Below are 115,343 nucleotides of genomic sequence, written 5' to 3'. Positions count from 1 at the left end.
AGAAAGACCATCCTTATTTTTAAGCACAGTTAAAAAGCTTTCACGGAGAGTCCTGTCTGGTACAATGGCATAAGAGCAGCCCATTCCCGGACTATTAAAGGTTTTAGAAGCAGAAGATAGTAAAACCACAGGGACTTTTAGCTTATCCGCAAACGTCACGATTGGATGATGGAAAACGCCTTTTCGGCGAATATCCATATGAATCTCATCGCTGATAATTCCCACCTGATACTGATTACACAGCTCAATCAACGTAGTTAACTCCTCTTGATTAAATGCTCGTCCAGTAGGATTATGAGGGTTGCACAGTAAAAATATTTCTGGTCTTTCTTTCTCAAATACCTCAGCCAGCTCCTCAAAATTAATTTGGAAGCCTGTTTCTTTTTTTAAACTTACAGAAATTAAGGCTTGTTTATTTTCTGCTACTGTTTTAAAAAATGCATCATAGCAAGGTGTAAGCGTGACAACCTTTCCACCTGGTTCTGAAAGCAGCTGTAAAAATACCGATAAGCTGTAAATCACACTTGGGCTGTAGACAATCCAGTCTTCTGCAACTATTGTTTGAAAATGCCGGCTAAACCAACTAGCAATCGCTCCCTTAAAATCAGAATGATTCCAGCGGGTATAACCAAATACACCACGTTTCACAGCATCTGTCAGAACCTCCTGTGTCCCTTTAGGAATCTTAAAGTCCATATCTGAAATAGAAAACGGCAGTAGACCTTTTTCACCAAAACGATCTTGAACATAATCCCATTGCGTTGAATACGTACCGATTCTTGAAACAATTTGATCAAAATCAGTCAATTGCTTTTCCTCCTGCTTTATCTGTGTTTTCAATATATCGGCAAATCAGCTCTATTGCCTGTCGACAATCGCCGAGATTGACTATTGAATACCATGAGTGGCAATAGCGAACTGGTACGCTTAACACAATTGTCGGCTTGCCTTCGTACAGCTGAATCGAGCCGGCGTCCGTTCCGCCGCCGGTAAACTGATCAAATTGATACGGGATTCCTGCTTTTTCAGCGGTTTCCTGTAAAGCATCTGCCAGTTCCATATTGGCCAGCGCTGTTTTATCATAGAGACAAATACCTGGTCCCTGCCCCAAAATACGTGTCTTTCTAGCTGCAGCATTGGGGGTGTCTTTACCATTGGCAACATCGATAATAATATTAATATCTCCTTGAACCTTAGCAGCCGCAACTTTCGACCCTCTTGTTCCAGCCTCTTCCTGAGCTGTGGCAACACCAATAATTTCCACATAGTCCAGCACTTGATCAGCGAAATAATCCAGTACACCAGCCATTACACTACAGCCCACACGATTGTCCAAAGCCTTTCCAATTACGTACTCACCGTTCACACTTTCTCTTGCTGCCGTATCAGGAGTAATCATATCACCAATCTGGATACCAAGCTCCTGCACTTCTTCTTTACTAGAAACACCCAAATCGATGTACATTTTGTCGATTGGTACAACCTTGTCATTCATGACTGAGCCTTCCGGCAAGGTGCCTACAATCCCTAAATAAGTCTGTCCGTTCTTTCGAGCAGTGATTCGGACAGTCTGACCTAAGATTACATGCCCCCACCAGCCGCCAACTGGCTGAAAATAAACAAAGCCGTCTAAATCAATGTCCCGGATGAAGAAGCCAACCTCATCAAGATGGCTGTACACAGCAATTCTTTTTTTCCTTGTGCTCAGGTTGCCAAAATAGTGATTTTTAAAATCATCTTTTAGCACTGGTTGGGAAATCGTCTGTGCTAAGTAATCGCCAACCTTATCTTCACGTCCTGCAATCCCGTCTAAATTTGATAAACGAAGTAAACGTTCTTTTAGTTTCATTCAATCGTCATCCATTCTTTATTTGTTTTAGTCAACAGCTCTACTTCTCCATCTGCAGTGACAAAAATATCGTCTTCAATCCGAATGCCAAAACTACTAGGAATATATACACCTGGTTCTACCGTAAAGCTCATTCGCGGCTGAATAGTAAGCTGATTTAATTGATTTACGGCAGGATATTCATGGCAAGATAAGCCGATTCCATGCCCTAGTCCATGAGAAAAATACTCAGCCAATCCGCCAGTGGATAATGCACTGCGGGCAGCAGCATCAATTTCTGCCAGAGTTCTGCCTGTTTTAACTGCTTCAATCGCCTGTCTTTGCGCCTGAAGCACCTGATCATACGTCCTTTTTATGCCGTCATCCACTTTACCAAGTGCAAAGGTTCGTGTCATATCCGAATAGTAGCCCCCAGATATACAACCAAAGTCAATCATAATTAGTTCGTTTTCCTGAATAATCTTTTTAGATGCGTGGGCATGGGGCAGAGCCGTTCTTATTCCGGACGCAACAATCGTTTCGAAGGCCGGACCTTCACTGCCGATACGCTTGCTGTAGTAGTCAATTTCATTAGCGGCATCTAGTTCTGACATGCCTGGTTTTATGATAGAGATGATATAACTAAAGGTTTGATCAGCCAGCCCCGCAGCTTTTCTTAATGCCGTAATTTCTGTATCGCTTTTAAACATCCGCAGTTCTTCAATTAGATTCTGCGTCTCTATTAAATGTCCACCTTGATCATCTGCTAATTTCCTAAGGGCACTAAACATCTGATAAGAGATTGAGCCTCCCTCAAAGCCTAAGGTACCTGCTCCAACAATTTTTGCTAAATGCTGCCACTGGTTATTTTGTTCAGTTGTCGTAATAATACGGATATCTTTTGTCTGTTGCTGGGCCTGCTCTGTGTAGCGTCCGTCAATCAGTAGATAATCTTGAGTCAACCCAACTGCCAGCAAACCATTAGAACCGGTGAAACCACTCAAATACCGCCGGTTAATTTTGTCGCTGATAAGCAGTACATCTATATTTTGAGCTTCCATAGTAGCCTTGACAGCTGTTAATCGATGTTTCATTTTCAACCTCCTTGAAAATAATCAAAGACCGAGTATGTTCTCCCGGTCTTCTTTCGTTTATTAAAAGTCTAAATCGGCCAGAAGTGCTTCATCTTCTTCACTGATTACACGATGTTCCTCTGTTTTTTGTTTTTCCTGCTCCAGCTCCTGACGCTCAAGAACTTTGAAGAATGGCAGGTAGAGCGCAAAAGATAGTCCAATCTGAACTAACTGAATGATAATGGCACGCCAGTCAAATCCAGTCAAAAAGCCCTCCATAAAAACTGGTACATAAGGCGGATCAAAAATCGGATAATTCAACAAACCTAATTTCATACAAATCATTGGAATCATTCCTACAAAAGCACCGCCAAAAATAAATGGAATCATCAGTACAGGATTCAAAATAATTGGAACACCAAACAGCACAGGCTCATTAATCCCAAAAAGCGAAGGTAATAATGCCACAGCCCCAACCTTTTTGTAGCGTTGGGAACGGCTGACTAACATGGCAATAACCAGACCGATTGTTACACCTGAGCCAGTAAAATTAGCAAATGCAGATAAGGTGCCGCCGGTGATCACATGCGTCAAAGGCTGGCCTGCTTCGTGGGCAGCAATATTTTCGGATAGATACTGAACAGCAATTGGCGATAAAATCGGCGATAGAACAGCCGAATGAATTCCGAAAAACCAGAATACCAGCCGCAAAACTAAAATCAGATAAATCACCCACAGCGAATCAAGTCCGCCAATTGCCGGTGCCAGCATTTCCATAATCACTTGAGGCAGTAATGTACCGCCAGTCAGTGAGTCTGTAATCGCACGGATTGTAATAAACAAAACGCCGATTGCGGCAGTTGGTGTAATCAGCTCAAAAGAACTGGAAACAAAATCTGGTACACCCTCCGGCATCTTGATAACAAGCTTATGCTTTGTAAAAAACTGGTAAATCTTCACACAAATAATAGCAATAAAAATCCCGGCAAAAAGCCCTTTGGAATCGAGATGGGTAGCGACGATGTTTCCATTCTCATCCACATCCATGGCAACAAGCAGAAATCCAATTCCTGCGAGAATCATTGAGCCAATCGTATAGAGCTTCCACTGCTCACTTAGAAAATAAGCAATCGCTAAAACCGCATATAGTCCCACTAATCCTAAAGAAACTTTAGATAATAGACCAAAGATATACCCATACTGATCAAACCAATTTTGTACAGCTGTTACTTTGATAAACTCCGGAATTGATGGAAATATTGCTGCAATCGAACCAAGCAGCAGAGCTGGCGTCAAAACGACCATTCCTTTTTTTATAGCTGTTAAATACGCATTATTATCCACTTTATTTGCGACAGGAACCAATGTTTTGCGGATAAATCCCTCAATCTTATCAAAGGTCGAGACTTTCGTTTGTTCCATTTTTTTCCCCTCCAACTAATACAAATCTTATAAAGAAACTAGTTTTCAACTTGATTTTCTTCTTATAATAATCTTTTTTTCATACACAAAAGTTTTTACAGGATTTATATTGTTTTTATTATTTTTACTGATTTTTACGATAGGCTAAAATTGCCTGCTTCATTACGGTTGCACCATCCATTGAGCCATAGATATCAGAAGTCAGTAAAACAGACGGCTTATTGATTTTTTCTGCCTCACCCTTGATGTAGTCATATTTGTGACTTAGCTGAGGGCCTACCAAAATAACATCATACTCATTGATATAGCGGTCCAGCTTATCTACTCCAATCGCTTCCATCGGGTAGTCCTCTACCTCCAGCTTTGCTGATTCCTTGACTACTTTCTTCATTGCTTCCATCATCATTGTGGTTGAAAAACCACCTGCACAAACCAATAGTGTCTTCATTCTTTTCTTCCTTTCTTATTTCCAAGCAGTTTACTGCTTTAATTTTTACTCTGCTCCGTTCGTTTGATCTCTTAACATTTCAATCATTTCTTCAATCAAATCTCTTGCCAGTAGACTGTTCATTAAATGATCCTGTGCATGAACCATTAACAGTGTGGTTTCTGTCTTTTCTCCATTAATTTCTTTTGTAATTAGAGCCGTTTGTTCTTCATGAGCAGTAATGCTTTTTTCTTTTGCCTCTTTCATTTTTTCATCGGCTTCCTTAAACTTGCCCTTTCTTGCCAAGCGCAATGCCTCAAATGCTGCCCCTCGGCTATCTCCAGAAGCTGAAATAATTTGAAAAATACTTTTTTCCTGTTCCGTCATAATCCATTATCCTCTCTTAAGCATTTCTCTTAAATAGTGAGAAAAGTCCTCGTAATTTCTAATACTGTCCAGTCTTTTTTCAAATGCCTGGTCATCAATCATTCGAATCATCAATCTGCTGATTTCTTTGTGTATAAACAAATGACCATTGCCGATATTAATGAGAAATATTAGTCGAATCTGCTTATTCTTAAACGCTGCTGCCGGTCGTACAATAATTACGTCAATGCATTCATGAATCGCTTTCGCTTCCATCGGATGAGGTCCTGCAATCCCATTATGATAAATCGTATCCACCAAATGTTCACGGCGTAATACCAGCGTTCTATATCCACTGTCTGCTTCTCCATTTTCTTCCAATCTATCCGCTCTTTCCTCCAGTAATCTCAAATAATCCCTTTCATTGGAAATGGTAAAATTCTTTTCTGTGAATAACCCCAGCAAATGTTGATCAAAATCTGTATCGATGGTTTGATCCTCCTGAATCAAAAGCAAGTCATTTTGAATTTTTTTTATTTCCTTCTCAGTTAGCAATGCCTGCGTATAAATAACCGGTATTCGATCAACCTTAAGTTCAATCGGTACTGTGGAGATAATTAAGTCATAGGTTTCATCGATTGCTTCAGCTTCAATAATCGAAAAAGTTTGTACTTCAGCGTTTACAAAAATTTGCTCCAGTTTGGTTTTTAATAAATAAGAAGCGCCGCCGCCAGTTGCGCAAATTACAGCTAATCTTTTATAACGCTTTATTTCTTCCTGAGATTTTTTTTCCAAACTAGCAGCGAAATAAATAGCCAGATAGCCCATCTCATCTTTTGTAATGGTTACCTCTACATTGTTGCTGATGAGCTGGATAAAGTCGTAAGCAATCGTAAATACATTCGCATAGCGGGTATAAACATCTTCAATGATTGGATTTTCCAGCTGATGCCCAACATATAACCGCTGAAGCAGCGGCGCCACATGAAGAGCCAGCGCTTCTTTTAGCTCTTTATCCTGATAGAAATGTGTCCGATATTTTTGGTCTATTTCCGCTAGCGCCTGATCAATATAGCCATGAAGTTCATCATATTGAGAAAACTCATTAACTGCCAGCATCTTTCCATATAGCTGACGGCTTAAATAGATTTTTTCATTTTCAGGCAACCGGATATCTTCATGGGTTTCTAAATATTCAGCAATTCTTTCTGTCAGCTTTGCGTAACTGCTCTTATTCTTAAAGATTCCCTGCGATTCTTTTAACAAATTATTCTGCTGAATACGAAAACTAAGAAGTATGATATGAAGAATCAAATTATCCAATACCAGATCATTCATTTTTATCCCCAACTGCTTAACACTGTCGGTCACACACTTTCTAAGCTTTTGCTCATCAAATAGTTCCAGAAATGCTGCATATTCAGGAGTCGTTTGTGGTTTGGAAATATCGTTTCGCAGCAGCCGGATAATTAGCTCCCGCCGCTTCTCTTCCGAGCCGACAATCTTATAACCGTAATAAGGTTTGGCATAAAGCGTCAATTCTTGTTCTTCAAGCTGCTCCCTGACAAAAATTAAGTCATTTTTTACAGTAGAGCCGCTAACCGCCAGTGTTTCCGATATTTGACCAATAGTTAAGTACTCCTCAGCAAACAATAATAAAAGCGTGATGGTAACTTTACGGACTTCCGGATCTGCTAAGTTTAGCTGCGGGCTGTCAGACAGTTCAGTGAGGTACTGATCAAAACGCTGTTTATCTGAAATTTCTAAAGCATACCCTTGACCTCTTACCATAGAAACCTTGAACCCATAGCTGGCCGCAGTTGAATTAATCTTTTTGATATCCGTGGAAATCGTTCGAGGCGATACATCAATCATTTTGGCAAGCTTTTCGACAGACTGACGTCTTGTATCAGCTAATAAATACCGGATGATTTTTTCTTCCCTCATACGCTCTCCTCCTCTGCTCTTAAGATAACGCGAAAGCGCTTTAAATAAAATAGTATCTTTTTCTGATTGAAATGGAAATTTTTGTCTTATCCTTAGCTGTAAGGCTGATATATCTTGGTTTCAAAAGACTCGCTGAAATCAATCAGAGAATTTAATTATACCCAACTCAGGCCGCAGTTCTACCGTCCAATCACAAAAAATCTGCTTTTCTTCTTAAAACAAAAACTATGCCGCAATCAGTAAACGGCTAAAAATAATCGCTTACCTGATTCCGACATAGTTTCTTATATGCTTATAAAACTTCCTTTAAAACAGAGAAATCGATGTTTCCTCCGGAAACAACCACTGCTGTTTTCTTCCCTTTCAATAGATGATCAATCTTCCCGCTTAAAACAGCGGCTGTACTTAATGCACCTGCTCCTTCGGCGATTACCTTTTCTTTTAATGCTAAAAAGAAAACCGCTTCTGCTATTTCCTGCTCCTCAACCAAAACAGTTTCATCAATGCGGTTCTTGACTATTTCATACGTAAGCTCACCTGCTAAGGCAACATCGCAGCCGTCAGCCAGCGTTCGAGACGTGCGGTTAGGAATTCGCTTGTGGGCCCAAATGGATCGAATCATACCATGCACCTGATAGCTCTGTACACCAATGATTTGAATTTCCGGATGTAGCTCTTTGACTGCCAGAACTATTCCTGCAATGAGTCCACCCCCGCCGATTGGAACAATAATAGTATCTACGTCAGGCAAATCTGCTAAGATTTCAAGTCCGATTGTACCCTGACCATAAATAATCTCTTGGTCATCGAAAGGTGAAATAAACAATTCTCCCGACTGCTCAGCCTCCATGATTGTCATCTGCTTCGTTTCATCAAAGGTTTCTCCAGCCAATACTACTTCCGCGCCATATGCTTTTGTTGCTTCAATCTTTGTCCGCGGTGCTGTCATCGGCATATAGATACGGGCATTTATTCCCAACAGAGAAGCAGCCAGTGCTACTCCCTGCGCATGATTTCCAGCTGAGCAGGCAATAACACCTTTGCTCTTTTCAAGCTCTGAAAGCTGCTGCAGCTTATTGTAAGCGCCTCGAAATTTAAATGCGCCTGTCCGTTGAAGATTCTCCAGCTTTAAAAATATTTCTCCGTCAATCATTTGATTCATCGTATTGCTGGGCATTAGCGGTGTATGGATAATGTGCGGTTTTAGTCGTTCATAAACAGCAGCCATATAAGGCGCAGCTTCTACAGTGGACTTCATCGGTTTCCCTTCTTTCAGCAGCAGTTACTCCGTAAATACGGACTCAGCTATATTGTAACGCTTACATCCTTGTTATACCAACCCTTGCACTTTCAAGTGAAAAACTTTTTTGTCTGTTGTTAGTCTATTCTCATTTTGTTTATTTTTAACACCGCATTATGCTTAAGTATGAGAACTGTTTCTACTTTGGATTTCCATCACTAGCAGTTGTTTCATCTTGGTTCTTTTATCGGTTGCTAGTTGGAATATTACCCTGTATTTGAAACACAATAGCTAATTTTTCGAAAAAGCAAATTTTATCTCAACGTGTATTCAGATTAAAAAAGCAGAATAACACAAAGAGAGTGTTCTATCCTGCTTTTCATTTATAAATCAACTGATTTTAGATTGGTTTGTACTATCCGTCCTGCCGTGTTGCAGCAATATCGATTTCGCGAATATTGACTTCCTGAGGCATATCATAGATAAACTTAACCGCCTCAGCCACATGCACAGGGTTCATAGTAAAACCGCCCATTGTATCTTTCCAGGCTTCATAATCAGAAAGAGCCTGCTGGTCAGTCACATGTGTCAGTAGTTCTGTCTCGGCAGCTCCTGGTGCAACTAAAGAGACGCGGACATTATAGCTGGAAACCTCTTCCCGAACTGTTTCACTTAAGCCATGCACCCCAAACTTTGATGCTACATACGCCGCATGATTCACAAAGGTTTTACGGCCGGCTAAAGAAGACATGTTAATAATCGTTCCGTGTTTTCGGTCTTTCATATTTGTTAATACCGCCTGCATGCCATTTAGTACACCTAGCACGTTGGTATCTATCATGGTTTTCCATTCATTTGGCTCTTGATTTTGAACATTTCCCAACAGCATAACACCTGCATTATTGATTAAAAGATCCGTGGGTCCATAAACAGCTTCTGCTTCTTTTATGCTGTTTTTGAAGGCTTCTCCATCAGTTACATCTACACTATCTACTACAACCTTCTCAAAGTTTAGCGGCAGCTTCATTATTTTTTCTTTCCGTCTGCCTAACAGCAGCATAGGATAATCTTCCTGATTAAACAGCTTTGCAATTTCTGCTCCAAATCCAGAGCTTGCTCCAGTGATGACAACTAATGGTTTATTCATAGTCAATTCCTGCTTTCTTTGTTAAAGTATACTTAGTATACAAGTTGGAGCTTACTCCAAGTCAAGAGAACTGATTCAGCTTTTTTTATTACTGCTAAATAATCAAATCTGAAGGAGGAAATAGAATGTATTCTATCGGAGAAATTTCAAAAATATATGGTATCTCAACGGATACTTTACGCTATTACGATAAGGAGGGGCTGCTGCCTTTTGTAAAAAAATCCCCATCAGGCCGGCGGATATTTACCCAAGATGATTTAGGCTATATTGAAGTGATTGAGTGTTTGAAAAAATCGGCTATTCCCGTTAAAGAAATTGCAAAATTTATGAATTGGTGTGTACAAGGTGCAGAAACCCTGCCGGAACGCTACGAATTTATTGTTGAGCAGGAAGAGCTGTTGGAAACAAAAATCAAACTATTGGAAGCAAATCTGGCATTTCTCCGTTGGAAGAAATGGTACTATAAAAAAGCCAAGGATGCCGGAACTGAAGAAATCTTTTTTGAGCCGGGAACGCGGCAGGTTTCCAACAAGTGGCACAAAGAGTATTTGAAAAGTCTGGGCGCACAGGTTGAAAAAGAAACTGTGTAAGAAATCATCTGAATCTAATATGACCGACAACATAAAGCGACCAACCAGATTTCTCCAGTTGGCCGTTGGTCTAACTATTCATTCTCATCTCATTCTATATTTTTGAGAAAATCCGCTTTAATTCCGAAGAGTCAGCTTTTAACATATTGTTTATTCAGCTTTAGAGGCGGGTGATGTGCTAATGTCACCGCTTCTTTATTTATCGTTAGCAGCTATACTTCCGACTCCTAAGCTTTTTTTATCGGTGTGTAGTAATCCATCTGATCATAACCCAGAATTTCTTTCGCAGCTGGGGCGGTAAAGCTGTTCCCTAATTGAAATCTTGACAGATCCCGTTGAAATCCATGTTCAGCCAAGAACTTATCTACTTCCATGGTCATTGCTTCCATATCTGTTTGCTGGTCAATCCCCGTTGAGACAGCATACAGGCCCCCTGTAAAGTCGATGATTTCAAACTCAGCCGGAACGCTCAGCCCATCTTCATAAATGTATAGCCAATGGAATCCTTCTTTTTCCTTAGTTGTATTGTCCCAAAATAGAAAATCTTTCGGAAAAATATCCCGAGGTATTGTCGAAAACCATTGCTCAAAATGCTCAAATTTTTCCTCACCAAACATGCCGATTCCCGACGAGACCATCTTTCGGTCACTGATTTCAATAATTCTGATAGCTTCCATAATTATCCCCCTATTTCATTTTTTAGCAACTACTGTCAGTACTACTTGACCGCTATCATATCAAAAATCATATACGAATAAAAGGGGAACAAAGAAACTTTTTCTAACATAATTTTCGACTCTTTAATCTCTTTAAATACCCAAGCTTTTGCTCTTTTACTTTTCTTCCTTAACTATTCTAGGTCTATCAGCTTCTCAATCGTTGCCAGAACCGTATCTGTATTATTATTGCCTATTATCGTTTTCGCAGCTTCTCTGATGACAGGGCTGCCATTTTCCATAGCAAAGCTATGGTGAGCATGGACTATCATTTCATAGTCATTACCGCTGTCGCCGAACGCTGCTACCTCCTCATCTGCAATCCCCCACTCCTTTTGCAGCAGTTTAATACCATTCGCTTTGTGAATCCCCGGAATAATTAAATCAATATCTCCATGTCCGCTGGAAACCGGAACCAGCCGCCCTGCTAATACCTTTTCCAGTGCTGCCAATGTTTCTGTGACTGCTTCCGTCTCAAAGCTCAGTGCAATTTTGAAAAGAGTATCTTCAATCTCGTTAAAATCAGCTACTTTTTGAATTTCTGGATAATAAATTTTAGAAAGCGCCAACGTTTCCGGTGAGATATCTTCTGATACATATGCACTGTTTTTACCGCAAAGAATTAAATTTTTAGGCTCCAGCTTTTCAATCACTTGAAGAACCTGCTGAACAAGCCCGGGTTCCATCTGTCCGTGATAAAAAGAGCTTCTCCCTAAAATAATATTTGCTCCATTCTCAGAAACAAAACTAATTCTTTCATCGTACTCCGGAAAAAAGGATCTTAATTGAAAATACTGATTGCCGCTGGCAACTACAAAGCGAATGCCTTTTTCCTCCATCTTTTGGAAAGCTTTAGCAAACCGTTTTCGGTCATATTCCTTCTGATCATTTAAAAATGTACCATCCATATCTACTGCAATCAATTTCACTGCCATTGTTGTTCCTCCTATTTTATGATAATTCAAGTGTACACGCTGGAACGCGTTCCACGTCAAGCAAAAAAAGACAGCCGCTTTTTTAATTTTTCAGTATACTGAGCTAGAGGAGATGATTAGCTGTGACCAATATTAGAGATATTGCCCGAATGGCAAAGGTATCCGTTTCCACGGTATCCCGCGTGCTCAATCAACACCCCCATGTCTCTTCAGAAACGAGACAACGAATCAATCAAATCATTGCAGAGACAAATTATATTGCGAATAAAAATGCTGTTAATCTTAGCAAAGGAACCAGTAATACAATTGGCGTTCTGATTCCTTACAACAACAATTCCTGTTATGATGAGCTGATTAGCAGCATCCTTTTAGAAACAAAGAAATATGGCTATCAGGTGTTGCTGCTGCCGACCTTTTTTGAAAAGGATGCAGAAAGCCATTACTATTCTCTTCTACAAAAAAAATTATTGACGGGCTGATTGTTACTTATCAATCCCGTAATGATAAAGCCATCGACCAGCTCGCCTCTGCTGGTCCGGTTGTTTTAACTGAAAAAAGCAACTCAGCTGTTGTCTCTGCAATATTTCCAGATCGTCAGTATGCCTATGAAGAAGTGTTCAGGCATCTTGCTTCTGAAGGACGAAAAAGTGTCAGATTTATTGTCAACCGTTCCATTCAGGAAAGCGTCAGTTCGTTAAAAAAAGCCGAAACTTTCAAAAAATACTTTGGTTCTTTCTCTGAAGGGGTGAACTACTTTCCTCATATTCGAACATACGAAGATGGCTTTGAATTAAGCAAAACACTCTTTTCAGCTGTCGAAAAACCAGACGCCATTTTTTCCAATGGAGACGAGGTTGCTGCTGGTATCATCGCAGGTGCGAAGCAAATCGGTTATGAGCATGGGAGCGATTTTGTCGTAGTGGGTGAAAGTAATTTACCTTATAGCCGGCTCTCTGGATTTTCGAGTATTGATTTTCGTCAATCCGAAATTGGCAGAGCGGCCGTTCAACAGCTCCTTTTCGGAAAGAAGCCTGTCCATTGTGCAAAGAAACCTTTAGTTGTCATTTGAGACTAGTCGATGACAGCTAAAGGTTTCTTATTTTCAATAGAGAGATGCCTCTGGACTTTCTAAAGCTTACAAAGGTGTATCCATTACTATTTCTCATATAGTAATTTCAGCTTCGTTAAAATGTTGCAGCAGTTCTTCAATATCTCCTCTAAAAACCGTCCCATTCATCCCCATATTCATAGCAGCTTCTATATTTAAAGGCATGTCGTCGATAAAGAAGCAATGAGCCGGTACCAATTGAAAATGGCTGCAGAAGGTTTTATAGATTTCAGCCTCCGGTTTAATCATATGCCATTCCGCTGATAAGAATATACCGTCAAAATAATCCAGACCAGGTATCTTATCCTTGAACTGATAAAATGCCAGAGAAGTGTTAGAAAGAATGTATAGCTGATAGCCTTTTTCCTTCAACTTCAAAAGTACCTGCTCCATTTCAGCAATCGGCTTAATTTCCTTGTACCAGTCTTCAATCATTTCCACAGCAGTAGTCTGCAATATCGCAGGCAGTTTTAGACAGGCCGCCTCTTTTAATGCTGCTTTCGTAATAGTACCCCGATCATATTTTATCCATTCAGGAGAATGAAAAATGGCATTCAGCAGCAGATTCTGATGGCTTGTATTATCTGTAAATTTACGGATGAATTCCTTTGGCTTGTAGCGAACCAGAACATTTCCTACATCAAAAACAATATTTTTAATCATAACTCTTCCTCACTTTCACTACATTTTATGATTACTACTCATTTTCTATCATAAGTCAGCAGATTCAAAAAAGCCAACTTTCTACCAAAAAATTAAGGAAAGCTAAAAGGAGTGCGGACATAACTCCTCCCTAACCTTTTCTTTCACTAATATCATCCTAATAAGCAGCAGCGGGACAGGGGTGGTTCCCACAATACCTAACCCATCTGTCTCGGTCTTCAAGCAGCTATACATCAACTATTCACTTTGCAGCTGCGGTTTTCTTTTTCGCCGCCTCCACCACTTCAAAATACTCCGCTTTTGAGCTTTTTTTAACATTTGCGGCAAATCTTGTTTAGTAGCGGGCGTATCCTTATTTATTTCATTTAGCTTCAATACTGCATAAATCCGCTGAGCATCTAAACGATCTAAAACAAAGCCAGCATGGTTCACTATGGATAAAACGTTAAAAATCCAAGCCAGTATCGTACCATCATCTCTATATTTAGAGACGTTTGGATCTCTCTTCAGCAGCTCTAGCAACTGTTTATAACCGCTATCTAAATAATCCATATATTCATCTAGCGTTTGAAATAGCTCCGTCTCAAATAGTTCTACTCTACTGTGATTAAATAGCGTGGCTTCCAGCCATCTACGGCTTTTTTCCGCCCGCTCGCTGCTTTTTAAGAAAAACAGGTGATAGTCTTCTTCATTTGAAGCCAGATACCGCTCCAACAAGTTCAATACCATCATCATTTGCTTGATGCTCAAGGGTTCTATATTAGCAAACTCCAGCTTCTTTCCATAGATACTTTTAAACGCATCAATCAGATTTTTCGACATTTGTCGATGCTCAATCTGAATCAAACAATAGACTTGCTCCAAAAAATATGGAGTCCAGGCAATATCTGCAAAGGCATCCTCATAGATGATTGCTGCAATTTTTTGACTCTCATTCTCTCGAATCATATTTTGTAGCTTTTCCAAGTAGTAGTCAACAACCTTTAGATATTCTAGTTTTTCCATTGAAATTCCTTCTTCTATCACTTTCCCCTGCTCCTTATTTACTCATGGTTCTTTTTTACCACTGCATATATTCTGAGGAGGTATAACTACCAAGATTGTCCTCTGGTCTTTTCAGCATGCTACCGCCCTGTGACTCAATAACCTCGACTACTTTATGATTTTTGACCAACATCTGCTGTCCTCTGTGACTATTACCGATAATTATTTCGTAATACCCATCTACCATAGCAGAAAAATCAATCGCCTTAATCAAGACCTTGTAATATTCTTCAACATTTTGCTCTCTTTCATCTAAGTCGCTGCCCTCTTTATAAGGATGCTGAATTGGAATTACCGCTGAGACAGTCTGTGAGGTCATTAACTGTTCAATAGTTAACGCTGCATAACCATCAAATACAGCTTTTTCCTTATCAGAAGACGCTCCATTTTCTTTTGCCCATGCCTCAACCTCTGATGAAATTGACTCCGTCTTCATGGAAAAATATGGGGAATCATATGCCGTACGAATTTCATTTTCTTCCAGCGGCGTATCAATACCTAGCGTATCTGCCAAATCACACAATACAATAGCTTTTTCTACTGCTTCACTAAATGTGCTTAAAAATCTTTGTCCAGCCTCCGAGTGCGCCGGAACTTGTAAAATTGTTGGAACTGAATTTTTATAAGTAGTCAGCGTACTGTCGGTCAATTCCCATTCTGATTGGGCGTTTTCGCGGTTTAATACGCCTTTGCCATAGACATCCACGGCTTCTTGTGTCAACACATAATCCAGCTGTATATAATCCTCAGAACCATAGGATTTAATGACTTTAACCGTACCTGCTGTACCTGCTTCCGCCAGCTTTGCTTCAATGACCTCTTGATAGACTTCATGCTTGTTATTGCTTGTCTGAATGACCATCAGCAGCCGGACGCCCGCAGTCAGACTTACAGCTAAAACTGGAAGCAACAGCCCATAGACAACTGACTTTATTTCAATTTTTTTTGCTTCAGCTTCATTATTTTCACTAGCAGGATAATTTGAAATGCTCCAGCCAAGTGCAGCTACAAAAATACTAGCCACACATACTCCCAAGGTGCCCGGCGCAAAAAATGCGGTAAATGGGAATAATGATGAATAGCCCATTGTCAGCCAGACAGCTACCAGCAGGAGTAAAGCTGCTAAATACCCACTAATCAGAAACTGCAGTCTGACAGATTTTCTGCTGAATTTTATCAGAAATACAACAGCAACAATCCCATTCAGAACAAATGCTAAAAGATAGGCTAGATAAACATATCCCATAATTACAAAAGAATAAATTAGACCATAAGGAAGTCCTTCATCCATCCCTGAAACATCAAAACTCAGCAGTCCATAAATAAATGTTGCCAGAAAAATAAGCAGCGGCAGCAGCACGATGCTTTTTATCACCTTTTTAAACTTCATACAACCTTTTCCTCCTTAATTATTTCTCCTTTTATTCCAGATTTAACTATACCGTAAACTGACTGTAAAAAGAATAGCTGATTTTAACGGCTTAAATCTATGAGATGCACTGTTTCAGCCATTCATACTTTGCAACTTGCTCGAAGGCTTCTCCTGTCTTTAAATGCTAACGGTTTTCCATCAGAAATCAGCGGTTTTTTCACTTCACAAACTACAATACATAGTAAAATTTTTACAGCCTTCCGACAATAGTCTATAATAAAAATAACATTGAGTTAAAGTAGGAGTGATAAAATGGACAAAGAAAAAAATCGCTGGATACGATTTTTAGGTGGGAAAAGTCTAATTTTTACTTTGGCAGCACTTTGTTTGCTGGCAATAACAATCTTTTTATTTCACACAGTTTCCTTTATTTTTAAACCGCTTTGGGTTATTTTTATTTCAGTATTGGCACCGGGTATTTTTGCTGTTATCATTTATTACTTATTAAATCCCCTTGTGCGGCTGCTCGAGAAAAAAATTCCCCGAGTATGGGCAATTGCCGGTTTATATATTTTGATTCTGCTGCTGCTGTTTTTAGGCGGACTACAGGTTTTTCCGATTATTCAGAAGCAGACAGAGGACTTAATCGAACAATTCCCTTCCATTTTGAATGATTTCCAAAAAACAACCGAATCATTAATTGCTAAGACACCGTTTGCTGATGAATTTAGTCAGGCTACAGAGTCCTTGGAGAATCTCTGGAGCAAGATAAGTAACGTTGCCGGGGATTATATCGAAAAAGGAGCACAAGGGCTGGGAAGCGTCTTTTCTGCCGTCTCTGCAACTTTTCTAACTATGTTTACCGGACCAATTATCGCGTTCTTCCTATTGAAGGATAAAGAGAAATTTTATGCTTCGATTAAACGGATGATTCCTCCTGCCTTTCGTGCTGACTTTGATGAATACAGTCAGATTGTTAATATTCAAATTGGCGACTATTTAAAAGGACAGATTATTGCGTCGATCGTTTTAGGAGTTATGTACTGGCCGTCCTTTCTTTTAATTGGCCTGCAGTTTTCCAGTGTTTTGGCTTTAGCCGCTGGTATCCTCTGTATTATTCCATATATTGGTCCTTTTATTGCCTTTGTTCCTGGACTAATCATTGCCTTTCAGGACTCTACCTTTATGGTTGTCAAGTTTGTTATCGTCTGGTTTGTCATTCAGCTGATTCACGGTGATTTAGTTATTCCTAGAGTGATGGGGGACAAATTAAAAATCCATCCTATTACAATTTTACTTGTTTTGTTAGTTATGGGTGAGCTGCTTGGACTGGTAGGGGTTATTTTCGGAATCCCTCTGTATTGTTTGATAAAAGTCACTGTTACCTATCTTTTCCGTAAGTTCAAACAACGCTATAACCGGTTTTATGGGGAAAAAGGGAAGTATGAACATACAGAATTTACTAAAGATGACTATTTGAAGTAAAAAAGACCAGCGAATACAGGATTAATCGTTCGACATCAAGTTGTGTTGATGAGACAAAAAATGAATAAGAGTGCAGAACTTGGAATAAAAAAACAGAGAATCTCTGGTTTTTGTTCCAAGTTCTTTTTTGAAAAGGACAACAAAGCGAATGATTTAGAGTTTTAGTCGATTTCATTTCATCCATTGGCTATCCCTTTTTCTAAAGACTCAAAAAAATTGTTGGCGGTTTTTTATTTTAGAAATACCTATTCAGTCAAATTTCAATCGCCAATTTAAAACAAAACTGGGAATCAGCCCTAATCAATATCGGAAATCCTTTTATTAGCATTTCCTTGAATGATTGATTAGTATTTTGATTCTAGTAATATTACCAGTTCCGTAACTAATTATAGCCCGTTTATTTCCTTGATTCTCAGCTAATACTATTGAAAAACAATACTATCCTACTTTATTAAATAATTGAAAAAAAAAACAGACCTTCCATTTTCATGAAAGGTCTGTTTAAACTTGTAAAATTATTCTCAGCCGGAATGACCAACGATTACTCCACCGTAATAGCCGAAGCCAACTCTTGTCATGCCTGGGTTCATTTCCCAATCACGGTGACCTGAACCAGAAGCACTTACCATATTTTCTTCATTATACCAAGCATTAATAACTATAGCTCCAGGAGCAAATCCCATTGCAATCACTTCATCTCCACGAGACCAATGATCAGAAGGAATTCCACCAGTTGCACTAATTAATGATGCACGAGCTGAAGCAGTTCCTGCCAAACCAGCATCCCAGCTAACGGGATTCAAGCCATTTGCTACACGTTTAGCGTTAAGAGCCATGAACGTTGCATCACCTGACTCAACAATCCCTCCGCCAGTGTTACCACTATTGTTTGATTCATTACCTGTATTAGTAGAACCACCTGTATTTGGTACTTCAATACTTGGCGCTGTTTCTGAAGAATCTGTACTACTTTGTGCTGTTTCTGAGCTTGCGGTGCTACTTGCTGCAGAGCTTTCAGCAGTTGCTGCGGCTGTTTTTTCAGCTTTTGCTTTTTCAGCTGCTTCTTTTTGAGCTGCTGCAATACGAGCTTGTTCAGCTTCTGCCGCTGATTTTTGTTGTTGTAAATCAGCTTTTGTTCCTTCAGCTGTTGCTTGTTCCAACTCTAAAGAGGTTCTTAAAACGTTCAGACTTGATTGTTTTGTAGCAAAGTCCGCTCTTTTTGTATCCAGCTCTGCTTTGCTTACTTCAAGCTCTTGCAGTTTCTGTTCATTTTCAGCTTCTTTATCTACTACAGCTTGCTTATCTGCTTTTTGCTGGTTGATTAAGTCATTATTTGCACTAACGATTGTTGTAAAAGCGTGAACACGGCCAATCGCATCAGAGATTGATTCTGCATTCAATACGGCATCAATAAATGTTGTACTTTGACCATTCACTTGTACATCACGTGCTTGATTTTTGATTGCTGCTTCACGTTTTTCAATACGCTGATTTAATGTTTCAATATCCTTTTTCAACTGATCTGATTTGCTTTGCAGTGTTGTCTGCTCTTCTAATAACTCTGAGCTTTTGTTAATAATATCTGCAATATCAGCTTCCAAAGAAGAAACTTGAGATGCTAAATCTGATTGCTGAGCCTTTAAATCTGAAATCTCTTTATCTTTTTGTTCAATCTTCTGATCAATATTCTCTGCTGACGCTGTACTTGGAGCAACTGCTACAGTAAGTGTTAATGAACATACTAATAATGATGCAAATATACGTTTCTTCACTCTTAATTCCTCCGACTGATTTATTCCACAATTTCCTCTATATTAAAATCTTAATTTTTCCTTATGACGAATTGATTCTAACACATTCATATTTCATTTCAAACATAGAAATATTACAAGAATATTTCAGATTAGCTACATTAGGCAACCAATAGTTCCGTTTCTTATAATATGTTTTTTATTTTTTACAAAATAATAGTAAATCAATTAGCGCTACCCTACTACCTTAAATGAACTTATAGAAAAAAACAAAAAAAGAATTTTCTGCTTTTGTTTTTTTAAGGCTTTTTCAGCAACTTTTTTTTATTTCTTCTTGTTTAAAAAAGATTAAAAGCTCTTTCTTTTTACGAACATATGTTTTATAGTAGATAAAAAAGTTTTAAAGGAGCTGCTCATGAAAACATCCCTAACGCTGCAGATGGAAGAGGTGCTTTATTATTATTGCCGGGAAAATGGCGATATTGTTGTCGAAGAGGTTACTATGCCGGAGGATCAGGGTATTGTCGATACATTGAGCTGCCGTTTGCTGGCTGACAACAAGTTTGAATGGCGTTGTTATGAGCTAAAGGTTAGTAAAGCCGACTTTCGTTCCAATGCTAAGCTTTCCTTTGCAGGAAACTATAATTATTTTGTTCTTCCTGAGGCACTGGCTGAAAAAGTAAAAGAAGAGATTCCCGCTCATATCGGCCTAATGGTCTACCATCAATATCTTTCACCAGATTCTCAGACATTGCCCGGCTACTTTACAATTGAAAAAAAGCCTCAGCGTCAAGAACTGATGGTTAATGAACAAGCATTGATTTTTCGCCTGATTGGTGCCCAAGCCAGAGAAGTAGGAAAAGCAAAACAAACCGCTCGGGGATTACGTGTTTTTTCCACAGACCAGCTTTATAAAGAGCTAAAAAAAAGGCAGCCTGAATATGATTTATTTGGCGGCGGTATCAATTTTTACGACCGATTCATCGAAGATGTCAATGAACAGGCGGTCGAGGCATTGAAGGAAGAGCTGGAAGCAACTAGAGCGGCTTACTTTGAGTTGGAAAAGCGTTTATTGGAGGAGAGCTGATGTACTATCCCTATTTTAGAGGAAAGCAGTTTGATTTACTGGCTTTGACCGCTCTTTTGGAAAATGATTTATTATCCCGAAAAATTCTGCCGATTATCGAACCAGTGAAGAATTCCAACGCACTGAAAAAATTTATTGCTCTAGCTCAACAAAAGAATTATCTATTCTACCTTATTCAAAATCCGCTGAGCGGTGATTTCCTCACAGAGGAAGGGCTGCGGCAGCTTCAAGCTGCTTCGAGCGAAAAAGCATTAATTATTGAACAGCCGATAGAAACCATTGAAGTAGTCCCTCCTCTGCTAATTGTTCATGAAGCCCAGCCTGTTATGATTAGCGACTGGCAAGAGGGGCGATATAAAGTTGTTGTTCCTGAAGAATTCCGTCTTCTGAATAAAGTTCAAGGAGAAAAGATCCTATCTCAGGATGGCTTTACTCGACTTCCAAAAACGTTTTTTTATCAGGAATGCCCAGATGAGCTATTTTCAACAACTCATCTTACATTTCATAAAAAAGGATTTTTGGGATTCAGCGATTTCTCTATCGACAGCCGAATTTACTACGAGCATAGCTATCCCTCAAAAATTTTAAGCCTCCATCTTGTCTATTTTGAGCAGAATATCCTGCGTATCCACCATTTTCTTTCCAGCGAAGAGGCTCCTTCTCAAAAAGAAAAATTCTTCGAGCTAATGGAGGAAGTGACCCGCTGGCTGACGATCTTATGCGGTTCTCAGGTAACTGCGGGCTTGCAGCTATTACTGAAGACCGCTGCAAAAAATAAATTTCCCGGGATGGGAGTCATGCGTAAGGCTGCTGTCATGCACCATATGGAGCTAATGTCACGCTACTTGGATTAAAAAAACGTGTCTATCCTAGTTAGGAACCAACAGACACCCTTGAAGAGTCGTTCAAGGGTGTCTGCTTGGCTGCTCTTTAAAAGCCTAACCATTCTAAAAATGTATGTTCTTCCTTTTCATCATTATCAAAGTCAATCAATGCATCACGCTCATCGTGTTCTTTGAAGTTATTTACTATATAACTTTTAATCTCTTCTTTGTTTAGTTCTTTTTCTGCTGCTTGAGACACTAACCCTAAACATGTGATTGCTCCAAGTATTCCTACCATTACTTTTGTTCTCATCATTTTCTTTTTCCCCTTATCTTTTGTTTTGTTTTTTTGATTACTCCTATTTAAAAAATGGAATTTTTTTCTTTGCTTGTTCTTTCAGTAGCGCAAATAGTTCCGTCATTACAGATTCTGCCTGCCACATATCAACCGAAGAATCCTCTGCAATAAAGCTGATAATCGCTTTCATGTTTTTACTTGATGTTCGTGTAATATTGCTTCCGCAATACCGTTCGTAGCTTTTAATTACAGCTTCACTGGTTTGCGGATCAACTTGGCTTCTTTCAGCGACTGTGTTAATTGTTTGTGTATGATTCATCATTTTTCCTCCTATTCACAAGACCGACTGCCTGTCGTTTTTTGAGATATTTTTCACCTCAACATATGCTGAGGTGATGCAAAAGAATAATTTGCTGTTCTCCATAGACCGTCTGTCGGTTTATTTATATTTTCATAATACACCTCTCTTTTATTTTTGTCAACAAAAAATTTATTTTTTTTACTGCCTGCTTTTATTTATATTTTAGAAGCAGCCGTTACTAATTTAATCTCATCCCTTACCTAAAAAAAACAGACAGGTTCACTATCAGAATGATTGGAATTTATTTTCAATCCCAGACATTTAATCACCTAAACGCAAAGAAAAAACTCATAAAAAATGAGTTTTTTCATAACAGCTTATTTAACTAGCCGCCGATAATTTGCGCAAATCCATTACTTAGGTCGGCATTTTGTGTTGGTGTGAAATAAATTAGGTTTTCGTTATTCCCTTGATTTTGCATAGTCACCAGAGCAACCGGCTGACCATTATAGATGGCAAACAGGTATAAATGTCTTTCCATAGCACTTGTAGTATGAACATCTGAGTAAATAGCCACAACATTGTAAACATTGCTTGCAGAACCGTCAGTAGACCACTGTACACTGGCTGGAGCGCCGTTTACAGCAATATTCCCAGCCGCAAACGTACTAGGGAATTTAACTCCATAGTAGTCCAGTTCAGAAGATGGGGAATATTCTATATACGCCTGTCCCATTGTTTGACCCCAGCTTATCATGAATGCGCCTAGAGCACTGCTCTTTTGTGCATTCCATAATGAATTAGCTGCAGGAGCTGCTTCTTTCGAAGGATCTGTTTCTTCTTTTTTCTCTGCTTCTTTGCTTTCTTCAGTAGAGTTCTTTTCTTTTTCTGCCTGCTTACTTTCCTCGGTAGCTTTCCGTTTCTTCGTTTCTTCCCGTTCAGCTTTTACTTCTTTACTGATTTTATCCGTTAGATTAGTTCCATATTGCTTCAAAGCGGTTGAACCACCTCGTGTTTCTTTTAGTTTTGTCAGCTTTTTGAGTGCCTGAGCGTACTCTTTGTCTTCTGTTAAGGCAAGCGCCTCTTGATACAGCTCGGCCTGTGATATGAGCTGATTGGCCTCTCTATCATCAGTCTTATATTCTAATGCCAATTGAAAAGAAGCTACTGCTTTGCTGATTTCTTTATCAACAATTGCTTGTTTTCCATCATCTATTGCTGCTTCGTATTTCTCACTCTGTTCCTTACTTATACTACTGGATGTGGTTGTTTCATCTGTAGTATTTTTTTTACCTCCATTTGAGCAGGCTGTCAGCCCCATTAGCAAACACAAGCTTAACCCCATTATCACTTTTTTCATTTTATTTCCTCCTAAAAACTCCTCGTTCTATTCTTCTATTATTGATTAAAACTGCTGCTAAAACAATGAAAACTTTGACAGTCACTTTAAAACCATACAAATACCTCTTGAGCGGTATTATACGCTATCCCTTATGTTCTATCCGCAAAATCGTTTTTTATACCTCAATAATTTATTACCATAAGATAATTTTCACAACTTCAGTCAATCATTAAATCAATAAAGACTTGTCCATTCTCTGTGCGCTCTTTATTATAAACATGACGTCCGGCCAAAGCTTTTAGCTTTTGAATATTTGCCAGGTCGTCCCCTGTTGACAGCTCTAGCTTCATCACTGAAGTATTATTGTTGTCCTCAATTACTTCGGAAACAAATGCACCATATTTATCCAGAATATCCTCTAAGGGGTATTGATGGTCTTCTGCTTCTCCTAATTCTTCTTCCAGCTCAAACGACATTGACAATACAAAACTACCCTTGTCTACTAAATCATCTTCTCCTAAAAAGCGATAAACTCCTGGTTCCATCCACTCATACACCAATGGATAATTATATTTCTTTCTACTTATTAGTTGAATATTCTTCATACGCCATTACTCCCTTTTTAGTTGCTCCTTTTCTACTATAATAAGCTAAAATCAATCGAAATAATAGCAGGTTTTATGAAAAATACAACAGGAGGAATGAGGATGGGACAGAAGTGCTAAACTTTGAAAAATTCGGCTGATTTCCGAAAACTTCAACTCTTAGTGCTTTTAGCGCTTAGAAGTTGATGCTATCGGAACGAATTGCAGTATGTTGCTTCTGTCCCACTGTTTATTCGGATGTTAGAGAAGTCCGAGTTTGGACATTTAGTTATATCTCAAACTCTTTGTCCTCCTACTACATGGAGAACTCTTAGAAAGCTTCCGAAACTGATTTACTACCTACTCAATCTATTCAAAAACTATTTACTTTTTTAAACATATTTTAATAAAATTTGTAAGAAAGAATCCTTCTTTTGTCAGTATATTTTTGTCATAATAAAAACAGCCCTTTATCTCCAGTTAGCACTATCCTATTGCTCAATTCATGCTTTTAACCGGCAGCATAACCTCAAAAATCTGCTGCTCCTTGCTAGCTGTTGCTACCTCATCCTGCCACATCAATTCCCAAATATCTCCATTGATAACTAGATTCTGTTCATTTAAGTATTTTTTGAAGCGTTCAGAAAAATTTACCAGATGATGGATATCATCTCTGACAAAACCCGAAACATAGTAGCCAGCCGGCTTTTCAATAACCAGATTATTTGGATATACTTTCCGCCTTTCTTCGGGAATTCTGATTAAAGCCCGATAAGGAGAGGAGTGAATATCCCGTTGCTCAAAGGCACTTCCTTCAGTCAAAAAACCTATGGGGTATCCGCTAAAAATATCTCTGGACTGAATCAGGGAATAAAAATGAGAATAGACCTGAAACGCCGATGGTTCATCTGTGTGGTCAATCATATCAGAGACAACATAATATTCCTTCTCCCGATAATCATAAGTCAGCACCTCAAAATCCACTGATCGAATTTTTTCATAGCGGTGAATATACTCATCCAGTACTCCTTCAATCTGCTTAAGATTCGTGATTCGTTCTCTCACCTTTTCCCGTTGAACGCCTAGTTCTTTTAACGTATATTCAGGATTTCTCTGCTTCAGAAAAGCAGCTATGTCTTCTAATGACATATTGAGTGCCTTCAAAATGAGAATAACATCCAGTTCTGCGTACTGATCAAAGCTATAATAACGGTAGCCATTATCACCTGTTTTTTTCGGTTTAAATAAATCTATCTGATCATAGTAAATCAATGTTCGTCGGCTTACTCCAGCATATTCAGCCATTTCGCTAACTGATAAATATTTTTTCAAAAAATCATCTCCAAAGGGTTGACTGTAACGTTACGTTACAGTTTATTCTAACATGGTATGTCGATTTTAGGAGGAAAAATAATGAAACAATTCAAGCTGTTTTCTAAGAACTATTCCAGCATGATTTTCGGAGTGGTTATTTTAATGACGCTGCAGTCTTTTGGAACACTTCTGGTTCCCCATTTTGTAGCAAGTATTATCGATGACGGAATACTGGTACAAAATAAACAAGCCATCCTTCAATATGGCGGATGGATGCTTTTAGCGGCATTGCTGACAGGGATTCTTTCCATCCTAACCAGTTATTATTCTGCTCATCTGGCCGGTAAATTTGGTCATTTTTTACGAGAAAAGCTTTTCAGAAAAACTCAAGAGCTATCGATTACAGATGTTGAGGAATTTGGTACGCCGACATTATTAGCAAGAAGCACCAGTGACATCAATAATATTCAGCAGATACTGATGATGACACTTCAAATGATTTTGCCGGCACCTTTAATTGTTCTAGCTTCTATTATCTTAACTGGAGCTGTTTCACCTCGAATGATTTGGATTCCTCTCCTTGCTATTTTATTGTTTTCGATTGTTGCCGGCGTTGTCATAAAAAAAGCAATTCCGCTGGCCGCAATTATGCAGAGGAATGTGGATAAAATGATGCGTATTCTTCGTGAAATGTATACTGGTGTGAAAGTAATTAGAGCATTTGATACACCAGAGCACGAGAAAAAGCGGACAGATCAAGCTTTCACTACCTATTCTCAGGTCATGATTAAGGTCAATCGCCTTTTTGCCGTTCTTAATCCAATGGTTAACCTGACCATGGGCTTATCAATGACAGCTATTCTATTTTTCGGCGGTTTTTTAAGTGGTGAGGGACAGATTCCGGTCGGAAGCATTACCGCGATTATAGAATACACAACCTTAAGTTTATGGTTTCTGACGATGGCCGCAATGGTTATTGTGATGATTCCAAAAGCCCTGACTTCCCTGCATAGGATTGAAGAGATTCTGTATAAAGAAAATGAAATCGAAGATGGTTCAGAAACATTTAAACCAGCAAAAACCACACTGGTAGCAAGTTTTAGGCAAGCAGATTTTGCCTATACGGGGGCAGAAGAACCTGTCTTAAAGGATATTAGCTTTGATATTCATCGGGAGCAGGTTACAGCTATTGTTGGCGGAACTGGATCAGGAAAAAGCACTATTGCCAAAGCGCTGTTACGATTTAAGGATGTTACGAAAGGCACCGTTGAATTTTTGGATACAGATATCCGCAGCGTAACACAACAGGAGCTGAGAGAGAGAATCAGTTATGTTCCGCAAAAGGCACTGCTTTTCAGTGGTACAATCATGGATAACTTTTTATTTGGAAACCCACAGGCTACGCCAGAGCAAATCAAACAGACTGCTGAAGTTGCACAGGCGAAAGCCTTTATTGAAGGATTACCTAATCAATACCAGTCATTTGTTGCTCAAAAAGGGAGCAATTTCTCTGGGGGACAGAAACAACGTTTAAGTATTGCCAGAGCCTTAATTAAACCAGCAGATTTATATTTTTTTGACGATAGCTTTTCCGCATTGGACTATCAAACAGATGCCAAACTGCGGTCTGCGTTAAAAACTTTTCTAAAAGATGCAGCTGTAGTTATTGTGGCCCAGCGAATTGCTACAATCAAAGACGCTGATCAGATTATCGTTCTGGATGAAGGCCGGATTGTCGGACGCGGAAGTCATGACGAGCTTCTCAGCAGCTGTAAAACTTATCAGGAATTCGCTGTATCACAAGGAATAGGAGGGAATGGACATGACGCAAAAACAAGCTAAAGAAACTATCGATTCACCAAAAGAACTAAAACAAACCAGTCGGCGTTTACTCCAGCTGTTAATTATCCAAAAGAAAAAATTTATCTTAATCATTTTTTCAGCCTTCTGCTTTTCAGCCTTAATGGCAGTCACCCCTCTGATTGTCGGCTGGGGCTTAGATAATTTGATTCTTTTAATCAAGTCCAACCGCTTTACACTAGAAAATATGTTAACTAATATCAAGTTGCCCATTATCCTGTTATTTGTCAGCTGGGGAATGATTAGTCTCTTCTCTCTGCTTCAGGAGTATACAATGGCTAGTGTGAGCGAAACCTTGACTCTTACACTACGTAAACAAGTTACTGCCAAACTAAATAGGCTGCCGATCGGTTTCTATGATCAGCATAAGACCGGTGATATTCTCAGCCGAACCATTCTAGATCTGGACAAAGTCTCTGAGGTGCTGCAGGTCGGTTTGATGCAGTTAATCACAGCTGTCATCAGCATTTTATTTGGTGTTGTCACTATGTTGATACTCAGTCCATTACTGACTATTGGCATTTTGATTATTCTCGTGCTCAGCAGCTATATAACAAAAAAACTAGCCATGCACAATCAAGTCTATTTTGCAGCCAATCAACAGGCTCTTGGAGATGTCGGAGCTAAAGCGGAGGAATATTACTCTGGTAATTTAGTTATCAAAGCGTATAACCGTCAAGAAGAAGTAGAGCAGGAAATGACTGCGCTGAATGATCAGCAGTTTGAAGCGTTTAAGCGAGCCCAGTTTGTTAGTTTTGCAATCAATCCGCTCATCCGTTTCATTAATCAGATTGGCTTTGTTATTAGTGCAGTTGTTGGCGGCTTTTTAGTCATCAGCGGTCAGCTTTCCATTGGCTTGATTCAAGCCTACCTGCAATATATTAATCAAGTCTCTGAACCGATTACTCAAGCTTCGTATATCATCAATACTTTACAAAGTGCCCTAGCTGCTATGGAAAGGATTTTTGAAATACTCGACGCTGCAGAAGAAGTAGAAACGACTCAGCCGCTGCCTGTTCCTGCAACACTAAAAGGAGAAGTAGCTTTCCATAAGGTTGCCTTCGGCTATACATCGGAAAATCAGCTAATGACGGATGTCAATTTTACTGTAAAACCAAAACAGACTGTAGCTATTGTGGGCCCGACTGGAGCTGGAAAAACAACGATGATTAATCTATTAATGCGTTTTTATCCATTAAGCGGCGGACAAATCACTGTGGACGAAATGGATACCTCTCAATTCGCAGCCGCTGATATTCGTAGAAAATTTGGGATGGTTCTTCAGGACACTTGGCTATTCCAAGGATCAATCGCTGAAAACATTGCTTACGGCAAGCAAGAGGCGACTATGCCGGAAATTATTACAGCAGCTAAGGCTGCTCAATGTGATCATTTCATCCGAACGCTGCCTGATGGCTACAAAACAATTATCTCTTCGGAAGGAAGCGAGATTTCCCAAGGGCAGCAGCAGCTTTTGACTATTGCACGAGCCATTCTGGCTAATCCTGATATCCTTATTCTGGATGAGGCAACGTCCAGTGTTGACACACGAACAGAAAAATTGATACAGCAAGCAATGGATCATCTAACCGAAAACCGTACCAGCTTTGTCATTGCTCATCGTTTATCTACCATCAAAAATGCAGATTTAATCCTCGTAATGAAGGATGGTGCTATTATTGAACAAGGCAATCATCAGCTGCTGCTGGCGCAGAAAAGCTTTTATGCAGATTTATACAACAGTCAATTTGCTCCAACCTAATAATCATCAGGCTGTTAAGAAAAGCCCAAGAGTACAAGCATAGCTAAATTCGTTAGAAATCATTTTTCTCACACGATTTAAGCAGTCGAGCTACTATCTGAGTAAAAATAAGAGCTTTATAAAACGGTTTATATATCTTTATAAGGAAAAAAACTTTATCTTTTGAAAACATCCGAAACTCTTGCAGTTTTGGATGTTTTTTTTGAAAAAAGACTTTTTCAAAAACTTTTTAAAGATATCTCTTTTTTTTGTTTAACATTTATATCAAAAAAATGGCAAATAGTTTGTTATACTTACGGAAAAATAAATAAATAAAAATATAACAAAAATATATTTTTGTTATATTTTTTAGTTTTTTTAAAAATAATAAACTTTTTTGAATGTTTCAGAAATATATTATGAACTATGAAAATGATAAACTTCTACTAGGGAAAGTTTATCATCCTCTCTAAAGATTGGGTTTTAACTATTTTTTATAAAGGAGGGAAATCTATGTATTTATTAGAATAGTCAGATAACTACGTTCATCAAAAGAAAGGAAGAACCACTATGAAAAAGCTGGGTTTTGCAAAGCTGGGATTGATAGCCAGTCTGCTATTTTCAGCAGGTTATCTTTTCTGGCTGGCATCATTAATTTTGTCTCCCTCTATCAAATCAACCGCAGCTTCCGAAACACAAACTGGAAAAACAACAGATGCTCCCCTAACACTTCGATACGAACGGGCTGAGGTAGGAAAAGAAGTCAGCTTCTATGAACTGCTCAGATTAGCTCCAGAAACGATTAAGCTTGAAGATGAACGTGACCAGCTGTTGAAGGCGGATAAACCACAAAAACGCTATGTCTTTTATAAACAAATGGCAAAAAACGGCAATTACGAGAAGCATATGGCTGTCATCACCTTCATTGATAGAACACCCCCCGACTTAACTTTTAAAAATCTTACGATTCCACATGGCACTCCATTTGATCCTTTGTCAGAGCTTTCAGTAACAGACAATGTTGATGGCGACCTTAAGGAAAAGGTGGTCGTAAAAGGTAAAGTAAACACTTCAAGTGCAGGCTCGTATACACTAACCTATAGCGTAACTGACAGCAGCAGCAATCACATCGCTAAGGACCGAACCATCATTGTGGCTGATGAGATTATCATAGCCGAATCCCCTCCCCCAGAAGAGCCCGCCATCCCACTCGACGAACCTATCCCTGAAACACCGCCAGCAGAAATCAGTCAAGCTCCCATTGCAGAAGAAGAAATCCCAACCATATCTACCCCGCCGGCAGAACCTACTCAACCGCCAGCGCCAGTTTACAGTGCCAATACACTGAATTTTCTTGGCGTTCCAATTCCTTATCAAAATGGCGGAACAGGCAGCGGTCAGGCAATTATCGACGGCAACCCTTATGGCACTGCTTCAACTTGGGGCGGAGCAGCCGTTCAATCAGGGGTAGATGGTCAAAATACTCACTTTATTGGACACAATCCAGGAATATTTGCTTCTGTTTTAAGCTTAAGCACAGGCAGTGTTATCACAGTAACAGATAGTGCCGGGACTTCGACAGACTATGTTGTCCAGTCAATTCTGACCGTAGATGATTATGGAAACGACTTAGCTTCTGGCGCAAACCATTGGGACTTAACAGTTGGAACCGGCGGCGGTGAGCGAATCACTCTTCAAACCTGTATCACACCGGACATAAATTTAATGGTATTAGCATATGCATAAACTATAGAGAAGGAAAAGGTATTCAGTAATGAACGTCCAGCAAACACTTAAAAATGACACTTCGCAAATTAAATAAAAGGCTGTAGCATCGATATACCGATATGCTGCAGCCTTTTAATAATCAACACAAGCAAAAATTTTCAGCCGTTATTCATCACGAATTCTTCATGTGTTTCTCACTTTATAAAATAATTTATCCATTTATCTTTTCTTTTACATAAGCAAAGCTGCTCATCGCTGCTCCCTCTCGTCATTTTTCAAATACACAGGAATATAAGCTCTTTGTGTACTGTCAAGCACCAGCTTTTGCAGATACTGGAAGAGCATCAACAGCCAGACAAATGCAATCAGAAAAGCCACAAATTCAAAAGCTGTTAATGAAAAATAATGAACAACCTGAAAAAGAACAACTGTAGCAACCAGAAATCCCATAATAACATAAGAAGTTATTTGAAATTCTTTGGTAACCTTGGGCAGCAGCCAGTACATCCCTATAATTAAGATAATAATCAGGTACACCAGATTAGCAGCCACCTGATTATGAATGACTGCTGAAATCGAATGCTCTTTGTATGGAAAAGCCCCTACTCCACCTAAATTAAGGGCTGTAAGAATCAATAGCCAGCGTAAAATCGACAACCGCAAACCACCGTATCTTTGCTTTAGATTAACAAAAAGATAGTCGATTAATGCAATCATCAGAACAGCAGACAGAATCAGCGTCAGATTAAACTGCCATCTGCTAGTCGCCTCCATCGTTCCAAGAAAACTAAAATTATGCTGCCACCACTGCTTTTCCCGATTTGTCAGCATAGCGCCTAAAACGCCGCCGACAATCACTACGGTTAAAATATTAGTCAAAAGCATCGGCGACAACTCCATCACTATATATATCATCAGGTAATTCACCATAGCCATAATTAAAAAGAAGAACAGTGTAGAGGTAAATAAATCAAAAGCAATCCCAGGAAACATATAGCCTAGAAGTTTAAACAGAAAGAGTGAGCCTAAAAATAGAATAATCGAAAAAGAAATCACAATTGCAGGAAAATTTCGCCAATATAAGTTTTTAGCCTGTGAAACAATTCGGCCTTTTTTTATTCCTATAAATGAAAAAACCAGAGTGGCGATTCCAGTAAGCACTCCTACTGTACTTACCAGCTCCCCGATAGAAAGACGGCCTACCAAGGGAACATATTTGTATTCTTTAAAATAGAAAAACAGGAAAAAAACAAGAGTAGCCAATAATGTTGGCAGTATAAATCCTCGTAAGGATATCGTTTGTCCGGCAGCAGTCTTCTCCTTTTTTCGAATTATCACTTTGCCGTTAGCCACATCTAAATCAATTTCTGTTTTTTTATTAAACTCCAGCTGCTCAATAATTTCCTGAGGAACCTGAAATTCCGCTTCTTTATCCATATACCCCTGTCCCCTTTACTTTAGCTTTCAACATCTGCCGCTAGACACATTATACCACCTGCTCAGCGAGCAGCTCCAAACAATCCCTGCCTTTTTGACAACAGATGTTGAACATCTATAGGATACAGCTTCTGTGAAAAATCAGCAAATAATCTCTCCACTATTCTTCGTTATTTTATTTAGCTGAACCGGCTTCAGGCTCACGACTTCCTTTCCAGTACAGTTTCCGCTTATTTGCTAACTGTTTTCTTTGAGATTTTTTATAAGAGTACGTATAATTTTCAGCATAGAGGAGGTTTTTTTATGTGTACGAGTATTACTTTATCTAACCAGCTGACAACATACCTGGCCAGAACAATGGATTTTGGTTTTGAACTAGACGGCCATCCAGTTGTTATCCCGAGAAACTATCTCTTTACAACAGATCTAGGTGAACATCTGACATTTCCATTAGGCTTTGTCGGTACAGGGAGAAAGCTGGATTCCTATCTATTTGCTGATGGTGTTAATGAGCAGGGGCTGGCAATTGCCGAATTATATTTTCCCGGCGAGGCTTCCTATGTGGAAACGGCTGGACCTGGCAAGCTCTCTTTGGCTCCCCATGAGTTCATCATGTGGGCCCTCGGCAATATCAGCAGTATCACTGAACTTAGAACAAGAATCGCTGAGGTTGCGATTATCAATGCCAAAAACCAACTGCTAAACGTTATTTTACCCCTACACTTTATCGTAACAGATGCTTCCGGTGAATCAATTATTATCGAAACTCATGATCAAGCATTGACGATTAAAAACAATCCAGTGGGGGTCATGACTAATAGTCCCCGTTTTGAGTGGCAGCTGCAGAATTTAAACAATTATCTGTTTTTACAGCCTGAAAATTATCTGCCAAAAACATTTGGCAATTTTTCAGCAGCTCCTTTTGGTCAAGGCTCTGGAACTTATGGCCTGCCTGGCGGCTATACTTCTCCTGAACGCTTTGTTCGCGCAGCTTATTTGAAAAACAATATTTCCCATACCGAAACAACAGATGGTGCACTCTCTGCTATTTTCCACGTTTTAGATAATGTCACCATTCCTAAAGGCGTGAATATTAAAGATGACGGAGCTATGGATTATACGCAATATCGTGCTGCATTCGATACTAAAAATAAGCTGTATTATTTTAACCCGTATCATACTCCTGAGACTTTTTCCATTCAGTTGACTGAGCCCCTCTTAAACAGTGAAAGCCCTATCGCATACACTATACCGGAAGATTTCAAAACTACCCCGCTAAAATAGAAAAAGCGTGAGTAGGACATACCAGCTTTGAACTGCGACGAGTAATCGCAGGAGCACTCACACAGCACTTAACTGCGACGAGTAACCGTAGGAGCAAGACCTTCGGAAATAGGAAAAGTTGTTTTTGTCTCACCGTTTATTCGGATTTAGGTATACTAAAAATCTGGAAATTTATTTATGTCTCGGCCTCCATTTTTATTTCAAGTATTTTTCCAGACCTTCGGCAGCTTAAACAGCTGCTCTTTTTCCAGTTGTTTTCCCATATGAAGAAGCAGGTCTTCCCGGCCCTTTGATGCAATAAATTGAATGCCGAGGGGCAGCCCATTTTCAGTTACGTAAGTAGGCAGGCTAATTGCTGGCTGACCGGTCATATTTGCTATTTGAGTATACGGTGACAGCGCAAGACTCTTTTCAAACATCTCATAGATCAATTCTTTCAACTCAGCCTCAGTTAGTTCTTCTGCGTGACGCAATGTTTCACGTTGGGCATCACTTTGAAGCTCCTGATCAATTTCAGGCGCAGAATAGGCAGTAGTTGGCGTCAGCAGCAAATCATACTGAGTAAATAACTCCTCCATCTTAACTGCTGCATGATCCCATAGATTAAGAGCATGAATGTATTTTTTTACAGGTATCTGTTCCCCATATTGATAAAGTCCCCAGGTTATCAGCTCCACATCATCTGCTGTGAGCTTTCTTTTAAGCTTCTGCTGCATGCCGTCAAACATTGCAGAGGTTTCCGCCCCGTTCATCAGGTAGTAGCTTTCGATTAGACTGACGCCATCAACAGGATAGACTACTTCAGTCAAATCGTGCCCCAACTGATTTAACTCATTAAACATTTGTTTTAACGCCTGCTGCGCATCCTTAGATACTTCCGTTCCCACAGGAGATTCAGCTATATAAGCAATTTTCAGCGGTCTATCGATTGTATGAGACTGCCATTCTGCAAGCGGCGGCTGATAGGGCGCTGCTTTTTGAATTCCTCTCATACCGTAGAAAAGCTTTTCTGTATCCCGCATAGAAACAGTCAGTGCAAAGTCAATGGCTGCTCCTTGCCAGCCCCGCCAACCGTTTGGCCCTGTCGGCATCGCACCTCTGGTGGGCTTAAGACCAATCAAACCAGTAAAGGCTGCTGGAATTCGAATCGAGCCGCCTCCATCGCTTGCTCCGGCAATTGGAAAAAGCCCGCTGGCAACGACTGCCGCTGCTCCACCGCTGGACCCTCCAGGAGAATAGTCCAGATTCCACGGATTTCTGGCTGGACCATAGAGTACTGGATCTGTAATGTTTTTAAAGCCGAATTCTGGAGAATTGGTTTGCCCGGCAGCAATAAAGCCAAGCTGTTCTAGCTTTTTCACATAATTTGATGTACGCTTTGAACGAGCATCCGAAAATAAATGTGAGCCGAAAGTCGCTTTCCAGCCGGCTTTCTCTTGTCCTAGCATTTTTAAGGGGAAGGGCATGCCGGAAAAAGGCAATTGTTCATCTATAGAGAAGTCTTTGACCTCTTTACTAATTGCTTCAAAATCCCATTCAACCAATCCGTTAACTGCTGGGTTCAGTTTTTGAACCTGTTGATCCAGCTCTTTATAGTACTCCGATAAACTGATTTCTTTTTGTTTAAACTTCTCAACCCAATATACCGCATCTTTCATTTTTCTATTTCTCCTTTCGAAAGGTTTATTTTCACAGCTTTTTAAACTAGATATTTTTTTAGTGCTTTAGGAATAGCAAAGGCATGTGTCTGCTCTTTGAAAAGCAGCTTGAAGCGTTCAGCTTTCTCATAACCTGTCTCCATTGCCAATAATTCATAATAGCCTTCCAGCATCGCCAGAAATTCCTCATTAACTTGAGAACGATGGGCGCTGATAGCCTTAAGCTTCAGTGCATAATAGTCTGTAATATCCAAAATTGTGTTATCGTTCTCTGTAAAATATTTTCCTAATATTCGCGGTGAAAAAGCAGTGTCATACATTTTTTTCTGACCAAAAGGATAGGTCTTTTGCCCTGCTCTGAAAAAGGCTGTATCTACAGCAGCGCCTACTCGTAAATGAGCTGGATGTATTTCATCCTCCAGCTTGCCGTCAACTGAAAAAACAGCATCTGGACGGTATTTCCTGATAACTTCGACTAAATCCTGTACAATCTCATCTATCGTTCCCAGCTGTTCATTAGAATAGCCTAAACTACCTAAATAGGTTTGATTCAGTATTTTTGCCGCTTCCTGTGCTTCTTTGGCTCTAATGCCGCTGATAATCTCTGGGGCAGTATCACCACCTCCGCCATCTCCTTTTGTAACGGTTAGTGAATAAACTGGTATCTCTTTTTTTCTTAAATAGGCAATCAGTCCCCCTGCACCAATCTCATTATCATCAGGATGAGGCTGGATAAACAAGGCACTTTTAATATCATCAATTTCTGGATATTTCATTTTCTTCACTCCTCAATAAGTCAATCGCTTCCTCTACCCATTCCAACGCAGCACGGTATTGACCTTCGCCAAACTTCGCCGACAGCATCCAGTATTTTTCCCTCTTGGCCGTTTCTTCCGTCTTATTGCTGGATTGGATGGATTGATAAATCGCTCCATATGACGAAAGATCCTGCAGACATTTTTCACGAAATGCCACTAACATAGCCAGAGCTTCTTCATTTGTTGTTTCTCCCGCTAAAAGTACACGCATCAAAAATCCATTTCGCACATCGAAAGCCTTTTCAATATCTGGTTTGGGAACTGAGAGCCAGCGATTCAATTCTTCTCTTCCAGCATCAGTTATTGAATATAGCCGTTTATTTGGCTTTTCTTCTTGAACCACCCGTTGACTCTCCAGCCAGCCCTTTGCTTCCATTGCTGTAAGCTCTCGGTAAATCTGACTCGTCTGAGCCTTCCACACAAAAGAAAGCGACCGTTTAAATGAACGATCCAACTCATAGCCTGTCATCGCTCCAGCATTTAATAAACCCAATAGTCCATGTTTTAACGACATAGTATATCACCCTCACGCTTTATATTCCACAAATGGAATATACAACAAATCAAATAAGATTACAAACAGAAATTGCTATGTTGCAAACCTTCAATGTAAAAATAAGTTAAAAAATTAAAATAACTCCTGCCCCAATTTATTGGAATGCAGGAGTTTAAGTTATTTTAAGAGAACATCACTTATTCGACAACCTCATAAATATCAGACAAGGCTTGTCTTTTCTTTACTGGAATATCTTGTGCACGATAGCCAAATCCAGCCATATATGATACGCCAAATGTATCAAGATTAACTATATTCTGACTGGATAGATACTGTTCCACAGCTTCTTTATTGAATCCTTCGATTGGGCAGCTGTCAATATCAAGAAATGCAGCGGTTGTCATCATATTTGCCATAGTAATATAGGTCTGCTTTGATGCCCAGTCAAACAACGACCGCTCATCTGTCAGTTGAAAGTCATTTTTTTGAAACTGATTGAAAAAGACTGTTTGAGGGGCAGTTTCAGAATACGGTACGCCAAACACATCTTCTACCATATGCTTCACATGTGTACTATTGCCGGTTAGATTCTTTCTGGCTAACACAATTAGAAAATGGCTGGCTCCCTTTAAGCTGTTTTGAGCTCCCCAGGCAATCTCATTTAACCCATCTTTGACTGCTTCATTTTCAATCAATAGGAATTTCCATGGCTCATAACCAAATGAACTTGGCGATAGACGTCCCGCTTCTAAAATAACCGCCCAATCCTCCGCTGAAATCTTTTTTTCGGAATCAAAAGCTTTTGTTGCAAAGCGGCGCTTATGTACAGACAAAATTTGATTACGCAATTCTTCCTTGTTGGCATTCATATAAATTCTCCTCTTCTGTTGGTATAGATATTACGGCTGCCAGAAATAGCAGCTTCGCCGATTTTTCTGTTCATCACTTGAACCTCTATATCATACGCAACATTATTTTCAATGTAAATTAGGGAATTTTTTTATACCTCCAATTAAAAAAATTACTCAAATAATTTTCAGTGTAAACGTGCTGAGCGGACCGGTTTCCCAAAGCTCTTTATTTTTTAAATATTGCTGTCCGTAATCTACTATCCAGCCATGAAAGTTCTGAGCTGCCTCACTTGTATATGTTTCCGACCACGGAATCATATTCTGCAGCTTCTGATAATTTAAGTGCTCTTCAATCCCAAGACACTGAAAAAGACGCTGCGCATATTTATCCGCAATAAATGCTGATTTTTTAAAGACATAAACCAATAAAACATCTGCTGTTTCGTACCCAATTCCTTTTATTTCCAACAGCAGCTTCCGCAGCTTCGAAGAATCAATAGCCGCAACAGCTTCTAAATCAAAATTATATGCTTTCAACCATTTTAGCAGCCGTTTAATGGTCTGCGATTTATTTTTATAAAAACCACTTGGGCGAATAAGTTTCTCCAACTCCTGATCCTCCAGCAGCAAAATCTTTTCAGGTAAAAAGCCCACTTCTGACTGGATGTTCTGGAGTGAATAATCAACATTGCGCCAGTTAGTATTTTGGACAAGAATTGCGCCAATCATAATTTCCCATAAATTGTCCGTATTCCACCATTTTTTATCATCCATAACTTCCTTTAAAGCTTCATATAGTTCATCAATATTCGCAATCATGTTTCTTCCCTCCAATCAAAAACGCCGATTTTCACGTTATTCGGTTTTAAGGGACTGAGGCAAACTTATGGCACAATCCCTGCATTGTGTTATACCTATGGAATTATTGTAATCCTCGCTCAGGCTCTCTCCCAGTTACTAGCCCATAGTAGAAAGTCCGCTCAAACTTATCGAAAGGAAGCACCTCTTTTTACAATGCTTTACTCCATACTTTCTGCATCAGTTGGATCGCCATATTTCTCCGTAGCCGTCCTTATAATATCTGTCAGAAAGACCGTTTGTTCCTCTGTAGATAACCCAAAATCATTCTCTTGAACAATAAGCCTCATAGCCATCCCCAACTGCATTGAGTCAGAAGAATACTGTTGGGTATCATTATCAATCTTTTCTTTTAACGCAAGGGCTTGTTCCTTTGTTTCTACCGACCTGAGTTCTTTCACCCACTCTTTTTGAGTGTTTCGTAATGATTCTAGTGTTTCAAAATAAATATCAGCTCCATCACCCTGCAGATGCTGCTTTAGCTCATCTATGGCTGTCTGTTCTTCTAAAACCGCATTATCATAATCACTATTGTAAACAGCTTTAGTAAATTCCTTAACCATACTAAAAGTATCTTCGTTCATTTCAGGCGTAATGTTGTACGTAATATTTCCAATATAATTGTCATCATAGGTGTTTCCTGCTATAGCATTAACCCATAAATTTTTGAGTTCATCTTGAGTTATTTTCGGTGCATTTTCTTGAAGGGCTTCAGTTTTCACTTCTTCACTAGAAGACTGCTTTGTTTCCTCTGTGAGGCTTGGTTCAGTATTGCTTGACTTCTTATCCGCATCCGAGGAGCCACAAGCTGACAGCACCATCAAACCTAATAATGTTAGCATTCCAATTTGTATCTTTTTCATCCTATACTCCTCATTCTTTTCTAGTAAAACTATTCACTTCTATCCTTAAGAAACCTTTTAGTGTTTACTTTAAAAATCCTCCAGGCAACTTGGCAATAACTGGAACGACTATCTTTGATTGATCCACTACTTATTTTTTAAAGTTTATTCGTTAGCAGGAATAATATTTCCTTACACAACTCTTCATTTAAAGCTTTACACTATTGGATAAAAGTTATTCCTTCATTCGCTTTTCATCATACTCAACTCATCCTTTAATCCCACATCATCACTTTGATGAAGAATTCTATTTCCATTAGATACTCCTTTCTTATTTCCAGTCAATCTATCTATTTAGAGAAAATTTTTGCCTTGTATCAAATGATTACTTTTGAAAACAATTGAACAGTGCTATTTAAACTCAAAAAATAATATCTATTTCAATTAAAAATAGCAACACATTCTGCTAGTCTTTTTCTTTTAGAACAAAATCACTTCCATACAATCAACCTTTTCTTGAATTATCTCTAAGCTGTTCAAACACCCAACTCTCTATAGATAGGACCTTAACTCTATCATATCACGCATTAATCCTCATTTACATTATTTATTAAAAGCCGGCCTATGCTCCAGAACAGATATCCGCTTTTCTTCAACACGTATTTTTCTTGTAGCTCTTATTTAACTTTTCAAAAAAATTTATTCCTGTTGCCGTCTTCTAATAGGGTATTTTTATAGATTCTCTGAGAAAGTACGCTAAGTATTTTTTTGTTACACAATCATCAAACGTTTGATAAAATCCTCATTTCGAGAATCCAACATTCTACACTTAAAATTGATTCCATAACCATCTGTCATTTTTCTTTTAATTTTAAACGGCATTATTTTCATTTCGATAAATAGCAGAGATTATTACTAAATTATTTTGAACAGTTACTCCTCTATTTCCAAACAGACCACTCACAGCATAAACAAAAGCACAGGCATTTTTCTCAGCCTGTGCTTTCCTGATAACGAATTAAGCATTCTTCCTCCAACTTGCCGGTGTTCATCTGATTAAAGCTTTCTCCCCAGTTATAAAGCATTTCGATTACTGGTTTAAGCGTCAAGCCAAATGTTGTTATGTGATAGGAAACCATCAACGGTTTCTCCTGAAGTACATTCCGCTCAATCAGACCATCACTTTCCAAATCCTTTAGCTGAAGCGACAGCATTCTTCGGGTAATTCCCGGAACCATCCGTTGCAGCTCACTATAGCGATAATCGCCTTCTAAAATCAAATGATAAAGCAGCACGCTTTTCCAGCGACCCGAAATGAGCTGTAGTGTAGATTCAACGGAACAGCCGTTTTCACAGTTGTATATTTTTCTAACCATAATCATTTCCTCCCATACATACTAGTAATGCCATTTATCATAAGTAGTATTTAAAAAAAAGTAAATTTTACTGCTTACGACTCTATTGAAGAACAACTCAAATGATTCCGCTTATAGATGAGACAACAGCAGCTTTATTCTTCATCAGCAAACAAAATTTCTTTATTTCCTCATTCAATATTAACTAAGAGAAGTATACTCTATCAAAAATTCTCTGATTGTCTGCCAATACGTCTCTCCTCCAACAATCCCTGCCATTCCATGCTGCGCCTTGTCAATCACCAGCGTATCTTTCAGACCTTTTTGTGCCTGAACATTTTTTTCCAACATTTCAAAGGGGACGAAGGTATCTGCTGTGCCATGAATAAATAAGGTGGGCCGTGTATTTTTACTTAGCTGTCTCACCGAGCTGCCTTCTTTTAACCACCAGCCTTGCCTTAGCTTGTTGATTAACGAAACTATACTCAGCAGCGGTTCACTCGGAAGGTGAAAAATCTGCTTCAACTGATAGCTAAGCTCCTCCCCAACCGACGAATAGCCGCAATCCTCAATTGCTGCCTTTACCTGTCGAGGCAGCTCTTCTCCTAATGTCATCATCACAGCTGCTGCCCCCATTGAAATGCCATAAAGAATAATCTCACATTCACTTTCCTGCTCGATTAAATAGTTTATCCATACTAGAATATCCAGCCGATCCTGCCAGCCAAAGCCGATAAGCTGCCCTTCACTTTCACCATGCGCGCGGTTATCCGGCAGTAATAGATTGTAACCCAGCTCTGCAAAATAAGGCGCTTTATCAAACATTTCCTTATGGTTACCACCAAAGCCATGCACTAGGAGTACCCAGCGTTTCGATTCCTTCTGAGGATAGACATAGCCCTGTAAACGCAACCCATCAACACTTTGAAGCTGGACACTTTTTTCAATTGAAGTCTCTTGCCATTCTACTTTCTTTTCCTTTACTGGATTTAGAAGCTCTGCTGCTGGCGCAGCAATTAGATTATGATCTGTCTCAAACGCTTCTTCTCTATTCCCAGAACGATTAAAAGCCATTCGATACATTTTGAATGCAGCCAGACAGACACCAGCGGTAAACAATAATACCAAAATAATTATCCACTTAACCAAGGGGCTCCCTCCTTTTAATCAGCTCTTGATTCAACTGATCAAATTCTGCCTCTGAAAGCAGTCCTTTTTTATTAAACAGATAGTAGCAAATAGTGATTCCAAGCATTGGAATCACAGTTAAAAATACTAGTAAAAGAGTGCTTTTCATATCGGGAGCCGCCTCAATAATTCTTTGGATTCCAGCAGTCTTCTCTACAGATGAGATTTGTGAACGGGCAGCCTTATTCTCCAGCACAGAAATTTGATTGGTTGAAGTTAGGATGCCAATTGTTAAGTATACAGCCATAGTAAGAAGCTGTCCTAAGCCCATCCCCAGCTGTGTAACAAAAGGACGAACTGAGAAAATGATGCCTTCATTCCGCGTTCCATATTTCCATTCATTGTATTCAACTGAGTTAGCAATATTAATCATAATAACTAAGTAGAATACACCATTGCCAATCGACGGCAATATATTCGCTCCAGCCATGATTCCAAGCTTAATCATCCCCAAATCTGGAGACAGAAGAATCCCTGATAGAAACAACAAAATGTACCCTGAAACAGAAAGAGCGGCAGCCATTCTAATCAGCTGCTTCCGTCCAAGTTTACGAGACAGCATTGGAAAAATAATAAATACTACTGCACCTGAAAATTGACCCACTATATTAAATAGGGTAAGAAAAAGACCATTGTAACCAAAACTGAAATACAGATACGTAGACACTAGTGTCGTACTAAACGTAGAAACCATCATATAAATAAAAAGAATGACTCCGCTCCAAAGTGCCTGATCATTCTTAAGAATGATGCGGGCAATCTCTTTAATACTAAATTTTGTTTTTTGAGATGGGCGAATCGGAACCACTTCCTCCTTTACACCAAACAAAGTAATCCCTTGTGTAATCAGCATAATAACTGAAAATAAAATACCAATAACGGCGTAGCCAGTTACCGCGCTGCCACCGACAACGTGTTCTCCAACTGTAAATACCGGTACAAGAAAGCTGCAGAGAAACGCACCAATACCCGCCATTAAGGTGGTCATCGATGTTAAGCGGTTACGCCCATCCTGACTAGTTGTTAAGGACGGCAGCATTCCCCAATAAGCAATGTCATTGACCGAAAAACAAATACTAAAGAGAACGTACATTATTCCGAAAAAGACAACATACGGCCAGCCCTGCAGAGTGTTGGCAAAAGAAAACGAGACAATCACCCCTGTTCCCAGAGCACCCCAAAGGATAAACGGCTTGAACTTACTTTTCTTTGTACTCGTATCAATAAGATTACCCAAAATCGGATCAATGACAGCATCAAAAAAACGAGCGGAAAACATGATGATTGTGATGGCTGAAAATTGAATTGGCGTCAGAGACTTCGTAAATAATACATAGGTCAATAAATAATTAGTAAATAAGCCTGCCGCAGCCATATCTCTACCGACAGTTCCTAAAGAAAAAGACCACAGATTTCGTTTTGTTAGTTGTCTTTCCATCATTGCTGCTCCTCAAATTTTTCTATTGCTTACAATTTACTGTTCACTAAAATCAAAGTCAAACAAATTTTATAGATATAGCCACAGCTATTGCTGCATGTTTCGGCAGGAAATCACTAATCAGCTGAATACGCCGCTACCTTGTTGCATAAAGCAAAGTAAGAACATGCTATAATTGATTAATACAAGAACTTTTGTTTATTATAAACAGTTTTACGCAGGCTATAAAGAATAAGCAGCTTAAATTTTATCAACTAGAATGGAGCTTATCGATGAAAAAAATACTATTGCTTCCTTTTGCGGTCATTGCCTTTTTAACAGGCTGTGACGATATGGAATCTAAACATACTACCAGTGGGTCTGATACCCAAGAGACAGGAGCTGTTCTAAGCAATATCCAGCAAAAGAGTGTCCCAATGAACGTGAAAGATTACACCTCTGGAACAAAGGTTTTTACTGACTCAGACGGAAACTTTCAACTAAATGGCACAACTGATCCTAATACAATCATCTACGTTTATGTAGAAAACCTAGAAAACAATGACGGCGGAGAAACTTGGATAAAAGCGGATGAACAAGGCGTATTCTTTTATGAGATTCAGCATATGTCTCAAAATAATCGGGCAAAAATCAGCTTGTCAACAGATGTGACGATTGATGCTAACGGTAATGCGGGGCTTAGACAAGGTGCTAAGAATGGATTTGAGATTGAGGTTGCCTATCCTATAACCACCAGCTCTTCAAAATGAATAAGTCAGCAATAACAATTAATTGTTAAAACAAATAGAAGCCTATCAAGAAAAGCAAAAATCCAGCTTTGATTGATAGGCTTCTATGTAAAAAAATATTGTCACGGCAATATCAAGAAATCCAATTCCCTATTTTTACCGATAGTATCAAGAAAATTTTCAAAAAGTATTTTTTTGTAAAATCAGCTGGAGTACAATAGTAAACAACAGGAAAAAGAAAAGGTGGGAAATTTATGATTGAATTGGTAAATGTCAGTAAAAATTATGAAGCAAAACAAGCATTAAAAGATTTAAGCTTAACGATTAAGCCAGGTGAAATTTTTGGTTTTCTTGGTCACAACGGTGCTGGAAAATCAACGACTATAAAAAGTCTGGTCAGTATCATTCAGCCCTCCAGCGGAACAATTACAGTCGATGGGCTAGAGCTTGCAGCAAATCGTCAGACAATCAAGAAAAAAATTGCTTATGTCCCAGATACCCCGGATATTTTTCTTCAGTTAACTGCTGGAGAATACTGGGATTTAATCAGCGCTGCCTATGAAATCGAAAAAGCGAAAAAGCAAGAGCGCTTAAGTGAGCTAGCAGCCTTATTTGATATGACAAATCATCAAAATGAAACAATTGCCGGCTTTTCTCATGGTATGCGTCAAAAAACCATTATTATTGGTGCTTTGCTAGCTGATCCTGATATTTGGATTTTAGATGAGCCGCTACAGGGCTTAGACCCTCAGGCAGCCTTTGACTTAAAAGAAATGATGAAAGCTCATGCGAAAAAAGGCAAAACTGTAATTTTTTCTACACATGCCTTGGATACCGCACAACAATTATGTGATGAGCTGGCGATTTTGAAAAAGGGAGAGCTAATCTATAACGGCTCTGTCGAAAATCTATTAGCACAATCGCCTAATGAATCACTAGAATCCATCTATTTGAAAATGGCTGGGCGCCAGGCTGATGCGCAAATTTTAGCAGATATCGAAGGTGATTCCTATGAATAAATTGCAGCTCTTTGAGTTGACTCGGGTAAACTTACGCTATGCAAACCCGCAAGTAACGAATCGTTTGCGCAACAAAGGGAAAAGTGGTAAAGAACTGACACGATCCATCATCAATCAATATTTATTATCAGGTGTCTTATTCCTCTTTATCTACGGCGCAACGATGTTTATGCTGGATTTAAGTAAACTGCCCGGTTTTTTCACATATTACGTAGCCTTATTCAGTATTCTGGCTTTTTCACAGGGAATTTCTGTTATTTATAATGTCTTTTTTGAAAGTCAGGATTTGCCGGCCTATCTGCCGCTTCCTTTTCAGCAAAGTACTATTTTTCTTTCGAAAATTCTAGTCGTCACCTTAACCGTAGTTCCTTTTGTTTTACCAATGTTTGTTGTGTTTCTATTGACTGGCTTTCGTGCAGGAATTTTTCTACCGTTAACATTGCTGCTGGCTTTACTCGTTTTCTGCCTGATTCTAGCAACCGTTTTTGCTCTATGCAGCCTCATTGTTTTCGGCTTAACCAGAACCAAATTTTTCAAAAAAAATAAAAAAGTAGTGACCAGTCTGTTGCTGGGAATTTCAATGACAATTGCAGTTGTTGGTATTTTACTGATGAACGGTCAAAGCTCTTACTCCGGCGGCGAACAAATGGACCGATCACCAATTGCAGTGCTGATGCCGGTCTTTCACATTATTTCTGCACCATTTTCATCGGCTGGACTTATCAGCTTTGTCGGATTATTAGCTATTTTCCTGGCCTTGCTAGGGGCTATCTATTTGTTCATTCTACCTAAACTATATGAACAACTGACAGATGCTTCTTCAGCAACCAGTAATAGACAGCGGAAGCATAAAGAAAATCAAAATCTGAAGCAGTTGTTCATCAGCTATAACATGCAGTTGTTAAAAGAACCGAACCTAATCATGCAGGTCTTATCAAATTCCTTACTGATGCCTGTGATATTCATTGTCACATTTGCAGTCAGCGGCTCGCTGGATTTAAGTTCAATCAGCATCAATTTTATTGGTGTCGTATTTGTCGCTGGGATTGCTTTAGCCAGCATGACGGTGAACCAAACCTCTTTTATCAGCAATCTAATTTCTCTTGATCAAGAAAATTTTACTTTTTTGCAATCATTACCTATCTCAATGAGTCAGTATATGAAGCAAAAATTTCAAGTTGGTTTAATTCTACAAAGTCTATTAACAGGTGGGATTTCTTTAATTGCCAGCTTTGTCTTTCATCTGCCGCCTATTTTTATTATTTCCATTTTGGCAGGGGCACTTTTGGGAAGCTATCTGCTTTGTCTGCGTTTTTTCGCCAGAGATTACCGATTTCTACTTTTGGACTGGACAAGTGTTACCCAACTGTTTAATAGAGGTTCCGGAAATATTGGGCTAGTAGCCACTATGCTAGGTTCTATTTTTGGTAGTGTAATCATTTTACTTATCTATGGATTTGCGGCTGTGTATTTGCCATTCTGGCCAGTCAATCTAGCAGTATTGGCTCTGTTAGTACTCATAAGCACCTTATGGATTCGCCATTATCAAAAAAATTTTTGGTGTCTTTTTAAATAGAAAAACACCAACAAAAAGAAGAAGCAAACGGGCTGTCTATCGCTCCGTCTGCTTCTTTTATACATTCAATTACTCGATTCATATCATTATATCTAGCGGCTGCTCTTTCCCCATGATAAAGCATCCCTATCTAAACTATTTATTCAGCAACGATATAATTTGACAGCATTGTATGTTTTTCTGACGGGCATTCGATTAAGACCTGAAATTCATTATTATCTTCCAGGTCAAATAATCTTAGTTTAGCTGTTGACTCTCCAGCTAATTGCTTTCCTAGTTTTTTACCGCTTTTTGCAGACATCATAGCGTCACCCAGACCACCGCCGCCTAAAAGTGATTTTGCTGCTCCAAATGCTGAACCAGCCATCTGTGCTTTCCCTTTATCGGCTCCAATATTCTCCATAATAATTTCACGAAGATAGAAGAATTTCTCTGAAGATTTAAAAGCGAAACCAATCATATTATTTTTCCCGCGTACGACAGAAAGCTCTACATTGTCCTTTGCATTAGGAAAAATCCACGACCCTCCAGACAGAATAGTCACTGGATTCTTTTTTCCGAATAACATATTTAATACTCCTTTTAATTTTTTTCAACATAAAATAGTTTTTTTCAACCTTTTTACTCATTTAGTACAGCATAATAAAATGGCAAAACAAAGATGACTTCCCTTACTAATACCGGATTCTCACTCAAAAAACAGCTGCTTTCATTGACAATCAGTTCACTGGACACACAGTGAGCCATTTAGCCTCAGCCTGCATCACACCTGCTCCATTAAGTCCCCATTCTCCTTTATAATCTAAATCAATCATGTCTCCTTGTTTTAAATTAGTGATGGGGAAATCTCGACCATCTAGGTATTTACATGAAATTTTTGTAGATGCCTTAATCTCTGCTTTCGCCTCAGAATTGATATAGGACGCATTGATTGTAATCAGTTGTTTTTTCTCATCCAGCTGTATTTCCTCCACATAGCCTCTAAAATCAAGCGTTTGTGCTTGGGGAGAAAGAATGCCAGGTAAATAAATAGCAGATAATAGCAAACAGATAGATAGCAGATAAACAATCGTTAGCACTTTTACATTATTTTTCATATGAACCTCCTTTTAATTAACACTCGCTATAAATAATTATCTACTAATATTGTACAATTATCTACTGTATCTGCTATTTTATCTCTATTCACCTTCTCCACAGTCAGAAAAGCGGACTCGTCTTGTTTGCAAGAAATGCTTGCTCGTGAAGTTAGAACTTAACTCTTTGCTTTCCTTGATGTTCGGGCGCTTACAATCACAAAAATTATATAATTCCGCTACTAGCAAAAAAATATTGGCAGAATCCTCTCAATGAGTTTCCGCCAATACAAAAGCTGTCACAATTTCCTACTTAATTTTCTATTTACCTCAAAAATCAGTTATCTTCAAAAAGACAACTGATTTCTTCAGCCCTTCATTTCCTTACCCTTCTTTATACTCCCGAAGCTGTGCTACCAGCTCTTTTAGTGCTTTATTTGCCGTCTCCCCATTATCTTCTTTGATTGCCCCTTCTGAGATAATAAAGGAACCGCCTACAGCAATCACATGGTCATTCCCAATGTAGTCTAATACATTCGTTTGATCAATCCCGCCAGTCGGCAGGAATTTCACATCATAAAACGGGCCGCTCAAAGCTTTAATTGCCTTCACGCCGCCATAAATATCAGCTGGGAAAAACTTGACTACCTTAATACCGTAATCTAACGCTCTTTGAATATCTCCCGGTGTCGCTGTACCTGGAAATACCGGAATGTCTTCTTTGATACAAAACTCAATGACTTCGGGAACGACTGCTGGAGATACGATAAACTTCGCTCCGTTTGCCGCTGCCAGCTCAGCTTCCTGCAACGTTCTAACCGTTCCGGCACCCACAATTAGTTCACCTGAGTCTGCCAGTTTTTTGATTGCTTCTGCAGCTAGACTACTGCGAAAAGTTACTTCAATAAAGCGAACCTCATTGGTAACCAGAATCTCTTCCAGCTTGTCCAGATAGGCTAAGTCTGTTGCTGTATATAGCGGCAGCAAACGGACTGCTTCCATCTGTTTGTAGATTTCATGATTCATATTTGCCAGCATACGCACTCTTCCTTTACGTTCAGCAGTTTAATCAGCGCTTGTCCAATGCTTTATATTCTGCTGCTCTAATTGATTCAGTCCCCAAGGCTTTTGGAACGCCTAAGGGACTGTTGTTTATATACCTAATTGCTGCTAAAATTCACCAAAAGACTAATTCAGCTTCGCTTTGGTAATTGCCTCATGTAGTCCCTGCATATAAGAAATACCAATCGCCCGATCGTATAATCCGTAACCCGGCATTGCATGCTCGCCCCAGATAGTCCGTCCATGGTCCGGACGAATCACGCCATCGAAGCCGGCATCTATCAGAGCCTTCATAATCGCATACATATCCAGCGAACCTTCCGTACTTAAATGAGCACTTTCAACAAATTTCTTTTCTCCTAAAAATCCGACATTCCGGAAATGGACAAAGTTGATGCGGCTGCCGACCTTCTCGATCATCTCTACTAAATCATTGGCTGGATCCGCACCTAAAGAACCTGTACAGAAGGTGATGCCATTGTAAGGTGAATCGATGATATCCATGATTCGCTGCAAATCTGCCAGATTTTTTGTGATTCTCGGAAAACCAAAGATTTCCCAAGGCGGATCATCCGGATGAATGGCCATCTTCACATCATTTTCTTCACAAATCGGAATTACTTTCATCAGAAAATATTTCAGATTTTCAAATAAATCGTCTTCTGTGACACCTTCATAGATTTTAACCAGACTGTTAAACTTGTTCAGCCGCTCTTCTTCCCAGCCCGGCAGGCGGAAGCCTTTAGATTGGCTGTGAATCAGTTTATACATATCACTTGCTTCCATATTGTCAACAACTGCCTGATCATACAGCAGTGAAAAGCTGCCATCTGGATTTTCATGTGCCAACGTTGTCTTAGCCCAGCCGAAAATCGGTTTAAAGCTGTAGCAAATCAGATGGACGCCGCAATGAGACAGGTTTTTAATTGTCTGAATATAATTGTCGATGTATTGATCTCTATCGGGCGCGCCAGCCTTAATCGAGTCATGAATAGCGACACTTTCAATACCCAATAACTCTAGGTTTTCTTTTTCAATTGATTCTTTTAGTTCCTGAATTTCCTCAATTTCCCACACATCTCCGGGCAGTTTGTTCAACAGTGTGCCCACAACTCCATTTATCCCTGGAATCTGCTTTACATGCTTTAATGGGATGGAATCTCCTTTTTCACCATACCATCTGAATCCCCACTTCATTCTGAATCATCCTTCACTATTTTTTTGAGCAGATTTATATCTACCCTATTTTTATTAAGAGGTTGTGACAGAAGTGTTCAGCTTCAAGCACTAAGGCGAAGAAGTTACTTCTGAAACACCGTTTATCCCGGTTTAAGGGATTGAGGCATACGAATGTCACAGCCCCTAAAAATCATCCTCGTCATCATCTTCTTCTGTCGCAACCATTGATACATGCCATGTATTGATGCTTTCAGTTCCCTGCGCAGCGATTGCCTGAGCTGCTGCTTCTACAGAAGTGCCCAGCAACTGGTGGTTGATTGCTTCAAGCAGCATTGGCAGATTCACTCCACCAATAATATAGAGCGAATCCTGCAGCTCCTTCAAAGAATTGGCAGTTAATACTGCCTGATTATAAGGACTGGCACTAACTAAATCTACTAAAATGATTACACCTGCTCCTTGATTCACACCGTCAACAGCCTGTCTTATATTTAAACCCAACTCTTGAATATCATCCCCTGGATTCAAACTAACCGTTGCAATATTATCAACTGCCCCCATGATGACTTCAGCTGCATCCTTTAACCCAGTGCTCAACTGGCCATGGGTTGCAATTACAATTCCTAGCATTGAGTAGCCTCCTTGCTCTTATTTAAACAACTTACTAATTATTTTTAAGTTATTTAGCTGTATTGTCTTGCTGTTTAACACTGATTTCTCAAGATAATAACGTTCTCCTTGTTCTGAATGCTCCGTTTTCCCGCTAAAAATATGTGTAACTTGATTCGAAGACGGCTGAACGATAAAATCCTTTAGTCTGGCTTCGGGAATGCTGCTTCCTATAAAATGCAGCTCATCCTCAGCACCGACACAATCCAAATAATAAATCTTCGCTGATTTTCTGCAGGAGCTCTGCAGTACCTCTAAGCCGACGTCGCCAAAGCAGCCTTCATCTACAAAAGCAAATGCTGTTTTCTGATCTCTGATTTCCGTAATTAAAGTCAAAATTGATAGAATAGAAGAACTGTTGCGAATCAGTGTTTTTCTGTTGGATAGACCTTTAGCAATCTTACTCAATAGATAAAAGTATAAACCGTAACCGGCAACTACCAAGAGTGTACTGAATGACCGAAAATCAAAGGTATCATTTGCGCTTTTCATATAGACAATAGTCAACAAAAGTCCCGCAATTAGCGCAGCGAACAGACTGATTAAAATAAAATTGGTTGTCGCCTTGCGCTGCTGTCTGCGGTCAAACAGATAGTAGGCGCCTAGACTTTGCGGCGGCGTGTCGTAATACGTACAGATAATCCGATCGGCCTTTTCAATATTTCCAACATATAAATTGCTGGAAATGTACCGTTTATTTTTCTGATATTCAATAACCTGAATATCTTGTCTAACCTCTGCGATATCTTTGAACAGGGCTGAAAGAAACCGCTGCTTTTGCTTGTTGGTGCGGCGCAGACGATAGATATGCTGGTAGCGAAAAAGCCAGTCTTTGAATGTCTCATTTTGTTCCATCGTATCCATCCCTCCCGATCTTTCAGCCGTCATTCAGCTATTTTACTTGTCCCTTTTATAAACCGAACTGACCCAAAACATCTTTCAATGTTGATTTAGGTGCAGATGGTGTTGCTTGAAAATAGATGTTCTCTACCCCATATTTCTCATTCATTTCCTTCAGCTTTTCCGCATCTGATTTATTTAAATAAACAGATTTCGTTACCAGAATATCTTTCTCAGGGTCTTTTTGCGCAATTCCTCCAATGTTCAATTCCTTCATTGGTACGCCATGTGTAACTAAATCGTAAATAACACTAACTGTTTTAGTAATCAAAATACAGTTGTATTCCTTGAAATTAAATTCATCCCAGTAGAATTTTGCCTTTTCCGGTGTAATCACAATCGTTTTCTGACCAGTTCGGCTGCCGGCGCTCTTATATAAATCACGCATAAACTTATCCTTAGCCACTACTTCATCTACTACGAAGATTGAATTGACGCCGCTCTTTTGCGATAAAGTCATCATTACCTGTCCATGTATCAGCCGTTCATCCACACGTGCTAAATTAACTACTCCCATTACTAGTCACTTCCTTCTCTGGTTTATAAGATTCCTACTGCTGCCAGCACAATCAAAATACCGGTCAGCCATAACAGTGCCTGTGTTACCTTCAGACCCTTCTTAGTGTAGAACCAGTAAACGCCCATAACAACTGCTAACGGCAGTATCCCGGGAACAATCTGATCCAGTATATCCTGTATAACGAATTCCCGCCCTGATATTTTAAACTGCAGGGTCGAAGCAACCTTGACATAGTTTCCAGCCAGAATCCCCATCATAAACAGCCCAAGCACTGACAATGTTTCAATCGCATTTTGAACACCTGAGCTCTGCATCAACCCTGTTGCATTGCGCCCCATCGTGAAGGCCTGACGGGCAAAGAAAACACCTAAGATCGCTTGATACAAAGCAAAAGCGATGAATGGGAACAACGCGCCTAACGCGCTCCCCTGTTCTGCCCACGGCACAGCGATTGCAATGAAAATATACTGTACGGTTCCTGAGTCAATCGCATCACCGATTCCTGCTAAAGCCCCCATCAAACCGGCCTTAGTATTGTACATTAAATCATCCTGCATCAACACTTCTGCGCCATCGTGCTCTTCCTGAGCTCTCTGCTGCTCCATCGAAGACATCAGGCCAGTAATTACTCCACCGCCCCAGCTAAGCTGAGTATTGAAGAATAGCAGCTGACGTTTGTATGCTGCCTTTAGTGCATCATCATTTTTATATAGCTTTCTTAAAATCGGCATCATTGCATAAAGCAAAGACGGTGCCAGATAACGTTCAAAAGAATGGGGAATCTCATTGGCAAAATGCCATCTAAGATACGCTTTCGTTACATCTTTTTTCGTAATTTCCTCTGGTGCCTGGTTGGTATTTTTTGTCATCTCTGTCATTTTATTCCCTCCTTCTCCCCATTAAAATCCATCATCATAATCATCGTCGTCATCATCAAACGAAGCACTTGCTGTACCTCCGCCGCCATCTGCCGCTTGTACGTTTTTCCCTTTTTGAGACTGTACAAAAATCAGGGCAATCAGTACACCGAAGATGGCATAAGTAACCATTGTCACTTCTAATGACTTCAACACGATACTCATGAAGTAGGCAAGGAAGAAGAATACCATGTAGTCCTTCCGGCCAATAACATAAACAGTCGTTGCAATTCCGATAGCTGCTAAACCGCCGCCCACAACCTCCAGAACGTGAATCACTACGGTTCCTTCCAATGCGGTAATAACATCGGCAATAACTGGAGCACCGAAGTAAAGCGAAACGAATACCAGCGGTACAAACAACAGGAATGAAGCAATTGTCGGATAAACAATGATTGAACGTGCAATCGCTTTAGGATTCAAGTCATCGACAGCTTTATCCGTATATTTTCCTAAAAATGTGTTGATGAAAAATCTAAATTGATATAAATAGCTGCCTAGCAATCCTACTGGTACCGCTACTGCAATGGCCGCTTCGGGAGAAAGATTCCCCATTAACGCAACCGGAACAGCAATCGCCGCAGCGATTGAAGGCTCTGCAGGCATCGAACCACCGGGTGAAAAAACGCCCATATAAATCATTTGAAGCGAAGCAGTCACAATCATCGCCTGAGCGACATTCCCCATTACCAGACCGACAATAAGACCCGTCATCAATGGAGAGAACCTTAATGTTAAGGTTGCTCCTCCTCCCAGCCATCTTGACATAACAGCTGCTGTCCATAATGCAATCAACAAACTCTGCAATACACTTAATGTTTCCATATGTCCTCCCTCTATCCCTTCCCTTTAATGTACTCTTCCAGCTGATACACTGCTGTGCGCAAGGTATCTTCAGTAATCGTTATTGGAATGAGATGAACCTTTTCTTTCGAATCAATAAATTTAATAATATCCTCAATCACTGCCTCATCCTCAGGATAAATGCCCATCTGATGTAACGACATCGGCAGCTTCAGCTCCTGATAAAACGGCAGCAGCTGATCAATCATTGCCCATTTCTCTTCAAGCGCCAGCTGATAAAAAATCCCATAAGCAACTTTTTCACCATGAAGATACTGATGACTTTCGGGAATATACTTACTCATCCCGTCATGCATCGCATGTGCTGCAGCATTTCGGGCATATTTATCCCCTAATCCGCCGACCATTCCCGCAACAGCGAAGACAATTTCCGATAACCGAACAAAACAGTCAGACAATTTGCCGTTTTTCATATCTTCGATCGCCTGAGCAGAATCCTTAGTAATTGCCTCTTTACAAAGCTTGGATGTAAAGCCAGCCAGCTGTAAAAATGGTTCATTTATCAGGTCTTTCTGCTGCAATATTGCATCAGATTCATACCATTTGGCCAACGTATCAGCTAAACCGGCAACAAAATAATCGACTGGTGCATCAATGATTAAACTTGGATCAGTTATCAAAAAAGCAGCCTGTCTTAAAAAATGCTCCGTCTTTCCTTCTGCTTCCCCAGTTTCCTTATACATCACCGAAAGCGGTGTCCATGGTGCGCAGTTACTAGCCAATGTAGGAATAACCCCAAAATTCACGTTCAGAACATGTGCTGCATAGCCAACTAAATCAGTCAGTTTTCCACCGCCAACACCAATAATAAAATCAACTTCCTCTTGTTTACTGAGTGCTACAATCAAATCTGCTCCATAGTAGCTGCATTCTCCAGTATATTGATGGAAAATAAATGAATAGCGTTCCTCATTCAAGAATGTCAGCTTCGGCTTAGCTTTTTCCCACGAAACAGATCCATGTACAACCAGTATTTTTTTAGCATGGTATTCCTCCAGCAGCAGCGATACACGATTAATTGCGCCCACATGATACTGGTAGAACTGCGGTCCGATTTTCACTTTCAAATCATCCAGCATACAGCTTTCCCCCTGTTTTCTCTATGCTATATAGCTGCTGTAAGCCTGAACGGCTCTTTCCGGCAGCTTACCGGCAGCAACATCTTCCACATCACGAACGCATTTCTTGCCCATTTCCTCTAAGCATTCCATTGTATAAGCAGAGGTATGAGGGGTCATCACAACATTGCTCATTGAAAGATACGGATGATCCTTACGTCCTGGCTCTTCCTCGAGTACATCTGTCGCAAAACCAGCAATCTTCCCTGATTTTAATCCGCTTACAATTGCTTCTTCGCTCACTAAAGCTCCCCGAGCACTATTGGAGATATACACATTGTCCTTCATCTTAGCAATTTCTTTTTCAGAAATCATATGATAGTTTTCATCAGTCAGGTTTGCACACAGACAAATGACATCTGAGGATTCCAACAGTTCATCCAGCTCGACTTTTCGGGCACCAAAGCTTTGAATATGCATCTCCGATTTATATGGATCATAAGCCAATACCTCGCAGCGAAAACCATTGCGGACAATTTCCACTACTCCACTGCCGGTATTACCCACGCCGATAACGCCCACAGTTTTGTTAAACAGTGTCCGTCCAACAAAATCGGCTCTGGCCTCCCAGTCGTCCTCCTTCACGCTCTGGTGTGCTTCAACTGTTCGACGTAGAATTGTCATCAAATTGGTTACATTGTTCTCTGAAACAGCATCACGTTCAACAAGAGCTGGAATAATAGTTACAATCGTATTATGCTTTTCGGCTGCTTCCACATCAATGTTATTGTAGCCAATGCCGTGCCGTGAAATTAAAATAAGTTCATCCTTATGGTCAAAAAACTCCTGAGTAAAAAACGGCGTGACACTTGCAATAATAATATTATAGCCTTGAAGCTTTTCAGCTAATTCCCGCCCATTGATTTCACCATCCACAGTGAAATGGGCAACAAGACCAATTTTTTCCAAACGTTCCATATGCTCTGGAAACACCTTACCAAAACTACTGGAGTTAACAATTGCAATTTTGAATTTCGACATACCTTCGCTCTCCTTTAACTGCTCTTTTTAGAATGTGTCCAATGAAGTTCATATCTGAATGAAGCTGCAGCCTTTATTCGAGAAAGTATCTGGACTCGTTGTATTTATACTTGATGGAAATGATTGTCGGAATCTAAATCTGTTGCTTTGAAACAACTCCTATAGAGGAGCTAATCTGCCTCCTTTCTGTAGTGAAAAAGCTGTTACCAGTTCCCGTCCATTCCACCAGCTGGACAACACCTCACATGTAGAAATCTGATGAACCAATTCACTCTAAATAGTCTATTTTATTAAAATTTAAATCTCTCAACACGTTTTACTTTTTCTCCCTCCGACACCCACATCTTACTTGATAAAAAATAATATGTAAAGGTTTCCAATTAATAAAAAATATTTTTTATTATAAGACCAAAATCCAATAATAACAACATATGTAAGCGCAATCATTCATTTTTTTCAGAACAAAGTAAATTGGCAGAAGTAAATTCCTGCATTCTTTTATTTATCAAATCATCTCATTACGAAAAAGCAAATAACCAAACAATTCTATTCAATTTATAAAAACAAAGTTAATGTTTTTTTATTTTAGACAACCATCAATTTATCCTTTAATCTAAAAGAAAATACTAACTATGCAATTGATTTTTCTTTTTTTAACGTTATATTATTCTCGTAGCACTTAACATTTCGTAGAAAAACAACAAAATTCAATCCTTTTTTCTCTTTTTCAAGTTCTCCATTATGAATTATTTAAGTGCATTTTCTTTATCAGCTATTCAGCTCATTTTCCACTAAAAAACAATGAAAATTCTTTTTCTAAAATCCTCAAAAAATAAAAATTATTTTTTTAATTTCAGCCATTTTCTACGTTTCATACTGTAATTGGCCTATTCCAAATAATGCTCATAACTAAATTCTTCCCTACTTTTAACTGAAATATTTCATAAAAAACTGTAAAGGCTTTACAGAGCCTTCCTGAATTTAGTAAACTTGTAGTAATTTAAATCTCCGACAAATAATAATAAACACACTCACATACACAGATAGCTTCTGTTCCTATTATTCCAATGACTGGAACAATCTTTCATTTACGTTTATTGATTTCTCACTCCCATGGATCGTCGCATCCGTTTGTTTCATTATGTACCGACTCGAAGAGCGGCGCGAGTCTAGAATGGAGGAAACCATGAAGAATCACTATTTAGATCAGCGAATACGACTTAAAGGGGGAGCGCTGAGTGAAACAGAACAAAAAATCGCCGACCACTTTACTCATGAAGACGAGGTCTTGTCTAGAAAAACATTAGAAGAACTGGCAAATGAGATTGGTGTATCTCAATCATCTATTTATCAGTTCGTAAAAAAAATCGGCTATGGAGGATTTCAGGATTTCAAAATTGACGTTGCCCGCAACTCAAATTATCAACCAGGATTCCAAAATGTTAATCACATGACTGGTGCAGATGATATCCATCCCGACGACTCAAGCATCGATATTGCCAAAAAGGTTTTACAAGCAAATATCTATTCCTTAAGCAATTCCATTCATTTTCTTACGGAGGAGCTGCTTAATGAGGCTCTTGCCTTGATTTACTCTGCTAAAACCTTGCATTTTTTCGGTTTGGGCGGCTCCACGATAGTTGCTTTTGACAGCTTCCATAAGTTCATCCGAACCAAGTACCGCTGCAACTATATCTTCGATTATCACATGCAGCTGGGGTTCGCTACTAAGCTGACCAGCGATGACTGCGTCTTCATCTTTTCTCACTCTGGTCAGACAAAAGAGTCTATCAATTTGGCAAGACAGGTTAAAAAGACGCCTGCAAAGATTATTGCCTTGACTGGCAACAGCGGCTCCGAACTAGTCAACTTAGCAGACAAAGCAATTATTGTACTGACTGAGGAGACCGTCTTCCGGACAGAATCATTGGCATCCAGAATTAGCTATTTAACCGTCATGGATATTTTATATACGAATGTTATGCACCATAACTATGATCAGAATGTGGAATCTATAAAGAAGATTCGGGACAATATCAGTACAACAAAAACAAATCCATACAATTTTACTTTGTAGCATTGGCTATGAGGATGGGACAGAAGCGTTTAGTTCCGAGAACCAAATAGGTACTGTTTAACATCAGCTCGTTCCTCACTGTGTTTCTCAGCAATAAGAAGAAATTCACGGAAATGTCAGGAAACACGAATGTGAGTCAGTCGATGTTGACTGATTCCTACCAGGTGTTCTTCAAATTTTTGTGAATTTCGGCTTGTTTCCGAAGGTTTTGCTCCTGCGGTTACTCGTCGCAGTTCAGTGCTTTGTGCGTGCTCCTGCGATTACTCGGCGCAGTTCAGTGCTGTGTGAGTGCTCCTGCGATTACTCGGCGCAGTTCAGTGCTTGGCGCGTGCTCCTGCGGTTACTCGGCGCAGTTCAGTGCTTTGTGCGTGCTCCTGCGGTTACTCGGCGCAGTTCAGTGCTTGGCGCGTGCTCCTGTGATTACTCGGCGCAGTTCAGTGCTTGGCGCGTGCTCCTGCGGTTACTCGGCGCAGTTCAATGCTTGGCGCGTGCTCCTGCGGTTACTCGGCGCAGTTCAATGCTGGTTATGTGCTACTGCGCCCACCGTTTATCCTACTCACGCTGCAATTAATCATTTTCTTGCAGATGTTCATTTCTGCAAAAATAAGTGGGAGGACGACCAAAAAATTGGCCGTCCTACCACTTATTTTTAGTTTAGCTGATTCGTTTATTGCGTACCTAGCTTCCCGTATAGTTCAGCCAAGGTTGCTGATTTTGTCAACATGTTTGTGTACATCGTCATGCCGTCCGCATCTGATATTGTACCGCCAGCGTCATTGATCTCTTTTCCTAATTCTGCATATTCCGCCATCAGCTTGGTATAGTCTGTTAGAAAGGTCAAGCTTGCTGTATCGTTATACGTGCTTGGATTATCTACATAGCCCTGTGCTTTCGTAATCATTTCGTCATACTTCGCATCTATTCTCTTTATCGCAGCGACAACTCCGCTATTATCTGCAGTGGTGCTGTCATTATTTTGCTCTGCTGCTGCACTAGGCGTACTGCTTTCTGTAGTAGCATCTTCTGCTGGTGCGGTGCCGCCAGCTCTCAAAGCCATTACTTGTTTACGATACTCGATAATAAACTCTTCCAAATCACTTTCCGTGATTCCTAAATCTTTTAATGTTCCTAAATACGCATCTAAGGCTTCATCACTGCCTTCATGCTGCGCATTATAATAAAGTCTGTTATCAATTACAGATTCGTCTAAATTTGTATAGTTTATCTCATAAAGACCTTTTTCTGTCGCTGTTAGTTTCAGTCGAATTCCTTCTTCTCGTTTTGTTAAGTCCAAAAATAAGTATTTATCATTAGGAATAGTATAAAACACATAATTATTTTTTTGGAATGCAGAACCAACTTTATCTTTTAAGACTGGAATTTCCCCAACAAATCTTTTCGGAGCTGCTTCGGGATTGTTTTCCATGCCAAAATTTTGAACAAATTCTACAAAGGTCGGCAGTGTCATCCCTAATGAACGAACCTTATCCACATAAGACTCTATCGCGTTCATATCATCTTCCGAGCTAATGCTCATAAATGAATGCTCATACGTGCCATTATAATAAACTTTTCTATCTTTAAAACCCTGTTCCTGATTGGAATATTCGATATCCAACAATTGCCCATAAACGTTTATTATTCCAGTAATTACAGTTCTGTCTTCTAAGTTTTCTAAGACAATTGCTGTATATTCATCAGTTGCAGGCGTTCCAATTTTAACAGTATAGCCCGCTTCCTTCAAAATAGTCTCTGCGCTTTCATCTTTTATCTCATATTTTGATTCATCGATGATACTTTCTCTTTTATCCTCTTCTGTTTCTTCTGTTGTCTCTTTTGTTTCTGTTTGTTCAACCGATTCTTTACTTTCCTTCGTCGTTTTCGCACCCTTGCTGCCCCCACAGCCAGTGATTAGAAATAACGACAATACTGCAACAATAACACCAAACCTTTTTTTCATTTTTTTCTCCTTTACTATTTATTTTTTACCTCTCTAGTATAACAAAGCTTTCGTCTTCTGAGAACCTCCTTCCGCCCAAAAATTGGTCAGCTATCTCCTGTCGCTGCAGCGTAAAAGCAGCTGTTTATCAGCTATACAGAAGCCAATCTATAGCTTATAAGTAGAGCTTCAAACCAGAATACTGAAGTTTAAGACAAATAGTTATAGTGTTTCTAGACTTCGCTCATATCTACTACGCCCTAATTTCTTTACCTCTACGTACACAAGAGGCATGACGGATAAGCCCAGCACAATCAGCCATTGATAAAAATTCAACGGAGCAAAATGTAGCACACTCGCTGTCTGAGGAAGTGCTACTAATAGGATAAGCAGTAACGCCCCTGCTGCTGTCGTTCCAAGCAGCAGCTTATTCGTCAACAAGCCAATTGTAAAAATTGAATCTTTGCTTCGACAATTATACATATGAATAATCGTAGTTAGTCCCAAAACCAAAAAGGTCATGGTATTAGCTGTCAGATGGTCATCAGATATTCCAAAAATAGGATAGCGGCCGGCATAAATAGATAGCAACGTCAAAATAGTAAAAACTATGGAAATATCAATAATTTTTTTCAATAAGCCATCAGCAAAAATACTGCTGCCCTTAGAAACCGGCTGTTGTTTCATACTATTCTTTTCTGAAGGCTCCACACATAAGCTAAAACCGGGAATCCCATCCGCTACTACCTTGATAATCAGTAGCTGAATCGCCGTAACCGGCGCACCCCAGCCCAACAGCATGGAAATCAGAACAATGGTTAAGGCTGAAATATTACAGCCCAGCATCGCATAAAGCGATTTACGAATATTGCTGTAAACCCGCCGTCCTTCTTTAACAGCTTCTACAATCGTAGCAAAGTTGTCATCCAGAAGAATCATATCTGCTGCTTCCTTGGCTACTTCGGTTCCGCTGCCCATTGCAATCCCTACATCTGCGGCTTTTAGTGCCGGCGCATCATTCACACCGTCTCCAGTCATTCCGACAATTTCATTATTTCCTTGCAGCGCTTTGACAATTCGAATCTTATCTTCCGGCGAGGTTCTCGCAAATACTCGATACTCATGAATAATCTCAGCTAATTCCTGTTCTGTATAGCCTCCTAGTTCAGCTCCAGTCATTGCCTTGGTACCATCAGTTAGAATACCGACATCTGCAGCAATTTTTTTAGCAGTTAGCAAATGATCGCCTGTAATCATGATTGTTCGAATATCAGCTTTTCTGGCAACCGCTACTGCCTGATAGCTTTCTTTTCTCGGCGGATCAATAATCCCTACAAGACCAGCAAAGGTTAAATCTTTTTCTAGATACTCTGGCGTAAAGGTACTTGGAGCTACGGCAAATTCTTTATATGCCACCCCCAGCACTCGGTATGCCTGACCAGCTAGTTCATCATGATAGGCTTGAATATCTTTAGAGGCTTTCTCTGATTCTTTAGACAACGGCAGTCGGTCTACTGCTCCTTTGGTGATTGAAATATAGCGGTGAGCTATTTTATAAACGGTAGTCATTCGTTTATTTTTTGAATCGAAGGGAATTTCATGTACACGCTGATAGGTCTCCGCCAGCCGCTCCAGCTCTTTTTGTTCAAGACGCTTTTCCACTAGCTTGGCAATTGCACGCTCGGTTGGATTGCCCACAGCTTCAGGATCTCCGCTGATATTACTAGATAAATAGAAAAGAATTAATAGTTCCTTCTGTTTCTGCGTCAGCGTATTTTCGATAGCAGCAGACGCTTCTCCAAACGCCCAAAGCTTTTTAACTGTCATTTTGTTTTCAGTAATCGTGCCTGTTTTATCCGAACAAATAACTGAGACATTTCCGATTGTTTCTACAGCCGTCGGTGTTCGCACAACAGTATTATGCTTTGCCATGTTGCTGATACCGTAAGATAGAGAAATAGTAACAACTACAGGCAAAACCTCTGGAATGGCAGCTACCGACATTGATATAGCGGTCATAATCGTCACTTCTAATGGGTATCCTCTTAAAAGACCAATCAAGATAGCTAATAGCCCCGAACCAATAGCGACCAATCCCAGTACCTTGCCTAATTTTTGCATTTTTATCTGCAAAGGTGCTAATACAGCTTTTTCTTCAGAAAGTAAGCTCGATATTTTGCCGATTTCTGATTGCCGTCCAGTCGCTGTCACAACTGCTTTACCTCGGCCGTTAACAATCAAAGAGCCGGAAAACAGTCGATTTTTCTGATCTCCAATACTGTCCTTTTCTGTCGATTGATAGTGCTCGTCCTTCTCACTAGGCTCACTTTCCCCTGTTAGAAATGATTCTTCCACACTCAACTGAACACTTTCCAACAACTGAGCATCAGCAGGCACCCGGTCTCCCAAAGTTAAATCCAGAATATCACCGGGAACAATGTCTGTACTCTCTACTTCAATACTCCTGCCCTCCCGTATGACTCTGCTTTTTGGAAGATTATAACTCTTCAATTCCTCCATCGATTTTTCCGCTTTTTTCTGCTGACGGACAGACAGAAATATATTTAATAAAACAATACCGAAAATAACGATGGGCTCAGTAAAATCATCCGGATGGGCTGTAAAAGCAACATAACTGGACAAGACAGTCGCAATTAACAAAATAATTATCGTGATATCCTTCAGTGCCGCAAGCAAATATGTAAAAAAATGCTTGCTTTGCTCTTGGCTAATGGTGTTCGCTCCATACTGCAGCAGTCTTTCCTTAGCCTGCGCTTCGGTAAGTCCTAAGGTTCCGTCTGTCTCCCAGTTAGTTAATATTTTTTCTTGTTCCTTCATCATGCCTAAAACCTCCCAAACAAAAAAAGTCAGTCAGACGAACCATAAAGCCTAAGGTTCGTCTGGCTGACTTTCTACAAGCTCTGTTCCGGCGAACAAAGCTTAAGTCGTATTTTATTATGACCGTATTTTTTCACATTCCCATTTTTTTGTCAATAGCTAACTAATTGGATAGCTAATATTTTTGTAAAAAGAGCTGAAATAAAAAACACAAACCTAATAAAAAAACAGCAGTTATATTTATTTTTTTCATCAACCTAAAATAGATACCATAAAGCGATGTAAAATGCTAAATTCTTCATGATGAAACTCGAAAAATATCTTTCAAAATTTAGAATTCTCATTTGAAAAAAATAACAAAAAAATTGACATTTATAAACAATAAAAAGAATCATTCAAACTGCATTTTTTCACTATGAATTGCCCTGCGCTGCTCAAGAATTCGGTGTACCTGTTTTACAATCTCAGCCTCTCCGGCATGATATGCTTTATGAACATCGATTGAAACAGTAAGTAGGTTCTGTTCATAATCGGTACCTTTGCGGGAAACAAAAATCAGATGATGAATAGCCAGCTCGCCATTACTTGCCGGAATACGAATCCCGTGGCGATTGTATTGCGCTAAATCAGCACCGCTGATTTGACAATAGAAACGGTCACGGCAGGCAATTCTGTAAGGAACACTTGCCATATGTCTTTTAGTGAATGTCGCCTGAGAGTAATTTCGGGAACAACTGTCTTTACAAAAAGAACGGCGCCCTTTCGGCAGCTCTTTCCCACACCATTTACAACTCGCAGCATCTGCACGAAGATCACATTTACCAAAGCCTAAAGGTTCACCGAATTGTCTTTCATATTCTGCCAAACTTAGCCATGCCCGTTCAAAGCTCTGATCTTTTTGCCGAAGCTGGCTCCCCCGTCCCTTGTACCGATGTTGCTCAGGCAGCGCTTTAACCAAAGGCTCCAATACTAATTTTTCCTGTAGGGTTATTTGCTTACTTAGGCCAAGCTTCTGTAGCTTCTCACCATCAAACTCATAAAGAGTACGGCAGCGAAAACAAATACATACTTTATTTTGCTCATATTCACTTAATAGAATATCCAATTTCCGCTGACAGTTAGGACAGTAAGCCCCAATCATTTTTACTCGTTTGTATGACATATCGTGCCTCTCTTTTAGTTAAAATAGCTGATAACTTTAATAAGTTTAAACAGTTTATGTATTTGTTTTTTTATTCTCCCCAAGAATGAAGGGGATGTTTCTGAATGGATTGCTCGGCGCAATCAGTTTTATTTTCGTACGTGTACCATTCGACTAGAGGTTCCTGCACAAGTCGAACTGGCAGCTAGCTCAAATATATGGTAGTGAATTTCTTCAAAATTCAGTTCTAGCTTCGTACGCGTACCATTCGACTAGTTGTTCCTATATAAGTCGAAATGGCAATTTACATTGGTCTTTTTTCGCGTTATCCTATTATTATCATAGGAGGTGTATTTATGGCTATCGACTTGACTCGTGAGCAGCGGCAGCAGCTTTGGCAAAATTTGACTACTCTTCAGCAGGAAACCCTTCAGCAGTTTAAGAAGTATCAAATGCAGTCCTTATTCCTGACTGAAAATTTTTTGAAGGATGAAGAGTGGCTCTTTGTCGATTTTAAAGAAAATCCGCTGTATCCTCATGGAGAAGAAGGACGGCTTTTTTGTCGTTGCGGTCGTGAGCTGAAATATCAATTTCTCCTTACCTCTGAAAAAACTGGCGAAACATTAGCATTAGGCTCAACACATTTTGCTCAGCATTTAGGGATAGCACCTCACATTGCGCAACAGGTACAAGCTGGTATTCATCAGCTGGACCGAGGGGTTGATTTAATCCTGGCCAGTGTTGAAAAAGGCATTCGTTTTCCCAGACGCTACTATAATCTTTTTATTAACCGGGGATTGAAAAAGCAATGCAGCAGCAGTTTTCTAAAACGTCTGGCTGCCTTTTCAAAAGCTGATCTTCCATTGTATGAAGAGGACAATCAGAAGCTGATTGATGCCCTGAAAAAATCCGGATTTAAGCTTGAAGCGATAGGGGCACCGACAACAGCAAAGTCTTCCGGCAATGCCTTGAAAGATTTAATTCTTCTACTTCAAAACTATGAACAAGGGGAAGAAATTCCCACTGATGAACTCCTTAATCAGTTGAATATGCCACAAAAAGATTTTTCCCGTTGGTTAGGTTTATTGGAAGGTGAAAGATTTCCTGTCCAAGTGAAAAAAGTTAATACAAGCTATTACCGTATTCGCTGAAACAGGAGCTGTTACTCTCGTGTCTAGTTGGTCACTATTAGGAAATATCATCCTGTTTCAGCAGTTTTCTTAATAGTCGAATACAAGAATTTCTCCCGAACGTGCCACTCCTGTTTTGAAATCATAATTCTTAGGTTGTCCGCTAAAATAGTAATTAATTACGCGGGCATTTGCCGCATGAGTGACCACTAAGACTGTTTGCTCTCGATACTTTTCCATAATCATTGTACAAAATTCACTGTTCCTCTGCATGAAATCCTTATAATTCTCTGTTTTCTGCTTACCAGTCATTACAGCCTGCCAAAACTGCTTGAGTCTCTCACTTGTTTCCTCAGTCCCCTCAAACTCGCCACAATCAATTTCCATTAACCGTTCGTCAAATATGAGCTTATCTCCACAAATGATTTCCCCTGCTTGACGTGCCCGTTTTTGCGGACTGCAAAAGCAGCAATCGAAAGCGACATCCCTGAGCTTTTCAGCTTGTTCTCTGGCTTGAGCAACCCCCTTTTGATTTAACTCTGTTTCCGTCCGCCCATTAAATCTTTTTAGTGCATTCCACTCTGTTTCTCCTTGACGTATAAGATATAACATTTCATTCAACCTCCAGCAACATATTTCGTGCGCCATTTTTTATCTAATCATTGGCTCAACATCATTTAAGCCGAGTATCTTTGTCTTTTATATCTTTCTCAAGCTCACTAGCTGTATCAAAAAGAGCATCACTTATTCACAAAACTAACATCTACAAACAGTAAAATCAGCAGTGCCAGAACCGCTACAACAATCAATGTCACTAGACTACCTCTGATTAACGAAGCAAGCATGCCCCGCTGCCATTTTTTTGATATATCTTTTACAGCCTGCGCTTCATTCAGGTTTTCTTCCTGAAACAAAAAGGGCGTCTGTGCTTCCATCTGCTCCAGTTCTATCCGACACTGAGCACAATCCGCCAAATGCTCTTCAACTATGCTGCGGCTTTCTTCACTGCAGACATTTTCAGCATATAGCGGCAGTAAATCTCTGATTACTTCACATGATACCTTCATTTCATCGCCTCCTGCAATTGTTTTTTTGCCCGGTAAAAAATCACCCGTGCCCAGCTTTCATTTTTTCCAAATAGTGCTGCGATTTGCCCATGGGATAGCTCCCCAAACACACGCAGTGTAAAGACTTCTTTATAGGGCTCTTTTAAATGATGGAGATGATAGTGAAGCTGTTCCGAGGATTCCTTTGCGACCATGCTTTCCTGCAAAGCCGACGAAGCACCTAACACCTCAACAGCTCTTTCCAATGGCTCCGGCTGCTTTTTTCTCTGATGAGAAAAATAAGTATTTTTAGCAATCTGACACAACCAGACAGACAGCTTACAATTCCCTTTAAACTCGTCGATTTTTTTTAGCGCTTTAAAAAATGTTTCCTGGGTGATTTCCTCAGCTAGTTGTTCATCTCGGCATAAGGATAAGATAAACCGATACACATCGGCAAAATGTTCCATATACACTGTTTCAAAGTCCTTTATTTTTCTCACCTCCATCACACCTATCTTTTATTATATATAAATCCTATTGAATAAACGAGGTCCATCCGCATTCCCCTTCTTATAAATCCAATCGCAACCTTTATTTAACGGACATCTCTCACCAGCCACTGCCAGCTGGAATAAAAGCCAAAAACAAAGACCCAGAGAAATTGACAAATGACACCTGTTTCTACCTCCAGAAAAAATGGAGAAGACTCATCAAGAAATAAGTTCATAACAGCTATATCCGGTAAAAATTTTGCCCATTCAGTCATTGCCAGCAGCATTTGGCTAAAGCCTAAAAGCAGAGAAATCAGCAAAACAAAGGGCAGCATAAATGATTTAAAGGTAATTGCTAAAGCCCCAGTCAGCCAGGTAAGCAGCAAGGCACTTAGTAACACAGGGAAAAATTCCAATAAGCTGTGAAGTAGAAAAGCTGTTGAGAAAGGCAATTCATTCAGAGTAGACAGCAAGAGGACACAAATGATTCCTGATAAAAGCGATGCACCTATTCCCACCACAGAAAGAAGCAGGTACTTTGCAAGCAGAACCTTTTTTCGGGAGGGTTCTGTTAGCAAGGTGGTCCGTAAACTATGAAAGCTATACTCTTGACCGAAGAAATAAGCGGCAGATACAATCAATCCAGCCTGTCCTTGAAATAACACCTGCCTGCTTTGGACCATGAGCTCTGATGCTGACCAGCTGTCCTCTGCTGTCAAACTGCTGTTCTTAAAAAGCAGAATTACGGCAGGCAGGCTCAACGTCAACAATAGACCAAATAAACACCAGTGAGCAGAGGAAAATTTTGTCCATTCACTTTTTATAATAGGGCCCATCAGTAACGCCCTCCAATTTCTTGTCTAGACAAAGAACGAAAGCCACTAGGGAACAGGAGTAAAATCCACAGCAGCAACGTAACGGTCCCCATTAAAGGGCTATGTGCCATCATTCCAGTTGGTGTGGAATAGATTGCATAGCTTGCGGCAACCGGTAAATATTTCCCAAAGTTCCAGTAATGCAGCAGGACAACTCCCAGACCTACAACCTGAGGAATCAGCAGTAATAAAGGCGCTGCCACATTTTTAAATAACAGACCTAAAAGAAAAGCCAGAAAAGCGAGTAGCGTCCATGCCAATACGCCGTAAAGAATGAATTGCCAGCTAATACTACTTAACAGTACGGGGTGCAAACCTTCGTTCCCTAGAAAAAAATGGGTGATAGAGACGGTTGTAAAAATTGCACAAAAAGAGATACCTGTTGCAACAAACAGAAAGGCAGCCAGCTTGTACAAAGTCAGTAGCCGGCGATTGCCCTGATACAGAAAAGCGGTCCGCAGTTCATGATGCTTAAAATTTTCCGCTCCGCTGACAGCGCCAAAAACAAGTAAAACAATGATGCCATAGGCCAATGCGTCAAAGCCATAGTATTCAACAGTAGGCATCACTGAAGCTAATTCAGGATTCGTCTCAGGTGTGTCATGTCTGCCAAGTGCTATTATGTTTCCAGCATCAATTTTTGCCAGCAGCAGCTGCATAGCCAGCAAAAAGAAAAATGCTCTTTTACAGCTTCTACTAGTTACGATTCGGTAAATTTCTGTTTTTAATCCCCTCATTCTGTTTCCTCCTGCTCCGTTAGCGAGAAAAAGATTTCTTCTAGTGATTTCTCTTCTTGTCTCATTGCGGTCAGTTCCCACGAAGCTGCAAGCTCTCCCTGATGAATAATCACTGCCTTATCTGCTAGCTCCTCCACCTCTGACAAAATGTGCGAAGAAAGTAAAATGGTCTTTCCTTCTTTAGCCAGTCTTCGAAGCAGCTTTCTCAGCCAGCGAATACCGCTTGGATCCAGCCCATTCAGCGGCTCATCCAGCACCAAGTATTGCGGGTCGCCCAGCAGAGCAGCTGCCAAGCCTAGCCGCTGTCCCTCTCCCAAAGATAAAGTCTCCAGTCTTGCCTGCTTTTTGTCAGACAAACCAACCTGCTTCAGTACCTCTGCTATTTTCTCTTTTGGAATACTGTTGCTTTGGGCAATGATTTTTAGATGAGTTCTCACCTTACGAGAAGGAATACCCCCGATACCGTCAAAAACTGCCCCTACCGTTTTTAGCGGCATAGTCATTTCAGCATATTTTCTACCTGAAAACGTTGCGGATCCTGACTGCTGACGATCCAGTCCCAGCAAGATTCGTAATGTTGAACTTTTTCCAGCGCCATTTTCACCAAGAAACGCAGTGATTTTTCCAGCTTCCGCAGTAAACGAAATGTTTTTTAGTATTTTTCTTGCTTTATGACTCTTACAGATACAATTTATTTCAATATCTTTTTTTGTCATTTTTTTACCTCCTTTTTATGTCCACATCACTATGACGCAGTAAGAGGCAAAACGTTTCAAAAAATGACAAAATTTCTTTTATTTTCTTTTTAATGGTCAAAGAGATTATCTAAAATATCCGATTTTCCCTAAAAATCTGATAATATTCACTACTTTACCTATGATAAACTAAAATAATAATACGAAATATTTTATCATTAAGGAGTGAGCAAAATGAGTCAAATGACGAATAATTTAGGTGTTGCGGGAGCTGTTTCTCAACAGATGAGCCAGGCGGCCAGTGCGCTGAACAGTACCTCATCGCCTGGGGCACTGGCAAGTAAAACCATGATTGCAGGCAATCGGCAGGCCCAGCAAACAATCCAACTGTCTTCCAGCATCGGTCAACGGGTGTCTAATGGCTTAGCCAGAGACGGCAACAGCATTCATTCTGTCTCTCAGGAATTTGCGGCCATCGATCAGCAGCAAAGCAAAGGCTTTGATGGTTTGAGCATTCTGCCTGGTCCAAGAAAAGGCAGGTTCTAAAATGGCACAAACAGAAGAAAACATTGCCCAACAGCTAACCATCGTTACCCAAACACAGGCAGACATACGAAAGAAGCAATGGCGGCTGGAAGAGCTGGAACAAGATTATCGCCGGCTAGCTACCCATCAGGAAACCTTTCTGTTGGATGTTCTCTACAGCCATACCGAACAGACCCAACAGTTTTTCTCAGAGCTGGAGGATGACCTGTTTCAGTCTCATCGAGCCAATCTATTGACCATCGAAACAGATAGCGAAACGCTGCAGCAGACTGTCAAGGACTTAGCCAAGCAAGAAGAAGACCTGTTAGCGGCAAGGCGACAGCTATTTATAGGAGAAAAAAGGGAGGATGAACATGGGACTTAGTTTTTTTGTGGGAGAAATTGAAGCACAGACCAATGAAGCGATTCAGATAGCCAACGAACACCGACAAAACGCCGGTATCCTCAAGGATGCCATTAACGCCTATCTTCGGGCGCCATTATCTGGAAAAACCTATGACTCTGCCCGCAATTATTTTGGGGCAGTTTATCCGCCTATCGCCAGCGGGATGATTTTAGTGGCCGAATCAATGATTGAGGCTCATACTAAGTTTCCTGCGAAGTTTCAGGAAATAGTCGGCGGCGGAGATATCGAGGAAGACCGGCTAAGAGAACAGATTCAAGAAGGACAAAATATTTTGAGAGCCTACGCTGATGTCCTGAACAAAGAAGAAAAGCAGAATATACGGATGGAGCGAGCCTACATGCGGATGCAGGAAGGCATTGCCGTCCTGGAGGAACGTCTCCAGAAGCTCTATGAGTTCAACAGTGTCTCTGCCGATATCTTTAACGAGGCACTCACCAATATAGAAAACCTAAACCGAGGCGTAGACGCTTTAGAAAAAGGCGGTGCTTGGCATGCGGCTTCTGGTACGTTTGATATCACCAAGCTGGATATGACCTGGGTCAAGCCAATTCAGGAGAAGTGGCAGGAACGGGAGCAGAATTATGAAAAAAAAGCTCAGTTAGAAGTAAGAATAGGTAAAAATGCATTGGGCGGTACAACGTATGAAGTTTACAACAATGGAATTTATGATGAAAAATTAACTAAAATTTATAATGACTCAGCAAAAAAACAAGCGCTGAATTTATTACGAGAAAAAATTGATAATGATAAATTATACCAGTTTTTCTTATTAATTGGTAAAACCTTCACAATGGGAGGAAAAGCTTTTACTATTAAAGATGTAATCGGAATGTTAGGAAACCAATTATTTGTTTTATTTGATGGTAATAACTTTGGTTCAATTTCACTTTCCAATGGTTTATCATTAGAAAGTATAGAAGCTGTCACTTCAATTGCTACAGGAATTGGTTTAGGCACTATTATAGCTATTAACCAAGACACTGGGTTACTTGAAATAGAGATTAGTTATATATCGGTGAATCAAATAAATGAACAAATAAAATTGGGTAAATCTCCTAATGGTATCAAACGTGTTGACAAAGGTTTTAGCGATGTTGAAGACGCACAAGATCATATTCACTTTGATGATTCTAGATGGACTTTAAATAAGGATGGGTCATGGGGGCATAACTCCAGTGGACAGCCACCTCAGATAACAAAAAAAATATTGAAATGGTTACAAAAAATTGGTTGGGGAATTCCTAAATAACTTATAAAGCGAGGAAAGAAATGGATAAAATTGAAGAATTCATTGTATCTTTTTTTCAAAGTAATTCTACTATTGCAACGGAACACCTAGATTTTTTTATCGATAAAGAGACTTTTAACTATTTAGATACAATAGTAACTATGAATAAAATCAAAAAATATATAACAGAAAAGCAGTTAGATGATATAAAAATAATCGGAAGAATTAACTGTGGAACCTCTGAAAGGAAGCAGGTTTGGAACCAAGAATTTTGGAGACTGGTTGATGTAAGTATCGAACCTCCATTAATCGTTATTGGTAGAAGACCTAACCTTTCACCCTATGATTTTATCGAAAAATTGGATCATCCTATGTCGAGCGACTGGCAAAATTATTCAGTAGTTATCCCAGATGAAAATAGATTCAGCCGTTATCTTCTAATAATGGAAGGAGAGCACGAATATGCTTTATAATAAAGATTTCCTTAAAAATCTAAATAATGATTTTTCTTTAACTGTTCCTGTCTCTGACCTCCTTCAAACACAAAGATACACATATAAAGACATTCTAACCCTAATTAATGCTATAGAAATAGAATTAGATGATACGTTATTTTTAAAATGTTCTATAAGCTCTGAAATAGAGATGGATACAACTAACTTAGATAACTTTCTTGCTCTAGAAATAGATACTGAATGGGAAATTCCAAGAATAGAAATTGGTTCTCAGCTAATTTGCTTTACTGATAAAAATAATCGATTACTTAATATTCCTTCGTTATCAGAAAACTTGGTAGCCAGCTACTCAAGTGAAGATGAGGCCAAATTAACAATTATGTCAAAAGCAGTTTATTTAACAAGGCAAGTAAACCCTGAGATTCAACACTTTTTAGGAGAGATTGCGCAAGGAGATATTTATTTAAGTGACTGGCTTGCTATTTATAGCAAGACGACTCTAAGAAAGATGATACAGTTCTTATTGAATAATCATTTTGTCTTTGCTGTTTATAAGCAACCATCTAAAGACTTTGATTATATTGAAATCATTCCAGCCCTCTCATGGAACAACCTTTTAAAAGATGAAACAATTGAATTTTCCGAAAAAGGTAGAACCGCATTTATTAATAATCATTTAGGTGTAGCATTATCGTCACAGGTTCAAAATTTTAAATAGCTGAATACTTCATACCCAATAACTTAAGACAGTAGTTGTTATTCCAAACTTTTTCATGGTAATAATCTGCCAGCTTTTAATACTTCTGGGAAAAAATATACTCCATAATGGGATAAGGAAGAACTTGAAAAAATTAGACAGGTAATGAACAGTGGCATGGAAATATTTGAAGAATCTTCCACTTATTATTAATCGTTTAATTTTGTTTTCTTCACCTCTAATTAATAAAAGAACTTTGAAACGTTAAAAATGAAGGATGAGTGAAAATGAAAATAGAACATGTCCTTTTGGAGCTATTTACTAATGATGAAATAGATGTTGAAGAACTAGTGGCATCTCACAAGCTAATTGATGAATTACATGAAGGGACAGTAAAATATGCCATTGCTGAACATGAATTATCCTACGCAGGCAAGAATGGCATTGTTTGGGATATTGAAGACTCTATCGGCTTTGGGGGAGATATGGATGCTGAATCAAGCTTAACAGATTATGAAGAGATGAACAAAATTCTTATTAATGAATGGCATAAAATCAGCCAAAAAAAGATTGATGAAGCCTATGAAGAATACATGCAAGTGAAGAGACAAATTCTTAAAGCTAAAACTGAGAAATAAAGGTGTGGATAAATGCGTGTATGGATTAAAATACATCAACCAGTTATTGATTTGGACTACAGAGAGTTAGCTGAAAAAATGTGGTTTCATAGCTTTCTTGGTAAAGAATTAGAACTATCCCACGAAGGAAATTCTGAATGGTTGAAGGATAATTATACTCTTAGTTTAAAATGGGACAAATGGGATAATGATAGTAGATGGGCAAGTGAAGAAAACTTAAAAGGTACTCCAGATGAACACATTTCTTTAAACCCAATAAGAGATAAAAAATATTTATATTTTGAAACAGATCATATTGATATACTGACTGTAGATAAACGAGCATTATACATCATGGTTCAAGAATTGGCAAAGACAGTCGAAGGATTGATAAGTGAGGATGGAATGAAGACTTGGTTAACTTTAGAGGAGTTTCAGAAAAAACATAAAAATTTACTCACAATCCCCTTTGAAGAAGCAAATGAAATAAGCCTGAAGGAAGCCAAACATTTCCAGTTTGTTGATGAACCCTGGGATAATGAGGTTATTTACGATTAAACGAATATTTACAGTGTTACTCTTCTTTTTTAATACAACTAGTTCATTATCTCCAATGCCGTTGAAATGAGAGGAACTTAACTATGGAAACTAGAATTAAACATGTTTTATTAGAAATTTATTATCAAGATGGATTAGATTTAAACAAACTATTCAGTGATGAAACCGGCTGGGAAGAGTTAGTTGCCAAAGGGGTATCATTTACTGTAGCAGATTACGAACTAGCCTACGCAGGAAAAGACGGCATTGTTGAGAAGTTAGAGGATTTCGTTGGCTTCGGAGGAGAGATGGATGTTGACTTAGATAATAAAAATTACGAAGCACTCAGAAAAAAGCTCCTTGATGAGTGGACACGTATTAGTCAAAAAAAGATTGCGGAAGCTTATTCAGAATATATGCAGATCCGGGAACATATTTTAAGAAATAATGACGATTAATTATTATGACAACTACTAATAATTCTGATGAACATATGCTCTCTAACTGGATAAAGAATATCTTTAAAAATCAGACAAAAAATAAACGATGAAATTGAATTATTTAAAAGCCTCTCTATCAGCCTAAAAATTTATGCAATAGATTCTTTCTTTTACACTGATAAAGCAGTGTATGTACCAGAAGGAAAAAAATTAAAAATTACCCTTCTCGATCAATTTAAAAATAATCGTATGGAAGAAAAATTTGAAAATCTTTTACTATGTCTTGATGAAAAATTTGATAGAGTCAATCCAGATGACTTAAGGATTCCCTTAAAAGGCATCCCATTAGAAAATGTAGAACCTGATGATGTTACCTATGGCAGATACCTGTTTGAGTAAAGACCACAATCTTTAAAGATAGAGCTAAAATTATCGTTAATCCTACTACAGATTCTGTATCTTCCAGATGCTTCTCCTAATAATTTTTTTACCTTCAACATAAAACAGTTGTTTCTTACCAAGAGTGAGTACAGATATGATTGAAATTTCTAAGCGCTACACCAAAATCAGTGTTCACAAATGATTTTGGGTGTAGAGCTTATTACGTTGTTTCCACTAGATAATGTGTAAAAAAATAAAGCTAGCTAAAACACACGAAACATGCTTTAGCTAGCTTTATCTCTAAAAACTTCTTTCCTGGTTAGATAGCACCAACAACTCTGTGAGGAATATAGGCTTCTTCCAGATAAGCAACCTCATCCGCAGTGAGTGTCAAGTCAATTGCCGGCAACGCATCCAGCAAATGACTTTCCTTAGTTGCGCCGATAATCGGTGCAACGACTGCTTCTTTTTGAAGCAGCCAAGCTAATGCAAGCTGTGCTCGAAGTACTCCGCGATTTTCAGCAAGTTCAGCTACCCGCTTCACAATCACTTTATCCTGAGCTTCAGTCGTATCGTATTTCGATTTCGCCGTTTCATCTGTTAGAAAGCGTTTAGTCGTCGCTTCCCAGTCTCTGGTCAAGCGTCCGGCTGCCAGCGGGCTGTAAGGTGTTACTGCGATTTTTTGATCTGCACACAGCGGCAGCATTTCTCTTTCTTCTTCCCGATACAATAAATTCAAATGGTTTTGCATGGAAACAAATTTTGTCCAACCGTTTCTCTCTGCTGTTGCCTGTGCCTTAGCGAATTGCCAAGCATACATTGCTGAGGCTCCGATATAACGTACTTTACCAGATTTCACAAGGTCGTGAAGAGCCTCCATCGTTTCTTCAATCGGTGTATGGTAATCCCAGCGATGAATGATATACAAATCTACATAATCCATACCCAGTCGTTTTAAGCTTTGATCAATCTGATGAAACAGTGCTTTTCTGGAAAGTCCTCCGCTGTTTGGTGTTTGCTTCATTTTCATGTAAGCCTTCGTTGCTACTACGATTTCATCTCGGTTCGCATAATCTTTTAACCCTTTCCCAAGAATTTCTTCACTAGCTCCGTAGGAATAAATATTCGCTGTATCGAAAAAGTTAATCCCCAAATCCAATGCTTTTTTTATGACCGGCAGACTTTCTTTTTCTTCCAGTACCCACTCATGAAAGCCACTGGCTGGATCACCAAATCCCATCGTACCTAAACAAAGCTTTGAAACATCCATACCTGTATTACCAAATTTTACATATTCCATAATAAAGCCTCCTATTTTTTTACTTAATAAACGCAATTGCAGTCGATTTAAGGGTTCAGCTCTTATTGTTTATCCTACACCCTGAAGTTGACTATAGGTCAAGCCTTTTTATGTATTTTATTTTTGCAGCCTATCACTACTCACCGACTATTCTGATAAAAAAACAGGTCAGAATCCTCTTTTATTCATAGTTATCCAAAACATTCTATCGTTTTAGGAACTCTACAATACAGAGATTTTCTGAACTTTGCTTTTATATGTTTAGGGGAATCCACACAACTGGGGAAGATGTGCTTGTAGTATTTGACTAGAAAATCAACTGTATTCTGCCAAGCTTTCCGGCTGAAACTCAATAGGCACACTAAGAATATCATCCCGCTTTACATAGAGTGCTTTTGAAATGCTTCTCTCTGATTTGTCATTCAGCCGATCGACCACGACTTCTTTTTGATCCTTTGTCACAAAGATATAGCGTTGAATGTTCCCTAAAATAAATGTTTCTTTTAACTTAACGGGAATTTTTAAACAGTCTTTTTGCTGTTCAAACTGAATTAGTTCCGGACGCAGATAATAGATAAACTGATTATCAAAGCTGCCCTGTTCTTCTTCATAGCGGGTCAGTTCAAACCATTCAAACCGATTATAGTTACCGATAAATTCGGCGACAAATGGTTTTTCCGGTTCCTGATAAAGTGCTTCGGCTGAAGAGCTTTGAGCAATCTTTCCAGCATCAAGAACAAACACACGGTCACTAATCCGCATGGCCTCTTCCTGATCATGGGTCACAAAAATCATGGTGATTTGAAGCTCCTGTTGAATTCTTCGCAAATCCTGTTGTAGCTGCTTTCTGATACGGGCGTCCAAAGCACTTAACGGTTCATCCAACAATAAAACCTTGGGCTCCGTCACTAAAGAGCGGGCTAGCGCCACCCGCTGTTTTTGACCTCCGGAAAGCAGCTGAACATTCTTTTCAGCAAACTCTGTCATATCTACCAAATCAAGAATTTTGAAAACCCGTTCGTCAATTTCCTCCTTACTTAGCTTCTTCACCCTTAAACCAAACGCTACATTTTCAAACACACTCATCGTTGGGAACAACGCATAATTCTGGAAAACAAATCCGATATTCCGATCTTTGGTCGGCTTTGTTTGAAGCTCTTCCCCATCTAAATGAATCGTACCGGTTTTTGGCTGCTCTAATCCTGTGATACAACGCAGCAGTGTAGATTTTCCACAACCGCTGGGTCCCAATAGAGTGACTAATTCACCTTGTTCAATAGTCATCTCATCAACTGCCAAAATCTGCTTTTCTCCAAAAAATAAAGTCAAATTACGAATGCTCAAGTACATTTTCCACGGCTCCTCTCATCACTGCTTTTTCTTCTTTCGCTGCTGTCTGCCGCTGTCTTACCAGCTTTTTCTGACGATTAGTAATCGTAAAGGTCAACAGGGCAATCCCTACAAGAAAGCCTAAATACAGCACCATGACCGCACTAGCCAAATGACCGTTTTCATTCATTCGCCGTATCATATAAATGCGGATAGTTTCGAAACGTCCGCCAATCAAAAGATTGGTCAGCATGTACTCGCCAAAAACGGAAGAAAAAACCATTAAAGATACTAATGTAGTGCCGATTCGCAGATTAGGGAATAGAACTTTAAAAATAATAGTCGACATCGGTGCGCCCAAAGTTGCCGCAGCATCAACTAGCTCTTTCATATTAATTAAACGCAGCTGATTGTTAATCCCGAGAAAGACAACTGGCAGAGCGCTGATAAAAAGGGCACCAATCAAGATGATGAACATCGGCACACTGGTTTTGGCATAGGTTCTTAACAAAGCTGTAATAAGAATAACCCCGGGAATTGCATAAGGCAGCAGCACAAACTTTTCCATCATGCGGCTGATTTTTGGAAAAAACAAATGAATCCAGATAATGGTTGGAATCATAATCAAAAGAATTGCAGCCAAGACTAAGCCTGCCAACAGCAGTGAACGGCCTGCTGCTTCAATAAACTTCTGATCAGAAAACAGCTGTCCAAACCAGTGAAGGGTAAAATCATCAGGCAAAACCGTTTTAGTCCAAGTTGTTGAACTGGCGTAAAGAATTGTACCAATCAACGGCAGGAAATAGTAGATGGCAAACAATACTAGAATACCGGTTGAAAGTCTTTTTTTCATTACCACAGCACCCGCCCTTTTCGTTGAATCAGAATCATCCCGCCAACTAAAATTAATCCAAATAGCACTGCTAATGCGCTACCGAGATTTGGTTTGGCAAATACATCGCCGGGCACCAGAGCAGCGATACGAATCGTTAAGAGGTTTACATTGCTGCTGGTCAGGGCATAAGCTGTCTCGTAAGTCCCCATACCATTGGCAAACAATATGACAAAGGTGCTGGCAAGGGACGGACGCAGAAAAGGCACAGCTACCTTTCGCCAGGCGTAAAGCTTAGAGGCGCCTAAAAGCTCGACAGATTCCAGCCATTCTCTTTTTACTTCCCGTATACTTGGATATAGAAACAAAAGTCCTAAAGGAATCTGAAAATAAACATACGTAATCGTTAAGCCCCACCATGAGTACAACTCAAAATCAGCTAAAATCGGCAGCAGCAATTTCAGCACACCAACATTTCCCAGTAAAATAATAAAAGAAAAAGCTAAAGGGATTCCGGCAAAGTTTGCCGCCAGATTAGAAACAAAGGTGATTTTTTCCTGTGTCTTTGCGGATAGGTTAATTAAACATAAACACAAAATGACTGCACCAATAATTCCCAGTACACTAGAGAGGCAAGCAATAAGCAGGCTGTTCCAAAAGGCCTGTGTATAGTAGGCGTTTGCGAAAATGGTGGTGTAGTTGGACAGTGTCCATTGCCCTGTCAGGTCCGAATGGAAGCTGCCGATAATCATGGAAAACAATGGGATAATCAGAAAGGCGGCAAAGATAAAACCCATCGGTAGTAAAACCAGCTTCTTATTCATTCTTATCCCTCCACAGCTATTTCTAAACCAACCATTTCAGCAGAAGGTTTAATCCCTAACAAAGAACAGATTAACGGCGCTATTTCCAGCTGCTTCACAATTTCTGGTAGCTCTCTGCTGATTTTTTTCGAATAGATATACAGCGGAACCTCGCGATGAGCAGCTAGATTGCCGCCATGCAGTCCGAACTCATCCATGCCATGATCGGCAGTGACAATAATCTGATACCCCTTCTCAAGCCAGGCTGGTATAAATTCACCTAAAAGATTATCTGCCTGATTAACCGCCCACTGATACTCTTTTGAAGCAGCCGTGTACTTATGACCGATATCATCAATATTCATTGAATGAACGAGTAAAAAATCAGGTGAATCACTGTTAATAATATAATTGGCGTCAGCAAATAAATGAGAATCTGGATAGGTATCCTCGCTATAAAAAATCCCGTGCTGTATCTGCTGGTCTGCATCCTGTTGAATTCGGTCTTCCCGAATATTATACGGCGCTCGATTATACAGCTCACTGTACCAATAATAGGCCGCAGCTCCAGTTGTTCCACCACTGTTTTTTACCAACTGGAAAATGGAGGTCTGTGTTGACCGCTGACTATAGGCATTTGTATAGATACCATTTTTATAGGTAGGCACACCGGTCATTAATACTTCATACAGGGGTCGGGAATTGCTGGGCATTTCCGCCTGTACCTTCGTTAATACAGCTTGGTTGTGTTCTACTAAATGATTCAGAAAACCGCACTGGGCGGCTGCGGTATCATACCGGCAGCCATCCAGAATAATCAGAATCAGTTTGTCTTTATTTGGCATAGGCCAACACCTCTGATTGCCACAGCTCAGGTAAATCAACAGATGTTTTATCCCATGCTGCATTATCTTTGACTGGCACTGCTGCTTGATACGCAGAATCCGGCAGCAGCTTTTCAGCAACCTCTGCAGGCAGCTCTACCTCTCGTATTGGCCGGGCATACCCTCTCGCCAGATTGATTTGGCCTTCATCAGAAAGAATATACTCTCTAGTCAGCTTAGCAGCATTAGGATGGGGTGCATTTTTATTGATGATAGTTGTATAGCCGCTAGTTACAGAACCATCGTTGGGAACATTTACCGTAAATCTTTTAGCATCAATTTGATCTCGGTAATTCAAGCCGTTAAAGTCCCAGACAATCGCAACATCTACTTCACCCTTCTCCAAATTTGCTACACTTGCGTCTACAGATGAGAGTCTGCCCTGCTCCGCAAGCTTTTTAAAATAAGCCAAACCAGGCTCTATTTTCTTTTCATCGCCATTGTTCGCGACGGCTGCTGCTAAAACCGCAAACTGAGCTTGATTGGCAGTTGTCACATCGCCAACACTAACTTTATAGTCTCCACTCAGTAAATCAGCCCAGCTTTCAGGCGCTTTTTTTACATTGTTCGTGTCGGTTAGAAAGGAAATCGTTCCAGTATAGCTTAGCAGCCAATCGCCATTATCATCTTTCGCCCAATCGGGAATCTCATCCCAATAGCTGGTTTTGTAGGGTAATGTCAGTTCTTTGCTTTCTGCCAACGGGCCAAAGCTAATACCCACGTCGCCAATATCGGCTGTACCGCTAGTCCCTTCAGATTCAAACTTAGCCAGTTCTTCTGCACTGGACATATCCGTATCTACATGGGTTAAGCCGTATGCCTTTTCTATATCCTGCCAGGTACCAATCCAGTTTGCCCAAGTATCCGGCATCCCCACACTGGCAACCTCACCTTCTTTTTTTGCCTTTTCAATAATCGTTTCCAAAGTGTCCTCTTCTGAGGAAAGATTTGCCGCACTACTGTCCTTTGACCCACAGCCCGACAATGCAATCCCTAGCCCAGCTAAAGCAACCAGTCCAATTACTTTTCTCTTGTTGTTTTTCATTTTTTTGCTCGCTCCATTTCTTTTTGCTGTTTTGTTTGAAAAAAGCCAACCAATGATATTTACTATGAGGCTATTCCTGTTTGATTCAGCCTCAGTGACTTCACTTTAACAAAGCACTGTTAAAAGAAATTCAACTTTAAGAAAATTTCCAGTAAACATTGTAAAAATCGTATTGAGTTTGAAAGGTTTATGTTAAGCTCCATTTGATAGCCTAGACAGATTTTGGCTTTTCTAAACATCCATTAGAAAAAAATCGCCCTTTTGCCTCATCTGTGATAAGGTAGAAAAAAAAGGAGGAGCAGCTATGAACTATTATGATCAGCATTTACACACATACTTTTCTTTTGATTCTGAGGAGCACTTCGAAAACTATTTGACCTACCAGCCGGAGTTTTTCGTTTCTACCGATCATTTTGATCTTAAAAACCCCTGTTCCCAATTCAAAGACGACATTCCTGATTACCCTGCCTATACAAAAAAAATTGCTGAATTAAGCAATCAGGTTGAAACTGTATTTTTAAAGGGAATCGAAATTGGTGTAGTTCCAGGACAGGAAGAAACGATTAAGAACTATCTAAACCAGCATTCTCACGATTTAAAATTGATGAGTATTCATCAAAATGGTCAGTTTGACTATATGGATGATGTGGTTTTGACAAAGGACAAATTTATCGTTGCTGAAGAATATTTTACTCAGATGAATCAGGTTCTGGATCGGTTCCATGAAGGGGATATTCTCACCCATTTTGAGTACGGCTTGAGGAAATTTGACTTTTCTGTCGAAGAATTGATGCAGTTTGAGACTTTGCTAAGCGAAATTTTCAAAAAGGTTATCGATTTGGAGATGGCTGTCGAGCTGAATGCAAAAAGCTTTGTTAAATACAACAATGCTCACCTTTACGAATATGCCATTCCTTTGTATCGTTCCTTAGGCGGAGAACTTTTCACATTGGGGTCTGATGCCCATGTTGCAGAAGACTATCGTTTAGGCTTTGACCCAATGTCTGCACTATTGAAAAAACACAATGTGGAACAGCTGGTGGTCTTCCAAGGAAAAGAACGAATCTTTACCCCGTTGCCGGATTAATTCTTTTTCTAGCCCGTTTCTTCTATACAGCTCATTTGAATCAACACGTCAAATTATCCTTTCTATCACTCACAGAGTATGATAGAATAACTTATATTTTTTAGAAAGGAGTACGAAAAATGAAAAAGGCAAATTTTGTTGTTGTATTTTTTTTGGTAGTGGTTCTAATTTCTTTTATTGCTTTTTTATTTAGCTTCCAATCTTTTTGGAGCAGTATCTCATACCTGATTGTGCCATCACCGGACAGCTATAGGACCAATGAAGATATTTTTAGAGAGTTGATTTCAACTGTACCCATGCTGCTGTTAACTTCAGCCGTTGCATATTTTTGCTTCAAGCAGGGTTTAAAATATTACAAAGAACCGCAGAATTAAACTTTAAAATAAAAGAAACGTCCGACATTTTTATGCTCTTGGACGTTTCTTTTATTTATGGAGAGACTTGACTGACACCCTAATTTTTATAGCCGCTCTTATTTATAAATCTTTACGCTACTACACCACATTGGTTCATTTTTTCTTCCACTTCTTTGTACCAACCCAAACAGTATCACCATTCACTAGATACAATCGATCATCTTTTCTTTGTTCAATTCGATACGCTGACTGTTTAATTGACTCTACTTCTGCTTCAGAATAAAGTCCGCTAGCTACGTCTTCCAGCAATTCGCTCCCATACCAAACATCTGCACGGATACCTTCTTCCCATGAGAACTCAGCCGCCTTTTCAACAAACAATGTCTCCGGGAGCGTCTGTCTGTTCTTCAATTCTTCAAATGTCTCATCATAGGAGTGATACATTTCTTTAAAACTAACCACAATCTGTGAACGAATAAAATCCTTTTCAAATAGCCATACCTTTAAATAATAAGGTGTCTTGTAGGTTTCCATTGTCTGCTGCCATGAATCATAAATTTCCAGCAGGGCTTCAATAATTAACCGTTTATACCAAAAGGGTATTGAGTAACGCCTTAAAGAGTAGAACGGATGAATCCAAGTTTTTACATACTCCCTATGATTCTTCTCTAAAACAGCTAAATCCAACTGGATATAATAGTTTTTCCAAGTCTCAATCTCTTTAACCTTTCTTTTCCACCCTCTTATTTTTCTTTTACTAAAATCAAAGCGTTCAGACATCATTTCACCTCTTTTTATAACATATATAACTCTTCTTCAGATCATATTCAACTAGATTTTTTCTTTACCGCCGAGAAAAATATATAAAATAACTCCTGCCAGCATAATGACAATTGCTACAATAATCGCCGCCATGCCAGCGAATATTCCATAGTTTGTTGATAAAATTCCCGTAACGATTGGCATTGTAATGCCGCCGACTCCGCCAATAATCAACAGCCAGCCCATCGCCATTGGATACTTGCGTATCGCTGGACCAGCAATGGTCATTGCGGTTGGATAGATTCCGCCCATAGAAGCCCCTAAACCAAATATTGCCAAGATGATTACATAATAATTTTGTGTGGACAGCAATAGAAAATAAAACACGCTGGCGCCAATACTAATCATCAACAGTAGACGACTGCGCTTCAAACGGTCTCCGTAAAAGGTACAGAACAAGCGTCCAACTAAAATAGCCAACCAGAGTAAAGAGGCCAGCATTTGTCCCTGTTGAACATTCATGATATTAGCATCTACAAAATATTTAACCAGCCAGCCGGTAATTGCGGCTTCTGCACATAAATAAAAGAAAAGAATCAGAACGGTATTCCAAAATAATTTATCTTTGAAAAAACCATACCCTTTTGCTTTTGAAGCCGTCTTAGCCTGCGGCTTATCATTTTCAAGCGGCATCCTTGAAAACATCCACTGAGAAACTAAAATCAGTAGAATAATAATCAGACAGCTAATCTGCCAGCCCTTGGTCCCAAACAAAGATGTCGTTAGAATCACCAGAAACGGTGCCAGTAATGCGCCTATCGCAAACAAGCTGTGTAGAAAATTCAAGGCGGCCGGACTACTATTGGAAACATCATTCACTGTCTTATTATTAAAATTAGAGATACTGCCGCGGCTAATCCCTGTAAAAAAGAACGCCAGCAACAACAGCCATGATTGATCTGTCAAAATAATCAGTAAAAAACCGACAACCACAAAGCTGCTTAAAAAGAGAATCGCATTTTTACGCCCTAGATAAACAGGCAATATTCCAGCTACAAGCCCTGCCAACAAATTTCCCGCCTGATGGCTGGAAATCAGCATCCCGCTGACCGTATCGCTTAAATCATACGCATCACTTAGCAGCGGTAAAATTGAACCGAAAATCATCGCATATAGACCATTAATAAAAAAGATAAAAAAACAACATTTAATTATATACTTGTTTGTTTCGCTTAACTCCTGATAAAATGAATTTTTTAACATACTAACAAACCCTGCCTAATCCTATGATATTTTTTCGAATAACTTACTTTTCAGATAATAGCTCCATTTGCATTATTTCCTAATAAGAAATTACGATTTCTAAAAAATAAATAGTTCACTACTATCATAGCCCAAATAAAAAGGAAAGCAAGTCTTTACTGACAAAATAAAAGCAGCTTTTCAGGTCTAGGAACCACAAATACCTCCATATCAGACTTTCTATCATTCAGTCCAAGTTGGAGGCAATAATTATACTATTATGTCTGTGGATTCTACTCGCATATAATTTCAGGCAAGGAAAATTGATAGAGTCAATTAGCTAATACAGTTTTATCTGCACTGAATCTCCTTTTACTATATTGGATTGGCGGATTAATCCGCCAATCGAAAAAACGCATTTATTCCCTTAGCCATTTCTATTAGTCACAAACTTTTCGTAGGAAGCAATCCATTCCTCCATTGACATTTTAGTGACTAGTTCACCGATTAAATCATAGGGGATTTTTTTTGAATTAGTAAATCGAATACAGCTTTTCCCCATATTCAGTTTTGTCGGCATTTCCTCTGCGTACCGTTTTTGAAACCATTCCAGCAGTGGTTTATTCCCCATGATTCCCATGTGATAAAGGGCAATATGCCGTTTCTGAGCGGCAAGACCAATAAAAGGAACTGGTTCATCTTTTCTGTTCAGATAACCATCAGGATACACAGACAAGGGAACATCATAGCCAATCATTCCATAGCTGAATCCCAGTTCAAATCCTTCAGGGATATTTTCTTTAACAACGTTAAACAAGTGCAGAAAATCCTCACGCCGTTTATCATCTACATTCAATAAGTACGCATCTACTTCTTTCATGACTTCATTCCTTTTTCAATTAGATAATTTCCTTTTTATTTCTCCATTAGAATATCACATCCTCTGCCAGAAGAGATACATAAATGATTTTAAAAAAAATGCTCTAATTTTTAAATCTTTCTCTAATTTTAGAAAGGTACCTAAATATTTTTAGTAAGGTACTTGACTTTTTCCGAAGGTACCTGTATATTATTTTGAGTAAGGTACCTTATCAAATTCGAATAAAGAAGAAAATTTGTAGTAATTCAAGTTTTATAGAAAATGACGGAGGAAGAACAATGCTTAAAATAATTAAAAAAATGTCAATCAGTAAGGCCGTTGTAGCTATTGTCTTTTTATTAATCCAGGCTGGCTGCGACTTGTACATCCCTACACTGACTGCCAATATGATCAACCAAGGCGTGGTTGCTTCAGATATGAACGCCATCTTGCGTATCGGCGGAATTATGCTGAGCTTTTCTCTAGCCAGCTTTGCTGCAGCACTTTTAAATACCTATCTTTCTGCACAAGTATCTTATCGATTAGGGAATGATTTAAGGGAGGCAATTTATAAAAAGATCATCGCTTTCTCCAATGTAGAATTTGATCGTTTTAGCGCCTCCTCCCTAATTACCAGAAATACCAACGATGTAACTCAGGTACAAAACTTGGTGGAAATGGGCTTAAAGTTTTTGATTTTAACACCCATTTATCTAGTTGGCGGGCTTTACCTTTCTTTTCGGTTGAGTGCAGCGCTAACTGCTCCCTATCTGCTAGTCGTGCCAATTCTTTTGGGAATTGCTTTTCTAATTTTTCATTTTACAAATCCACTCTTTGAAAAAATGCAGAAAAGTATTGATAATCTGAACCGGATTTTTAAAGAAGGAGTCACCGGAATTAAGGTTATCCATGCCTTCAATAAAGAGGAAGCAGAGTATGAGCGTTATGAAGCAGAGAACAACAGCTATACAAAAGTCTCGATTCAATCAAATAGTGTGTTGAATTTCTTAATGCCGTTCATGTCACTAATCATGAGTCTTGTGACTCTTGCAATTACCTGGCTGGGTGCAGGTCTTATTGATGGCGGCTCAATGGAAATCGGGACATTGATTGGTGTAACTGCTTATACAACTCAAATTTTGATGGGTGTTGCTTTACTGACAAATATCGTTTCTTCTATTCCACGAGGACAGGTTTCAGCTAGGCGCATTAATGAAATTTTGGATTTGCCGTTAACAATCAAAGATGGAACAGAAAATATCCAAGCAGCAGTTAAAGAACCTACCCTTGTATTTGACCAGGTTTCATTCAAATATAGCGGTGCCGAAAAAGAAGTTTTCCACCATCTTTCTTTAACAGTAGATCAAGGAGAAAGTTTGGCAATTATCGGCAGCACTGGCTCTGGAAAAACAACCCTAGTAAATTTACTTTCCCGTTTTTATCCAATAGACAATGGTCAAATTCGTTTATCCGGACAAGACTTGAAAGACTTAAAAGAAGAACAGCTTCGAGAGAAAATCAGCTTGGTCCCTCAACGAAATACCTTATTTTTTGGATCGATTCGTGAAAATCTGCGGATTGCCAAAAATGATGCAACAGATGAACAGATGTGGCAGGCTTTGGAACAGGCACAGGCAGCGGATTTTGTTCGTGCCGGAAGCGGATTAGATACCCCTGTAGAAAAAAACGGCGACAACTTCTCCGGCGGACAAAAGCAGCGGCTTTGTCTAGCACGCGCTTTTCTAAAGGAAGCAGCCATTTATATCTTCGATGATTCTTTTTCTGCTCTGGATTTCAAGACGGATGCTTTGATTCAGCAGAAGCTTAAAGAAAACTTCCAGCAGTCAGTCAAAATAATTGTTGCTCAGCGGATTGCAACAGCTAAACACGCTACTCGAATTTTGGTTTTAAATGAAGGTCAGGTTGTCGGCTATGGCAGTCATGAGGAGCTAGCTGCTGGAAATCCTGTTTATCAGGAAATTATGCAGTCACAAACAGAAGAGAAAGGGGCGGCAGCCTAATGACAAAAAAAGAAATGGGTAGAGGCGGAATGAGACACGGAGGGTTAATTGAGAAGCCAAAGAAACCCTGGCAGACAATTAAACGCCTCATGAGCTATGTTAAAGGCAGTACCTGGCTCTTACTGCTAGTTGTCGTTCTTGCAGTCAGCGGAACCATTATGCAGGTGCTTAGTCCTCAAATTTTGGGACAAGCGACAACTTTGATTTTTGCAAATGTCAGTGCTGGAAACCAGATTCAATTTATACGATTAAGCCAGATTTTATTAACTGTCACTGCATTATATATTGGGAAATTCATCATAGATTTTCTGCAGTCAACAGCTATGACCGTTGTTTCCCAAAAAACAACACAGCGCTTGCGGAACGATTTAAAAAGGAAAATCAATACACTATCCAGCGGCTACTTTGACAAGCATTCCAACGGCAATCTAATGTCAATTGCGACTAATGATATGGATAATATTGCTACAATGCTTCAACAAAGCATCACACAGTTGATTGCCAGCGTAATTTTAGTCGCGGGGACCATTTGGATGATGTTAACAATCAGTTGGCAGCTAACGTTGGTTGCTTGTCTGACTTTACCGGCGAGCATCCTAGTTGCTAAGGTGCTAACCCCTCGAACACAGAAAAATTTCCGGGCCTATCTCAAAACACAAGGTTCACTCAATGGTCAGATTGAAGAAGCCTTTAACGGTCACGAAGTCATCAAAAGCTTCAGTAATCAGCAGGAATCAATTGCAGACTTCAAAAAATTAAATGATTCTATGTACGAAACCGGCTGGAAATCTAAATTTTTCGGCGGTTCCATGATGCCGGCGATGATTTTCTTGAAAAATTTTGTTTATGTTATCATCGCTTCGGCCGGTGCCTGGCAGGTCGCTGCTGGTGCTATTTTAATCGGGAATTTGCAGGCATTCTTACAATATTCTTCACAATTCTCACAGCCAATCAGTCAGTTTTCGCAAATTTGGAATGGACTATTGTCTACCGTTGCCTCCGCTGAACGGGTTTTCGCCGTGATGGATGCAGAAGAACGGGCTATTTATGACCAGCAAGCTTTTCCAGATCAGCCAATGGATACTGCAGAAGTTCATTTTGAACATGTACAGTTCGGCTATACTCCGGATCACTTAGTTATGAAGGACTTCTCTCTAGCCGTCGATAAGGGTGAAATGGTTGCCATTGTCGGACATACGGGTGCAGGAAAAACAACACTCGTTCATCTGCTGCAGCGCTTTTATGAAATATCCAACGGTAGTATCCGCATCAAGGGTAAAGATATCCGCAATCTGAGCCATGAAGAGCTGCATAAAAAAATCGGTATGGTGCTGCAGGAAACCTGGCTGTTTTCTGGTACGATTTATGACAATATCCGTTACGGCAATCCGGGAGCAACTGACGAACAAATTTATGAAGCAGCCCAAGCGGCTTTTGTTGATGATTTTGTCCGCAAGCTGCCGGAAGGCTACCAAACCGTTTTGAATGAAGAAATCAGCAATATTTCTCAGGGCCAGCGGCAGCTGATTACCATCGCCCGTGCCTTCCTTTCTAATCCTGAGATTCTGATTCTCGACGAGGCAACATCAAATGTCGATACACGTACAGAGCTGTTGATTCAAAAAGCCATGCGCAAGCTGTTGAAAGGAAGAACCAGCTTTGTTATCGCTCATCGACTATCTACGATTTATGATGCAGATGAAATTATTGTCATGGATCACGGAGACGTAGTAGAAACCGGCACGCATGCAGAGCTCCTGGCATTAGATGGTGTTTATGGCGATATCTACAACAGTCAGTATCAAGGAGCTGCTTAATACACTTGGAAACACATAGTTAAAATTAGTAAGGTACTTGACTTTTATCGAAGGTACCTTTATAATATAATTCATAAGGTACCTGACAGGTATCTTAAAACACATAACTTATACTACTAGGAGGAATTCTCGATGACTGAATACGAATCGAATTTTTTAGAAAAATATCTATACTTAGAAGGATTACTGCACCGCTACTTTGGATGGAAACGTAGAGAACAAGGACCTCATGCCAATCCGCATAAAGGACAGGGACGGATTTTGAGCATTCTAAAGCTTCAACCGGAAATTACCCAAAAAGAAATGACTTTTTTATTGGATATGCGCCCACAATCCTTGGGAGAATTACTGAATAAGCTGGAAAAAGCCGGCTTCGTTACTCGGGAACCTGCTGCGGAGGATCGCCGGGTAATGGTAGTGAAACTCACCGATGCCGGTGCTGAGGAAGCAGAAAAAATGAATGCTGCTGAGGAAGAAACTATTTTTGATGTGCTAACAGAAGAAGAACAGGAGCAGTTCACAGCGATTATTGACAAGCTGACAGCTGCTGTTGAAGCAGAGATGCCGGAAGACGCAGGACGTCGTCCAGATATGCGCGGTTTCGGTGGCTTTAGAGGCCACCGCGGTGGTTTTGGTCCAAACGGGATGGAAGATTTCAGACCTGGCGGTAAAGGCTTTCCAGGGTTTGGACCTGCTCACGGCTCATTCCATCAGCACGGCGATCATCGCCGGCCTTTTGAGGGCTTCCCAGATGCCCCTGTTGACGGCGAGGAATAAACACTTCCAAAAATTTTTATAGAAAGGAATGAAGGCGATGTTTAGTATTATAATTTGGGCACTATTCGGTGAACGCATTAACAGCTACATCGATTCTTTATAGCCCTTTGTATAAATAATGACTCCTCTATAAAATAAAGCTGCACGAAACCATTGTATCCGAAAAAACAATAGTTTCGTGCAGCTTCTTTATTTTTCCCCTTCAGTTGTTCCTCTTTTTAAAGAACTACTTGTTCCACGACTGCATCGTGCTTTTCAATTTACTTTTGACACGCTCTAGCATTCCTTTTTACTTATACTAGCGCTTTCGAAGTCTCTCGTTTCATTTCCGCTGCGTCTATGTCTCTAAGCAGCTTTTCCTGACAATTGTCAACGCTACTCTGCTCACCCTTGGACAAAATACTTTCAATTAATTCCAGTACATAGCGTACCTCTTCATTTTTTACAATTGGCTCTGCCCCCTGGCGAACTACTTCATAAAAATTTTGATAAAAAGATGGGAATGTCTCCAAAACTTCCGGCATCGTTAAAGCTTCAGTTGCCTCTTTTGAAGGCGGGGCCATCGTTTTAGTCAGCCCCACGCCAGCTTGTATCGGCTTCGGCGTCTGCTGCTCCTTACCGGTTGCCCGAATCACCTCACCAGACAAATCCCAGTCCTCGATTTTCGCTGTTCCTGCGGTTCCTTTAACGTACCAGCGAGGTAAATTCACGTAATTTGTTGTACCTACCTCTATAAGAGCCCGCACACCGTTCTCAAAGATTAGATGCACCATAAACCCGTCATCTACCTCATCCCCAAGAATATAACTCAAATCGCTGTAGCAGGCTTTAATCGGACTATCAATCAGCCAAAGAAGCTGGTCAAACAAATGGACACCCCAATCTAAAACCATGCCTCCTCCATGTTTCTTTAAATGGCGCCAATCACCTGGAATCCCGTTTCCGCCATGAACCCGTGATTCAATTTGAAATAGCTCGCCAATCTGCTGTTTTTTGTACAATTCACGAATAATCAAAAAATCCGGGTCCCACCGTCGATTTTGATGAACCATAAAGATATTCCCAGTTTCTTCAGCAACAGATAATATCTCGTCAAGCTCTGCAACATTTAATGTTACCGGCTTTTCACAAACCACATGTTTTCCTGCCCTCAAAGCCGTAACCGCTAAATCTTTATGACTGTCATTCGGTGTAGCAATCAAGACAGCTTCAACAGCTTCATCAGCCAGCAATTCTTCGAGATCTGAAAAGCAGTACCAGCCTTTTTCTGCTGCAGCTTCTTTCCGATCCGTTAAAATGTCGTATATGCCGACAACCTCAATTGCTGTTTCATTTTTAAGAATTGTTTCAACATGATAGGAACCCATACCGCCATAACCGATTACTGCTAATTTTATCCCAGTCATTTTCTCCCTCCTTACGCCCACCACAAATCGGTTGGCTGTTCTTTAATCATAATCGATTTCAAATTTGTTACGGCCCGGCTCAATCCTTCATCGATAGACATGATTGGATCTTCATGTTCAATACTCAATACATAGTCATAGCCATAAATCCGCAATGCTGAAATAATATCGGACCAAACTTTTAAATCGTGTCCACAGCCTACGGAACGAAACGTCCACGCACGGGTTGCCACACTACTATACGGCTGCATATCTGTTAAGCCATACATGTTAATATTGTCTTGATCCAAATAGGTATCTTTTGCATGGAAATGATGAATTGCCTTTTCTTTACCCAAAATCTTGATGGCTGCTACTGGATCAATCCCCTGCCACCACAAATGACTAGGATCTAAATTACAGCCAATGGCTTTTCCAGCAGCATCACGCAGTTTCAGCATTGTATACGGAGTATGAGCTAGAAAGCCTCCATGAAGCTCAATTCCGATTTTAATACCAGCTGTTTCCGCTTCCTGATTAATGTCTTTCCAGTAAGGGATCAGTTTTTTTTCCCATTGATAATTATAATTATCGTCATATTCCGTTGGCCAAGGCAAAACAGGCCAGTTTACCTGCGTATCTGTCGGATTCCCCCCAGAGACACCGGAAAATCCGTTTACTACTGGAACGTTCATTAGACTAGCCAATTTGATGGTTTTTCTCAACAGCTCATCAGCTTCTACTGCCACTGCTTTTACTGGTGATATAGGGTTATGATGACAGCTCAACGCAGAAATTTCTAAGCCTTTGTCCTTTAGTTTAGTTAAATATTCTTTCCGCTCCTGACTGCTGGCCAACAGTTTATCTATGTCCAGATGAGCAGCTCCCGGTGAGCCGCCTGTTCCTATTTCTACCGTTTCTAACCCATAGTCAGCCACCTTTTTAATCATTTCCTCAAAGCTTAATTGATTAAACAACGGAGTAAAAACACCTAATTTCATAGTTGTACATTCCTTTCTTTGTTAACTTAGTTGGTTATTTCATCGCCTTACGGGTAAATGTTTTCCTTAATCCAACAAATATAGTACGAGAATCAGCTGAACCGCATGTCTATAAATAAACAGGCTGACCCGTTTTCGATGATTCGTAGATAGCTTCCAAAATTTCAGTTACCACAAGTGCTTCCTCTGGTTTCACCACAGGTTCCGTATCATTCAGAATTGCTTCAATCCACGAGCGTGCCTCGGCGACCTCCGGCCGATCCTCTGTCCCGTCATAAAAGTCGACGCCACCGGTCTGCAGCTCAATTTTCTTCTCATACAAAAGGCTGTGATCTTCTCCGTTAATGGTCAATCCGTCATTCATATCTGCGCCAGCTTTAGTACCACAAAGTGTCGTTTTTGCTTCTTTTACATCTAAAGAGTTCAATGCCCAGCTGGCTTCTAAAAAGATTGTTGCACCGTTTTCCATCGTTATGAAGCCAAAAGCAGAATCTTCTACTGAAAATTGCTCTGGATCCCATGCGCCCCAAGCATTAGCGGCATCTCTAGTCTCAGCCAATTTATGGTAGGCTTTACCAACTACATATTTGGGTTGGTAGTTATTCATCATCCAGAGGGTCAAATCCAACGCATGGGTACCGATATCAATCAATGGTCCACCCCCCTGTGCTTCTTCATCAAGAAATACGCCCCATGTGGGAACAGCCCTGCGGCGAATAGCGTGAGCCTTCCCAAAATAAATATCTCCCAAAGCTCCTTCCCGACAAACTTCCTGAAGATAGCGTGAATCCGTACGGAAGCGGTTTTGATAACCAATCGTTAATTTTTTTCCTGTTTTTTTAGCTGCTTCCAGCATATTACGTGCTTGCTCGGAAGTCTTTGCCATCGGTTTTTCACACATCACATGATTGTCCGCTTTCAGAGCAGCAATTGTGATTTCTTCATGAGAGCTGTTTGGAGTACACACATGAACTACATCCAGTTCTTCTTTCTCCAGCATTTCTTTATAATCAGTATAGACACCTGCTGAAGGGGAGCCAAATCCAGTTTTTGCTTGTTCAGCACGCTCAAATTGAAGATCACAAAATGCTGTCATCTCTACGCTCTCAATCTCCGCTAATGCAGGCATATGCTTGCCATTGGCAATTCCGCCACAGCCAATAATTCCAACTTTTAAAGTCATAACCAGTCCTCCTGTAACCGCTTTTATTGTTTTTATATACCTAGTATAAACAAACTATTTTAAAGATTCTTCCCTCTTAACCGTCAAAAAATTCCCGAATTTTGTTCTATTTAAATTTATTTAGTTTATACTAAGAACAGGAGGTGCTTATGAGCCTATATTTAGAAATCCCGGAATTTGATTCCACTCTTTTATTCCGTACCTTTATTAATTACGGCTGGGAAATTACCTACCCCCATTGGCATAAAGAAATAGAATTTATCTATTGCCTCAAGGGAACAGTTAACCTTGGCGCCGATGAAAAAATCATCACATTACAAGAAGGAGAGCTTTACTTTTTCCCCAGTGCCCAGCCTCATTTTTTTCTAGCTTCTCCTGACAGTGAGCGTATTGTTTTTCAGTATGATTTGAAAATCTTTCAGGAAAATACCAGCCGCCAAACAAATGAACGCTCTCTTTTTCAGCTCTATGAACAAGTTGCTAATCATAGCAATGAGTGGCCGACAGCAACCCGCAAAGAAATTATTCAGCTGTTTTTACAGGTTTTCGAGGAATTCAATAAAACAGAAGAAGGCTGGCAGCACGGTATCGTTGGTGCACTTTATCAAATCAATCGTCTCTTTTTTAGTTTGCCTATCGTTCATGCACAAAAGACAACATCAAAAAAATCACTTCGCAGTAAAGAGACCTTGGAGCAATTAAATTTGGCGTTTGAATATATTGAGAAAAATTACAGCCGCGAATTAACATTGGAATCGATTGCTGGAGAGATTGGCTTTAGTCCCAGCTACTTTTCCCGCTTTTTTAAGAAAAGCGTTGGCCAATCATTTTCCAGCTATCTAACCGATTACCGCTTAAACCAAGCAAAATACATACTGGCAACAGAAAGCTTGTCGATGAATGAGGTCGCGGATAAAGCAGGCTTCACCAGCCCTAAAACCTTTCATCATGTTTTTAAGCAGCGTGTGGGCTGCTCTCCGCTAAAGTTTAGAAAGCTGCTGGATCAAAGAGCAGAGACTGTCTTGTGACTATATTTTAGACAAAACAGCCGTCAAGCCTGGTATAGGCTTGACGGCTGTTTCATCATTTTAATACTGAATATTTTCTCGCTAATTGTCAGGACTAATGGGCAATATAATTTTTATAAATTGCCTGACCTCTGGCTTCAGCTCTAAAATGCTGCTCCACGCTTTTAGCGATTCTTGCTTTCGAATCACTGCTCAGAGGGTTTCTTTCAGCTACTGTTACGTACATATTTTCTAATTCTTTTTTTGTATAGCTTTGAAGTATCTCATTAATAGACTTATTTTTAAATAAATAGCGAACTTCATCCACTGTATATAACTTTTGTGGTAGACTTTTTTTTGACTTTGTTTTTGAGCTTTCTTTTGGTTCCTGTATTGATACAATTTTTTTCAATGTAGTTTTATTCACTTTATTTAACAGAGTTAGTATCTGGATGATATCATCTAAATCAAACTTCTTTTGAATTTCAATAATCTGTTCAGTTATCGATTCATCTGTTTTTAGAGTAGCTATTTCAGAAATCAACTCTTCAACCATCCTTTGATTTTTTTCAATCATGAGATCCTTCCTCCTATTTCTATTTGATTATCCATTTTACACAAAAAACAACAATTTTACAACTCGGCAATTCTAGCTAACAACTCTCCAGCTATTTCATCATACGTATCTTTCGATGCTGGAATACTATCTGGGTCATCTGCCGCAATTCCTCTCGTAATATCTACATAGTTATTTGTAAAGTTTTCGAATATGTAAATATCCTGCACTCTATCCATAGCTTGAAGTTCAGTCTGCATTTTTTGAACAATATCCCCATAATCAACCTGCCCTCTAATAAGAGTATAAAAAATACCCAGTAATTGTGGTTCGTTTCCAAAGCAATGTTGAAATAATAAACGATCTTCATGTTTTTCACAGTACCTGCTATAAACTTTTGAAATAGTTCCAATGTAGTGCATGATACCTTGAGAACTAATCGAGTCAACGATTGTAGGTATTAAATAATAATCAGACAGCATAAAAGCACTTTGAGTAATAATACTACTATTTGGAGGACAGTCAATTAAAATATAATCATAATCCTTAACTCTTTTTATTTTATCTATCAATTTTGCCAATATAGAAAAAAACCTTATATCCTTTTCCATGTTCATATTAATCTCATCTAAGCCCAAATCATGTTCATAATATAGACTGGATGCAATATAATCTAAATTTGGCTCATATTCATTAATCAGATGTGTTAAATTAAACTCAATATCTAGATTATATCCTTTACGAATATTTTCTATTGATAAATCAAATACATAATTTAATGTTTGATTTGGGTTTAAATCAGTTAAGGAACGCCCGCATTTCCTAACACAAATTTCACTTAATGAGCTTTGTGGATCTAAATCCATGAGTAGTACTTTCTTTCCTTTCGATTCCAAATGTTTTCCTAATAGAAGTACGCTCGTAGTTTTTCCTACGCCACCTTTGTAGTTTCCAATAAATATCGTTTTCATTAAAATCCCATCCTTTTAAATTATTATATTCTTCAAGTTAGCAGCATTTTCGTAAAAGAATAGATAAAATAAGCAGGCTTTTATATTTCTTATAGATATAAAAATAATACCACAAAAATTAATAATTTAACTAAAAAGAATAAAGGTAGCTATTACATAAAACTAAAGCAATGGTTTTATTTACAAAAAAAAGCGCACTCCGTTATTTTTCTTTCCACCTCTATTACTCATAGAATTGAGAAATATGTATAAATTATTTCGATATAGACAATCTATAAATAACGTCGAACCTGCTGACAATAATTCAAATACGCCTCACCAAACTCTTTTTTGCACCATCGTTCCTCAGACAAAATAATCCAATGGGCGGATATCTGAAAGCAAACTAGGCTAATAAGCAGCACCAGTGACTCGGTTAGGGTGGCACAGCCTAAATAGAAAAAAAGTAGCCAACATACATAGGATTTCTCGAATAATGATACAGTCCGTGTGTTCTAAGTCCCGAATTTTTAGGTCGGGCAAAATTAATTGTAGTAATCAGCAAAAGTAGAATCCCCAGCAGATAAACGACTAGCCCTAGCAAGCTGTTAGGAAACTTGAATGTCAGTTTCAAGAACAATGGGAAAATTAATAATACCAGATTGGCTACCTGATAAATATAGTAGGCTATTCTTTCATTACCTGATAGAGGCGCAAAATAAGCTGCTTCTTTGACTGCTTTAGGATTTAGAACACCTAAAATAGCGAAGCGGATGATTAACAACGGAAGCATTAGGATAAAAGCATTCATTTTTATATCTCTCCTCTTCATTTAGCAATATAATTCCCGTATAGCGGCTTTCCTCAATAAACCCAAACACTATACTCTTACACCTGCCTATTATACCAGTGAATCTTCTATCTCCGTTAAGAATGTTTTCATTCATCACTCCAGAAGTAATGCAGAAGTTGTTCTAACAATCCTATGGGAGTACTAATTCACATTCAAGCCATACCTGCTGTTTTTATACCATGAAAAATAGAAAATGCAGGTCATGGATTCCCTTATAGAACGATGACCTGCATTTCCTATTTATGCTCTTTTTCTGCGAAAGAACAAGTACAGCGCTCCAACAATCACACTTAATCCCATAAAGATAAGCGTAAAGCTCTGACTGTCACCAGCATGAGGCAATGGCGACACGCTGTTCTTCTTACTTACTTGAACTGCTTTAGGTTTTCCTTGAGAAGCAGCCGCAATTGTAAAGCCAACCGGTGAACTATCTTTAAGATAGCCGTTTGGTGCATGGGTTTCTACAAATGTGTAGCTTCCTGGTGCCAAGTTTGCCACCATAATCTGACCAGCAGCATTAGACACTAATCCTTCTTGAAGAACCTTGCCAGTTCCGTCTCTCAGTTCAAAAACTGCTCCTGACAAAACATTTTTTTCATTTTCACGTTCGCGTTTTGTCAGTACAACTGATCCCTCATAATTGATAAAACTACCTAAATTTTTCACTGGCTGTTTATCAGCCTCTGATTCAATTGTAAAGGACAAAGCCTCTGTATTAATTGCAAAACCGTTTGGTGCCTTTGTTTCAACCAATCGATATTCACCAGGACTCAAGCCAGTCGCTTTGACCATTCCATCTTGATCCGAAACTAGAAAATCATAGCCAGGCACAACACTGTTTGTCTGTTCGTTTCGAATTTCGAAAACCGCATCTTTCAACGGCTGCCCTTGTTCGTCTACTTTTTTAAACTGAACCGTTCCTTTAAAATTAGTCAGCTCTAATTGTTTGCCATTGCTGCCAACAACTATTATCAACGGCTGTCCTTCTGCTTCATCAGGTATTTCAAATGTATCCGACGGGTTTGTATTTAGGACATAACCGGAAGGTGCTTTAGTTTCAACAAATCGGTACATACCCGGCGCCAGATTTTTTGCAGTTGCTTGTCCCAAGCTATCCGATTTGATAGCTTCCTGACCAGAAATAGTCTTTCCTTCTTGATTCACTACCTTGAAGAAGGCTCCTGCTATCGGTTTACCCGCTTCATCCATCTTGGTAATCCTGGCACTGCCCTGATAATTGACAGCTGTCAAAGTATCTTCATTCACATCCAATGTTATAGCTTCCGGCTGACCTTGAGCAGTCTCAGGAATAACGAAGTTTTTTAATTCCTGCGTATTCAACAAGTAGCCGTCTGGCGCTTGGGTTTCAACAAAGCGATAGGTTCCTGGTGCTAAGTTCTCTGCTGTGACGAAGCCGTCTGGCTGACTAACTAAGTCAGTTTGCACCGTTTCTCCGCTCAGTCCATCTATTAGTTTGAAATGAGCTCCGCCAAGCGGTTGCTCGTTGCTGTCGGTTTTAAGCAGTTTAGCTGTCCCTTTGTAATTAATTTGCGTTAACAGACCAGATTGATTTTCAGTTACTGTTTCCGGATGACCAGCTGCTGAACTGCTGATAACAAAAGGTACCGATGTGCTGTTTAAAAGATAGCCTGACGGCGCTTTAGTTTCGACAAATTCGTAGCTTCCCGGCGCTAGATTTATTGCGGTTACCCGGCCCTGCTCATCAGATTCCAGAGCCTCATTCCCTCCCACAGGACTTCCAGTGTCAGGATTGTCACCGGATTTAATCACCTTAAATTGCGCACCTGCTAACGGTTGGCCAGTATTATTGGTTTTTATTAATTGCGCACTGCCCAGATAGTTGATAAATGGTTCATCATTTTCACGAGCCGATACTACTTGAGGCTGGCCGTCTGATTCTTGAGAGATACTAAAGGATATTGCTTCCGTGTTGGTAATATATTCGCTGTTCTTCGTTCCAGTTTCTAAAAACTCATAATCTCCGGGAGCCAGTCCTTCGACATAGACCCTACCCTGTTCATCGCTAACCACATGATTAACAACTTCTGTACCATTTTGCTTTTTCAGCAGAACATCAAATTCGGCATCTGCTACTGCTGCTCCTTTTTCATTATGCTTGACGAAAAAAGCAGCTCCTTTGTAATTAATGCCATTCTGATTAAGCTCCATGATTCCCGGATCGCCAATCCCTTCAGCTGGAATCGTGAATGGGATTGTCTTTGTGTCCAAAATGTAGCCAGCGGGTGCAACAGCCTCCTTAAAATAATAACTGCCTGGCTCTAAATCTCCTGCCTGAATATAGCCCTCTTCATTCGAGCTGAAATAGCCTTCTTCATCTGCACCGTAATCAGGAGAAGTAATCTGCTGCTCAACTCCGTTTTCAACCTCGAACAAATGATAACGTGCATTAGCTAAAGGCACCTGATCGCTACTGTCCGAAAGTTTATCCTGACCAAGTTTAGTGAAGCGCACAATCCCTTTATAGTTTTTAAACGGAACTGCCTCTTCATAAACCAGCTTATCTTCCGGCTGGTTAATTACTGCGTTGTCGTTAGAAGATCCAGCGGTACTCACCGGCATGGTGAATTTTAGAATTGTATCGTTCAAAACATATCCCTGAGGCGCCTCAATTTCTTTTAGTCCATATTGTGTTCCAGGGGAAAGATTTTCAACAATAAGCTTCCCGTCGGCTCCAGAAATAATAGTGATTGGAGAATCTGAATCATCCAAAACAGGCTGATTTTGCCCATCCAGTAATTCAAATTCGGCATTTGGCAGCGGCGTATCTTTATTATCAGTTTTCATAAAGGAAGCAGTTCCCTTATAGTTTACTAATCCTGAAGCTCCATTTACTGATGTCTGAATCGTTTCAGGCCGCTCACTAGCAAAAAGCCCTACAGTAAAATCAACAGGGGTTGTATTTAGATAATAACCTTCAGCAGGAGCTGTCTCAATCAACCGATATAAGCCTGGACCTAAATAGTCTACAAAAACAACGCCATCTTGCCCGTTACGAGTCGTACTCACGATAGCTGAACGAACATCGCTATATTCGGAGCTGCCGTAATCAGCACGCTGCAGCTTAAATTCAGCACCATTTAATCCTTGACCATCTTCATTTGTTTTCAGCAGCTGAGCTGAGGCTTGGTAGTTAACAAAATCAAGTGAGTTAACCTCAGTCATACCGTTATTAATAAATACGCCCCGCTGTCCATTGGCTTTTTTAGCCACTGTAAATGGCAGGGGTTTATTATTTAGTAAATAGTTATCTCCTGGTACTACTTCAGCCAACTCATAATTCCCGTCTTTCAATCCGGACAGGAAAAATCCGGCATCTGTTGAACGTACTGGGGGATATTCATTAAAAGGAACCATTTGTCCATTAACTTCATGATTCAAGCGGAAAAGAGCGCCGACAACTGGTAACCCAAGTTCATTCTTCTTATTTACATGAAGCGTTACCCGCTCATTAAGAACTGGTGTAACAGCACCCAAAGCAGATGTAGCAGCATCTACTGTAATTTCTTGTCCATTGAGAAGCTCCTCACTAATAGTATAGCCGTCTGGTGCTTCCACTTCTTTTAATAAATAAACAAATGGATTATTTCCGGTTTTCTGTGTATAAACCAGATTGGAAAATACTGCTTTTCCGCTCTCATCGGTTGTTACCTCATAAAGAACTTTATCTGCCGGCCCATTACTTGTTAAATAGTGTCGAATTAATTGTAATTTGGCTCCTGGTAAAACACTACCGAAAGTGTCTGTTTTCTGAATGGTCAAGCTGCCTTTCACTCCCCAGGCAACACCGGTACTGGTTTCAATCTTGACCTGTTTATTCGAGGTTGAAGGAGGTCCGACCGTTTCTCCCCCTTCACTAACTAATTTCGCTGTATTAGATACTGTTTCAGTTTGAGCAGAAAAATTAGGCGTAGTGGTGTATTCTACAAGATAGGGCTGCTCGATGACACCCGCAGCGGCTCCATTTCCTTCCTCGATATTATCAAAAACAACTGCCAGTTCTTCACTCCCAGTCGTATTATCTGTTTCAAGCCTGATTGTATATTGACTGCTTGGCACCAAAGCCCCTTTAGTTATCGAACCATTCGCTGCAACGTTTCCTCTGTAGACCCGAACAGATTGTTCATTAACAGTCTGATTAGAAGAGGGGTTATCAACTAATGTTGGACGCAGCAAGGCTGACTGGCTTCTATTGACCCAGATATCCCAGGTTATCAGCCCGGACGCTGCATCATACGCAGCGGATTTATTTACTTCTTCTCCTGCGTATGCAATAGAGACATCCGCTGGCAGATTCTCTTCTTTATCACCAATAAATACTTTCCCAATATTATGGTAAGTTGCCGCATTATTAACAATTTGCCCTTTTAGACTAGTTTTAAACGTCAGCTGAAAAACCATAGGTGTATCTCCCGGCAGCTGGCTTTGATCCCAGCCTGGAATTGGGATGCTTTTGCCAAAATCAACTGTTAATGGGACATTCGCACTCGGCGATGTATACGAAATATATGGCTTTTCAACCTGCTCTCCAGAATAAAGAGGATTTGTTGTAGCTGAAAATCTGCCTTGAGGATTAATATTTCCTCGAACAATCGACAATGAACCATCAACAAACTGCTGATTCCCCGTGATTGAATCCAAAAAGCCAAACGCGGCAACACCCACATTGTTGTAATTAGCTACAACCGTCCAAGTAATCTCTTTAGTCAGCGGATTATAGCTGCCGGACTTCGTGCCCTGATTGGCCTCTTCCGTACTAGCTGTAAAACCATTCGTGCTGTCGCTGTGATAGTTTTTACCGTCAGTTGTCCAGTCAATGCCTACTCTATTGGAGAACGTATAGGTAGGGGTTTCAACCCCTTTTGAAACGTCATACCAAGTATAGTAGCTCATTTTAAAGGAATCTGTGGTGGAGGCATACTTTCCTTTCAGTGTCACTGTAAAGTAATCATAGTTCGCCCCAGATGAGTGTGTCGTGAAATCATAATCAACGCCGCTCACCAGAACTTCCCCATTTTGATTTACCAGTCTTACGCCATAGCTTGTCGGCACGCCTACAGTTGTATACGGCAACGAAATATAGCCTTCGGTTGCCCCGTTAACGGTATCCCGGATTACCGCGTTCTCAATTTGATACCTATTTTTGTTAATATCTATTGTCCAATGGGCAACCTTTGGTCCTCTATCAACAACCGGTTTATTCTTGATAATTGTCTGTTGTTTAGGAGTCTCAGTAATGGGTGCTGGGGGAGTGATGCCATTTGATGAAATATTATTCGTTATCTTGGTGCTTCCATTATCTGACACAACATCTGTTACCTTTGTTGTATAGTAAATATTGACTGCCTGATTTTTTTGAACATTATCATTAAAAGTAATGGAAAACGTATGGTTTGCTTCATCTCTAGCAATCGTATACGCATTTTCCGGCACTGGATTGCCTTTCTGAGGATTGCCGTTTTTATCAAAGTTCACATAATAAAGGACAGGATCACTGGAACCACTCGTTAAATTGTTAGGGTTTCCGGATGTTAGCACCATATTTCCAGAATAGGTATCTGTTATCGGTACCCCTATAGGAATATCCTTTTGACCATAATTGTATTGAACTGTCCAATCATAAGTCTGTCCGACATTATGATAAGCAGTCATTTTTTTCTCAAGAAATTTTCCATAATTCAAGCTCACAGAAGCCGATGCTGGTGTATCAGCCAATCCTTCTGCCTTCAATGTCGCTTTGTTGGTCACTGTCAGACTACCGCCATTCACAGGCTTGGCAGCATCGTTAATAGTCGTTTCGTATACCAGTCGGTAAGCACTGCTGATATCTGATAGAAAAGTTACATTTCCAGCCGAATCTACAGAATAATCAGAGCTGCTTAAAGGCATTGTTCCTACAGAAGCCACTGTGCCGTCAAAGTTCAGCTGAATTGGATAGATTGCTACAGATTGATAAGTAACCTGACTAGGAAATGCTTCCGTAACTGAGGCATTTTTTAAAGCTGAAAGGTCTTTGTTAATGTCTACATTCCAAGTGATTTTTGAAGGGTTTTTCGCCCGGTCACTATTTCCGCTTTTACTGATAGAATCAGTATTCTTTGGATGGATGACCACTGTAAAAGGTGGGATTTGACTTTCAATTGGATAATGGAATGTCTTTGTCCCCGGTGTAGTGATAACCTGGGAATCAAAATGAGCTGTATAATTCACTTGACCAGCTGATGCTGGTAAAAAATCACCATTCGTATTTTGTGTAAAAGTAATCTTTAGTGTATTGGTTACTGGATCAATTTGATACTCGCCATACTTTTCATTTCCATTATCCGGATCCGTTAAATCTCCTGACTGCAAACTAGTTACATCAATGCCTGCCGGCAACGGCAGTTCATAATAATCACCGGCCTGAAGCTCATCCTGAATAATCGGCGGCAGCTGAAAGTTTAGCTGAAAATGAATATCCGAGTCAATCGTTGCCGGATCCGGCTCAAAGGCTGTATCGATGGAACGAACAAAGTTTTCACCCGGTGCCAGCTGACTGAACAGCTCTGCGACATTGACCGCTGCACGACGAGTATCCTTGGCTTTCATCTCATTGGGTAACTGATTAACACTGGTATCTTCTGTTGTTTCTGTCTTTGTCTCTTCTGCCACAGAAGAATTTGCCTCTGAAGAACTGGTTGTCGTGGACGCTTCAGGCTGTTCCAATAAATTTTCAGGAATGTTCAACTGAAACGGTTCTTGTCCTTCACTAATAATCGATAATACCTGATTCTCATTTTCAGTGTATACTCCCGTGAACTCCAAGTAAAATCCTGTTTCTCCTAGAGTGGGATTCGTTATTATCAGCTGGATAACAGACTCCTGATTTTGTTCGTCTTTCTGCAGCTGATACGTGCCGATTACTTCGCCAGCAGCATTGTGTACAGCACCTCGCAGCAGTCCATTTTCAAAAGGCTGCGGGATAAAATCCGCAGCTACAGTTATAGTTGGAATCCTGCCGTCAAGGTCGTTAATCAATAACTCACCAGCTATTTTCAATGTTAGAAGCTGCTGCGTTTTATTCTCAGACTGTTCTAAGCTCTTGTTGATAGATGTTTTTGCAATAACACGTAATTCATTTGCTTTAGCAGGCTCTGAACTGCTGCTTGATGTAGAGCTTTCACTTTCCGAACTAATAGCTGTTGTAGCTGAGGTTGAAACTGGCGGTTCCTCATCAGAGCTTGTGGAAACAGCTGTCTGTGACGATTCCACGGCAACCTCTTCACTAGATTCTACGGCTAAGCTTGCAACCGGCACGAAAAAAGGCACCATCAGACTCAGTACCATCAAACCATGAAGTATTTTTTTCATTGTAATCTCCCCCATACTAAAAGCTATTCTTAGCTTCATTATAAGCATTGCGAGGCTGTTTCATCAATTCATACGTCTTACACAATATTCAATTCTAATCTGTTTAAAAGAAAATGCCTCAATCCTTGTTCCCCCTAAAATAACTTTAACGACTTATATTTTTATCTCATCATTTTAATGCTTAAACAATTATCCTGCTGTTCATAAATGAATGAAAAATAAGCAAGTTTGGCGTATTCAACTTTCCAACCTCACTATTAACAGTTTCTTTCTGTCCGCAATATTCTTTAAGTCCAATCTATTATTAAGTCATTACTGATCGTCTACCTTGCCATCAAATCAGCTTTGCAAATAGATTTTCCTCAGTCATGACCTGTTTTATTTTTTGCTTCTCTCCTTATTCGAAGCCTACTCTTCAACTGCTGATAGCGTAAAAACTGATTCCGGGCACGCTTGATTCGTTTATACCTCTTCGGTTGTTTCTTATAGAATTCCTGATGATAATTTTCCGCTGGCCAAAAGGTAGCGGCTGGCTTAATTTCAGTAATAATTGGTTTTTGGTACCTGCCAGAATCGCTCAATGATTGCTTTGATTGCTCTGCAATTTTTCTTTGCGCTTCATCTTGCACAAAAATAACTGGCCGATACTGACTTCCCCGATCCTGAAACTGTCCCAGCGCATCGGTTGGGTCTGTAATTTGCCAATATAAATCAATTAAACTTTGATAGCTGATTAGCCGTGTATCAAAAATAATTTCCACGGCTTCAACATGTCCAGTGTAGCCGCCGTGAACTTGATCGTAAGTAGGGTGGGAAACCGTTCCGCCTGTATAGCCAGACAAAATAGATATAACGCCAGGTTTCTTTTCAAATGGCTCTACCATACACCAGAAACAGCCTCCTGCAAAAATTGCCCGTTCCTGATACGCTTGATCTACTTCCAAATGTTTTAAAGGTATCCCATTCTCGTGGATTACTGATTCACCAGTAATTTTCAAATAGAAATCCGCGACATCCGGCGTCAGATTATTTCTGAGCGCAAGAGGGCGCAGCTCTCCCTCCAGCTTGTCTAATTGATTTTTTAAATTAGCTGTATCTTCTATCGAATTTTTAGCAGCAACCAGCAGCGAACGTTCCCACTCCCGTGTCCCCGGGTTCACTATGAGATTGTAGATATCACTGATTAGCTCTTCTTGAGAAGCTTCCATCTCAATCCCTCCTCCAAGCTAGTTTTGATACACTAATCATTTAAAAGAAAAGACAGGGTTCCTCTTGGAAAGGGTCTGTACTATCTCTTAAAATTCATCTGCAATTTATCATATTTTTGTTGCTTAAGCGAGTAACTGGTTTTGAAAAAAATCTTTTTCAAAATTTTTTAAAGCCTTACCTCAATAAGTATCATTGATAAGCGTTCAATGACTTGCTTTGGATAAAAAAAACAAATACTCGAAGAAATGAACACTTCAAGTATTTGTTCTAATTCATAATTAAACTTTTTTACCCCTAGTCTACAACAGCTCTTTCCGCAAAATATCAGCGGCAATCGGCGAAAGATATTTCGGTGCAATATCCAGTACCGTAAAGGCACCAAACTGCTGCTCTTTGGCTAAACGAACGCAGGCTCTGGCATACGCAACAAGAACACTGGCTGTAAATTCAGGATTACTATCTAAATGCAGATTATACTCAACGACTTGCTTGGTTCCCTCGTGAGTGCTTCCTGTATGAAGCACCGTACCACCGTGAGGCATTGCTTTATGGTTTTGGTTTAGCTCTTCCTGAGAAACGAAATGAACCTCTGTATTATAATCAGCAAAATAGTTTGGCATTGCTACAATTTCAGCTCGAATCCCTTCACTATCCGCCCCTTCCTCCAGCACAACAAAGCATTCTCTAAAATGCTTGTCTCTGGTCGTCAGCTCCAGCGTTTCTCCAGCCTTTAATTTTTCAATAACTTCACTATTGGGAATCGTATACTGTGTCGCATCTACAACACCTGAGATTCTTCTTAATGCATCAGAATGCCCCTGACTAACACCTTTTCCCCAAAATGTATAGGTCTGACCAACAGGTAGGATACTTTGGGCGTAAAGCCGATTCAGACTAAATAATCCTGGGTCCCAACCGGTGGAAATAACTGAAACAGTCTGATTCTCTTTTGCTGCCTGATTCACTTTTTCAAAGTGCTCAGGAATTTTAGCATGTGTGTCAAAGCTGTCCACTGTATTGAAGCGCTTAGTAATTTCCGGCGTTTGCTCAGGCAAATCAGTAGCTGAACCGCCGCATAGAATACAAACATCTATTTCATCTTTTTTCTTCTGCAGCTCATCCATCGGATAAACTGCTGCCCCTTCCGCCGGAACAGCTTCAGGTGCTCTTCTAGTAAAAATCCCGACTAGTTTCATATCCGGATTTTGTTTTAACGAACGTTCAACTCCCCGTCCCAAATTCCCATAACCAATAATCGCCACTCTAATCATTCCTATTCACTCCTAACCATCATTTCTTAAAATTATACTATAAGTAGCCGTCGAAAAATGAAAAAAATCTCATTTTATAAAAAAACGGCTTCTTTCACTAGAAACTATTTGAAAACTATCGAAGAGACACGTTTTCAGACAATCCTGATTAAACATGGGTATTTCCCGATGTTATCCTCTATTTAATCAGAAACCTCATCGTTTTTTTCAGCTTTAGCAATCTCAGTCCATTTTTTGACAAACTCGCCCTTTTTATCGGAATAGGTATTCCGGTCGTATTTATATTTTTTACTTAATTCCGTTTTTAACCTTTCATACTCTAGAGCAATCTTTTGATGGTTGTTTAGATAATCCCTGAAGAAAACTTCATCGTTATCTCCCTGATAGCGCAAATGGACATGATAAGCCTTTTCCTCAACCCCCTTATTTGTATAGCCTCTATTTAAGGAAATCCTACGTTCAGCTTCTGACATAATAATAAAATTATTCTCCGCCAACCCTTCTGCAATTTCTTTAATATCGCTTTCCGGCGTTAATTCTACTACCACATCTATAATGTTCTTCGCCTGAATATTTTTTATTGCAGTGCTCCCTATGTGGGTAATCGCATAAAGATTTTGACTGGGAATCAGCTGTAACAGCTCTTCTTCAATCTCGGTATACCACTTTGACCATGCTGTATTTTGTTCGACCAGCGAAATTGGGAACAACTGCCACAATTCCTCTAAGCTCATTTCTGAAAGCTCCTTGACCACAATCAACACCCCTGTCTTTTTAGATGGCTCTTTATCAATGATTTATTCATTTTACGGAATAACTAATTCAATTATACAACGCCAGCATAAAAAACATTACTAAAGCTGAAAGAAGCCAGCTTTAGTAATGTCCAGCAATCAAATTGCTAGTTATAAGATAGACACCTTTTCCTGATTTGTTGTTGACTCAAATAAGGAATGGGTAGCCGTATAAATACTGCGGGCAATTCCAGCCTGATTCATTGTATAAAGATGAATGCCCGACACTCCCTGAGTGACCAAGTCAACAATCTGATCAATCGCATAGGCTAGACCAGCATCTCTCAAAGCCACTGGATTATCTGCATATTTTTCTAAAATCGCCAGAAATTTTTGGGGCAGCTGAACGCTTGCAGTCCGTACGATACGTTCTGCCTGACGCTTATTGACCACAGGCATAATCCCTGCCAAGATTGGTACCTCAATCCCCGCCAGCCAACACTTCTCCTGAAACTGATAAAACAGCTCATTGTCAAAAAACAGTTGCGTAATCAGTTGGTCTGCACCCGCATTTACTTTTTCTCTCAAATGCTGGATGTCTTCAAGGGTATTTGACGATTCCGGATGCCTTTCCGGGTAACAAGCAGCCGATATAGAGAAGCTCTGATCCCACTCTTTGATATAAGCAATCAAATCCCCAGCATAACGAAAATCAGTACTTCTGGGAATTTCCGGATAAAGATCCCCACGCAAGGCTAAGATACTCTGAATCCCTTTTTGATGAAGATCCCCTAAAATCTGATTGACTTCTGCTTTACTCGAATAGGCTGCACTTAAATGTACAATACTAGGTACTTGATGCTTTTTTTGAATATGAGTAGCTATTTTCACGGTGCTTTCCTTTAAAGAAAGCTGTTTATTGCTACAGGTTACACTAATAAAATCGGGACGCAAATCCTCCATCTGGCTCAGGGAAGTATATAATCCCGCCATCGTTGCTTTAGACGACGGCGGAAACACTTCAAAGGATAGGCTGGCTTTTTTATTCTCTAACCGTTTCATAGACAAGAGCCTCCCTCACTTGAACTGCTGCACGAGTCAGATTTTCCAAGCTTGCAAAAGTTTCTTTTTCTCCTCTTGTCTTTAGTCCGCAGTCGGGATTAATCCATAGCTTCTCTACAGAAATCTTTTCCAACAGGATTTTAATTGTCTTTTCCAACTCAGCTACAGACGGAACTCTTGGTGAATGAATATCATAAACCCCTGGTCCGACAGCTGTCTGAAAATGATGAGCATTCAAGGCATCTAATAATGATAAATTTGAACGAGAAGCTTCAAAGGAAATTACATCGGCATCCATCTGATCGATGGCAGGTAAAATATCTGCAAATTCGCTATAGCACATATGCGTATGAATCTGCGTCTGCGGGGCAACCTTGCTATGAACCAGTCGAAATGCTGGTATGGCCCAATCCAAATATTCCTGATACCAGTCGCTTTTTCTAAGGGGCAGCTTTTCTCTCAAAGCAGCTTCATCAATCTGAATAATCTTAATGCCATTAGCCTCTAAATCCAGCACTTCCTCTTGAATCGCCAAAGCAATCTGCAGCGTGGATTCTTTGATGGAAATATCTTCTCTTGGAAACGACCAATTCAGAATCGTCACAGGTCCTGTCAGCATTCCCTTCACAGGCTTAGTTGTCAAACCCTGAGCGAACACAGACCAGTCAACAGTAATCGGACGTTTACGGGAAACATCTCCCCAGATAATCGGCGGTTTCACACAACGAGTACCATAGGATTGTACCCAGGCATTTTTAGAAAAGAGAAAGCCTTCCAAATTTTCACCAAAGTATTCTACCATGTCATTTCGTTCAAATTCTCCATGAACCAAAACGTCCAGTCCAATCTCTTCTTGAAAAGCCACACAGTCGGCAATTTTTTCCTTCAAGAACTCACGATAATCCGACTGACTAATTTGATTTTTCTTAAATCGTGCCCGTGTTGCTTTAACCTCTCTAGTCTGGGGAAAAGAGCCGATTGTTGTTGTTGGTAAAACAGGTAAGCTCAACGCCTGTTTCTGAACAACTGCCCGCTCCTCAAATAACGGCTGTCGCTGAAAATCCTCCGCTGCCAAGCCAGCTATTTTATGTGTCAGCAGCTGGTTTTCTATCACTCTCTTCTTTTGGAAAAGCACTTGATTATTTTTATAACGTTCATTCGCAGAAGCATCCGCTGATAGACTAGAAATCACTGCCAAATCAGTTAGCTCGGTCAGTTTTTCCTTGGCAAATGAAAAATGCTGGGCTACTTCAAGCGGAAATTCTTCCTGCTCCACTGAAAAAGGCACATGAAGCAAGGAACAGGAAGTCGAAAGAACAACTTGCTCCTTCGGCAAAACGTTCAGTAAATCAGCTGTTTGCTGATAGTCATTTCGCCAAATATTTTTTCCGTTCACAACCCCGGCAAACAACTGCTTATTCTGCGGAAACCCTAAAGCTGCAATTAAATCAGCTGTCTGTTTTCCTTCCACAAAATCCAGTCCAATCCCTTCAACATTCAAAGCTAATATATCTCCATAAATATCACGGACATCACCAAAATAAGTTTGCAGTAAAAGCTTGATAGTCCTTGGCTCTAAGGTTAACTCATGGTAGATATGCAAGAATAGCTCACGGTCTGCTTCAGATAAATCTTTTACTAGATAAGGTTCATCCAGCTGCAGCCATTGTGCAGTATGCTCATTCAGTGTCCTAATTATCTCTTTGTATGCGGCAATCAGCGCTGCCAGATGCTCCTGTTCTGTTGTATCTTTAAATTCTGCCAGTTTAATTAAGGTGAATGGCCCTAAAATAACAGGTCTTGTTTCAATACCAAGCTCCTTGGCTTCTGTATATTCATCAAAAATCTTTGTTCCGGCAAGCTTAACTTCGGTATCTTTTTCAAATTCCGGCGTCAAATAATGATAGTTGGTGTTAAACCATTTTTTCATTGGCAGAGCAGTCACATCTCCTGCGTCTCCCTGATAACCTCTAGCCAATGCGAAATACGTATCTAATGGAGAAAGCTTTAACTCCTGATATCTCTTGGGAATAATATTCAACAGAACAGCAGTGTCCAGCGTTGTATCATAAAAAGAAAAATCATTACTCGGAATCAAGTGTATTCCTGTTTCTTTCAGCAGATTCCAATGCATTCGCTTCAGCTGCTTTCCTTTTCCCACTAATGCTTCCTGTGTGCTGTCTCCTCGGAAATAGCTTTCTGTTGCAGCTTTTAATTCACGGTTCTCTCCAATTCTTGGAAATCCAACGACCGTTGTTTTCATGGAATCGCCTCCTAAGTAGTTATGAGAGAAACTTTACCACAGAATAAAAGGAATTGACTAACTGTTAATTTCTATAAGAGCTTATAAAATTAAACTATAACAAAATAATGAGAAAATTATTAGGAAATCGTTTGACAGAAGGAAAAATCTTGGTTATAGTATAGAACAATATACAATGCGCAGAAAAGAAAAGTACAATCAGAAGAACAGCGGCAGAGAGCTCCGGCAGGTGAAAAGGGGTGCGGGATTCGATTGGAAGATGGTCTTTGAGCATTCAGTAGTGAGCCTAAGTGCAAGCAGCTGACGGTGGTGCCCGTTATCGCAACGCAGTATCTGCATTCATGCTTGTACTGGCTAAGGTCATTATTGTGAGGTAATGATAATCAAAGGTGGTAACACGAAATTATTCGTCCTTTTTCTCTATAGAAAAAGGGTGTTTTTTATTTACTTAAAGAGAGGGCTGAATGCATCAGATTTTACCAAAGTATTCAGTCAATTCCCCAAGAAAGGAGCAGACCATGCGCATACAACAACTAGAATATCTGGAAAAAATTGCTGAAACAGGATCAATCAACGAAGCAGCGAAAAGCTTATTTTTATCACAGCCAACGCTGTCAAATGCAATCAAGGAGTTGGAAAGCGAGATGGGTATTTGTCTCCTTCATCGTAGCAAACTGGGTGTCTCTTTAACTGAAGAAGGACGAGAATTCCTTTCTTATGCCAAGCAGATTATTGATCAGGTGGACTTATTGGAAAAACGATACAAGCAGACAGCTAAACGGGTTTCTCGCCTGTCGATTTCCTCTCAGCATTACGCCTTTTCAGTTCATGCTTTTGTTGAATTCATTCAAGCTTACGAAGACAACAGCTATCAATTTACATTACGGGAAACAGAAACACAAAATATTCTTGAGGATGTCGCCGGTTTTCGCAGCGAGATTGGCATATTATTTTTGACTGATTTTAACCGGCGCGTGCTGGAAAATCTATTTGAAGAAAAAAATCTGGTTTTTTCTTCACTGTTTTATGCTAAACCTCATATCTTTATCAGCAAAGACAATCCATTGGCCTCGAAAACCTCGGTTGCTTTGGAAGAACTGGATGATCTGCCCTACCTCTCCTTTGAACAGGGCAACAGCAATTCCTTTTATTTTGCGGAAGAAATCCTGAGCACCCGCTCCTATAAAAAGCACATTAAAGTCAGCGACCGGGCTACGATTTTCAATCTAATGGTCGGGCTAAACGGCTATACCTTCAGCTCTGGAATCATCAGTTGGGAGCTCAACGATGATAGTATCGTTGCTATCCCACTGGATATTCCCGACCGCATTGAAATCGGCTGGATTAAAAGCCAGCGCAGTCAACTGTCAACCTTAGGCGAACACTATCTTGATACACTGAAAAAACATATCAGAGACTACGGTTTCGCTACAGGTTAAGCGGGAAAAAGAATAATCTGTGATAATTGCGTTTGATTAACCACAAATCATTAACAATGTTAGCTGATACCTGCAAGGGATAACGAGCAGACTATCTATCAACAAACTTTTATAAGAGCTAATTGTTCTAAACCATCGTTAACCTTTTTAGTAGTTAGCTTTTTTGATGCATCACTTTTTAACCACAGTCTTCATCGGCAATAATAGGACAAAGAGCAGGTTTTAAAGAAAGAATCTCTTTAACAGCTGTATAAAAATTTGTACAACCAATGATTATCTATGCTATAATACAAATGAAAAGAGAGATATGCGCTAACATCTCTCTCTTTAGTAGAACCGCTTAAGGCGGCAGCAAGATATTTGGGTTAAAGAAACCGCAGAACTCGCTAAAGTCTGTCTGCGGTTTTTCTTTTTGTCTTTTTAAGCAAATCAACAACCAAACGTACTAATGCAATAGTAAACATACTAAAGCTAATTAGTAGCTGAATTGTCTCAAGCGCTGACAAAACGGCTTTCTCCTTTCATAGATTTAGTACTTACATTCATAAGCACCACCTCCTTCAGAAGCAGCCACCGCCACAAACTTTTCTACCTAGCCATCACATCACATAAAGATATGTTTACAGTACATTGATAAAGTTATTTTTTGGAGCATTCTTCAGCAAATCCTTTATCTTCATTCAAGAATCGACACCTTTCTTTTCTGGAATCATCGGCATTCTTTTATAATATGATATCTACTCAAATAAATTAGTAAAAGTATTACAGATAGGGGAAATAGCTCTTTCAAGCTCTCCTCCACCTGCCACTTCATAATCCCCAAAAACGACGATTTGATTATCTCCAGAACGATAATCAAAACAAATCATATTTCCGCCTGGATCTCTTCCAAATGGTAAAATACCTGGAACAAGTCTATCCGAAACATCCACTAAGTTATCTACAATGTTATTCTAGGGATCTGGATTAAAACAAAAAAGTTTGTTAAACATTTTTTCCAGCATTTCATGTGAATATATGTAAGTCGGGATAACCTCCATTATTGTCTAGAACTACTTCAACATAGTCTTTTGGAAATATCACTTTAACTTGTTCTTCAACTAGACGAATGTCATGAATAGTTATTTTTCCATCTGTGTTATGCCACGAATTAGTATTTGACTTACAAATACCTCCCTAATTTCCTCATTCTCTTGCTCCACCTTTTATTATTAACTTTCCATCAAAGTATCCTTTTGCAAAATAATTAATATCTTTTAAATTGGTGTATTCTTTATATTCGATTACATAAGATTTTAAGTCTTTTGTTGTCAGTATACCCATTTTAACAGTATCACGTTCAGTGAACAGAGCATATCTGTATAATGGCTATTTCTTGGATTTTTCTATGAGTTCTTTTCACAAGCCTTTTGGAAATGCTTGCTTAAGTGATTCTTTCGCCATTATTGTCTCCATTTTATTTTGACTAACCTGTCCCATTAGATGTAGTTGTTTTGCTGCACCGGCATTGACTCGTTTCTTATTTTTTTCCATCCCTTTAAGGGCAGCTTTGACTAATGCATCTAAGCTCATATTCCCAAATGTCCCTGAAAGATTTCCGTCCTGTAAACCTATTTCCGCAACCAATGGTGGAACAAGTTCCATTACATGTATAAACTCTTTTTTTGCGTAATTCAACTGATTACGTAAAGCACTCGTATACATTTGAACCCCTGACTTGGAAGCAGAATAAGTGGGGTGCGCCGCTGAACTTAAATATGCTAACCCAGATGATATGTTTACAATCATTGCCTCTTCTTGCTTCATTAATTGAGATAAAAAAAGTTGGTTAACAGCGATTGTTCCAATAAGATTGATTTCAATATCGCTTAGCAAATTCTCTAATGGCAAATCAGGATTTAATAAGTTATGACTGTTCATAACTCCAGCAGAATTGATTATAATGTTTAAGTTTGGTAAATAGTTCATTAACCATTCTTTTAGCTTAATCAATGATGAGAGGTTTGTTACATCTCCTTTAAACGTCAAAATATCAGGATATTTTTCTTGTACCATTGTTAATTTTTCTTCGCTTCGACCTAGGACTGCTACATTGTTTCCCTTTTCTGTTAATTTTTTTGCTAATGCTAATCCTATACCAGATGTCCCACCGGTAATCAAGATACTATTTTGGGTCATATTCATGAAACACAGATCCTTCCAGTTACACTTTTTATTTTTTGTAACTATTTAAGAATAAACAAAAAAGTTATATAAATCAAATTATGTAACTCATATGTTATACTGTTCTTATGAAAACAATTAATCAAGCACTCATACTAAAGACTGCTGAGCAGTTGATTGAAAAACATGGGATGAAGAAAACATCTCTCTCTCAAGTAGCTAAACAGTTAGGAGTTAGCCACGCAGCACTATATAAATATTTTGAAAACAAAGAAGATTTATGGACTTCCTTAGCTTTTGGATGGTTACGTGATATTTTGGCAGACGTACTCCAATTTGATTCTAATGGCTACGAATCAAAATTAGATTTATTACATGATTGGCTCTGGATACTAACAATTAGTAAAAAACGAGCATATGATTCCAATAAAAAAATGTTTACTCTTTATACGACCTATATTGACAACAATCCGGCTACTTTAAGTGAACATACTTCTGAATTAGTAGCTACGGTCTCAGAGTTACTGGGTTATTCCAATATAGAAGTCCTCAAAAGTGTTTTAGAAGTTTTTGCGGTCTTCTCCGCACCTTCCTTTGCAAATACATGGGACATAAATCTACACGAACGATTTGAAAATGTTTGGAATCTCATACGACCTGGACTTTCTGAATTATTAAACTGAAAAACATACTAAGATTAGTGGGTAAGGTATTCGACGGAATATCTTACCCACTATTTTCTATTTATAGCGTATAGTGAGGGTGAAAGGAAGCTCGAACAAAACCTCAAGGACCACGAGTCCGAAATATAAACCGAGCTCCTTCACTATCCTTTTAGAATCAGGTTTAAGTATGTTGGGACTTCGAGTCCGTGTAAAGGAAAGTAGAATCGGAAGGAATCAGTGAAGGTCTTTCAATAAAAAAGAAAAGGAGAAGAAAACAATGACAGTTATTCTAGCTCTTGATGTATCAAAAGGAGAAAGCTACAAAGTGCTCTATCATGGGACTCGTTGTTTATCGGAAGGGAAAATCCAACATAATCAAGTTGGTTTCCAACAGTTGCTTCAAGAAATCAATGCGCTGTCCGAAACACCCGAAATTGTTTTTGAAGCGACGGGTGTCTACTCTCGTCCTTTAGAAAAATTCTGTCAGGACAATCAGTTGTCCTACTGCCTCTTGAATCCTTTGGAAGCAAAAAAACAGATGGAGGAAGGTTCCCTACGTAGCTGGAAAACCGATAAAATCGATGCACACAAACTCGCTCAAACACACCAAAAAAATCAACGAGAAGTAAAACAGCACCAGCAGGTGCCTTATCTTAAACTACGTGATCTTTCACGCTTTTATCAAGAGATAGAAGGAAAAATCAGCCAAGTTCGTATGGATCTTCACAACGGACTTCAATCGACATTCCCTGAACTGGAGCTGTTTTTTTCTAGTCGTATCACACCTTACGCTCTATCGTTGATTGAACTGTTTCCTCATCCGGTGTTCGTTCTCGCTTCCAGTCGAACGAAAATCAAGAACCGTTTAATGAAAACGACCAGAAAACGAATCTCCGAAAACAGGGCTTGGCAGAAAGCCGACCAGATTTTAGACTATGCGACCAACTCTTATCCTGCCGTAGAAGCGGACAGTATCCATTGTCAGAAAGTTGCTTACTATGCCAAACTTCTTCAAGACCTATTAGAACAAAAGGAACAAATAATGGCGCAGATGATTGAAGTCGCTCAGTCTCTTGAAGCGTTTGAATTATTTCAGAGTATTCCGGGTATCGGCGCGCCAACGGCGGCTCTTCTACTTGGAGAGCTAGGAGATATTCGACGGTTCTCTACTTCCAACAAACTGAATGCATTTGTCGGGATTGATATTCGGCGTTTTCAGTCTGGAAAGTATAGGGGGAAGGATCACATTAATAAAAGAGGAAACCCAAAGGGACGCAAGATTCTCTACTTCACCATTCGAAACATGATTCGTCAGCAGCACGCAGCCTCCAATCACATCGTTGATTATTATTACAAACTAAAAAACAACCCCTCCTAAAAAAGGAAAAGGTTGCCACAGTTGCCTGTATAAACAAGCTCCTGAAGTGTATGCATTCCATGGTTAGGAACCATACAAGATACGCGTATGCGTATACGGTCTCCAACGACCAATAAGGACGAATCCTTATACCATAATTATATCACAGCCTAGGTAAAAATTTTAGCGATTCACCTAGGTTATTTAGTTTACTCTTCATTGGACTAGTTCTCGTTTAACGATGATCTACAAAAATTATTTTTCTATTTTCCTCTTGACTAATCGTAGGAAATGAGGTTGTGACAGAAGGGCACTGACCCCCAAAAGTGAGAGGGCAAAAGAGAGGCGATTAAACGGTCTGTTTTCGATAGGCTATCGGTGATAGATAACCCAACTTCCGTTGAATTCTATGGGTATTATAATTCTTAATGTAATT

At 39.6% G+C, this 115,343-nt stretch carries 106 protein-coding genes, 2 pseudogenes and 1 other annotated feature (1 of these 109 running past the window's edge); of the genes and pseudogenes, 32 read left to right on the top strand and 76 right to left on the bottom strand.

Features of this window, described 5'->3' with window-relative positions; translation table 11 throughout:
• The 9 genes from ACPWSO_RS12640 to ACPWSO_RS12600 form a co-directional block, all read right to left on the bottom strand.
• Window positions 1-807, bottom strand: partial view of a MalY/PatB family protein gene (locus tag ACPWSO_RS12640; protein WP_426083896.1) — the 5' portion only. It extends 378 nt beyond the left edge of the window; 807 of the gene's 1,185 nt are visible here — the first part of the coding sequence; its start codon is at window positions 805-807; its stop codon lies off the left edge, out of view.
• The gene (locus ACPWSO_RS12635) at window positions 800-1,849 is read right to left on the bottom strand and encodes a M42 family metallopeptidase (RefSeq protein ID WP_426083894.1); all 1,050 of its coding nucleotides are present in this window, start codon (window positions 1,847-1,849) and stop codon (window positions 800-802) included. Before ACPWSO_RS12635 ends, ACPWSO_RS12640 begins: the two co-directional genes overlap by 8 nt.
• Window positions 1,846-2,922 (bottom strand): M24 family metallopeptidase, encoded by a 1,077-nt coding sequence (locus tag ACPWSO_RS12630; RefSeq protein WP_426083892.1) that lies wholly within the window; start codon window positions 2,920-2,922, stop codon window positions 1,846-1,848. Before ACPWSO_RS12630 ends, ACPWSO_RS12635 begins: the two co-directional genes overlap by 4 nt.
• 60 nt (window positions 2,923-2,982) lie before the next feature.
• The gene (locus ACPWSO_RS12625; RefSeq protein WP_426083890.1) at window positions 2,983-4,323 is read right to left on the bottom strand and encodes a PTS sugar transporter subunit IIC; all 1,341 of its coding nucleotides are present in this window, start codon (window positions 4,321-4,323) and stop codon (window positions 2,983-2,985) included.
• A gap of 124 nt (window positions 4,324-4,447) precedes the next feature.
• Window positions 4,448-4,771 carry a PTS sugar transporter subunit IIB gene (locus ACPWSO_RS12620; protein WP_426083888.1) on the bottom strand — a complete coding sequence of 108 codons (324 nt, stop codon included), beginning with the start codon at window positions 4,769-4,771 and terminating at the stop codon, window positions 4,448-4,450.
• A 45-nt stretch (window positions 4,772-4,816) separates the two neighbouring features.
• Window positions 4,817-5,137: a PTS lactose/cellobiose transporter subunit IIA gene (locus ACPWSO_RS12615; RefSeq protein WP_426083887.1), complete on the bottom strand. Its 321-nt coding sequence runs from the start codon at window positions 5,135-5,137 to the stop codon at window positions 4,817-4,819.
• Window positions 5,138-5,143: 6 nt separating this feature from the next.
• Entirely contained in the window at window positions 5,144-7,063 is a 1,920-nt protein-coding gene (locus tag ACPWSO_RS12610; RefSeq protein WP_426083885.1) for a BglG family transcription antiterminator, read from the bottom strand.
• Between the two features lie 292 nt (window positions 7,064-7,355).
• The gene (gene ilvA / locus ACPWSO_RS12605; RefSeq protein ID WP_426083883.1) at window positions 7,356-8,321 is read right to left on the bottom strand and encodes a threonine ammonia-lyase; all 966 of its coding nucleotides are present in this window, start codon (window positions 8,319-8,321) and stop codon (window positions 7,356-7,358) included.
• Between the two features lie 397 nt (window positions 8,322-8,718).
• Window positions 8,719-9,450 carry an SDR family oxidoreductase gene (locus ACPWSO_RS12600; RefSeq protein WP_426083881.1) on the bottom strand — a complete coding sequence of 244 codons (732 nt, stop codon included), beginning with the start codon at window positions 9,448-9,450 and terminating at the stop codon, window positions 8,719-8,721.
• Window positions 9,451-9,575: 125 nt separating this feature from the next.
• Here ACPWSO_RS12600 and ACPWSO_RS12595 point away from each other — a divergent pair, with 125 nt between their 5' ends.
• Window positions 9,576-10,040 carry a MerR family transcriptional regulator gene (locus ACPWSO_RS12595; protein WP_426083879.1) on the top strand — a complete coding sequence of 155 codons (465 nt, stop codon included), beginning with the start codon at window positions 9,576-9,578 and terminating at the stop codon, window positions 10,038-10,040.
• Between the two features lie 227 nt (window positions 10,041-10,267).
• Here ACPWSO_RS12595 and ACPWSO_RS12590 read toward each other — a convergent pair whose 3' ends face one another.
• Both ACPWSO_RS12590 and ACPWSO_RS12585 read right to left on the bottom strand, forming a co-directional pair.
• On the bottom strand, window positions 10,268-10,717 hold the full coding sequence (locus ACPWSO_RS12590; protein ID WP_426083877.1) for a hypothetical protein: 450 nt from the start codon (window positions 10,715-10,717) through the stop codon (window positions 10,268-10,270).
• 173 nt (window positions 10,718-10,890) lie between these two features.
• A complete protein-coding gene (locus tag ACPWSO_RS12585; protein ID WP_426083876.1) occupies window positions 10,891-11,691 on the bottom strand; it encodes a Cof-type HAD-IIB family hydrolase in 801 nt (266 codons plus the stop codon).
• A gap of 122 nt (window positions 11,692-11,813) precedes the next feature.
• Between ACPWSO_RS12585 and ACPWSO_RS12580 the strand changes: the two are divergent.
• Window positions 11,814-12,760: pseudogene (locus ACPWSO_RS12580) on the top strand (LacI family DNA-binding transcriptional regulator).
• A gap of 93 nt (window positions 12,761-12,853) precedes the next feature.
• On the opposite strand, the gene ACPWSO_RS12575 reads toward ACPWSO_RS12580, so the two are convergent.
• The 3 genes from ACPWSO_RS12575 to ACPWSO_RS12565 all read right to left on the bottom strand — a co-directional run bounded on the left by ACPWSO_RS12575 (window position 12,854) and on the right by ACPWSO_RS12565 (window position 15,896).
• A complete protein-coding gene (locus ACPWSO_RS12575) occupies window positions 12,854-13,462 on the bottom strand; it encodes an HAD family hydrolase (RefSeq protein ID WP_426083875.1) in 609 nt (202 codons plus the stop codon).
• A gap of 237 nt (window positions 13,463-13,699) precedes the next feature.
• On the bottom strand, window positions 13,700-14,467 hold the full coding sequence (locus ACPWSO_RS12570) for a hypothetical protein (protein WP_426083873.1): 768 nt from the start codon (window positions 14,465-14,467) through the stop codon (window positions 13,700-13,702).
• Between the two features lie 55 nt (window positions 14,468-14,522).
• Window positions 14,523-15,896, bottom strand: a complete 1,374-nt coding sequence (locus ACPWSO_RS12565; RefSeq protein WP_426083871.1) for a hypothetical protein — start codon at window positions 15,894-15,896, stop codon at window positions 14,523-14,525.
• Window positions 15,897-16,190: 294 nt separating this feature from the next.
• Between ACPWSO_RS12565 and ACPWSO_RS12560 the strand changes: the two genes are divergently transcribed.
• Window positions 16,191-17,363 (top strand): AI-2E family transporter, encoded by a 1,173-nt coding sequence (locus tag ACPWSO_RS12560; protein ID WP_426083869.1) that lies wholly within the window; start codon window positions 16,191-16,193, stop codon window positions 17,361-17,363.
• A gap of 521 nt (window positions 17,364-17,884) precedes the next feature.
• Here the strand turns inward: ACPWSO_RS12560 and ACPWSO_RS12555 are convergent.
• Window positions 17,885-19,135 carry a coiled-coil domain-containing protein gene (locus ACPWSO_RS12555; protein WP_426083867.1) on the bottom strand — a complete coding sequence of 417 codons (1,251 nt, stop codon included), beginning with the start codon at window positions 19,133-19,135 and terminating at the stop codon, window positions 17,885-17,887.
• Window positions 19,136-19,529: 394 nt separating this feature from the next.
• Here ACPWSO_RS12555 and ACPWSO_RS12550 point away from each other — a divergent pair, with 394 nt between their 5' ends.
• Both ACPWSO_RS12550 and ACPWSO_RS12545 read left to right on the top strand, forming a co-directional pair.
• Window positions 19,530-20,201 carry a hypothetical protein gene (locus ACPWSO_RS12550; RefSeq protein WP_426083865.1) on the top strand — a complete coding sequence of 224 codons (672 nt, stop codon included), beginning with the start codon at window positions 19,530-19,532 and terminating at the stop codon, window positions 20,199-20,201.
• The gene (locus tag ACPWSO_RS12545; RefSeq protein ID WP_426083863.1) at window positions 20,201-21,055 is read left to right on the top strand and encodes a sce7725 family protein; all 855 of its coding nucleotides are present in this window, start codon (window positions 20,201-20,203) and stop codon (window positions 21,053-21,055) included. The genes ACPWSO_RS12550 and ACPWSO_RS12545 overlap by 1 nt, the downstream gene beginning before the upstream one ends.
• Window positions 21,056-21,131: 76 nt before the next feature.
• On the opposite strand, the gene ACPWSO_RS12540 is transcribed toward ACPWSO_RS12545, so the two are convergent.
• The 5 genes from ACPWSO_RS12540 to ACPWSO_RS12520 all read right to left on the bottom strand — a co-directional run bounded on the left by ACPWSO_RS12540 (window position 21,132) and on the right by ACPWSO_RS12520 (window position 24,882).
• Window positions 21,132-21,341, bottom strand: a complete 210-nt coding sequence (locus ACPWSO_RS12540) for a hypothetical protein (RefSeq protein WP_426083861.1) — start codon at window positions 21,339-21,341, stop codon at window positions 21,132-21,134.
• Window positions 21,342-21,384: 43 nt separating this feature from the next.
• A complete protein-coding gene (locus ACPWSO_RS12535) occupies window positions 21,385-21,642 on the bottom strand; it encodes a hypothetical protein (RefSeq protein WP_426083859.1) in 258 nt (85 codons plus the stop codon).
• A gap of 367 nt (window positions 21,643-22,009) precedes the next feature.
• Window positions 22,010-22,984, bottom strand: a complete 975-nt coding sequence (locus ACPWSO_RS12530) for a DUF4767 domain-containing protein (RefSeq protein ID WP_426083857.1) — start codon at window positions 22,982-22,984, stop codon at window positions 22,010-22,012.
• 200 nt (window positions 22,985-23,184) lie between these two features.
• Complete coding sequence (locus ACPWSO_RS12525) at window positions 23,185-23,571, bottom strand: hypothetical protein (RefSeq protein WP_426083855.1); 387 nt, start codon at window positions 23,569-23,571, stop codon at window positions 23,185-23,187.
• 477 nt (window positions 23,572-24,048) lie between these two features.
• A complete protein-coding gene (locus tag ACPWSO_RS12520; protein ID WP_426083853.1) occupies window positions 24,049-24,882 on the bottom strand; it encodes a MerR family transcriptional regulator in 834 nt (277 codons plus the stop codon).
• An 81-nt stretch (window positions 24,883-24,963) separates the two neighbouring features.
• Here ACPWSO_RS12520 and ACPWSO_RS12515 point away from each other — a divergent pair, with 81 nt between their 5' ends.
• From ACPWSO_RS12515 to ACPWSO_RS12505, 3 genes are all read left to right on the top strand, one after another.
• Complete coding sequence (locus ACPWSO_RS12515) at window positions 24,964-26,706, top strand: ABC transporter ATP-binding protein (RefSeq protein ID WP_426083851.1); 1,743 nt, start codon at window positions 24,964-24,966, stop codon at window positions 26,704-26,706.
• Complete coding sequence (locus ACPWSO_RS12510) at window positions 26,681-28,486, top strand: ABC transporter ATP-binding protein (RefSeq protein ID WP_426083849.1); 1,806 nt, start codon at window positions 26,681-26,683, stop codon at window positions 28,484-28,486. The genes ACPWSO_RS12515 and ACPWSO_RS12510 overlap by 26 nt, the downstream gene beginning before the upstream one ends.
• 549 nt (window positions 28,487-29,035) lie before the next feature.
• Entirely contained in the window at window positions 29,036-30,211 is a 1,176-nt protein-coding gene (locus ACPWSO_RS12505) for an immunoglobulin-like domain-containing protein (protein WP_426083847.1), read from the top strand.
• A 231-nt stretch (window positions 30,212-30,442) separates the two neighbouring features.
• Here the strand turns inward: ACPWSO_RS12505 and ACPWSO_RS12500 are convergent, their stop codons facing one another.
• Entirely contained in the window at window positions 30,443-31,630 is a 1,188-nt protein-coding gene (locus ACPWSO_RS12500) for a DUF998 domain-containing protein (protein ID WP_426083845.1), read from the bottom strand.
• Between the two features lie 303 nt (window positions 31,631-31,933).
• Here ACPWSO_RS12500 and ACPWSO_RS12495 point away from each other — a divergent pair, with 303 nt between their 5' ends.
• Window positions 31,934-32,914 (top strand): choloylglycine hydrolase family protein, encoded by a 981-nt coding sequence (locus ACPWSO_RS12495; protein WP_426083843.1) that lies wholly within the window; start codon window positions 31,934-31,936, stop codon window positions 32,912-32,914.
• Window positions 32,915-33,114: 200 nt separating this feature from the next.
• Here ACPWSO_RS12495 and ACPWSO_RS12490 read toward each other — a convergent pair whose 3' ends face one another.
• From ACPWSO_RS12490 to ACPWSO_RS12450, 9 genes are all read right to left on the bottom strand, one after another.
• Window positions 33,115-34,572, bottom strand: a complete 1,458-nt coding sequence (locus tag ACPWSO_RS12490; RefSeq protein ID WP_426083841.1) for an amidase — start codon at window positions 34,570-34,572, stop codon at window positions 33,115-33,117.
• A gap of 41 nt (window positions 34,573-34,613) precedes the next feature.
• Window positions 34,614-35,348: a PIG-L deacetylase family protein gene (locus ACPWSO_RS12485; RefSeq protein WP_426083839.1), complete on the bottom strand. Its 735-nt coding sequence runs from the start codon at window positions 35,346-35,348 to the stop codon at window positions 34,614-34,616.
• Complete coding sequence (locus ACPWSO_RS12480; protein ID WP_426083837.1) at window positions 35,329-35,904, bottom strand: PadR family transcriptional regulator; 576 nt, start codon at window positions 35,902-35,904, stop codon at window positions 35,329-35,331. Before ACPWSO_RS12480 ends, ACPWSO_RS12485 begins: the two co-directional genes overlap by 20 nt.
• Before the next feature lie 179 nt (window positions 35,905-36,083).
• Window positions 36,084-36,755, bottom strand: a complete 672-nt coding sequence (locus ACPWSO_RS12475) for an NAD(P)H-dependent oxidoreductase (protein WP_426083835.1) — start codon at window positions 36,753-36,755, stop codon at window positions 36,084-36,086.
• 156 nt (window positions 36,756-36,911) lie between these two features.
• Window positions 36,912-37,556 carry an endonuclease III domain-containing protein gene (locus ACPWSO_RS12470; protein WP_426083833.1) on the bottom strand — a complete coding sequence of 215 codons (645 nt, stop codon included), beginning with the start codon at window positions 37,554-37,556 and terminating at the stop codon, window positions 36,912-36,914.
• A 200-nt stretch (window positions 37,557-37,756) separates the two neighbouring features.
• Entirely contained in the window at window positions 37,757-38,458 is a 702-nt protein-coding gene (locus tag ACPWSO_RS12465) for a hypothetical protein (protein WP_426083831.1), read from the bottom strand.
• 971 nt (window positions 38,459-39,429) lie between these two features.
• Window positions 39,430-39,813, bottom strand: coding sequence for a winged helix-turn-helix transcriptional regulator (locus tag ACPWSO_RS12460; protein ID WP_426083829.1), 384 nt, complete (start codon window positions 39,811-39,813; stop codon window positions 39,430-39,432).
• Between the two features lie 180 nt (window positions 39,814-39,993).
• On the bottom strand, window positions 39,994-40,941 hold the full coding sequence (locus ACPWSO_RS12455) for an alpha/beta hydrolase (RefSeq protein WP_426083827.1): 948 nt from the start codon (window positions 40,939-40,941) through the stop codon (window positions 39,994-39,996).
• Window positions 40,934-42,418, bottom strand: a complete 1,485-nt coding sequence (locus tag ACPWSO_RS12450; protein WP_426083825.1) for an MFS transporter — start codon at window positions 42,416-42,418, stop codon at window positions 40,934-40,936. The genes ACPWSO_RS12455 and ACPWSO_RS12450 overlap by 8 nt, the downstream gene beginning before the upstream one ends.
• Before the next feature lie 272 nt (window positions 42,419-42,690).
• Between ACPWSO_RS12450 and ACPWSO_RS12445 the strand changes: the two genes are divergently transcribed.
• The 3 genes from ACPWSO_RS12445 (at window position 42,691) to ACPWSO_RS12435 (ending at window position 45,741) form a co-directional block, all read left to right on the top strand.
• A complete protein-coding gene (locus ACPWSO_RS12445; RefSeq protein WP_426083823.1) occupies window positions 42,691-43,167 on the top strand; it encodes a hypothetical protein in 477 nt (158 codons plus the stop codon).
• A 233-nt stretch (window positions 43,168-43,400) separates the two neighbouring features.
• On the top strand, window positions 43,401-44,165 hold the full coding sequence (locus tag ACPWSO_RS12440) for an ABC transporter ATP-binding protein (protein ID WP_426083821.1): 765 nt from the start codon (window positions 43,401-43,403) through the stop codon (window positions 44,163-44,165).
• The gene (locus ACPWSO_RS12435) at window positions 44,158-45,741 is read left to right on the top strand and encodes an ABC transporter (protein ID WP_426083819.1); all 1,584 of its coding nucleotides are present in this window, start codon (window positions 44,158-44,160) and stop codon (window positions 45,739-45,741) included. Before ACPWSO_RS12440 ends, ACPWSO_RS12435 begins: the two co-directional genes overlap by 8 nt.
• A 139-nt stretch (window positions 45,742-45,880) precedes the next feature.
• Here ACPWSO_RS12435 and ACPWSO_RS12430 read toward each other — a convergent pair whose 3' ends face one another.
• From ACPWSO_RS12430 to ACPWSO_RS12380, 11 genes are all read right to left on the bottom strand, one after another.
• Window positions 45,881-46,309, bottom strand: coding sequence for a hypothetical protein (locus ACPWSO_RS12430; protein WP_426083817.1), 429 nt, complete (start codon window positions 46,307-46,309; stop codon window positions 45,881-45,883).
• A gap of 151 nt (window positions 46,310-46,460) precedes the next feature.
• Window positions 46,461-46,838, bottom strand: coding sequence for a hypothetical protein (locus ACPWSO_RS12425; protein WP_426083815.1), 378 nt, complete (start codon window positions 46,836-46,838; stop codon window positions 46,461-46,463).
• Between the two features lie 363 nt (window positions 46,839-47,201).
• A complete protein-coding gene (locus ACPWSO_RS12420) occupies window positions 47,202-47,855 on the bottom strand; it encodes a bifunctional 4-hydroxy-2-oxoglutarate aldolase/2-dehydro-3-deoxy-phosphogluconate aldolase (protein ID WP_426083813.1) in 654 nt (217 codons plus the stop codon).
• 150 nt (window positions 47,856-48,005) lie between these two features.
• Complete coding sequence (gene uxuA, locus ACPWSO_RS12415) at window positions 48,006-49,076, bottom strand: mannonate dehydratase (protein WP_426083811.1); 1,071 nt, start codon at window positions 49,074-49,076, stop codon at window positions 48,006-48,008.
• Window positions 49,077-49,241: 165 nt separating this feature from the next.
• Window positions 49,242-49,688, bottom strand: coding sequence for a PTS sugar transporter subunit IIA (locus ACPWSO_RS12410; protein WP_426083809.1), 447 nt, complete (start codon window positions 49,686-49,688; stop codon window positions 49,242-49,244).
• An 18-nt stretch (window positions 49,689-49,706) separates the two neighbouring features.
• The gene (locus ACPWSO_RS12405; RefSeq protein ID WP_426083807.1) at window positions 49,707-50,582 is read right to left on the bottom strand and encodes a hypothetical protein; all 876 of its coding nucleotides are present in this window, start codon (window positions 50,580-50,582) and stop codon (window positions 49,707-49,709) included.
• A gap of 55 nt (window positions 50,583-50,637) precedes the next feature.
• Window positions 50,638-51,144, bottom strand: a complete 507-nt coding sequence (locus ACPWSO_RS12400) for a PTS system mannose/fructose/N-acetylgalactosamine-transporter subunit IIB (protein ID WP_426083805.1) — start codon at window positions 51,142-51,144, stop codon at window positions 50,638-50,640.
• Window positions 51,145-51,167: 23 nt separating this feature from the next.
• On the bottom strand, window positions 51,168-52,025 hold the full coding sequence (locus tag ACPWSO_RS12395) for a PTS system mannose/fructose/sorbose family transporter subunit IID (protein WP_426083803.1): 858 nt from the start codon (window positions 52,023-52,025) through the stop codon (window positions 51,168-51,170).
• A 21-nt stretch (window positions 52,026-52,046) separates the two neighbouring features.
• Entirely contained in the window at window positions 52,047-52,889 is an 843-nt protein-coding gene (locus tag ACPWSO_RS12390) for a PTS mannose/fructose/sorbose/N-acetylgalactosamine transporter subunit IIC (RefSeq protein ID WP_426083801.1), read from the bottom strand.
• A gap of 11 nt (window positions 52,890-52,900) precedes the next feature.
• On the bottom strand, window positions 52,901-54,007 hold the full coding sequence (locus tag ACPWSO_RS12385) for an iron-containing alcohol dehydrogenase family protein (RefSeq protein WP_426083799.1): 1,107 nt from the start codon (window positions 54,005-54,007) through the stop codon (window positions 52,901-52,903).
• A gap of 21 nt (window positions 54,008-54,028) precedes the next feature.
• Complete coding sequence (locus ACPWSO_RS12380) at window positions 54,029-55,027, bottom strand: D-isomer specific 2-hydroxyacid dehydrogenase family protein (protein WP_426083797.1); 999 nt, start codon at window positions 55,025-55,027, stop codon at window positions 54,029-54,031.
• Window positions 55,028-56,213: 1,186 nt separating this feature from the next.
• On the opposite strand from ACPWSO_RS12380, the gene ACPWSO_RS12375 reads away from it, so the two are divergent.
• Window positions 56,214-57,104: a MurR/RpiR family transcriptional regulator gene (locus tag ACPWSO_RS12375; protein WP_426083795.1), complete on the top strand. Its 891-nt coding sequence runs from the start codon at window positions 56,214-56,216 to the stop codon at window positions 57,102-57,104.
• Window positions 57,105-57,771: 667 nt separating this feature from the next.
• Here ACPWSO_RS12375 and ACPWSO_RS12370 read toward each other — a convergent pair.
• The 3 genes from ACPWSO_RS12370 to ACPWSO_RS12360 all read right to left on the bottom strand — a co-directional run bounded on the left by ACPWSO_RS12370 (window position 57,772) and on the right by ACPWSO_RS12360 (window position 63,043).
• Window positions 57,772-59,064: a hypothetical protein gene (locus ACPWSO_RS12370; RefSeq protein ID WP_426083793.1), complete on the bottom strand. Its 1,293-nt coding sequence runs from the start codon at window positions 59,062-59,064 to the stop codon at window positions 57,772-57,774.
• Window positions 59,065-59,265: 201 nt separating this feature from the next.
• Complete coding sequence (locus ACPWSO_RS12365) at window positions 59,266-61,884, bottom strand: cation-translocating P-type ATPase (protein WP_426083791.1); 2,619 nt, start codon at window positions 61,882-61,884, stop codon at window positions 59,266-59,268.
• A 388-nt stretch (window positions 61,885-62,272) separates the two neighbouring features.
• The gene (locus tag ACPWSO_RS12360; protein ID WP_426083789.1) at window positions 62,273-63,043 is read right to left on the bottom strand and encodes a hypothetical protein; all 771 of its coding nucleotides are present in this window, start codon (window positions 63,041-63,043) and stop codon (window positions 62,273-62,275) included.
• A 335-nt stretch (window positions 63,044-63,378) separates the two neighbouring features.
• Between ACPWSO_RS12360 and ACPWSO_RS12355 the strand changes: the two genes are divergently transcribed.
• The gene (locus tag ACPWSO_RS12355) at window positions 63,379-64,173 is read left to right on the top strand and encodes a hypothetical protein (protein ID WP_426083787.1); all 795 of its coding nucleotides are present in this window, start codon (window positions 63,379-63,381) and stop codon (window positions 64,171-64,173) included.
• A gap of 69 nt (window positions 64,174-64,242) precedes the next feature.
• Here the strand turns inward: ACPWSO_RS12355 and ACPWSO_RS12350 are convergent, their stop codons facing one another.
• The 6 genes from ACPWSO_RS12350 to ACPWSO_RS12325 form a co-directional block, all read right to left on the bottom strand.
• Window positions 64,243-64,764, bottom strand: coding sequence for a histidine phosphatase family protein (locus tag ACPWSO_RS12350; RefSeq protein ID WP_426083785.1), 522 nt, complete (start codon window positions 64,762-64,764; stop codon window positions 64,243-64,245).
• A 128-nt stretch (window positions 64,765-64,892) separates the two neighbouring features.
• Window positions 64,893-65,219, bottom strand: coding sequence for a zf-HC2 domain-containing protein (locus ACPWSO_RS12345; protein ID WP_426083783.1), 327 nt, complete (start codon window positions 65,217-65,219; stop codon window positions 64,893-64,895).
• Window positions 65,216-65,701: an RNA polymerase sigma factor gene (locus tag ACPWSO_RS12340; RefSeq protein ID WP_426083781.1), complete on the bottom strand. Its 486-nt coding sequence runs from the start codon at window positions 65,699-65,701 to the stop codon at window positions 65,216-65,218. Before ACPWSO_RS12340 ends, ACPWSO_RS12345 begins: the two co-directional genes overlap by 4 nt.
• 95 nt (window positions 65,702-65,796) lie before the next feature.
• The gene (locus ACPWSO_RS12335; RefSeq protein ID WP_426083779.1) at window positions 65,797-66,528 is read right to left on the bottom strand and encodes an ABC transporter permease; all 732 of its coding nucleotides are present in this window, start codon (window positions 66,526-66,528) and stop codon (window positions 65,797-65,799) included.
• Window positions 66,528-67,304 (bottom strand): ABC transporter permease, encoded by a 777-nt coding sequence (locus ACPWSO_RS12330; protein ID WP_426083777.1) that lies wholly within the window; start codon window positions 67,302-67,304, stop codon window positions 66,528-66,530. The genes ACPWSO_RS12335 and ACPWSO_RS12330 overlap by 1 nt, the downstream gene beginning before the upstream one ends.
• Window positions 67,301-68,020 carry an ABC transporter ATP-binding protein gene (locus ACPWSO_RS12325; protein WP_426083775.1) on the bottom strand — a complete coding sequence of 240 codons (720 nt, stop codon included), beginning with the start codon at window positions 68,018-68,020 and terminating at the stop codon, window positions 67,301-67,303. Before ACPWSO_RS12325 ends, ACPWSO_RS12330 begins: the two co-directional genes overlap by 4 nt.
• A 213-nt stretch (window positions 68,021-68,233) precedes the next feature.
• Here ACPWSO_RS12325 and ACPWSO_RS12320 point away from each other — a divergent pair, with 213 nt between their 5' ends.
• The 9 genes from ACPWSO_RS12320 to ACPWSO_RS12280 all read left to right on the top strand — a co-directional run bounded on the left by ACPWSO_RS12320 (window position 68,234) and on the right by ACPWSO_RS12280 (window position 73,324).
• On the top strand, window positions 68,234-68,545 hold the full coding sequence (locus ACPWSO_RS12320; protein WP_426083773.1) for a TIGR04197 family type VII secretion effector: 312 nt from the start codon (window positions 68,234-68,236) through the stop codon (window positions 68,543-68,545).
• 1 nt (window position 68,546) lies between these two features.
• Complete coding sequence (locus ACPWSO_RS12315; protein ID WP_426083771.1) at window positions 68,547-68,909, top strand: hypothetical protein; 363 nt, start codon at window positions 68,547-68,549, stop codon at window positions 68,907-68,909.
• Window positions 68,899-70,200, top strand: a complete 1,302-nt coding sequence (locus ACPWSO_RS12310) for a T7SS effector LXG polymorphic toxin (RefSeq protein ID WP_426083769.1) — start codon at window positions 68,899-68,901, stop codon at window positions 70,198-70,200. Before ACPWSO_RS12315 ends, ACPWSO_RS12310 begins: the two co-directional genes overlap by 11 nt.
• A gap of 20 nt (window positions 70,201-70,220) precedes the next feature.
• Window positions 70,221-70,652, top strand: a complete 432-nt coding sequence (locus ACPWSO_RS12305; protein ID WP_426083767.1) for a hypothetical protein — start codon at window positions 70,221-70,223, stop codon at window positions 70,650-70,652.
• Window positions 70,642-71,352, top strand: a complete 711-nt coding sequence (locus tag ACPWSO_RS12300; RefSeq protein ID WP_426083765.1) for a hypothetical protein — start codon at window positions 70,642-70,644, stop codon at window positions 71,350-71,352. The genes ACPWSO_RS12305 and ACPWSO_RS12300 overlap by 11 nt, the downstream gene beginning before the upstream one ends.
• Before the next feature lie 266 nt (window positions 71,353-71,618).
• The gene (locus ACPWSO_RS12295; RefSeq protein WP_426083764.1) at window positions 71,619-71,969 is read left to right on the top strand and encodes a hypothetical protein; all 351 of its coding nucleotides are present in this window, start codon (window positions 71,619-71,621) and stop codon (window positions 71,967-71,969) included.
• A 12-nt stretch (window positions 71,970-71,981) separates the two neighbouring features.
• Window positions 71,982-72,506: a hypothetical protein gene (locus ACPWSO_RS12290; protein ID WP_426083762.1), complete on the top strand. Its 525-nt coding sequence runs from the start codon at window positions 71,982-71,984 to the stop codon at window positions 72,504-72,506.
• Window positions 72,507-72,589: 83 nt separating this feature from the next.
• Window positions 72,590-72,943 carry a hypothetical protein gene (locus ACPWSO_RS12285; RefSeq protein ID WP_426083760.1) on the top strand — a complete coding sequence of 118 codons (354 nt, stop codon included), beginning with the start codon at window positions 72,590-72,592 and terminating at the stop codon, window positions 72,941-72,943.
• 168 nt (window positions 72,944-73,111) lie between these two features.
• On the top strand, window positions 73,112-73,324 hold the full coding sequence (locus ACPWSO_RS12280; protein WP_426083758.1) for a hypothetical protein: 213 nt from the start codon (window positions 73,112-73,114) through the stop codon (window positions 73,322-73,324).
• Between the two features lie 301 nt (window positions 73,325-73,625).
• Here the strand turns inward: ACPWSO_RS12280 and ACPWSO_RS12275 are convergent, their stop codons facing one another.
• The 6 genes from ACPWSO_RS12275 to ACPWSO_RS12250 form a co-directional block, all read right to left on the bottom strand.
• Entirely contained in the window at window positions 73,626-74,606 is a 981-nt protein-coding gene (locus ACPWSO_RS12275; protein WP_426083756.1) for an aldo/keto reductase, read from the bottom strand.
• Window positions 74,607-74,921: 315 nt separating this feature from the next.
• The gene (locus ACPWSO_RS12270) at window positions 74,922-75,956 is read right to left on the bottom strand and encodes an ABC transporter ATP-binding protein (protein WP_426083754.1); all 1,035 of its coding nucleotides are present in this window, start codon (window positions 75,954-75,956) and stop codon (window positions 74,922-74,924) included.
• Window positions 75,937-76,788 (bottom strand): ABC transporter permease, encoded by an 852-nt coding sequence (locus ACPWSO_RS12265; protein ID WP_426083752.1) that lies wholly within the window; start codon window positions 76,786-76,788, stop codon window positions 75,937-75,939. Before ACPWSO_RS12265 ends, ACPWSO_RS12270 begins: the two co-directional genes overlap by 20 nt.
• Window positions 76,788-77,591 carry an ABC transporter permease gene (locus ACPWSO_RS12260; RefSeq protein ID WP_426083750.1) on the bottom strand — a complete coding sequence of 268 codons (804 nt, stop codon included), beginning with the start codon at window positions 77,589-77,591 and terminating at the stop codon, window positions 76,788-76,790. Before ACPWSO_RS12260 ends, ACPWSO_RS12265 begins: the two co-directional genes overlap by 1 nt.
• Window positions 77,592-77,593: 2 nt before the next feature.
• A complete protein-coding gene (locus ACPWSO_RS12255) occupies window positions 77,594-78,415 on the bottom strand; it encodes an alkaline phosphatase family protein (protein ID WP_426083747.1) in 822 nt (273 codons plus the stop codon).
• A complete protein-coding gene (locus ACPWSO_RS12250; protein ID WP_426083745.1) occupies window positions 78,405-79,499 on the bottom strand; it encodes an ABC transporter substrate-binding protein in 1,095 nt (364 codons plus the stop codon). The genes ACPWSO_RS12255 and ACPWSO_RS12250 overlap by 11 nt, the downstream gene beginning before the upstream one ends.
• 304 nt (window positions 79,500-79,803) lie before the next feature.
• Here ACPWSO_RS12250 and ACPWSO_RS12245 point away from each other — a divergent pair, with 304 nt between their 5' ends.
• Entirely contained in the window at window positions 79,804-80,586 is a 783-nt protein-coding gene (locus ACPWSO_RS12245) for a PHP domain-containing protein (RefSeq protein ID WP_426083743.1), read from the top strand.
• A 119-nt stretch (window positions 80,587-80,705) separates the two neighbouring features.
• Complete coding sequence (locus ACPWSO_RS12240) at window positions 80,706-80,960, top strand: hypothetical protein (RefSeq protein WP_426083741.1); 255 nt, start codon at window positions 80,706-80,708, stop codon at window positions 80,958-80,960.
• Window positions 80,961-81,095: 135 nt separating this feature from the next.
• Here the strand turns inward: ACPWSO_RS12240 and ACPWSO_RS12235 are convergent, their stop codons facing one another.
• From ACPWSO_RS12235 to ACPWSO_RS12225, 3 genes are all read right to left on the bottom strand, one after another.
• Window positions 81,096-81,722 carry a hypothetical protein gene (locus tag ACPWSO_RS12235; RefSeq protein WP_426083739.1) on the bottom strand — a complete coding sequence of 209 codons (627 nt, stop codon included), beginning with the start codon at window positions 81,720-81,722 and terminating at the stop codon, window positions 81,096-81,098.
• Window positions 81,723-81,773: 51 nt separating this feature from the next.
• Window positions 81,774-82,967 carry an MFS transporter gene (locus tag ACPWSO_RS12230; RefSeq protein WP_426083737.1) on the bottom strand — a complete coding sequence of 398 codons (1,194 nt, stop codon included), beginning with the start codon at window positions 82,965-82,967 and terminating at the stop codon, window positions 81,774-81,776.
• Window positions 82,968-83,373: 406 nt separating this feature from the next.
• Complete coding sequence (locus ACPWSO_RS12225) at window positions 83,374-83,826, bottom strand: DUF1801 domain-containing protein (protein ID WP_426083735.1); 453 nt, start codon at window positions 83,824-83,826, stop codon at window positions 83,374-83,376.
• 278 nt (window positions 83,827-84,104) lie between these two features.
• Here ACPWSO_RS12225 and ACPWSO_RS12220 point away from each other — a divergent pair, with 278 nt between their 5' ends.
• The 3 genes from ACPWSO_RS12220 to ACPWSO_RS12210 all read left to right on the top strand — a co-directional run bounded on the left by ACPWSO_RS12220 (window position 84,105) and on the right by ACPWSO_RS12210 (window position 88,420).
• Entirely contained in the window at window positions 84,105-85,826 is a 1,722-nt protein-coding gene (locus ACPWSO_RS12220) for an ABC transporter ATP-binding protein (protein WP_426083733.1), read from the top strand.
• Complete coding sequence (locus ACPWSO_RS12215) at window positions 85,826-87,643, top strand: ABC transporter ATP-binding protein (protein WP_426083731.1); 1,818 nt, start codon at window positions 85,826-85,828, stop codon at window positions 87,641-87,643. Before ACPWSO_RS12220 ends, ACPWSO_RS12215 begins: the two co-directional genes overlap by 1 nt.
• Before the next feature lie 132 nt (window positions 87,644-87,775).
• On the top strand, window positions 87,776-88,420 hold the full coding sequence (locus ACPWSO_RS12210) for a MarR family winged helix-turn-helix transcriptional regulator (protein ID WP_426083729.1): 645 nt from the start codon (window positions 87,776-87,778) through the stop codon (window positions 88,418-88,420).
• A 293-nt stretch (window positions 88,421-88,713) separates the two neighbouring features.
• On the opposite strand, the gene ACPWSO_RS12205 is transcribed toward ACPWSO_RS12210, so the two are convergent.
• The 3 genes from ACPWSO_RS12205 to ACPWSO_RS12195 form a co-directional block, all read right to left on the bottom strand.
• The gene (locus tag ACPWSO_RS12205; protein WP_426083727.1) at window positions 88,714-89,826 is read right to left on the bottom strand and encodes a Gfo/Idh/MocA family protein; all 1,113 of its coding nucleotides are present in this window, start codon (window positions 89,824-89,826) and stop codon (window positions 88,714-88,716) included.
• An 11-nt stretch (window positions 89,827-89,837) separates the two neighbouring features.
• On the bottom strand, window positions 89,838-90,806 hold the full coding sequence (locus tag ACPWSO_RS12200; RefSeq protein ID WP_426083726.1) for a sugar phosphate isomerase/epimerase family protein: 969 nt from the start codon (window positions 90,804-90,806) through the stop codon (window positions 89,838-89,840).
• A 109-nt stretch (window positions 90,807-90,915) separates the two neighbouring features.
• Window positions 90,916-91,989, bottom strand: coding sequence for a Gfo/Idh/MocA family protein (locus ACPWSO_RS12195; protein WP_426083724.1), 1,074 nt, complete (start codon window positions 91,987-91,989; stop codon window positions 90,916-90,918).
• A 149-nt stretch (window positions 91,990-92,138) separates the two neighbouring features.
• Between ACPWSO_RS12195 and ACPWSO_RS12190 the strand changes: the two genes are divergently transcribed.
• Entirely contained in the window at window positions 92,139-93,017 is an 879-nt protein-coding gene (locus tag ACPWSO_RS12190; protein WP_426083722.1) for an AraC family transcriptional regulator, read from the top strand.
• Window positions 93,018-93,111: 94 nt separating this feature from the next.
• On the opposite strand, the gene ACPWSO_RS12185 is transcribed toward ACPWSO_RS12190, so the two are convergent.
• From ACPWSO_RS12185 to metE, 9 genes are all read right to left on the bottom strand, one after another.
• A complete protein-coding gene (locus ACPWSO_RS12185; protein WP_426083720.1) occupies window positions 93,112-93,573 on the bottom strand; it encodes a hypothetical protein in 462 nt (153 codons plus the stop codon).
• Between the two features lie 56 nt (window positions 93,574-93,629).
• Window positions 93,630-94,523, bottom strand: coding sequence for a ParA family protein (locus tag ACPWSO_RS12180; RefSeq protein WP_426083718.1), 894 nt, complete (start codon window positions 94,521-94,523; stop codon window positions 93,630-93,632).
• Window positions 94,524-94,953: 430 nt separating this feature from the next.
• Window positions 94,954-95,313, bottom strand: coding sequence for a hypothetical protein (locus tag ACPWSO_RS12175; RefSeq protein WP_426083716.1), 360 nt, complete (start codon window positions 95,311-95,313; stop codon window positions 94,954-94,956).
• A 282-nt stretch (window positions 95,314-95,595) separates the two neighbouring features.
• Window positions 95,596-102,744: a SpaA isopeptide-forming pilin-related protein gene (locus ACPWSO_RS12170; protein ID WP_426083714.1), complete on the bottom strand. Its 7,149-nt coding sequence runs from the start codon at window positions 102,742-102,744 to the stop codon at window positions 95,596-95,598.
• A gap of 362 nt (window positions 102,745-103,106) precedes the next feature.
• Window positions 103,107-103,952: a peptide-methionine (S)-S-oxide reductase MsrA gene (gene msrA, locus ACPWSO_RS12165; protein WP_426083712.1), complete on the bottom strand. Its 846-nt coding sequence runs from the start codon at window positions 103,950-103,952 to the stop codon at window positions 103,107-103,109.
• Window positions 103,953-104,252: 300 nt separating this feature from the next.
• Window positions 104,253-105,224 carry a diaminopimelate dehydrogenase gene (locus ACPWSO_RS12160; RefSeq protein ID WP_426083710.1) on the bottom strand — a complete coding sequence of 324 codons (972 nt, stop codon included), beginning with the start codon at window positions 105,222-105,224 and terminating at the stop codon, window positions 104,253-104,255.
• A 182-nt stretch (window positions 105,225-105,406) separates the two neighbouring features.
• Window positions 105,407-105,979, bottom strand: coding sequence for a GrpB family protein (locus tag ACPWSO_RS12155; protein ID WP_426083708.1), 573 nt, complete (start codon window positions 105,977-105,979; stop codon window positions 105,407-105,409).
• Window positions 105,980-106,129: 150 nt separating this feature from the next.
• Window positions 106,130-107,020, bottom strand: coding sequence for a methylenetetrahydrofolate reductase [NAD(P)H] (gene metF, locus ACPWSO_RS12150; RefSeq protein ID WP_426083706.1), 891 nt, complete (start codon window positions 107,018-107,020; stop codon window positions 106,130-106,132).
• The gene (gene metE / locus ACPWSO_RS12145) at window positions 107,001-109,283 is read right to left on the bottom strand and encodes a 5-methyltetrahydropteroyltriglutamate--homocysteine S-methyltransferase (RefSeq protein WP_426083704.1); all 2,283 of its coding nucleotides are present in this window, start codon (window positions 109,281-109,283) and stop codon (window positions 107,001-107,003) included. Before metE ends, metF begins: the two co-directional genes overlap by 20 nt.
• 171 nt (window positions 109,284-109,454) lie before the next feature.
• Window positions 109,455-109,701, top strand: a binding site (T-box leader).
• Window positions 109,702-109,801: 100 nt separating this feature from the next.
• Between metE and ACPWSO_RS12140 the strand changes: the two genes are divergently transcribed.
• The gene (locus ACPWSO_RS12140; RefSeq protein WP_426083900.1) at window positions 109,802-110,722 is read left to right on the top strand and encodes a LysR family transcriptional regulator; all 921 of its coding nucleotides are present in this window, start codon (window positions 109,802-109,804) and stop codon (window positions 110,720-110,722) included.
• Between the two features lie 386 nt (window positions 110,723-111,108).
• Here ACPWSO_RS12140 and ACPWSO_RS12135 read toward each other — a convergent pair whose 3' ends face one another.
• The 4 genes from ACPWSO_RS12135 to ACPWSO_RS12120 form a co-directional block, all read right to left on the bottom strand.
• Window positions 111,109-111,228, bottom strand: a complete 120-nt coding sequence (locus ACPWSO_RS12135; RefSeq protein ID WP_426083702.1) for a putative holin-like toxin — start codon at window positions 111,226-111,228, stop codon at window positions 111,109-111,111.
• Between the two features lie 231 nt (window positions 111,229-111,459).
• Complete coding sequence (locus tag ACPWSO_RS12130) at window positions 111,460-111,654, bottom strand: SMI1/KNR4 family protein (protein ID WP_426083700.1); 195 nt, start codon at window positions 111,652-111,654, stop codon at window positions 111,460-111,462.
• Between the two features lie 73 nt (window positions 111,655-111,727).
• Window positions 111,728-111,832: a hypothetical protein gene (locus tag ACPWSO_RS12125; RefSeq protein WP_426083898.1), complete on the bottom strand. Its 105-nt coding sequence runs from the start codon at window positions 111,830-111,832 to the stop codon at window positions 111,728-111,730.
• A gap of 288 nt (window positions 111,833-112,120) precedes the next feature.
• Window positions 112,121-112,906 carry an SDR family oxidoreductase gene (locus ACPWSO_RS12120; RefSeq protein ID WP_426083697.1) on the bottom strand — a complete coding sequence of 262 codons (786 nt, stop codon included), beginning with the start codon at window positions 112,904-112,906 and terminating at the stop codon, window positions 112,121-112,123.
• Window positions 112,907-113,013: 107 nt separating this feature from the next.
• Here ACPWSO_RS12120 and ACPWSO_RS12115 point away from each other — a divergent pair, with 107 nt between their 5' ends.
• Together ACPWSO_RS12115 and ACPWSO_RS12110 are read left to right on the top strand one after the other, a co-directional pair.
• Window positions 113,014-113,568, top strand: a complete 555-nt coding sequence (locus tag ACPWSO_RS12115; protein WP_426083695.1) for a TetR/AcrR family transcriptional regulator — start codon at window positions 113,014-113,016, stop codon at window positions 113,566-113,568.
• 259 nt (window positions 113,569-113,827) lie between these two features.
• Window positions 113,828-115,044, top strand: a pseudogene (locus ACPWSO_RS12110) (IS110 family transposase).
• 212 nt (window positions 115,045-115,256) lie between these two features.
• Here the strand turns inward: ACPWSO_RS12110 and ACPWSO_RS12105 are convergent.
• The gene (locus tag ACPWSO_RS12105; protein WP_426081163.1) at window positions 115,257-115,337 is read right to left on the bottom strand and encodes an IS3 family transposase; all 81 of its coding nucleotides are present in this window, start codon (window positions 115,335-115,337) and stop codon (window positions 115,257-115,259) included.
• Window positions 115,338-115,343 lie beyond the last annotated feature (6 nt).

The organism is Enterococcus sp. LJL51 (assembly GCF_049894025.1).
GTDB lineage: Bacteria > Bacillota > Bacilli > Lactobacillales > Enterococcaceae > Enterococcus_L.
The sequence above is the reverse complement of the archived record's forward strand: the minus strand, read 5'-3'. Positions and strand labels throughout refer to the sequence as shown.

Bases quoted from the DNA above. Each gene is read 5' to 3' on its own strand.
- ACPWSO_RS12635 (WP_426083894.1), bottom strand. From the start codon at position 1,849: ATGAAACTAAAAGAACGTTTACTTCGTTTATCAAATTTAGACGGGATT.
- ACPWSO_RS12630 (WP_426083892.1), bottom strand. From the start codon at position 2,922: ATGAAACATCGATTAACAGCTGTCAAGGCTACTATGGAAGCTCAAAAT.
- ACPWSO_RS12625 (WP_426083890.1), bottom strand. From the start codon at position 4,323: ATGGAACAAACGAAAGTCTCGACCTTTGATAAGATTGAGGGATTTATC.
- ACPWSO_RS12620 (WP_426083888.1), bottom strand. From the start codon at position 4,771: ATGAAGACACTATTGGTTTGTGCAGGTGGTTTTTCAACCACAATGATG.
- ACPWSO_RS12615 (WP_426083887.1), bottom strand. From the start codon at position 5,137: ATGACGGAACAGGAAAAAAGTATTTTTCAAATTATTTCAGCTTCTGGA.
- ACPWSO_RS12610 (WP_426083885.1), bottom strand. From the start codon at position 7,063: ATGAGGGAAGAAAAAATCATCCGGTATTTATTAGCTGATACAAGACGT.
- ilvA (WP_426083883.1), bottom strand. From the start codon at position 8,321: ATGAAGTCCACTGTAGAAGCTGCGCCTTATATGGCTGCTGTTTATGAA.
- ACPWSO_RS12600 (WP_426083881.1), bottom strand. From the start codon at position 9,450: ATGAATAAACCATTAGTTGTCATCACTGGAGCAAGCTCTGGATTTGGA.
- ACPWSO_RS12595 (WP_426083879.1), top strand. From the start codon at position 9,576: ATGTATTCTATCGGAGAAATTTCAAAAATATATGGTATCTCAACGGAT.
- ACPWSO_RS12590 (WP_426083877.1), bottom strand. From the start codon at position 10,717: ATGGAAGCTATCAGAATTATTGAAATCAGTGACCGAAAGATGGTCTCG.
- ACPWSO_RS12585 (WP_426083876.1), bottom strand. From the start codon at position 11,691: ATGGCAGTGAAATTGATTGCAGTAGATATGGATGGTACATTTTTAAAT.
- ACPWSO_RS12575 (WP_426083875.1), bottom strand. From the start codon at position 13,462: ATGATTAAAAATATTGTTTTTGATGTAGGAAATGTTCTGGTTCGCTAC.
- ACPWSO_RS12570 (WP_426083873.1), bottom strand. From the start codon at position 14,467: ATGGAAAAACTAGAATATCTAAAGGTTGTTGACTACTACTTGGAAAAG.
- ACPWSO_RS12565 (WP_426083871.1), bottom strand. From the start codon at position 15,896: ATGAAGTTTAAAAAGGTGATAAAAAGCATCGTGCTGCTGCCGCTGCTT.
- ACPWSO_RS12560 (WP_426083869.1), top strand. From the start codon at position 16,191: ATGGACAAAGAAAAAAATCGCTGGATACGATTTTTAGGTGGGAAAAGT.
- ACPWSO_RS12550 (WP_426083865.1), top strand. From the start codon at position 19,530: ATGAAAACATCCCTAACGCTGCAGATGGAAGAGGTGCTTTATTATTAT.
- ACPWSO_RS12545 (WP_426083863.1), top strand. From the start codon at position 20,201: ATGTACTATCCCTATTTTAGAGGAAAGCAGTTTGATTTACTGGCTTTG.
- ACPWSO_RS12540 (WP_426083861.1), bottom strand. From the start codon at position 21,341: ATGATGAGAACAAAAGTAATGGTAGGAATACTTGGAGCAATCACATGT.
- ACPWSO_RS12535 (WP_426083859.1), bottom strand. From the start codon at position 21,642: ATGAATCATACACAAACAATTAACACAGTCGCTGAAAGAAGCCAAGTT.
- ACPWSO_RS12530 (WP_426083857.1), bottom strand. From the start codon at position 22,984: ATGAAAAAAGTGATAATGGGGTTAAGCTTGTGTTTGCTAATGGGGCTG.
- ACPWSO_RS12525 (WP_426083855.1), bottom strand. From the start codon at position 23,571: ATGAAGAATATTCAACTAATAAGTAGAAAGAAATATAATTATCCATTG.
- ACPWSO_RS12515 (WP_426083851.1), top strand. From the start codon at position 24,964: ATGAAACAATTCAAGCTGTTTTCTAAGAACTATTCCAGCATGATTTTC.
- ACPWSO_RS12510 (WP_426083849.1), top strand. From the start codon at position 26,681: ATGGACATGACGCAAAAACAAGCTAAAGAAACTATCGATTCACCAAAA.
- ACPWSO_RS12505 (WP_426083847.1), top strand. From the start codon at position 29,036: ATGAAAAAGCTGGGTTTTGCAAAGCTGGGATTGATAGCCAGTCTGCTA.
- ACPWSO_RS12500 (WP_426083845.1), bottom strand. From the start codon at position 31,630: ATGGATAAAGAAGCGGAATTTCAGGTTCCTCAGGAAATTATTGAGCAG.
- ACPWSO_RS12495 (WP_426083843.1), top strand. From the start codon at position 31,934: ATGTGTACGAGTATTACTTTATCTAACCAGCTGACAACATACCTGGCC.
- ACPWSO_RS12490 (WP_426083841.1), bottom strand. From the start codon at position 34,572: ATGAAAGATGCGGTATATTGGGTTGAGAAGTTTAAACAAAAAGAAATC.
- ACPWSO_RS12485 (WP_426083839.1), bottom strand. From the start codon at position 35,348: ATGAAATATCCAGAAATTGATGATATTAAAAGTGCCTTGTTTATCCAG.
- ACPWSO_RS12480 (WP_426083837.1), bottom strand. From the start codon at position 35,904: ATGTCGTTAAAACATGGACTATTGGGTTTATTAAATGCTGGAGCGATG.
- ACPWSO_RS12475 (WP_426083835.1), bottom strand. From the start codon at position 36,755: ATGAATGCCAACAAGGAAGAATTGCGTAATCAAATTTTGTCTGTACAT.
- ACPWSO_RS12470 (WP_426083833.1), bottom strand. From the start codon at position 37,556: ATGATTGCGAATATTGATGAACTATATGAAGCTTTAAAGGAAGTTATG.
- ACPWSO_RS12465 (WP_426083831.1), bottom strand. From the start codon at position 38,458: ATGAAAAAGATACAAATTGGAATGCTAACATTATTAGGTTTGATGGTG.
- ACPWSO_RS12460 (WP_426083829.1), bottom strand. From the start codon at position 39,813: ATGGTTAGAAAAATATACAACTGTGAAAACGGCTGTTCCGTTGAATCT.
- ACPWSO_RS12450 (WP_426083825.1), bottom strand. From the start codon at position 42,418: ATGGAAAGACAACTAACAAAACGAAATCTGTGGTCTTTTTCTTTAGGA.
- ACPWSO_RS12445 (WP_426083823.1), top strand. From the start codon at position 42,691: ATGAAAAAAATACTATTGCTTCCTTTTGCGGTCATTGCCTTTTTAACA.
- ACPWSO_RS12440 (WP_426083821.1), top strand. From the start codon at position 43,401: ATGATTGAATTGGTAAATGTCAGTAAAAATTATGAAGCAAAACAAGCA.
- ACPWSO_RS12435 (WP_426083819.1), top strand. From the start codon at position 44,158: ATGAATAAATTGCAGCTCTTTGAGTTGACTCGGGTAAACTTACGCTAT.
- ACPWSO_RS12430 (WP_426083817.1), bottom strand. From the start codon at position 46,309: ATGTTATTCGGAAAAAAGAATCCAGTGACTATTCTGTCTGGAGGGTCG.
- ACPWSO_RS12425 (WP_426083815.1), bottom strand. From the start codon at position 46,838: ATGAAAAATAATGTAAAAGTGCTAACGATTGTTTATCTGCTATCTATC.
- ACPWSO_RS12420 (WP_426083813.1), bottom strand. From the start codon at position 47,855: ATGCTGGCAAATATGAATCATGAAATCTACAAACAGATGGAAGCAGTC.
- uxuA (WP_426083811.1), bottom strand. From the start codon at position 49,076: ATGAAGTGGGGATTCAGATGGTATGGTGAAAAAGGAGATTCCATCCCA.
- ACPWSO_RS12410 (WP_426083809.1), bottom strand. From the start codon at position 49,688: ATGCTAGGAATTGTAATTGCAACCCATGGCCAGTTGAGCACTGGGTTA.
- ACPWSO_RS12405 (WP_426083807.1), bottom strand. From the start codon at position 50,582: ATGGAACAAAATGAGACATTCAAAGACTGGCTTTTTCGCTACCAGCAT.
- ACPWSO_RS12400 (WP_426083805.1), bottom strand. From the start codon at position 51,144: ATGGGAGTAGTTAATTTAGCACGTGTGGATGAACGGCTGATACATGGA.
- ACPWSO_RS12395 (WP_426083803.1), bottom strand. From the start codon at position 52,025: ATGACAGAGATGACAAAAAATACCAACCAGGCACCAGAGGAAATTACG.
- ACPWSO_RS12390 (WP_426083801.1), bottom strand. From the start codon at position 52,889: ATGGAAACATTAAGTGTATTGCAGAGTTTGTTGATTGCATTATGGACA.
- ACPWSO_RS12385 (WP_426083799.1), bottom strand. From the start codon at position 54,007: ATGCTGGATGATTTGAAAGTGAAAATCGGACCGCAGTTCTACCAGTAT.
- ACPWSO_RS12380 (WP_426083797.1), bottom strand. From the start codon at position 55,027: ATGTCGAAATTCAAAATTGCAATTGTTAACTCCAGTAGTTTTGGTAAG.
- ACPWSO_RS12375 (WP_426083795.1), top strand. From the start codon at position 56,214: ATGAAGAATCACTATTTAGATCAGCGAATACGACTTAAAGGGGGAGCG.
- ACPWSO_RS12370 (WP_426083793.1), bottom strand. From the start codon at position 59,064: ATGAAAAAAAGGTTTGGTGTTATTGTTGCAGTATTGTCGTTATTTCTA.
- ACPWSO_RS12365 (WP_426083791.1), bottom strand. From the start codon at position 61,884: ATGATGAAGGAACAAGAAAAAATATTAACTAACTGGGAGACAGACGGA.
- ACPWSO_RS12360 (WP_426083789.1), bottom strand. From the start codon at position 63,043: ATGTCATACAAACGAGTAAAAATGATTGGGGCTTACTGTCCTAACTGT.
- ACPWSO_RS12355 (WP_426083787.1), top strand. From the start codon at position 63,379: ATGGCTATCGACTTGACTCGTGAGCAGCGGCAGCAGCTTTGGCAAAAT.
- ACPWSO_RS12350 (WP_426083785.1), bottom strand. From the start codon at position 64,764: ATGTTATATCTTATACGTCAAGGAGAAACAGAGTGGAATGCACTAAAA.
- ACPWSO_RS12345 (WP_426083783.1), bottom strand. From the start codon at position 65,219: ATGAAGGTATCATGTGAAGTAATCAGAGATTTACTGCCGCTATATGCT.
- ACPWSO_RS12335 (WP_426083779.1), bottom strand. From the start codon at position 66,528: ATGGGCCCTATTATAAAAAGTGAATGGACAAAATTTTCCTCTGCTCAC.
- ACPWSO_RS12330 (WP_426083777.1), bottom strand. From the start codon at position 67,304: ATGAGGGGATTAAAAACAGAAATTTACCGAATCGTAACTAGTAGAAGC.
- ACPWSO_RS12325 (WP_426083775.1), bottom strand. From the start codon at position 68,020: ATGACAAAAAAAGATATTGAAATAAATTGTATCTGTAAGAGTCATAAA.
- ACPWSO_RS12320 (WP_426083773.1), top strand. From the start codon at position 68,234: ATGAGTCAAATGACGAATAATTTAGGTGTTGCGGGAGCTGTTTCTCAA.
- ACPWSO_RS12315 (WP_426083771.1), top strand. From the start codon at position 68,547: ATGGCACAAACAGAAGAAAACATTGCCCAACAGCTAACCATCGTTACC.
- ACPWSO_RS12310 (WP_426083769.1), top strand. From the start codon at position 68,899: ATGGGACTTAGTTTTTTTGTGGGAGAAATTGAAGCACAGACCAATGAA.
- ACPWSO_RS12305 (WP_426083767.1), top strand. From the start codon at position 70,221: ATGGATAAAATTGAAGAATTCATTGTATCTTTTTTTCAAAGTAATTCT.
- ACPWSO_RS12300 (WP_426083765.1), top strand. From the start codon at position 70,642: ATGCTTTATAATAAAGATTTCCTTAAAAATCTAAATAATGATTTTTCT.
- ACPWSO_RS12295 (WP_426083764.1), top strand. From the start codon at position 71,619: ATGAAAATAGAACATGTCCTTTTGGAGCTATTTACTAATGATGAAATA.
- ACPWSO_RS12290 (WP_426083762.1), top strand. From the start codon at position 71,982: ATGCGTGTATGGATTAAAATACATCAACCAGTTATTGATTTGGACTAC.
- ACPWSO_RS12285 (WP_426083760.1), top strand. From the start codon at position 72,590: ATGGAAACTAGAATTAAACATGTTTTATTAGAAATTTATTATCAAGAT.
- ACPWSO_RS12275 (WP_426083756.1), bottom strand. From the start codon at position 74,606: ATGGAATATGTAAAATTTGGTAATACAGGTATGGATGTTTCAAAGCTT.
- ACPWSO_RS12270 (WP_426083754.1), bottom strand. From the start codon at position 75,956: ATGTACTTGAGCATTCGTAATTTGACTTTATTTTTTGGAGAAAAGCAG.
- ACPWSO_RS12265 (WP_426083752.1), bottom strand. From the start codon at position 76,788: ATGAAAAAAAGACTTTCAACCGGTATTCTAGTATTGTTTGCCATCTAC.
- ACPWSO_RS12260 (WP_426083750.1), bottom strand. From the start codon at position 77,591: ATGAATAAGAAGCTGGTTTTACTACCGATGGGTTTTATCTTTGCCGCC.
- ACPWSO_RS12255 (WP_426083747.1), bottom strand. From the start codon at position 78,415: ATGCCAAATAAAGACAAACTGATTCTGATTATTCTGGATGGCTGCCGG.
- ACPWSO_RS12250 (WP_426083745.1), bottom strand. From the start codon at position 79,499: ATGAAAAACAACAAGAGAAAAGTAATTGGACTGGTTGCTTTAGCTGGG.
- ACPWSO_RS12245 (WP_426083743.1), top strand. From the start codon at position 79,804: ATGAACTATTATGATCAGCATTTACACACATACTTTTCTTTTGATTCT.
- ACPWSO_RS12240 (WP_426083741.1), top strand. From the start codon at position 80,706: ATGAAAAAGGCAAATTTTGTTGTTGTATTTTTTTTGGTAGTGGTTCTA.
- ACPWSO_RS12235 (WP_426083739.1), bottom strand. From the start codon at position 81,722: ATGTCTGAACGCTTTGATTTTAGTAAAAGAAAAATAAGAGGGTGGAAA.
- ACPWSO_RS12230 (WP_426083737.1), bottom strand. From the start codon at position 82,967: ATGTTAAAAAATTCATTTTATCAGGAGTTAAGCGAAACAAACAAGTAT.
- ACPWSO_RS12225 (WP_426083735.1), bottom strand. From the start codon at position 83,826: ATGAAAGAAGTAGATGCGTACTTATTGAATGTAGATGATAAACGGCGT.
- ACPWSO_RS12220 (WP_426083733.1), top strand. From the start codon at position 84,105: ATGCTTAAAATAATTAAAAAAATGTCAATCAGTAAGGCCGTTGTAGCT.
- ACPWSO_RS12215 (WP_426083731.1), top strand. From the start codon at position 85,826: ATGACAAAAAAAGAAATGGGTAGAGGCGGAATGAGACACGGAGGGTTA.
- ACPWSO_RS12210 (WP_426083729.1), top strand. From the start codon at position 87,776: ATGACTGAATACGAATCGAATTTTTTAGAAAAATATCTATACTTAGAA.
- ACPWSO_RS12205 (WP_426083727.1), bottom strand. From the start codon at position 89,826: ATGACTGGGATAAAATTAGCAGTAATCGGTTATGGCGGTATGGGTTCC.
- ACPWSO_RS12200 (WP_426083726.1), bottom strand. From the start codon at position 90,806: ATGAAATTAGGTGTTTTTACTCCGTTGTTTAATCAATTAAGCTTTGAG.
- ACPWSO_RS12195 (WP_426083724.1), bottom strand. From the start codon at position 91,989: ATGACTTTAAAAGTTGGAATTATTGGCTGTGGCGGAATTGCCAATGGC.
- ACPWSO_RS12190 (WP_426083722.1), top strand. From the start codon at position 92,139: ATGAGCCTATATTTAGAAATCCCGGAATTTGATTCCACTCTTTTATTC.
- ACPWSO_RS12185 (WP_426083720.1), bottom strand. From the start codon at position 93,573: ATGATTGAAAAAAATCAAAGGATGGTTGAAGAGTTGATTTCTGAAATA.
- ACPWSO_RS12180 (WP_426083718.1), bottom strand. From the start codon at position 94,523: ATGAAAACGATATTTATTGGAAACTACAAAGGTGGCGTAGGAAAAACT.
- ACPWSO_RS12175 (WP_426083716.1), bottom strand. From the start codon at position 95,313: ATGAATGCTTTTATCCTAATGCTTCCGTTGTTAATCATCCGCTTCGCT.
- ACPWSO_RS12170 (WP_426083714.1), bottom strand. From the start codon at position 102,744: ATGAAAAAAATACTTCATGGTTTGATGGTACTGAGTCTGATGGTGCCT.
- msrA (WP_426083712.1), bottom strand. From the start codon at position 103,952: ATGGAAGCTTCTCAAGAAGAGCTAATCAGTGATATCTACAATCTCATA.
- ACPWSO_RS12160 (WP_426083710.1), bottom strand. From the start codon at position 105,224: ATGATTAGAGTGGCGATTATTGGTTATGGGAATTTGGGACGGGGAGTT.
- metF (WP_426083706.1), bottom strand. From the start codon at position 107,020: ATGAAACGGTTAGAGAATAAAAAAGCCAGCCTATCCTTTGAAGTGTTT.
- metE (WP_426083704.1), bottom strand. From the start codon at position 109,283: ATGAAAACAACGGTCGTTGGATTTCCAAGAATTGGAGAGAACCGTGAA.
- ACPWSO_RS12140 (WP_426083900.1), top strand. From the start codon at position 109,802: ATGCGCATACAACAACTAGAATATCTGGAAAAAATTGCTGAAACAGGA.
- ACPWSO_RS12120 (WP_426083697.1), bottom strand. From the start codon at position 112,906: ATGAATATGACCCAAAATAGTATCTTGATTACCGGTGGGACATCTGGT.
- ACPWSO_RS12115 (WP_426083695.1), top strand. From the start codon at position 113,014: ATGAAAACAATTAATCAAGCACTCATACTAAAGACTGCTGAGCAGTTG.